The organism is Streptomyces sp. NPDC005263 (assembly GCF_042872365.1).
GTDB lineage: Bacteria > Actinomycetota > Actinomycetes > Streptomycetales > Streptomycetaceae > Streptomyces.
The window spans coordinates 904448-1019008 of the sequence record NZ_JBIAKJ010000001.1; the positions used below are offsets into that span (position 1 = coordinate 904448).

Genomic DNA, 114561 nt, shown 5'->3' on the forward strand with positions numbered 1-114561 from the left:
GCACATCGCGCGCTCGACGAGGCCGTCCTTCTCCAGCCGGGCGATCAACCGTGACAGCGCGCTCTGGCTGAGGTGGACACGCTCGGAGATCTCCTGCACGCGGTACGCGCACACGCCGTCCACCGGGCGCTCCTCGGACAGGACGTCGAGAACCTCGAAGTCACTGCCGCACACGCCGTGTTGATGCAGCGCCCGATCGAGTTCGCACTGGGTGCGCGCATGTAGCGCCAGGATCTCCCGCCACTGCTCCGCGAGCGCACGCTCGGCCTTCTTCGCCGCCATGGGCGCACCGTAGCAGAGAAACAGATTTGTTGCATCGGAATTAAATGCAGTTGCATTCCATGCATGCGCATGTAGTGTCTGCGCCATGACCTCTCCGCTCACCACCTCCGCGGCCCCCTCCGCGACGGTTCGCTGGACGCCCCGGCTGTGGGGCACCCTCCTGGTGCTCTGCGCCGCGATGTTCCTGGACGCGCTGGACGTGTCGATGGTCGGCGTCGCCCTGCCGTCGATCGGCGCCGACCTCGGCCTGTCGACCTCGACCCTGCAGTGGATCGTCAGCGGCTACATCCTTGGCTACGGCGGCCTGTTGCTCCTCGGCGGGCGGACCGCCGACCTGCTGGGCCGGCGTCAGGTCTTCCTGATCGCCCTGGGTGTCTTCGCGCTGGCCTCACTGCTCGGCGGGCTGGTCGACTCGGGCCCGCTCCTGATCGCCAGCCGCTTCATCAAGGGCCTGAGCGCGGCCTTCACGGCACCGGCCGGCCTCTCGATCATCACCACGACGTTCCCCGAGGGCCCGCTGCGCAACCGCGCCCTGTCCATCTACACCACCTGCGCCGCCACCGGATTCTCGATGGGCCTGGTGCTGTCCGGCCTGCTCACCGAGGCCAGCTGGCGTCTGACCATGCTGCTGCCCGCACCCATCGCCCTGGTCGCCCTGGCCGCCGGACTGAAGCTGCTGCCGCGCAGCCCCCGCGAGAAGGACCACAACGGGTACGACATCCCCGGCGCCGTCCTCGGCACCGCGTCGATGCTGCTGCTGGTCTTCACCGTCGTCCAGGCACCGGAGGCCGGTTGGACCTCCGTCCGCACCCTGCTGTCCTTCCTGGCCGTCGCCGTTCTGCTCACCGTGTTCGTCCGGGTCGAACGGCGCTCGGCCGGCCCACTGATCCGGCTCGGCGTGCTGCGCTCCGGCAGCCAGATCCGGGCCCAGCTCGGTGCGATGGCCTTCTTCGGCTCGTACGTCGGTTTCCAGTTCCTGGTCACCCTGTACATGCAGTCGCTGCTCGGCTGGTCGGCGCTGCACACGGCGCTCGCCTTCCTGCCCGCGGGCGCGCTGGTGGCGCTGTCCTCGACGAAGGTCGGTTCCTTCGTCGACCGGTACGGCACCCCGCGGCTGATCGCGGCGGGCTTCGCGCTCATGGTCGTCGGGTACGCGCTGTTCCTCCGCGTCGACCTCGACCCCGGGTACGCGGCCGTCATCCTGCCGTCGATGCTGCTCATCGGCGCCGCCTGCGCCCTGGTCTTCCCGTCGCTCAACATCCAGGCCACCAACGGCGTCGAGGACCACGAGCAGGGCATGGTCTCCGGGTTGCTGAACACGTCGGTGCAGGTGGGCGGCGCGATCTTCCTCGCGATCGTGACGGCCGTGGTGACCGCGGGCGCTCCCGAGAACGCCACCCCGCAGGCGGTCCTCGACAGCTACCGGCCCGGACTGGTCGTGGTGACGGTGGTCGCCGCGGCGGGCCTGCTGATCACACTCACCGGCCTGCGGACCCCGCGAGGGGCACGACCCTCCGTCGTGGTCGCCAAGTCCACCGCGCCGGAGACGGAGACTCAGACGGAGACGGAGCGCGTTTTCGTACGCGACTAGAGGTACCTGAAGGGTCGCCTTCTATGCCATGCGCCCGGCGGGGCCTGCTTGCCCGCCGGGCGCCCCTGTGAGACTTCCGGGATGGAGGCCTACGGGGGACGGCGCGGTCAGAGTGAGCGGGACGCGATCGCCGGACACCGTGGAGCTTGTGCTGGTCCGCTTCCGGCAGGCACCTCAGCCCAGCCAGCCCGGCCGCACCAGCCCCGACTCGTAGGCCAGCACCACGAGTTGGGCCCGATCGCGGGCGCCCAGCTTGACCATCGTGCGGCTGACGTGGGTCTTCGCGGTGAGCGGGCTGACGACCAGGCGGCGGGCGATCTCCTCGTTGGACAGGCCGATGCCGACCAGGGCCATCACCTCCCGTTCCCGCTCGGTGAGTTCGGCGAGGGCGTCGGCGGCGGCCGGTTCCTTGGAACGGGCCGCGAACTCGGCGATCAGCCGCCGGGTGACACCCGGCGAGAGCAGCGCGTCGCCACCGACCACCGCCCGTACGGCGCGCAGGAGTTCCTCCGGTTCGGTGTCCTTGACCAGGAAACCGGAGGCACCGGAGCGGATCGCCTCGAAGACGTACTCGTCGAGTTCGAAGGTGGTGAGCATGACCACCTTGACCTGCCCGAGCGCCGCGTCCTCGGTGATCCGCCGGGTCGCGGCCAGGCCGTCGAGGAGCGGCATGCGGATGTCCATCAGCACGATGTCCGGGCGCAGTTCGCGGACCTCGCGCAGCGCCTCCTCACCGTCGGAGGCCTCACCGGCCACCTCGATGTCCGGCTGGGCGTCGAGCAGGGCCCGGAAGCCGGCCCGCACCAGTGACTGGTCGTCGGCGAGCAGCACACGGATCACCGGTCCTCCTCCTTGACCTTCGACGGCAGCACCGCCAGCACCCGGAACCCTCCGTCGTCGCGCGGGCCCGCGTCGATCGTGCCACCGAGGGCGGCGGCCCGCTCCCGCATTCCGGCCAGACCGTTGCCGCTGCCGCCCGCCTCGGCCCCGGTCGCCGGTCCGTCGTCGTCGATACGCAGCCGAAGCGCGCCGCCGTCGTGCGCGATCCGCACCCGCGCGTGCCGTGAGCCGGAGTGCCGTACGACATTGGTGAGGGCCTCCTGGACGATACGGAAGGCCGCGAGATCCGTCCCGGGCGCGAGTCGGGGCGGATCGCCCGTGACCTCGACCGTGAGACCGGCGCCCGCCGCCTGCTCCACCAGCTCGGGCAGCCGGTCCAGGCCGGGGGCCGGCGCACGCGGCGCGTCTCCGGGCGTGCGCAGCGTGCCGAGGACCTGGCGGACCTCGCCGAGCGCCTCCTTGCTCGCCGCCTTGATGGTGGTGAGCGCCGTGCGGGCCTGTTCCGGGTCGGTGTCGAGGAGCGCGAGGCCGACGCCCGCCTGCACATTGATGACGGAGATGCTGTGCGCGAGGACGTCGTGCAGCTCGCGGGCGATCCGCAGCCGCTCCTCGTCCGCGCGCCGACGGGCCGCCTGAGCGCGCTCGGCCCGCTCGCGGGCCCACTGCTCACGTCGGGTTCGGGCGAGTTCCGAGACGGCGACGATGGCCACCGTCCAGGCGGCGACCACGATCTCCTCGTTCCAGGAGGCGGCCGGGTCCCCGGCGGGCGGCAGCCACCGGTACAGCCAGTGGGCGACCAGGACGTGGCCGACCCAGAGCATCCCCAGCGCCGCCCACGCGGCCCTGCGGTGCCCCGCGACGACGGCGCTGAAGCAGGCCAGGGCGACGGCCAGGAACACCGGCCCGTACGGGTATCCGGCACTCAGGTAGACCATGGCCGCCGCCGCCGTGGTGAACACGACGACCACTGGATACCGAAGCCGCCAGAGCAGCGCCACCGAGGCGACCACCAGGAGCAGCCGCGCGAAGGGGGTGAGGGAGGCCCGGTCGCCCTCCTGCACGTGCGCCGCGAAGGTCGAGCCGGCGAGCACGAACACGGTGAGCAGCAGGGTGGAGAGCCAGGGCCGCCGGCCGCTTCGCTCCCGCTCGTCCCAGCGGTTCCACCACGCCGGCCCGTTGCGCCACCATCGGGGCGCCCCGCCGCCGACTGCGGACCTCTCGTGCTCGTCCATGACGGCCACGCTAGACGCCTGCCGGTGCCGGTGGCGTCCGCCGAACGCGGTGATCACACGTACTCCCCGTGAAGTACGTGTGGCCCCACCCCGCCCGCTCGGCGGCCTCACCCCCGGGGGGTGTCAGACGGGGCCCAGCCCGACGCTGTGGGCGAGCCGGGTCACCGCGTGCCGGAAGAACGGCGCGCGGTCCTCCACCACCCGGTTGAACTGTCCGAAGAGCTCGAACCCGATCAGTCCGTACACCTCGGCCCAGGCCGCGACCAGCGCCGCCGCTGCCTCCGGCGGGAGGTCGGGGGCGAGGTCGGCGGCGATCCGCTCGGCCTCGGGCCGCAGTTCGGCGGGCAGTGGCGGCAGGGCGAGAGCGGAGCCCTGGTACGCGTCGCGGACGATGCCGATCAGGACGAGGCCGGTCCGGCCGGCGGCCGGGAGCGTCGTCTCCGGCGCGGTGTAACCGGGCACCGGCGATCCGTGGATCAGCGCGTACTCGTGCGGGCTCTCGAGGGCCCAGGTGCGCACGGCCTCGCACACCGCCGTCCAGCACCGGACGGGACCGGCGTCGACGGCGGCGGCGTACGCCCGTTCCGCGCGCTCGCCGACGGCGTCGTAGGCGTCGATGATGAGAGCGGTGAGCAGGTCGTCGCGACTGGGGAAGTAGCGGTACAGCGCGGAGGAGACCATGCCGAGTTCGCGGGCCACGGCCCGCAGCGACAGCTTCGCGGCGCCCTCGGCCGCGAGCTGTCTGCGCGCCTCGTCCTTGATGGCCGCGGTGACTTCGATGCGGGCGCGGGCTCGGGCGCCGCCTGGGGTGCTGCTGCTCATACGGCTCAGTGTCCCATGAAATCAGAGCAGTGCACACAAAAGAGAGCACCGCTCTTGCTTTGGAGCACCGCTCTCGTGCAGACTGTTCTCAAGCGAGAGCAGTGCTCTCGGAAAGGGTGAGAGCTCCGCTCTCTCGAACACCAGGGAGTAACCATGTCGACGTCATCGCCGTACTACCTCCAGGGCAGCCCGATGAACATCCGGCTCAACAACGTCATCGGATGGCTGGCCCGGCACGGATTCAGCCTCGCCGGGACGGCCGAGATGTCCGTCCGCGGCCGCAAGAGCGGGCAGCTGCAGCGCATCCCCGTCAACCCGCACACCTACGAGGGCGGGCAGTACCTGGTCTCGGCCCGCGGGCACTCCCAGTGGGTGCGCAACATGCGGGCGGCCGGCGGCGGGGAGCTGCGGGTGGGCCGCAAGGTGCGCGCGTTCACCGCGGTGGAGCTTCCCGACGCGGAGAAACTCCCGATCCTGCGGACCTACCTGGAGAAGTGGGGCTGGGAGGTCAACCAGTACTTCAACGGGGTCACCGCCAAGTCCACCGACGAGGAGCTCCTCGCGGCCGCCGGCGACCACCCGGTCTTCCGGATCACGGTCACGAAGTGACCTCGCCGCCCGAGGGACCCGAGGAGGCGGCGGGAGCCGAGGAGTCCGCGGGCCGCCGGTCCATCGCGGTCAGCGCACGTTGGGCGAGCGGGTGCGCGCGGACGAGCTCGCCCAGTGATGTGGCCCCGCGCGTGATGTCCGTGAACGCCTTCCAGGCCGGGCGGAAGCCGGTGAGGGCCGCGTGGAACAGGCCGGGACGCCGCTCGAAGAGCGTCAGCATGCTCTTGCCGACGGCCATCTCGACGCCGAGCCCCGCCTTGATCGCGAACGCGTAGTTCAGCGCCTGGCGGCGGGTGTCCACCGCGTCGTGCGCCTCCGCGATCCGCACCGCCCACTCCCCCGCGAGCCGGCCCGAACGCAACGCGAACGAGATGCCCTCGCGGGTCCACGGCTCCAGCAGCCCGGCGGCGTCCCCGCACACCAGCACCCGCCCGCGCGACAGCGGCGAGTCGTCGGCACGGCACCGGGTCAGGTGCCCGGAGGAGATGTCCGGTTCGAAGCCGGCCAGCCCCAGCCGTCCGATGAACTCCTCCAAGTACCGCTTGGTGGCCGCCCCTTCACCGCGCGCCGAGATCACCCCGACCGTCAGCGTGTCGCCCTTCGGGAACACCCAGCCGTAACTGCCGGGCATCGGCCCCCAGTCGATGAGCACCCGCCCCTTCCAGTCCTCGGCGACCGTCTCAGGCACCGGGATCTCCGCCTCCAGGCCGAGGTCGACCTGGTCGAGCTTGACGCCGACATGAGCCCCTATGCGGCTCGCGCTGCCGTCCGCGCCGACCACGGACCGTGCCAGCACCGTCTCGCCGCCCTGCAGCACGACCGCGACCGTGCGCCGGTCCGGCACGGACGAGCCGTGCTGCTCGACCCGCTGGACGGTGACGCCGGTACGCAGTTCCGCGCCCGCCTTCTGCGCGTGCTCGACCAACTGCTGGTCGAACTCGGGCCGGTTGATCAGCCCGAACAGCATGTGCCGGGAGCGGCGGGTGCGGCTGAAGCGGCCGTTGTTCGAGAAGGTCACCGCGTGCACGCGGTCCCGGAACGGCAGCTCGAAGCCGGGCGGCAGGGAGTCGCGCGACGGGCCGATGATGCCGCCGCCACACGTCTTGTACCGGGGCAGTTCGGCCTTCTCCAGCAGGAGCACACGCCGCCCCGCGACGGCCGCCGCGTAGGCGGCCGAGGCACCCGCGGGGCCCGCGCCCACCACGACGACGTCCCACACCCGCTGCCCGTCGTCCGCCGAAGAGTCGTCCGCCGAAGAGTTCTCGCTGCTCACGATGGTCTACTGCTCCCGATCAAACCGCTGCCGCACCTGTCCCCCCGCATCCTACGGCGGTCATCGCCGCAGGCCACTGTGGGAGGATCTACGCCACTCACTGGTACAACGTCGCACCCACAAGGAGCGTGCCCATGTCGTCGCATCCGGTCGCCGAGACCGTCGCCTCGCTGATGCCGAGGGCGAAGGCGGAACTCACCGAACTGGTTGCCTTCAAGTCGGTGGCGGACTTCGAGCAGTTCCCCCGGAGCGAGAGCGAAGCCGCCGCCCGGTGGGTCGCGGACGCGCTCACCGCCGAGGGCTTCCAGGACGTGGCCCTGCTCGACACCCCCGACGGCACGCAGTCGGTGTACGGCTACCTGCCCGGCCCCGAGGGCGCGAAAACGGTCCTGCTGTACGCCCACTACGACGTGCAGCCGCCCCTGGACGAGGCCGGGTGGACCACCCCGCCCTTCGAGCTGACCGAGCGGGACGGCCGCTGGTACGGGCGCGGGTCCGCCGACTGCAAGGGCGGCGTGATCATGCACCTGCTGGCGCTGCGCGCACTGAAGGCGAACGGCGGCGTCCCGGTCCATGTGAAGGTCATCGCCGAGGGTTCCGAGGAGATGGGCACCGGCGGCCTGGAGCGCTACGCCGAGGAACACCCCGGCCTGCTGGAGGCCGACACCGTCGTCATCGGCGACGCCGGTAACTTCCGGGTCGGGCTGCCGACGGTCACCTCCACGCTGCGCGGCATGACCATGGTCCGGGTGGCGATCGACACCCTGGAGGGCAATCTGCACTCGGGCCAGTTCGGCGGCGCCGCCCCCGACGCGCTCGGCGCCCTGATCCGTGTCCTGGACTCGCTGCGCGCGCCGGACGGTTCGACCACGGTCGACGGCCTCACCCCCGAGTCCCGGTGGGACGGGCTGCGGTACGACGAGGAGCAGTTCCGCCAGGACGCCGGTGTGCTGGACGGCGTCGAACTGATCGGCTCCGGTACGGTCGCCGACCGGATCTGGGCCCGCCCGGCCGTCACCGTCCTCGGCATCGACTGCCCGCCGGTCGTCGGCGCCACCCCGTCCGTGCAGGCGAGCGCCCGCGCGCTGGTCAGCCTGCGGGTGCCGCCGGGCGTGGACGCGGCCGAGGCGACCAAGCTGCTCCAGGCGCACCTGGAGGCACACACCCCGTGGGGCGCCCGGGTGCGCACCGAGCAGATCGGGCAGGGGCAGCCATTCAGCGCGGACACGACCAGCCCGGCGTACGCGGCGATGGCCGAGGCGATGGCGGTCGCCTACCCGGGCCAGGAGATGCAGTACGCCGGCCAGGGCGGCTCCATCCCGCTGTGCAACACCCTGGCCTCGCTGTACCCGCGGGCGGAGATCCTGCTGATCGGTCTGAGCGAGCCGGAGGCCCGGATCCACGCGGTGAACGAGAGCGTGTCCCCCGAGGAGCTGGAGCGCCTGTCGGTGGCGGAGGCGCTGTTCCTGCGCAACTACGCGGCGAGCTGACCGCTCTGCCCTCAGCCAAGGGCCCTCGCCTGCGGGCGGGGGCCCTTCTACGGTCGTCCCATGGACGTCGTAGACCTTCTCCCCCGTCTCCACCTCCTGCGCTTCCCCGTCGGCCAGGCCTATCTCTGGCGCGACGGCGACGATCTGACGCTGATCGACGCCGGGCCCGCGGGCCGCGCAGCGGCGATCTCCGCCTTCGCGAAGGGCCGCCTGCGCCGGATCGTGCTCACCCACTTCCACGAGGACCACGTGGGCGGCGCGGGCGAGCTGGCCGCGCTCACCGGTGCCGAGGTGCTGGCTCACCACCTGGACGCTCCCGTCGTACGGGGTGAGGCGCCGGGCCCGCCACCGGTGTTCGAGGACTGGGAACGCCCCCTGCACGAAGAGGCCGTACGGCACCTCCCCCGGGGCGACTTCCCTCGCCCGTCGAAGGTCACCGAGCTGGCCGGCGGCGAGGCACTCGACTTCGGGGGCGGGGCCCGGGTCATCCACGTACCCGGGCACACGGACGGCAGCATCGCCCTCCATCTCCCGGAGCACGGCGTGCTGTTCACGGGGGACACGATCGCCGCCTCGCCGGTCGACGGCGGCGTGATACCGGGCGTGTTCAACCTCGACCGCTCCCAGGTCCTCGCCGCCTGTCACCGGCTCGCCGCACTCGACACGGACGTGGCCTGCTTCGGTCACGGCGCCCCGGTGATCGGCCGGGCCGGGGCCGCGCTGCGAGAAATGGCGGACACCTACCGGGCCCGGGGCTGACCATGGGGCATGCCGTCCACCACACGCCTCACCGCCCACACCGACCTCGCCACCTCACTCGCCCTCCACAGCGACCGCGAACTGGCGGACCTGGTGGCCTCGGGCGCGCCGGCCGGTGCCGGGATCGGCGGACGGTCGACGCTCCTGGAGGTCGACGGCACCCGCGTCTTCGTGAAGCGCATTCCCCTCACCGACACCGAGCGCCGCCCCGCCCATGTCCGCTCCACCGCCAACCTCTTCGACCTGCCGGCCTACTGCCACTACGGCGTCGGCGCCGTCGGCAGCCCCGGCTTCGGCGCCTGGCGCGAGCTGGCCGTGCACGAGATGACGACCAACTGGGTGCTGTCCGGCCGCTTCCCGGGCTTCCCCCTGCTGCACCACTGGAGGGTCCTGCCGGACACACCCCAACCCCTTCCCGGCGAACTCGCCGACGTGGAAGGGGCCGTGGCCTACTGGGGCGGATCACCGGGACTGCGGACCGCCATCGAGGACCGGCGCACGGCGTCCGCGAGTCTGACGCTGTTTCTGGAGTACGTGCCGCACACCCTCCACGACTGGTTCGCGGCCCGGCTCCGCACCGACGAGGCGGGCTCGGCATAGGCTCACTCCCTACCCCTACGAGGAACTCGACGGCGTCACCGCCGGGTCGAGGACGATGTCCTCCTCGCGACCCACGATCGTCGGCTCCTCCGGGAAATGACAGGCCGTCAGGTGTCCCTCCGGGTTCCCCTCGACCCGGACCAGCGGCGGCTCCTCGGTCGCGCACCGGTCCTGCGCCTTCCAGCAGCGGGTACGGAACCGGCACCCGGAGGGCGGATCGACCGGTGAGGGGACGTCTCCGGCCAGCCGGATGCGTTCCCGGCGCCGGACGCCGTCCGGGTCGGCCTCCGGGACGGCGGACAGCAGCGCGTGCGTGTACGGGTGCCGGGGCCGGGTGTAGAGCGTCTGCCGGTCGGCGACCTCGACGATCTTGCCGAGGTACATCACCGCGACGCGCTCGCAGAAGTGGCGTACGACCGCGAGGTCGTGGGCGATGAAGACGAACGCGATGCCGAACTCCCGCTGGAGGTCCTGGAGCAGGTTGACGATCTGCGCCTGGATGGACACGTCCAGCGCCGACACCGGTTCGTCGGCCACGATGAGCTTGGGCCTGAGGGCGAGGGCCCGGGCGATGCCGATGCGCTGACGCTGCCCGCCGGAGAACTCGTTGGGGTAGCGGTTGTAGTGCTCGGGGTTGAGACCCACCGTCTCCAGCAGCTCCTGGACCCGCTTGCGGTGGCCCTGGGGCGGGTTGATGCCGTTGAGCCGCATCGGCGTCTCGACGATGGTGCCGACGGTGTGCCGTGGGTTCAGCGAGGAGTACGGGTCCTGGAAGATCATCTGGAGGTTGCGGCGGGCCTCCTTCATCCGGGTCACGGGTGTGTGGGTGATGTCCTCACCGTCGAACACGACGGTGCCGGCGGTCGGTTCCAGCAGCCGGGTGACCAGGCGGCCGGTGGTCGACTTGCCGCAGCCGGACTCCCCGACCAGCCCCAGCGACCGGCCGGCCCCGACCGTGAAGTCGACGCCGTCGACGGCGTGCACGGCACCGATCTGGCGCTGGAACACGATTCCCTGCCGGATCGGGAAGTGCTTGTGCAGACCGCTGACCTCGAGCAGGTTCTCGCCGGCCGGTGGCTCGACGGCGGGAATGCCCTGCTCCGCGGGAAGGGGCTGGGTGGTCTTCACGGCGTGCTCCTGTTCGTCCGCCGCCCTCACTGCGCGGCCCCGGCGGCCCTGCGGCCGCGGATCTCGTCCTTGGTCTCGGGAGTCAGGTGACAGGCGGCGAGATGGCGTTCGGTGCCGGAGACGGCAAGCAGCTCGGGCCGCTCGACCGAGCAACGCCCGTCGCCCACCCAGCCCTTGTAGGTGCACCGGGGGTGGAAGGCGCAGCCGCCCGGGGGGTTGATCAGGCTCGGCGGCGAGCCGGCGATCGGGTTCAGCCGGCGTTCCACGTCACCGGTGATCTGCGGCATCGACTCCAACAGGCCCCAGGTGTAAGGGTGTTCCGGCTGTTTGAGTACGTCCCGGACGGTGCCGTACTCGATGCGTCGACCGCCGTACATCACCAGGATGTCGTCGGCGATGTCGGCCACCACGCCGAGGTCGTGCGTGATGAGGATGACGGCGGAGCCGAACTCCTCCTGGAGGTCGCGGATCAGGTCCAGGATCTGTGCCTGCACGGTGACGTCCAGGGCGGTGGTGGGCTCGTCGGCGATGAGCAGTTCGGGGTCGCAGACCAGCGCCATGGCGATCATGGCGCGTTGCCGCATGCCGCCGGAGAACTGGTGCGGATAGTCCTTCGCCCGCCGCTCGGGCTGCGGGATGCCGACCCGTTTCAGCATCTCGACGGCGCGGTCCCGGGCCTCCTTCCTGGAGACCTTGTGGTGCACCTGGTAGGCCTCGGCGATCTGGGCGCCGACGGTGAAGTACGGGTGCAGGGCGGACAGCGGGTCCTGGAAGATCATGGAGACGGTCCGGCCGCGCAAGGCGCGCATCTCGTGCTCCGGGAGGGCGACCAACTCCCGGCCCTCCAGCCGGATCTCACCGGAGACCTGGGCACGCGTGCCCTTGTGCAGGCCGAGCAGGGCCAGCGAGGTCACCGACTTTCCCGAGCCGGACTCGCCGACGATGCCGAGGGTGCGGCCCTTCTCCAGCGTGAAGGAGACACCGTCGACGGACTTGACGACGCCGTCCTCGGTGGGGAAGTGCACCCTCAGGTCCCGTACGTCGAGGAAGGACTCGGCGGCGGGCGGGAGGTCCGCGGGCTGTGGAGAGGTCTGCAGGGACACTGGGCTTTCCTTACGCGGCTGTCGGGTCTCAGGCGAGGCGTACACGGGGGTCGACGAGGCCGTACACGACGTCGACGACCACGTTGGCGAGCACCACGAAGGTGGCGGCGAAGAGTGTGGTGCCGAGGATGACCGGCAGGTCGGAGTTCTGCACCGAGTCCACCGCCAGCTTGCCGATGCCGTTGATCCCGAACACCGACTCGGTGATCACCGCGGAGCCGCCGATCAGTGAGCCGACGTCCATGCCGAAGATGGTGATGATCGGGGTGATCGCGGCCCGCAGTCCGTGTTTGAGGACGACCTTGCCGACCGGCAGCCCCTTGGCCCGGGCGGTGCGCATGTAGTCCTCGCCGAGGACCTCCAGCATCGAGGAGCGGGTGAGCCGGGTGTACATCGCGAGATAGACGATGACCAGCGTGGCCCAGGGCAGGACGAGCCCCTGGAACCAGGCGGTCGGGTCCTGGGTGAACGGCGTGTAGCCGGCCGCGGGCAGGATCTGCCACTTGTCGACGAACAGGAACAGCAGCAGCAGACCGATGAAGTAGATCTGCACGGAGACGCCGACCAACGCCAGTCCGACGGCCGCCTTGTCGGCGGCCCGGCCCCTGCGGACCGCGGCCACCAGGCCGAGGCCCACGCCCAGCACCAGGAAGACCACCGCGGCGCCGAGACCGAGCGACAGGTCCGCCGGGAAGTCGCTCAGCAGGGTGGTGAGCACCGGGGTGTCGGTCTGGAAGGAGAGCCCGAGACAGGGCGCGCCGCAGTGCACGCGCACGCTCTGGTCACCGTAGTCGCGGCCGACGAAGAGCCCCTTGAAGAACTCCCAGAACTGCGCCATGAAGCTCTGGTCGAGCCCCAGGGAGTGCCTGATCTCCGCGAGCCGGGACGGGGAGCAGGTCTTGCCGCAGGCCAACAGGGCGGGGTTGGACGGCAACGCGAAGAAGATGACGAAGGTGATGACGGTGATCACCAGCAGGATCACGGCCGCTGCCAGCAGACGTCGGATGAGGTAACGAAACATGGGGCGCTGGAACCTGACGTGAGTGGGGTGCCCGCCGGCGGCCGGGGACCGCCGGCGGGTCTCAGGAGGGGTGCGTCAGTTCTTGACGTAGGCGTGGACGAGGCTGGGCTCGGCCATGATCGTGTCGTCGATGACTCCGCCGACCTTGGAGCCGCCCAGGTCGCTGAAGTTCATGTACATCAGCGGGGCCACGGCCGCGTCCTTCAGGATCTGCTCGTCCAGGTCCCCGTAGGCGGCGTTGCGCTGCTTGATGTCGGTCATCTTGCCGATCTTGTCGATCTGCGCGTTGATCTTCGGGTCGTTCAGGTACGACAGGTCGTTGTTGGACTGCGGGAGGTTCTTGATCTGCCGCCCGTCGAACAGGGTGGGCAGCACGGTGGAGGCGTTCGGCCAGTCCGCGATCCAGTCGCCCCAGGTCAGGTCGTACTGGTTCTTCACGTTGTCGACGATGCTGAAGTAGTTGTTCTTGTCGAGCGGTGAGATGTTCACCGTGATGCCGATCTTCGCGAGCGCGGTCTTCACGGCGTCGCCGAAGTGTTCGTGCGTGGGAATGTTCTCCACGGCCAGCGACATGGTGAGCTTCGGGTCGCCGGCCTGCTTCATCAGCGCCTTCGCCTTGGTGATGTCCCCGGCGGGGTTGGAGCTGTACAGGTTGAAGTTCTTGTGGCCGTCGATGCCGGGGGCCAGCATCGAGGTCGCGTAGTCGCCGTAGGCCGAACCGCCGAAGGCACCGCGGACGGTGGTCTTGTCGATGGCGTCCTCGATCGCCTGACGGACCCTGATGTCCTTGACCCGGCCGGTGTTGATCGCCAGGTAGTTGATGCCCGGGGCCGCGATCTTGTAGTAACGCGACTTCAGCGACGGGTCGTTGGCGATCGCCGTCAGGTCGGAGCCGGCGATCGGGGTCTGGGTGATCGAGGTCTGGGCGGTGCCCCCGTCGGACTTGAGCTGCTGGTCGATGGCGGCCTGGTCCTGCCCGAACTTGGCGTCGATCTCGTTGACGTTCTGCTCGCGGATCGGGTCGGTCGGCCGGCTCCAGTACTTGTTCCTGACGAGAACGAGTTCCTTGCCCTTGCTGTACGACTTGATCATGTAGGGCCCGTCGGACCAGACGTGCGTGTCGTACGTCGAGCCGGTGTCGTGGGCCTTGGGCACCGCCGACCACCCGGTCATCGTCGTCGTCTCGTTGAAGTCGGCGACCGGCTGGTTGAGGTGGAAGACGAGCGTGTACTTGTCCGGCGTCCGGATCGAGCTCAGCTGCTGTCCCTTGAAGGGGCCCTTGTAGGAGGCGCCGCCGACCAGCCACTGACTCGCGTACGGCGGGCCGCCGTTGATGTCCGGGGAGAACGCCCGCTCGACGCCGTACTTGACGTCCTGCGCGGTGACCTCCGTGCCGTCCTGCCATTTGACCCCGTGGCGCAGGTGGTAGGTCCACACCGTGGCGCCCTGGCTGGGTGTTCCCGTGTCGGTGGCCAGGTCGCCGACCAGCTTGGGCTGCGCTCCCGTCTCGTCCCATGCGGTGAGGGTGCGGACGATCTCGTAGTCCATGCTCGAACCCTCGGTGGTGTACGTCCGCTGGGGGTCGATGTGGTTGTAGTCCGCGTCGTTGAGGATGGTCAGCGTGCCGCCCTTCGACGGGGAGCCGCTGCCGGTGGTGCTGGAGGAGCCACCGCAGGCGGTGACCCCCAGGGCGATCGCCGCGGCGGATGCCGTCAGGGCGATCCTGCGCTTGCTGCGCGTCATCGGGTAACTCCGTTCTTGTACGGACTCGGCTGCGGCGGTCCGTCGGGGACCGTCCGGGCCGGTGCTCGGGGGGGAAGGGGCGTCAGCCGCGGGCTGCGCGGGGATCCAGGGCGTCCCGGACGCCGTCTCCGAGGAGGTTGAGCGCCAGGACGAGGATCAGGAGCAGAACGCCGGGGATGAACAGGTACATCGGGTCCTGAAGGAAGTACGCGGAGGCGTCGGACAGCAGCGATCCCCAGTCCGGGTTGGGCGGGATGACGCCGACGCCCAGGTACGACAGGGCCGCCTCGGTGGTGATGTTCTGCGGGACGGCGAGCGCGAACGAGATCAGGATCGGCGCCCACAGGTTGGGCAGCAGCTGACGGAAGAGGATGTGCGCCCGGCCGGCGCTCATGATCCGGGCCGCGTCGATGAACTCCCGCTCGCGCAGGGACAGCACCTGGCCGCGTACCAGGCGGGCGGTGTAGGCCCAGGCGAACCCCGCGATGTTGAGGACCAGGACCAGCAGTCGCAGGTTCTCGTCGGTGCCGCCGTGGGCGTTGGTCTGCAGCGCGTTCTGGATGACCGGGGTGAGGGCGATGATGAACAGCAGTTGCGGGAACGCCAGCATCACGTCCATGACCCGCGACAGCACCGAGTCGACCCAGCCGCCGGAGTAACCCGCCGCCAGTCCGGCCACCACACCGACGACGGTGGACAGCACGGCCGAGGCGAAGCCGACGAGGAGCGAGGTGCGCAGGCCGTGCACCACCCGGGCGAACAGGTCGTATCCGGTGCCCGGTTCGACACCGAGCAGATGGTGCGGGCTGATGCCGCCCAGCGATCCGTAGGGGAAGTTGCCGGTGTCCGGGTCGATCGCCTTGCCGTCCGGGGTGATGGGCCCCCAGCCGGTCAGCGCGGTGAGCACCGGGGCCAGCAACGCGATCACGATGAACAGGCCGGTCACCACGAAGGCGGCCAAGGTGACCTTGTCCCGCCTGATCCGGTTCCAGGCCATACGGGCCGGTGAGCGCCCGGCGACGGCGGGCACGGCGGCCGGAAGGGCTCCGGCCGGTTCCCCGGCCTCAGGCGGGGTGCCGGTGGCGTTCTGGACCGGCTGATGCTGCGTGGTCATCGTACGGACGTCCCGGGGGTGAGCTGGGGCTGCCGCGGGGTTGCCGCGATCGCCGGGGGAAGGGACGCGTCAGGGGACGGGCCCCTGGGCGAAAGGCCTGGACGGCGTCCGTTGTCGGCGCCGTGAAGACTGAGCGGACTGTCGCAATGCCGCTTCGGCCCGGTCAAGGCGGAACAGGGCCGGAAAAGTGATTGTTTGCGGAGGTTGCCAAGAGTTGACGAGAGCGAGAGGTTTCGTTAGCTCTGGCATAGAGGTATCGCGACGGACTCTTGGCCGGGGCGCGGTGCACGGCGGCGCCGACCAGCCCGTGCGCGCGGGGCTGGGACGAGCGGGCGTACGGGTGAGATCCCCGCCGGCACCAGGTGGCGGCGGGGATCTCTCGGCGGTCAGCCGACCGGGATCCCCGCTTCGAGGTACAGCGCCGCTCCGCGTTCTCGCGCCCGCAGGGCCCAGCGCAGCCGCTCGTAGCGGACCGGCGGCAGCAGGTCGGCGGCTTCCTCCTCGGAGGCGAAGCACCAGTCGCGCAGCTCGGGCCCGGGCAGCAGGAGGCGCCCCGCCTCGGTGGAGTCCAGGCGTCCGCCGTCGAAGAGGAGCCGCAGACCGCCGTAGCCGGGCGGCGCGGGCGGCTCCCAGTCGACGACCAGGAGGCGGGGCACCTCGTCGAGACGGATACCGGTCTCCTCGGTGACCTCGCGCATGCCGGCGCGGGCCGGAGCCTCACCGGGCTCGACGACCCCGCCGGGGAACTCCCAGCCGGCCTTGTAGGTGGGGTCGACGAGCAGCACGCGGTCCTGCTCGTCGAAGAGGAGGACACCCGCGGCGATCGTCTCGGCGGTCGGTTCGGGCGTCTGCACGATGTCGCAGACGGGCACGGTGCCGTCGCTGACGGCCTCGGCGATCCGCGCGGCGGTCTGGTACGGCGTGAGGGCGCTGGTGTCGATCGGGTGCGCGTCCGCGGTGAGCCAGGAGGCGAGGGCGGATCGGTACGTGTCCATGTGGTCGTACGACCACTGCCGTATGCGTATCTCCCCGTCCGTGATGCCCTGCGGGACCTCTCGTCGGGCCATGCGCTCACGCAGGATCGTTTCCGCCGGGGCGAGGAGGACATGTCGGACGCTGATCCTGCGTGCGGCCAGGCCACCGAAGATCTCGTCCCGGTAGTCCTGGCGCAGGAGGGTCATCGGGACCACCAGGGTCCCGCCCAGCTCCGCGAGCATCGCGGCCGCCGTGTCGATCACGAGGCGTCGCCAGCTCGGCAGGTCCTGGACGTCGCCGACCTCGGCGAGGTGCTTGGGCGGCAGCAGCTGCGTGAGTGCTCCGCCGATGACCTCGGGGTCGAAGAGCGTGCTGTTCGGGATCAGTTCGATCAGTTCCCGTGCGGTGGTGGTCTTCCCCGCACCGAACGCGCCGTTGATCCAGACGATCACGTTTCCCCCTCTTCAGCCGGCCCCCTGAGGCTTGCCCGCTCCACCCTGCCACGGAAACCAGCCGTAGTAGAGGGCGCACAGACGTGGCGCCGGTGCCCCCTCCCGTCGGGGTACCGGCGCCACGTCCTCGGTCGGGCCTCGTCAGTCGTTCTGCCCGGGGCCACGCTCGTCCACGATGTTGCTGTCGGGGGCGATGGCGTCGTCGAGGGTGCTGAGAGTCCTGTCGACGTCGAGGTCCTTCAGTTCCCCGCCGAGGGCGTGGGACGGGGTGATGGCCGCGACGACGAAGCCGGTGGCGAGGGAGGCGATGGCGAGCATGCTGCGCTTCTTCATGCCGGGTTCAACTGGCGAACGCCGTCGGAGTCACGCCCGCGTCGGTGTGATCGGGACGGGCGCGGCGTGATGGAATCCCCCGGCCTGCCCACCTGGGCAGGCCGGGCCGTTGGCGTGGAACGGTCGTGCGGAGGTCCCGTCAGACCCCCGCCGCAGCCGGGTCCGCCTGCCGGGCGATGACCGCCGCCGCCGCGCCGACCAGGCCCGCGTCGGTGCCCATCTGTGCGGGCTCGACCCGCAGGCGCTGCACGAAGGACAGGGTCGCGTAGTCGCTCAGGGCCTTGCGCAGGGGTGCGAACAGCACGTCGCCGGCCTTGCCCACGCCACCGCCGACGACGGCGATGTCGATTTCGACGAGGGTGGCGGTGGCCGCGATACCGGCGGCCAGCGCCTGCGCGGCCCGCTCGAAGGAGGCCACGGCCACCGGGTCGCCGTCCCGGGCGGCGGCGGCCACCGCGGCGGCGGAGGTGTCGCCGTCCGGGCCGGGCCGCCAGCCGTTCTCGAGCGCCCTGCGTGCGATGTTGGGGCCGCTCGCGATGCGCTCCACACAGCCGCGCCCGCCGCACGGGCACGGGTCGCCGTCGAGGTCCACGCTGATGTGGCCGATGTGGCCCGCGTTGCCGGTCGGTCCGGGGTGCAGTCGGCCGTCGAGGACCAGGCCGCCGCCGACTCCCGTCGACACCACCATGCACAGCGCGTTGGCATGCCCACGGGCGGCGCCCTGCCAGTGCTCGGCGGCCGTGATCGCCACGCCGTCCCCGATCAGCTCGACGGGCAGCCCCCCGGCCGCCTCCTTCACCCGCTGGACCAGCGGGTAGTCGCGCCAGCCGGGCACGTTCACCGGACTGACCGTGCCCAGGGAGGCGTCCACCGGGCCCGCGCTGCCGATCCCCAGGGCCGTGGCCCGACCCCACAGCGGCGACGCGGCCAGCTCGGCGAGCACCTCCGCGACGGCCCCCATCACGGTCTCGCCGTCCTCTCGGGCGGGCGTGGCGCGTTGCGCGCGAGCCTGGATCCGGCCGTGGCCGTCCACCAGCGCTCCGGCGATCTTGGTGCCGCCGATGTCGAGTGCGGCCACGAGGTCGGTGTACATCAGTGTCGGATCTCCCCGTCAGACATGGAACGACGTCGGTGACGTCGTGAAGAGTGTGCGAGCAACCGTGCGGGAACGCGGGCCGGTCTCGCGGTGGGGCGCAGGCCGGAGATTGCGGTGGACAGTGTCTCTCGCATCTGACAACGTTGTCCAGGCTCTATGCTCGACGCCACATCCTCATACAAAATCATGGATGCAGCATCTCCATATGACCGTCGCATTACCGTGGACGACAGGACAGGACACCGCACCGTGCCCGAGACCCACCACCGCGCCGAGCGCCTCACCGCGAACCGCTACGGCAACCGTCCGACCATGAAGGACGTGGCCGCGCGGGCCGGTGTGGGGCTGAAGACCGTCTCGCGCGTGGTCAACGGTGAGCCGGGCGTGACCACGGAGACCGAACGGCGGGTCCAGGAGGCGATCGACGCTCTCGGCTTCCGCCGCAACGACAGCGCGCGGGTGCTGCGCAAGGGCAGCACCGCCAGCATCGGCCTGGTCCTGGAGGACCTCGCGGACCCGTTCTACGGCCCGCTCAGCCGCGCGGTCGAGGAGGTGGCCCGGGCCCACGGCGCCCTGCTCATCAACGGTTCCAGCGCGGAGGACCCAGAGCGGGAGCGGGAGCTGGTGCTGGCGCTGTGCGCACGACGGGTGGACGGCCTGGTGGTCATCCCCGCCGGTGACGACCACCGCTATCTGGAGCCCGAGCTGAAGGCGGGCGTGGCCACGGTGTTCGTGGACCGCCCGGCCGGGCACATCGACGCCGACGTGGTCGTCTCGGACAACTACGGCGGCGCCCGGGACGGTGTCGCCCACCTGATCGCGCACGGGCACCGGCGGATCGGGTTCATCGGCGACATGCCCCGCATCCACACCGCCGCCGAGCGGCTGCGTGGCTACCGGGCGGCACTGGAGGACGCCGGGATAACGGTGGAGGACTCCTGGATGTCGCTGGGCGTGACCGATCCCGAGCGGGTGCGCCGGGCGGCCGAGGAGATGCTCGCCGGCCCCTCCCCGGTCACCGCCGTCTTCACCGGCAACAACAGGGTGACGGTCACCGTGATCCGGGTCCTGGCGGAACACCGGCGTAAGGTCGCCCTCGTCGGCTTCGACGACATCGAACTGGCTGATCTGCTGCGGCCCGGGGTCACCGTCGTCGCCCAGGACGCGGCCACCCTCGGCCGTACGGCCGCCGAGCGGCTGTTCCGCCAGCTGGACGGCACCCTGCTCACCCCGGAGCGGATCGAGCTGCCGACCCGGCTGATCACCCGCGGCTCGGGCGAGCTGCCACCGACGGACTGAGCGGCTCATGGAAGATCGCACCCTGGAGGCACTGGGACTGGCCGAGGCGCCGCGCGATCATCCGCTGCTCTATCCGGGCGGGTGGCCGCGGGACTCCGGGCTCCTCGACGGTGACCGGCTGCTGCCCCTCGACGTCTTCGTGCACCCCGACCGCACCGCCGTCCTGGCCGTCGGTTCCAACGCCAACCCCGCCCAACTGCGGTACAAGATGGCCGAGTTCGGGATCACTTCGCCGATTCCGATGGTCCGGGCCCGGGTCACCGGCCTCGGTGTGGGCGTCTCCGCTCACGTCAGCCGCCTGGGGTACGTGTCCGCCTCGCCGTTCGAAGCGCCGGGAGAGGTACGGGAGTTGTTCGTCACCTGGCTCGACGACCAGCAGCTCGCGGTCGTCGACGCGAGTGAAGGGGTGCCGCTGCCGAACGGCAACTTCCGCCGCGCCTGGCTGCCCGCGCCGGAGGTGCGCGTCGAGCCGGCGCCCGGAGTGACGCTGCCCGGCGTGTACGCGTACGTCAACCGCCACGGCGTCCTGCACGACGGCACCAGCGCGCCTCGCACGCATCCGGGCCAGCGGGCCCTGCTCAACGAACTCCTCGTGGGTTCCGCCCGGTTGAGGGAACTCTTCGGCGTCACCCCGGAGGAGTTCTGCGCCCGGGCGCGAGCCGACCGGCGGCTGTGCGAGCGGGGCACCCGGCTGTTCGCGGACGAGAAGCGGGTGACGGTGTCGGGGCTGGAGCGGTACGCGCGGGGCGGGGGCTGACGGCCGCCCGCGGGATGACGGACGTACGGCGTTCGTCAGCAGACCGGTAGTCCCGGTACCGGGGAGTCGTTGTCGCCGCCCTTGATGTAGACGTCGTTGAAGTAGACGTCCGTGTTGCCGCTGTCGTCGTCGGTCTTCGCCCACCAGACGTTGGTCCACCGGCCGGCTGTCTCGCGGCGGCCCAGGTTCCGCTGGCAGTAGAAGTAGTTGATGCCCGCGTTGAGGACGCCGGCCTTGGTGCCGGAGGCGGTGTACGAGTCGGCGGTGCGCCAGACCTCGCAGTTGTACTTGCCGCCGCCGATGGAGTGGCAGGCGGGGGCCTGCGTGGTCTCCGCGCCTGAAGCGACCGGGGTGGCGCCCGGGGTTTTGGCAGGGGCCTTGGCCGGGGACGACTTCGTCGCGGTCGGGCCCTTGCCGTCGCCCTGATCGGTGGGCTCGGTGACTTGTGAACGCCCGGCGTCGGCACGGTCGGCCGCGGTGGAGGTGGCGGACGCCGTGGGCTCCGTACCGGCCGTGGCGCCGCCCGTGTCGTGCAGGACGGCGAAGGTGGCCCCGGCGGCCAGCAGCGCCACGGTCAGGGCCGCGGCGGCGAGCAGGACACGCCCCTTGCGCCGGCTCCGGCCGGATGCGGAGGTGCCGGTGGCGGACATGGGGAAGGTGGCCGCCGGCTCCGATCCGGCGGGGACGGGGGCACCCGCACTCTGCACGTGCGGCCCGGCCGGGGCTCCGGGGCCCGCGTGCCCGGTCTCGCCGGTCTCGCCGACCTCGCCGGTGGGGCCCGCCTGCCCGGCGGCCCCGATCTGCCCAGTGGGCCCAGGCTCAGCGGGGGCCTCCGGTGACTCTGTGCCGTTCCGCCCCGGCTCCGTCCGCGCGGGCGCCGGATCCACCGGCCCCCGCAACGTCGTCGTGGGCATGTCCGAGCCGTCCCGGTCCGCCACCGCCCGCAACAGCTCGCGGGCTTCCTCGGCCTCGGGGCGGTTCGCCGGATGTTTGTCGAGGAGGCGCCGGAGAACAGGACCGAGGTGGCCGGCCCGGCGGGGCTCCGGCATCGGCTCGGTGACGATCGCGGTGAGCGTGGAGAACGTGGACGTACGGCGGAACGGCGAGGAACCCTCGACGGCCGCGAACAGCGTGGCACCGAGGGCCCAGACGTCCGAGGCGGGGCCCGGGTCCGCGCCCTGGGCACGCTCGGGCGCGAGGTAGTCCAGGGAACCGACGAGTTCGCCGCTGCGCGTGAGGTGGGTGGCCGAGCCGTCACCCGGGTCCTCCACCTTCGCGATGCCGAAGTCGGTCAGCACGACGCGGCCCGAACGGTCGAGCAGGATGTTGCCGGGCTTCACGTCCCGGTGCAGTACGCCCGCGCGGTGGGCGGCGGCGAGCGCGTCCAGCACCTCGGCGCCGATACGGGCCGCCTCGCGCGGGTCGAGGGTGCCGCGCTCGCGCAGGACGTCGTCCAGCGAGGGGCCGTCCACCAGTTCCATGATGATCAGCGGACGCCCGTCGACCTCGGCCACATCGTGCACGGCCACCACTCCGGGGTGGCGCACCCGGGCCGCCGCGCGGGCCTCCCGCTGCATCCGCAGCCGCAGACCGGCGAGTTCGGGCCCGTCGGCGTCGCTGTAGGTGCGCAGTTCCTTGACCGCGACCTCACGCCCGAGCACCTCGTCGACGGCCCGCCAGACCACACCCATGCCGCCGCGCCCCAGTTGCGCCACGACGCGATAGCGCCCGGCCAGCAACCTCCCGACCTGGTCCGCCCGTTCGTACTCCCCCGAAGACACCGCCGCCCCGTTCCTCTGACACCGCCGTGAATGACGTACAGACTACGGGGCGGGGTTCCGGCGCCGGCCGACCGTTGCGACGGTGACGGGTCCGCTACTTCGCGGAGACGGTCAGGTCGGCCCGCCTCGGTGCCGCGAAGGCCTCGAGGTCCGCGCGGGTCAGGCCGCTGCGGCGGGCGACCTCGGCGATGTCGAGGGCACCGCAGTCCAGGCCGCGCAGCAGGTAACCGCTCAGCGCCTTGGCGGTGGCGGGCTCGTCCATCACGTCACCGCCGGTGCGGTTGGCGTACCGGGTGAGGCGGGCGGCCGCCTGTTCGAAGCCCTCGCGGTAGAAGGCGAAGACGGCCGCGTACCGGGTGGGGAGGTGGCCGGGGTGCATGTCCCAGCCCTGGTAGTAGGCGCGGGCCAGGGCGCGTCGGGTCAGTCCGTAGTGCAGTCGCCAGGCGTCGTGCACCTTCGCGGTGGGGCCGACCGGCAGGACGTTGGTCGAGCCGTCCGACACGCGTACGCCGGTTCCCGCGGCCGCGACCTGCATGATCGCCTTGGCGTGGTCGGCGGCGGGGTGGTCGCTGGCCTGGTAGGCGGCGGACACCCCCAGGCAGGCGCTGTAGTCGAAGGTGCCGTAGTGCAGGCCGGTGGCACGGCCTTCGGCGGCCTGGATCATGCGGGCGACCGTGGCGGTCCCGTCGGTGGCGAGGATGGACTGGCTGGTCTCGATCTGGATCTCGAAGCCGATCCGGCCCGCCTCCAGCCCGTGCGCCTTCTCGAAGGCCTCCAGGAGCCGCACCATGGCGGTGACCTGCTCGGGGTAGGTCACCTTCGGCAGCGTCAGCACCAGTCCGTCGGGCAGACCACCGGCCTGCGTCAGGCCGGTGAGGAAGATGTCCAGGGTGCGGATGCCGCGGTCGCGGACGGGTGCCTCCATGCACTTCATGCGGATGCCCATGTACGGGGCCGCCGTGCCGTCCCGGTACGCCTGGGCGATCAGTCGCGCCGCGCGGGCCGCCGTCTCGTCCTCCTCGGCGTCCGGGCGGGGTCCGTAGCCGTCCTCGAAGTCGACGCGCAGGTCCTCGATGGGCTGGTGCTCCAGCTTGCCGCGGACGCGGGAGTACACCGGCTCGGCGAGGTCGTCGGAGAGACCGAGGACGGCGGCAAGGGACTCGGCGTCCGGGGCGTGCTGGTCGAGGGCGGCGAGGGCCCGGTCGCCCCAGGAGCGGATGGTGTCGGCGGCGAACACGTCACCGGGGACGTAGACGGTGTGGACGGGCTGGCGGGTGCCGGGGTCTCCGGGGTAGCGGCGCTCCAGCTCGGCGTCGACCGGTACGAGGGAGGCGCTGATCTCCTCGCTGACGGCTCCCGCGAGGCTCGTCGCCACCCGGTCCTGCTGACCCCGACCCATCCCGTACCTCCATTTTCCGCTCTACGGAATCAATAATCCGCGCAGCGAAGTTATCTATGAATCTCCCCGCCGGTCAACACCCAGCCCACGGGCCGACCCACCGCGTTCACTCCCGCGGCCGAGAACCTCTGCGCCCCCTTCCGCCCTTCGGCTCGCACCCTCATCCTGATCCCCGGGGAGGGAATCACATGGGGCACACCACCAGCATGACGCGTCGCATGGGCATGAGATCCGCGGTGGCCACCGCACTGACCATCCCGCTGCTCGGCGCGGTCCCGACGTCGGCCGCCAGACCGAGAAGGCGACGTCTGGAGGTCATGACGTTCAATCTGCGCTTCGCGAGCACCGCCGAGCCCAACAGCTGGGCGGCCCGCCGTCCGGTGATGCGTGAGCTGTTACGCCGCGAGGCACCCGACCTGATCGGCACACAGGAGGGTGTCTACCAGCAGTTGCTCGACATCCGCGCCGACCTCGGAGCGCACTACGACTGGATCGGCACCGGCCGCGAGGGCGGCAGCCACGACGAGGCGGTGGCGGTCTTCTACGACACCCGGCGCCTGGCGCCGGCCGAACACGACACCTTCTGGCTCTCCGACACGCCCAGGGTGATCGGCTCGAACACCTGGGGCGCCCGCCTCCCTCGCATCGTCACCTGGATCCGGTTCAGCGATCTGCACGACGGCGGGCGGGAGTTCTACGTCCTCAACACCCACTTCGACCACGTGAGCCAGTACGCACGCGTGCGTTCCGCATCACTGGTCGGCGACCGGATCGCGGCACTCGACCGGTCCCTGCCGTCCATCGTGACCGGCGACTTCAACGCGGCGGCCCATCGGAACGAGGCCTACGACACCCTCCTGGACGCCGGACTCGTCGACACCTGGGACACGGCGGCCGAGCGCGGCAGGCTCTACGCGACCTTCCACGGCTACCGGCCGCTGGTGCCGGACGGCGACCGCATCGACTGGATCCTCACCACACCGGGCGTCACGACCCACCGGGTGTCGGTCAACACCTTCGAGCGCGACGGCCAGTTCCCGAGCGATCACCTGCCGGTGCAGGCGTCGCTGACCCTGGGATGAGCCGAGGCCCCCGCGACCAGGAACGGTCGCGGGGGCCTCGTACAGCCCGGCGGGGATCAGCCCTTGCGGGTCTTGATCTCCTCGGTCAGCGCGGGGACCACGTCGAAGAGGTCGCCGACGACGCCGTAGTCGACCAGGTCGAAGATCGGGGCCTCGGCGTCCTTGTTGACGGCCACGATCGTCTTCGAGGTCTGCATGCCGGCGCGGTGCTGGATGGCGCCGGAGATGCCGTTGGCGATGTACAGCTGCGGCGAGACGGACTTGCCGGTCTGGCCGACCTGGTTGGTGTGCGGGTACCAGCCGGCGTCCACCGCCGCGCGCGAGGCGCCGACGGCCGCGCCGAGGGAGTCGGCGAGGGCTTCGATGATCGCGAAGTTCTCCGCGCCGTTGACGCCCCGGCCGCCGGAGACGACGATCGCGGCCTCGGTCAGCTCCGGACGGCCGGTCGACTCACGCGGGGTGCGCGCGGTGACCTTGGTGCCGGTGGCCTGCGCCGAGAAGGTGACCTCCAGCGCCTCGACCGCGCCGGCGGCCGGAGCGGCCTCCACGGCGGCGCTGTTGGGCTTGACGGTGATGACAGGGGTGCCCTTGGCGATGCGGGACTTGGTGGTGAAGGACGCGGCGAACACCGACTGGGTGGCCACCGGGCCCGACTCGCCGGCCTCCAGGTCGACGGCGTCGGTGATGATGCCGGAACCGACGCGCAGCGCCAGGCGGGCGGCGATCTCCTTGCCCTCGGCGGAGGAGGGGACCAGCACGGCGGCCGGGGAGACGGCGGCGACCGCGGCCTGCAGCGCGTCGACCTTCGGGACGACCAGGTAGTCGGCGTACTCGGCGGCCTCGTGCGTGAGAACGCGAGTCGCGCCGTGCTCCGCCAGCGTGGCGGCGGTGTCGGCGGCGCCGTTGCCCAGCGCGACGGCGACCGGCTCGCCGACCCGGCGGGCCAGGGTCAGCAGCTCGAGGGTCGGCTTGCGAACGGCACCGTCCACGTGGTCGACGTAGACAAGGACTTCAGCCATGGGATTGCTCTCCTGCTTGGATGAGATGAGGGGCGGTCAGCGACGTCGAGCTCAGATGAACTTCTGGCTCGCGAGGAACTCGGCGAGCTGCTTGCCGCCCTCGCCCTCGTCCTTGACGATCGTGCCGGCCGTACGGGCCGGGCGCTCGGTCGCGGAGTCGACGACCGTGTAGGAGCCCTCCAGGCCGACCTCCTCGGCCTCCAGGTCCAGGTCGGACAGGTCCCAGGACTGAACCGGCTTCTTCTTGGCCGCCATGATGCCCTTGAAGGACGGGTAACGCGCCTCGCCCGACTGGTCGGTGACCGACACGACCGCCGGCAGGGACGCCTCCAGGTTCTCGGAGGCGGCGTCGCCGTCGCGGCGGCCCTTGATCGTGCCGTCCTCGACCGACACCTCGGACAGCAGGGTCACCTGCGGCACACCCAGACGCTCGGCGAGCAGCGCGGGGACGACGCCCATGGTGCCGTCGGTGGACGCCATGCCGGAGACGACCAGGTCGTAGCCGGCCTTCTCGATCGCCTTGGCCAGGACCAGGGAGGTGCCGATGGCGTCGGTGCCGTGAATGTCGTCGTCCTCGACGTGGATGGCCTTGTCGGCACCCATGGACAGCGCCTTGCGCAGGGCGTCCTTGGCGTCCTCGGGCCCGACGGTCAGCACGGTGACCTCGACGTCGTCGTCGGAGTTCTCGGAGATCTGCAGCGCCTGCTCGACCGCGTACTCGTCCAGCTCGGAGAGCAGACCGTCCACGTCGTCCCGGTCGACGGTCAGGTCATCGGCGAAGTGCCGGTCGCCAGTGGCGTCGGGCACGTACTTCACAGTGACAACGATCCTCAAGCTCACGCCGGCTCTCCTACTGCATCGTCATTTTTCGGCTGCCTCTTGCACGCAGCATAGGCGCCACAAGCGGCCGATCCCGGTCGGGGCGACCCACGCGCCGACCGAAATATTACTCGTCAGTACACCCAGTTCGTTCCCGCTGAGCAAGCGCTTTGAACTGTGACCTTCGCAACGCAGCGTAATCGGAACTCGACGCCCTCGCAGCAGCGGGCGGGGCCATTCAGTCGCCCAGCCCGTGGAAGCGCCCCTGGTGATAGAGGAGCGGGCGGCCCGGGCCGGTGGAATCACCGACGGCGACCTCGGCCAGCACGATGCGATGGTCGCCGGCCGGCACCCGTGCGACCACCCGGCACACCAGCCAGGCCTGCACGTCGTCCAGGACCGGCACACCCTCGGGACCCTCGCGCCAGGCGGTCGCCGCACCGAAGCGGTCGGCTCCGCTGCGCGCGAAGGTGGCCGCCAGGTCCTGTTGGTGCTCACCGAGTATGTGCACGCCGACATGCTCGGACTCGGACACCGCCGGCCAACTGGACGCGCCGGTGCCGATACCGAAGGAGAGCATCGGGGGGTCGGCGGAGACCGAGGTGAGGGAGGTGGCGGTGAAGCCGACCGGACCGGCCTCACCGCGCGCTGTGATCACGGCCACTCCCGCGGCGTGCCGCCGGAAGACGGAACGCAGGAGGTCGGGCGAGGCGAGCCGAGGGGTACCGAGGCCGGGCGTGGCCGTCATGGAGGAGTCCTTGCGCGAAGAGGGGCTTGGGCGTCCGTGGCTGCTCAACAGCTCGGACAGCGCGCGCTCGCGGTGCGGGCCAGGGCTTCCTGCCACATGCGTCCCCGCCCGAAGAGAAGGGGTTCCGAAGGCATACGGTCAGACTGACGATAGGTGGTACGCGCAGTCAAGTACGTCCCGGCATCTGGAAGATGCCTCACCGTCCTGGTCGGGGGCCTCACACCGCCTCCCCCAACGCGGCGATCACGTCGGCCTTGCGCGGCTGGCCGGCGGCACGTCGGACGATCCGGCCGTCGACGTCCAGGACCAGCACGGTCGGGGTCTTGAGGATGTCGAGTGCGCGGACGAGGTCGAGGTTGTCCTCGGCGTCGAGTTCGACATGGATGACACCCGGGACCAGGTCGGCCACCTCACCGAGGATCCGGCGGGTCGCCCGGCAGGGGGCGCAGAAGGCGCTCGAGAACTGGACCAGGGTGGCGCGCTCACCGAGCCGCCCGCCCAGTTCTGCCGCGCCGAGCCGTTTTCCGTCGTCGCGCCCGCGCACCCGAATCCTCCCGCTCCGTCGCCGATGCAGCACTCCGTAGGCACTCGCCACCGCGAGCACCGCCACACACACCACGAGTCCGGTCATCGTGTGCACCAGCGTTCACAAGACTGCAAAGATTCCCGCCCCCCTGAACTGTTACCGCTGCGGAATGCTTCATTCCCATGGACATCGATGTGAGAGGGCCCCGCTTCGGCGCGGCCGTGACGACCGTCGTGCTGGCGGTCGTGCTGATCACCGGCAGCGCGTGGCTGCTGGCCTGGCAGACGCTGGCGTTCGCCCTGGGCTCGGCGGGCGGCGTGGCGCGTTCACCGTACGGCTGGCTGTTCCGGGTCGCGGTGCGGCCCCGGCTCGGGCCGCCGACCGAGTTCGAACCGCCTCAACCGCCCAGGTTCGCGCAGGCGGTGGGGCTCCTGTTCGCGAGCCTCGGTCTCATCGGCTACACGCTGGGCCCCGGTTGGCTGGGACTCGCCGCGACCGGCGCGGCGCTGGCGGCCGCGTTCCTCAATGCCGCGTTCGGCTACTGCCTCGGATGCGAGATGTACCTGCTTGTACGACGAGCGGACGTACGCGCCGAGTAAAGGCGGCTTAAAAGCCCGAGGTGGATCACCGCGTGGACGTGACGAGAATCTCGCCGCCGACGGGCACCAGGGCTGGCTCCCGGCCCGTTCTTGGGGCACGATCTGCGACATGCCGTAAACCTACGGCTGCGTAACTTTCGGCCTGGAGTCGCCTGTCCAGGCAGAGAAGGAAGGGCTCACACCGTCCATGGCAGAGCTTGTCTACCGTCCCGTCGTTGGTTTCGCCCAGGCCCTGTTCAAGGCGTGGGACCTCAAGATCGACTTGAAGGGTTCGGAGAACATCCCGCGCTCGGGCGGCGCCGTGCTGGTGAGCAACCACATCAGCTACCTGGACTTCGTCTTCGACGGGCTGGCGGCGCTTCCGCAGAAACGCCTCGTACGGTTCATGGCGAAGGAGTCCGTGTTCCGGCACAAGATCTCCGGCCCGCTGATGCGCGGGATGAAGCACATCCCGGTCGACCGCAAGCAGGGTGAGACGGCGTACGCGCGCGCACTGGAGTCGCTGCGGTCCGGCGAGATCGTGGGCGTCTTCCCGGAGGCCACCATCTCCCCCTCCTTCACCCTCAAGTCCTTCAAGTCGGGCGCCGCGCGCATGGCTCAGGAGGCGGGCGTCCCGCTGATCCCGATGGCCGTGTGGGGCACCCAGCGACTGTGGACCAAGGGCCACCCGCGCAACTTCAGGCGCAGCCACATCCCCGTCACCATCCGGGTGGGCGAGGCGATCGAGGCCTCCCGTGACAAGTACGCGGGTGTGATCACCCGTCAGCTGCGCGAGCGTGTGCAGGAACTCCTGGAGGCCGCGCAGCGCGCCTACCCGGTGCGCCCCAAGGACGCGAACGACACCTGGTGGATGCCGGCCCACCTCGGCGGCACCGCTCCGACCCCGGAAGAGGTGCGCGCGGCCGAGGCGCACTGAGCCCCGCGGCTTCGCCGTTCGGGCCGTGCGCCGGCCGCGCGCCGACGCCGGCTACCGCGCCATCTCCTCTTTCAACGCGGCCACGAACGCGTCCACGTCGTCCTCGGTCGTGTCGAAGGCGCACATCCAGCGCACGACGCCCGCCGCCTCGTCCCAGAAGTAGAAGCGGAACCTCTTCTGCAGGCGCTCGCTCACGTCGTGCGGGAGCCTGGCGAAGACGCCGTTGGCCTGCACCGGATAGAGGATCTCGGCTCCGTGCACGGCGCCGACCCCCTCGGCCAGCCGCTGGGCCATCTCATTGGCGTGGCGGGCGTTGCGCAGCCACAGGTCCTTGGCGAGCAGGGCCTCCAACTGCACCGAGACGAAGCGCATCTTGGAGGCGAGCTGCATGGACAGCTTGCGCAGGTGCTTCATGTGACTCACGGCGTCCCGGTCGATGACGACGACCGCCTCACCGAACAGCGCGCCGTTCTTCGTGCCGCCCAGGGAGAGGATGTCGACGCCGACGGCGTTGGTGAACGTCCGCATCGGCACGTTCAGGGAGGCCGCCGCGTTGGCTATCCGCGAACCGTCCAGGTGGACCTTCATCCCGCGGGCGTGGGCGTGGTCGCAGATCGCGCGGATCTCGTCCGGTGTGTAGAGCGTGCCGAGCTCGGTGCTCTGGGTGATCGAGACCACCTCCGGCATCGCACGGTGCTCGTCCTCCCAGCCCCAGGCCTGCCGGTCGATCAGCTCGGGGGTGAGCTTGCCGTCGGGCGTGGGCACGGTGAGCAGCTTGAGGCCGCCCATGCGTTCGGGGGCGCCACCCTCGTCGACGTTGATGTGCGCGCTCTCGGCACAGATCACCGCGCCCCAGCGGCCGGTGACGGCCTGGAGCGCGACGACGTTGGCGCCGGTGCCGTTGAAGACCGGGAACGCCTCCGCGGTGGGGCCGAAGTGGCTCCGGATGACGCTCTGGAGGTTCTCGGTGTAGTCGTCCTCGCCGTACGCCACCTGGTGGCCGCCGTTGGCCAGGGCCAGGGCGGCCATCACCTCCGGGTGCCCGCCGGCGTAGTTGTCGCTGGCGAACCCGCGGACCTCCGGGTCGTGACGGCGGCGGGCATCGGTCTTGGGCGGGTTCACCGCTTGTCGGATCACGGCTTGTCGGTCAGCCACAGACGCTTTCCGTTCACTTCGGCTGCGGGCTTCTCCCAGACGCCGACGATCGCCTCGGCGAGGTCCTTGACGTCCGTGAAGCCCGCGAACTTCGCGTTGGGGCGCTCGGCGCGCATCGCGTCGTGCACCAACGCCTTCACCACCAGGATGGCAGCGCCGGAGGTGGCCCCGCCCGCCCCCGCGGCGGCGCCCGCCTTGGCGAAGTAGTCGGCGAGCGCGAGCGTCCACGCCTCGGCCGCGGCCTTGGCCGCCGCGTAGGCGGCATTGCCGGCGGTGGGCCTGCTGGCGCCCGCGGCGCTGATCAGGACGTACCGTCCGCGGTCGCTGCTCTGCAGCGCCTCGTGGAAGGCGAGGGAGGTGTGCTGCACGGTGCGGATGAGCAGCATCTCCAGCAGGTCCCAGTCGTGCAGGTTGGTCTTGGCGAAGGTCTCGCTGCCGCGCCAGCCGCCGACGAGGTGGACCACGCCGTCGACCCGGCCGAACTCCTTCTCGGTGTGCACGGCCCACTCCCGGGTCGAGTCCAGGTCGAGCAGGTCGACCGTCTCGCCGGTCACCATGGCGCCGCCGGAGCTGTAGCGGGCCGCGTCGACGGCCTCCGCCAGTCGCTCGGGGTCGTTGTCCGCGCCGACGACGGTCGCGCCCGCCTCGGCGAGCCTGAGCAGCGTCGCGCGCCCGGCGGGTCCGCCCGCGCCGGCCACCGCGATCACCGCACCGCTGAGAGCCCCGTTCCCCATGGTTTTCGCCTCCTGAGCAGTGGTTTTGGTATCGCGGTCGCTCACGCGGCGATCCGCTCGGCGCTCTTCGAGGTGATGCCCCGGGTGGAGGCGATCACCTTCTTCAGTTTCTTGGAGAGTGCCTCATAGAACATGCTCAGCGGAAACTCGTCCGGAAGCACGTCATCGACGAGTTTCCGGGGCGGCTGGCTCAGGTCGAGGGCGTCGGGGCCCTTGGCCCAGCGGGAGCCCGGGTGCGGGGCGAGGTAGGTGGAGACCAGCTCGTATCCCGCGAACCAGTGGACGAGCTTGGGCCGGTCGATGCCGTCCCGGTAGAGCGCCTCGATCTCGGCGCACAGCTCGTTGGTGACCTGGGGCGCGCGCTGCCAGTCGATGAACAGCTTGTTGTCGGTCCAGCGGACCACGTCGTGCTTGTGCAGGTAGGCGAAGAGGAGCTGGCCGCCGAGGCCGTCGTAGTTGCGCACCCGCTCGCCGGTGACCGGGAAGCGGAACATGCGGTCGAACAGCACCGCGTACTGCACGTCACGGGCCTGCGGGACGCCGTCGGCCGCCAGCTTCACGGCCTCCCTGAAGGCGGTGAGGTCGCAGCGCAGCTCTTCGAGACCGTACATCCAGAACGGCTGGCGCTGCTTGATCATGAACGGGTCGAAGGGCAGGTCACCGTGGCTGTGGGTGCGGTCGTGGACCATGTCCCACAGCACGAAGGCCTCCTCGCAGCGCTTCTGGTCGTGGACCATCGCGGCGATGTCCTCGGGCAGTTCCAGGCCCAGGATGTCGACCGCGGCGTCGGTCACCCGACGGAAGCGGGCCGCCTCCCGGTCGCAGAAGATGCCACCCCAGCTGAAGCGCTCGGGGGCTTCGCGCACGGCGATGGTCTCCGGGAAGAGGACGGCCGAGTTGGTGTCGTAGCCGGCCGTGAAGTCCTCGAACCTGATGCCGCAGAACAGCGGGTTGTCGTAACGGGTGCGCTCCAGCTCGGCGAGCCAGTCGGGCCAGACCATGCGCAGCACGACCGCTTCGAGGTTGCGGTCGGGGTTGCCGTTCTGTGTGTACATCGGGAAGACGACCAGGTGCTGGAGGCCGTCCGCGCGGTTCGCGGCGGGCTGGAAGGCCAGCAGCGAGTCGAGGAAGTCCGGTACCTGGAAGCCGCCCTCGGACCAGCGACGCAGGTCCTTCACGAGGGCCTGGTGGTACGCGAGGTCGTGCCCGAGCAGCGGCGACAGCTCCTGGACGGCGTCGACGACCCGCTGTACGGCGAGTTCCGCGTCTGCCGGGTCCGGGGCGCCCTCGGCCTGGAAGTCGATCGACCCGTCCTTGGACTGCCATGGCCGGATCTGCTCCACGGCATCCTTGAGCACCGGCCACGCCGGGTGCTCCACCACCCTGGTCGCGGGAGGAATCCTTTCCTCCGCCGCCGCCTGCACAAGAATTTCCGTCATGTCTCATCCTCCACGGGAGAACCTCGCGTATGGAGACCGTATACACACATGGTTTTGGTCAGCAAGTGAGAGCTCGGGAAATAATCCTGCCTACCCCCCAACATCACAGAACATTTTCCTGCCAGATACCCTGATGACGACTGTTCATGCTTCACGCACCGCTCCCGATGCAGGGGCGGGTTCACCACGGGGCGGGGCGGATAGGCTGCGAATCAGCCCGCGCAGCCGTCCGCCCCGGTCTGCGCGGCGTGCCGAGCCGCAGTCGACGGAAGCGAGTCGAACGTTGAACTTCCTCACCATCGGGCACCGGGGAATCATGGGTGTCGAACCCGAGAACACCCTGCGATCCTTCGTCGCCGCCGAACAGGCCGGCCTCGACGTCATCGAACTCGATCTCCATCTGAGCAAGGACGACGCCCTCGTCGTCATGCACGACGCCGACGTGGACCGTACGACCGACGGGACCGGCCCGATCGCCGAGCAGACCCTGGGCGAGCTGCGCGCGCTGGACGCCGGGCTCGGCGAGCGGATCCCGGTGTTCGAGGAGGTGCTGGACGCCGTACGGCTGCCGTTGCAGGCCGAGATCAAGGACCTGGCGGCGGCCCGTGCGCTCGCCGAGGTCATGGACCGGCGGGATCTGACCGCCCGGGTGGAGGTGTCCTCGTTCCACGACGAGGCGATCGCCGAGATCGCCCGGCTGCTGCCCGGGGTACGCACCGCGCTGATCGGCAGCCGCTACGGCACCGACATCGTGGAGCGCGCGGTCGAGGCCGGTGCGTCGACGGTCTGCCTCAACATCCGCCGTCTCACCCTGGAAATCGTGGAGAACGCGCGCAAGGCGGACCTGCGGATCATCGGCTGGGTGGTGAACACGCAGGAGCAGCTGCGGCTGGTACGGGCCCTGGAGCTGGACGGCGCGACCACCGACTATCCGGAGATCAGGCGCACCGGCCGCTTCACCGCGTGACGGTCAGCAGGCCGCCGTAACCCTTACGCGAGCTCCTTGACCAGCAGCTCGAACTGCAGGTCGTCGCGTTGCGGAACGCCGAAGCGCTCGTCGCCGTACGGGAAGGGGGTCATCCTTCCCGTACGGCGGTAGCCGCGGCGCTCGTACCAGGCGATGAGGTCGTCGCGTACGGAGATCACGGTCATGTGCATCTCGGTGGCGCCCCAGGCCTCGCGGGCCTGCCGCTCCGCCTCCGCGATGATCACCTTGCCGAGGCCGCCGCCCTGCGCGGCGGGACTGACCGCGAACATCCCGAAGTAGGCGTGGTCGCCGCGGTGTTCGAGCTGGCAGCAGGCGACGATGCGGCCCTCGCGCTCGACCGTGAGCAGCCGGCTGTCGGCCGCCTTGATGACGTCCAGCACGCCCTGCGGGTCGGTCCGCTGCCCCTGGAGGATGTCCGCCTCGGTGGTCCACCCGGTGCGGCTGGAGTCCCCGCGGTACGCCGACTCGATCAACGCGACCAGGTCGTCCACGTCGGCGTCGGTGGCCTCACGGAAGCTGAGTTCGGGGGCGGGGGTCTCCATGGCTCGGATCTCCGGTTCGTCGGCACGGCACTGGCCCGGCAGGGGCCCCATGAGGGTAACGCCGTAAGTCACTACCACTAGGCTCCGGGTGCATGGTGCACGTACTGAGCGGCCGCACCTTGCTGCGGCCCACTGATCCGGAACGGTCCCGTGTCTTCTACGGCGAGCAGTTGGGGCTCGCCGTCTACCGCGAGTTCGGGGAGGGGCCGGAGCGCGGCACCGTCTACTTCCTCGGCGGTGGGTTCCTGGAGGTGTCCGGGCGCTCCGAGGTGCCGCCGTCGCCGGCGGTGCGGTTGTGGCTCCAGGTCGCCGACGTGGCCGCGGCTCACGAGGAGCTGCGGGGCCGGGGCGTCGAGATCGTGCGGCCCCCGGTGACGGAGCCGTGGGGGCTGGTCGAGATGTGGATCGCGGATCCGGACGGGACGCGGATCGTGCTGGTGGAGGTGCCGGCGGACCATCCGCTGCGCTACCGGCCCGGTATCTGAGGTCACCGGCGCCCAGGGGATCTTCGGGAGTGGCCGCGCACACGGATGGCCGGGCCGGACACCGAGGCATAGCGTGCTGAGAGGGGATTCCCCCCGCCGTCTCGAAGCTCTCGGAAGGAACGCCATGAAGCTCGACGAACCGGTGATCGGCGGACCCTGCTGGACCGAACTGGGCACCGACGATATGGAGGCGGCGAAGCGCTTCTACACGGAGTTGTTCGGCTGGCGCGTCGAGACGGATCCGCGTCAGGAGGCGGGCGGCTACACCGTCGCGCACCAGGGCGACGCCGCGGTCGCCGCGCTGACCCCGCTGTACCAGGAGTCGCAGCCGGTCGCCTGGAACGTGTCGTTCGCCGTGCGGGACGCCGACGCCACGGCCCGGGAGGTGACCGGGGCGGGCGGCACGGTCCTGGTCGGCCCGATGGACGTGTTCGACGTGGGCCGCTTCGCGGTGGCCCTCGATCCGGCCGGGGCGGCCTTCCAGGTGTGGCAGGCCCGTTCCTTCCCGGGGGCCGGGCTGTTCAACGCGCCCGGTTCACTGGGCTGGGTGGAGCTGCTGACCCGGGCCCCCGAGCGGGCCCAGGCCTTCTACACCACGGTGTTCGGCTGGAGCGTCAACGCCTCGGAGCACTACACGCAGTGGGGCATCGACGGCGAGGACTTCGGCGGCATGGTGACGATGGGCGACACGTTCCCGCCCGAGGTGCCGCCGCACTGGCTGCCGTACTTCGCCGTCGGCGACGTGGACACCACCGCGAGTACCGCGACCTCGGCGGGCGGCACCGTCCTGATGGAACCCCGCTCCCTCGGGGCCGTCCGTCGCATCGCCGTGCTGCGGGACCCGCAGGGCGCGATGTTCGGGGTGTACCACCCGACGGACGGCTGAGAGGGAGGTCAGGGGCAGTCGCCAGATGACCGGGGCCCGCCTGGGCGGTGGGCCCCGGCCCAGAGGTCAGAACAGCCGCGTCACCGTCACCCGGTCGATGACGGGGGCGTGGGCGGAGCGCTGGCCGTGCGGGTTGTGTGTCCGGCCGTCGAAGTCCGGGAGTTCGTCGGCGGTGAGGGTGATCGTGTTGGGGCCCGGCTCCAGGGTGACGGGGACCGAGAGGTTCCAGAAGTTGTTGAAGTGGAAGGTCGTGGGGAACAGGACCCGGTGCGGGGCGGCCCCGTTGACGGAGACGTCCGCGTGGCGGCAGACCGGGTCCGGGTTGTAGTGGGTGGCGGGAGCCTGCTCGCCGTTGGCGTAACGGAGGGTCAGAGCGTGGCGTCCGGCCCGCTGTGCGGACACGGTGAGCGTGAGGGCGTTGCCGGGGCCCGCGCCGATCCCGTCCACCGCCTTGCCGCCGGTGGCGTACGTGTGTCCGGCCACCTTCGCCGTGCCGGTCAGCACGCCTTCCTCGGCCGGGTACGCGGCGCTGGGCAGCAGACCGCGCGACGGGCCGACCCGCAGTCGGTCCACCACCATGCGCTCCGAACTCCCGGTGATCGTGAGCTTGTTGACGCCCCCGGTGAGGAAGAGCGGTACTGCTCCCCGCTCGACGCGTCCGACGTCCTCTCCGTTGACGTTCAGCAGGCCCTCTCCGGGGCCGAGCACGTCGACGGTGACGCTCGCCTCGCCGTCGTCGTCCGCGTGCACCCAGAAGGTGACGGTGCCGCCTCGGGGGAGCACGGCGGCGCCCGGCCCGGAGGCTCCGCGGTGCGCGTAGCTGACGGCCGCCCCGTCGCCGAGTGCGGCGTACTCGGCCTCGTACAGCGCGGTGGGGTCGTCGTCGCACCGGACGAGGTCCAGCTTGTCGATGACGGCGTCCCCCTGGGTGGCGCCGAGTTCGGGGTCCCGTGCCGCGAGGGTGACGCGGTGGCTGCCCGCGGTCAGCTCGACCCGGGTGTCGGTGTGCCCCCACACCGCCCACTTGTAGCCGAGCGGCAGCAGCAGCTCGCGCGGGTTCTCGCCGTCCACCCGCAGGAAGACGTTGGTGGGCCCCTGCTCGCGCACCAGCTCGGCCTGGTTGTAGGAGTTGGCGAACACCCTGAGCTCGTAGGTGCCGTCGCTCGGGACCTCGACGTCGAAGGCGAGCACTCCGTCGGATCCGGTGCGCAGGCCGCCCACGTGATAGCCGCCGGAGGTGGCGAACCGGTCGACGTCGGCGGGGGATCCCTCGGGTCCGTTGCGGGAGTAGCCGCCGCCCGTGTACGTGGCGTCCTCGGCCTCGTACGTCCGCCGCCGGACGGCGGGAGGAGGCGCGATCGGGGCGCCGTTGCCGCCGGGAGCCAGGATGACCTGGTAGGCGGACATCGCGTCGAGATCGGACACGGTCACGGTCACCCGGCCGTCCACGACGGGCAGTTCCTCGTCCCGCAGTCGTGACGGCTGGGCGCAGGCACCCACCTGGCCGGTCCACGGTATCTCCTGGAGCCGCACCCGCACGGCCGTCCCGAAGAGGCCGGGGTCGACGCCCTCGAAGACGATGTCGGCCGCGCCGCCCGCGCCCCCGAACAGCACCCGGGCCTGCCGCTTGGCCCGGTCCAGGGCGGCCAGGCCCTGCAGCGTGTACTGCACGTTGGGATGCGGGGCGGTGACCCGGACCGTGTTGCCGGTCAGCTGCCCGTAGGCGTTGAACAGCCACCACTGGCCGTTGCCCTTGCCCGCCTCGACGGCCGAGTCGTTGAGGTTGCCCGCGATGTTCCAGTACGCCAGGTCGGCGTCGACCTTCGACTCCTCGATCGCGGAGATCCACTGCACCATCTGGCCGGGCACGGACACGTGGTAGTTGTGCGCGTACTCGTTGAGGTTGACCGGCAGCGGGCCGATGCCCAACTCCCTTTCCAGCTCCCGGTACTTGGCGACGTTCGTGCGGACCTCGGCCGGCGAGGACAGCTCGTGCCAGGTGATCACGTCGGGCAGTACGTCCTGCGCCTTGGCGAACTCGAGGAAGCCCCTGACCTCGGGGTACAGGATGCTGGTGTTGGGACCGGCGATCCGCGCCCCGGGGTCGAGGCCCTTGATGAGGTGGTACGCCTGCTGCCAGGCCACGAAGTAGTGCCGCGGGTCGGTGCGCCAGGAGGTCCGGTCGTAGCTCCACTCCCCCTCGCCGAACATGTTGCCCTCGGGCTCGTTGAACGGCACGTACACGACGTGGGACCGGTACCCGCCGAGGGTCAGGACGTGTTCGACCTGGCGGCGGACGACCTCCAGGAAACCGGCCAGGCGCTCCTCGCCGGTGGCACCGGGCCATTCGTAGGGGAAGCCGCGGTAGTGGTCGGGCAGGTAGACGTACACATCCCGGCCGCCCGCCGCGACGAAGGACGGGAGGATCTCCAGCGCGTCGGCGCCCGGATGCTGGATGCCGTCCTGGGCCTTGGTGGTGACCGTGCGGACGTACATGCCCTCGACGACCTCGCGACTGGGTACTCCGTCGCCGTACAGGCCGTACAGCGTGCCGCTCGCGCCGCCGTGGAAGGGGCCCGTCTCGGCTGCGAGGTCGACGGTGAGCCGGTCGGGAACGCCGGCGTTCCGGTCAGGGATGACGGTGAGTCGGTCAGAAACAGGGGCTGCGGGGTCTTCGGTTGTCACGGCATCATCCTTCGTCCGGCATGTCGTACGCCAGTCGATGATCCGAACCGGCCTGGTCGAACGTAAGAAGGACCCGTCTACCGCGTCAATGGCAGGCCGGCTTCAAAACGTGCGGAGCGGGACGGCACCGCGGGGCCTCAGGTGCGCGGCACTCCGAGGCGGCCCTCCAGTCGGCTCAGCAATCCGGCGAGCAGCGCGGACAGTTCGTCCCGGTGTTCCGGGTCGATTCCGGACAGTACGGATGTCTCGTAGGCGAGCTGTTCGGGGAGGATGCCGTCGACCAGGTCGCGTCCGGCATCCGTGAGGCGGACGTGGGCGACGCGGCGGTCGCGGGTGTCGCCGCGCCGCTCGACCAGGCCGCGCTCGGTCAGGGCCTTGAGGCGCTTGGTGACGGCGGCGCCCGAGGAGAAGGTCTCGCGGGCCAGTTCACCGGGGGTGAGCTCGTGGCCGGTGCGGCGCAGCGCGCCCAGCAGGTCGAACTCGGGGCGGCTGAGGCCGGCCCGGCGCAGCGGGGCGTCCTCGGCCTGTTGGAGGAGTGCGGCGCAGCGGTTGACGCGGCCGATGATCTCCATGGGACCGGTGTCGAGGTCGGGATGGACGGCCTGCCACTGCCGCACGACCGCGGCGACCGTGTCGCTCCCGGTCGCGTCCTGTGCCGTCATCGGCCCTCCACCGGTCGCCGTCATGGCCGTACGCCCTCCGTCGTGTCCGTGTGCCGGTCCAGGTGCAGCCCCTGGCGCCGAACCGTCGCCGCGAGCGTACGGTGTCCCGATCGTTCGGCGTGCACGACCCTCTCGTGTGGCAGGGCACGCTGCCACCACTCGCCGGACGCGGCCTCGACCGTGCCACGCAACTCCAGCAGAGCGGCGGTGAGGCGGCGCCGGGCGGCTTCGAGGGCGCCCGGGGCGGGGTGCGGCTCGGCCAGCAGCCGAGCGGCGTGTTCGCGGGCCCGCTCGACGCCGGTCAGCGCGTGCCCGACGCGGTCGCCCGCGCGACGGTTGGTGACGGCGACGGCCGCGGCGAGGCCGACCAGGGCTCCGACGAGGGTGTCCACGGCCCGCTCGACGATCAGCCGGCCGGGCTGCTGGTAGCCGGCGAACTCGGTGATGAGCAGCGCCATCGGCGTCACGCAGACGCTGCCGAGCCAGTAGTTGCGGCTCATCAGCGCCTCCGCTCCGAAGTTGAAGGCGAGGCAGCACAGGACCAGCGCCGCCGGGCCGAGGTGGGCCAGCGGAGCCACCGCGGCGAACAGGAGGACACCGACGAGGTTGCCGACCACCCGCTGCACTCCCCGGCTCCAGGTGAGGACGAGGTTCGCCTGGTACAGCGAGGCGGCCGTGACCAGGGCCCAGTAGGGGCGGCCGACACCGAGGGCGAGGGAGGCGTAACCGGCGAGGGCGCATCCGAGGGCGGTGCGCAGGGCGAGCGGGGCCAGCGGGCCGAGGCGGGTCCACCAGGGACGGGTGGGGGCGGCGAGTTCGGCGTCGACGCCCAGGAGTTCGGCGGTCTCGGCGGGGCTTTCGTCCACCAGTGGGACCGGTCCGGTGCCGCGCAGGTGGCGGGCCCAGGCGCGCAGCCGCCGCGGGTCCGCGTCGGCGGGGGCGGCGAGGGCGACCTCGGCGCGGACGAGGAGCCGTTCGAGGGCGCGCCGGGTCGCGGTGCGTCCGCCGGCGGACAGCAGGCTCTGCCAGGCGGCCTGCACGGCGGCGGCCGCGGCGGCGCGGGTCGTCGCGTCGCCGTCGCCGACGCCGCGGGTGGCGGCGTGGGCGGCCGCCGCGTCCAGGGCGTGTGCGGTGGCGCGGCGCTCGGGGCCGTGCGGGCGCAGCAGCCCGGGCGCCATGCCGACGAGCCAGGCCCACGCGCCCGTCCCCGCGGCCAGCGTCAGGTGGCCCGGAACCTGACCGAGGGTCTGCGGAGCGAACAGCGCGGCGGAACTGATGAAGGTGAGCACCACATTGCCGGGCGGCCCTACCCGGGTGGCGTCGCAGAGCGTCTTCTGTACGGCGGCCAGGACGGCGCCGACGGTCACCAGGACGACGGCGCTGCCGGTGAGCGAGGCCGCGACCAGGGCGGTGGCAAGACCGCCGAGCATGCCGAGCACGACCCAGGCCAGGGCGCGGGCCCGGGCGGCGTAGGGGCGGTTGTGGGCGTACAGCGCGCACAGGGACCCGGCCATGGCGTACATCGCCAGGTCGAGCCGGCCGAGCGCGAGCAGGATCAGATTGGGCGGGGCGACCGCGACGACCACGCTCAGGGCGGGCTTGAACCAGATGTCGGAGGGCCGACCGAGGCGCAGCACGCCGGACAGCGGGAGACGTCGGGCGCGCGGGGCGTCGGGGGCGGGGGTCGGACGGCTCATGAGACAGAAGCTTAGCAGGTGTTTTACCTGTAAAAAATATCCGCTGACCTGCTGTGCTCCGTCGAATGCTCCCCGTGTACACCCTTGCGCTCGCTTGCGCGCCGCGGGGCCGGGGCATTCCTTGACCGACCGTCGGGCACCGTCGAGCGGGGTGGTGGGCGTGCACGGACCGACTTCGCCCGGTTGGCTGCTGGTGGTGCTGTGCGCGGCGACCGGGGCGTACTGCCTCAGGCGGATGCGCAGTGGCGTCGAGGAGCAGCGCCGGGCCGCGGGTGGCGAGGCGCTGATGGGTTTCGGCATGGCCGCGATGGCCGTACCGGGGGCGGTGTTCACCCCGCCGTCATGGGCCTGGCCCGCCTATGCCGTCGTCTTCGGCGCGGCCGCGCTGCACGCCCTGTGGTCGGCGCGTACCGGCGCCCATCACCTGCACCACCTCGTGGGGGCGCTGGCCATGGTCTACATGGCCGCGGTCATGGCCGCCTCCCCCGGGCAGCACGGCGGCCACGGCGGCGCCGGGGTGCCGCTGGTGACGGGCGTGCTGCTGCTCTACTTCGCGGGGTACGTCCTGCTGTCCGGGGTACGGCTGGTTCCGGTCGGCGGCGGGGGCGAGGCCGTGGGGTGGGGGGACCGGCCGGAACTGGCGCGGGCGTGCCGGCTGTCGATGGGGATCGCGATGGTGGCGATGCTGCTGACGCTCTGAGGTGCGGACAGGCCCCCTGTGCGTACCGTTGCCTGCGTCACTTCGGTCCTGGAGACCGTACCTGTGAGCGGTGTCGCGCTCATAGGCTGCTGCCATGATGCTCCCCGCGGCACTGTTGCTGCTCGGTGCCCTGACCGCCGTCGTCGCTCCCCGGCTACTGGCCCGGGCCGACTGGGCGGACCACGAACCCGTCCTCGCCCTGTGGGTGTGGCAGTGCGTGGTGGCGGCCGTCCTGGTGTGCTGCGCGCTGTCGATGACGCTCAGCGCGGCGGTGGCCTGGCAGGCGGTCCGTGGCCAGGTGTTCGCGTCCGCGCCGAACACCGTCGTCGAGGCCTACACGCTGAAAACGGCCGGTCCGTGGGCCGCGGCCACCGCGGTGGCACTGGCCTGTGGCGGCATGTGGAGTGCGGCGATGCTGGTGCGTGAGGTGGTCCGCGCGCGGGCCCGACACCGACTGCGGCGGGAGGAGCTCCTCGTCAGGGCCCCGCTGTTGCCCGGTGAGGAACCCGGCAATCGGCTCGTGGTGCTGGAGGGTGAGCGGCCCGACGCGTGGTGGCTGTCGGGTGCGAGACCGCGGCTCGTCGTCACCACGGCCGCGTTGCGCCGCCTGAAGGGGCGGCAACTGGACGCTCTCGCCGCACACGAGGAGGGGCACGCCCAGGCCCGGCACGACTGGCTGCTGCACTGCTCGGCCGCCCTGGCCGGCGGGTTTCCGCAGGTTCTGGTGTTCGCCGCGTTCCGCGACGAGATGCACCGGCTGGTCGAACTCGCCGCCGACGACATGGCGTCCCGCCGCTTCGGCCGGCTGACCACCGCGCTCGCCCTGGTCGAACTCAACGAGGACCGGGGCGTGTTCGGCCCCGCTCCGGCGCCGCACGCCCATCTGCCCCAGCGGGTGCGACGCCTGCTGGCTCCCCCGAACCGCTTCACCGCGGCCCGCCGAGTGCGGCTGACCGCGGCCGCCGCGCTGGTTCCGGTCGTCCCGGTGCTGGTGGCGTTCGTGCCGGGGCTACGCGCGCTGGGATGACCGCCGGGACGCGTCACCCGGACCGTCGGAGCCCCGAAGGCACGGTGATTTCGCCCGAGGGCGTCTCGACGTCGGCCCGCTCGCACCCGGGATTGGCCTCACGCCCCACAGGTCGGCGAGGATCGCACCATGCACACACCGCCCGTCGAGTCCCCACCCCGCCCGCCGGCGCACCGCACCGCGGCCCGCGCTGCCGGTGTCCTCGCGCTGTGCTCCACGCTGCTCCTCGTGCTGGTCGCGGTGGCGTGGCCGCCCCTGATCACCTTCGATGAGGACATCGCCCGGACCACGCACCGCTGGGCGGTGGACGAACGCGGTGTCACCCACGCGTTCCGCATCCTGACGGACTGGATCTGGGACCCGTGGACGATGCGTCTGCTGTGCGCGGTCGTCGTGGTGTGGCTGGTGTGGCGGCACGCGGACTGGTGGACGGCCGGGTGGCTGGCCGCCACCTGCGCTCTGGGCACCCTGGTGCAGCAGACGCTCAAGACCGCGGTCGGCCGGGCGCGGCCCAGCTGGCCCGACCCCGTCGACACCGCGCATTACGCGGCCTTCCCCTCGGGCCACGCCATGACCGCCACCGTCGTCTGCGGTCTGCTCCTGTGGCTGCTCCACCGCCACGGCGCGGGCCGCGCCCTGTGGAGCACGGCGCTGACCCTCTCCGTGGTCTCCGTCGTCGGTGTCGGCGTGACCCGGATCTGGCTCGGCGTCCACTGGTCCACGGACGTGATCGGCGGCTGGCTTCTGGGCGCGCTGGTGGTGGCCCTGGCGGTCCTGGCCCACCTGCGATGGCGGCCGGGCACAGCGGCGGCGGGACATCCGGCCTCGTAGGACCACCTCGTAGGATCACTCCATGGCTGCCGTGTTGTTCGACTTCTCAGGGACCCTCTTCCGTATCGAGTCCGGCGAATCGTGGCTGCGAGCGATCCTGACGCAGACCGAAATCGACCTCCCTGAGCCCGAGTTGCTGCGGGCGGCACAGGAGCTGGAGAGCGTCGGCGCGCTGCCGGGCGGGGCTTCCGCGATACGTCCGGTCCCCGACGAGCTCGCCCCCCTCTGGGCGATCCGCGACCAGAGCGCCGAGCTGCACCGGGCCGCGTACACCGGCCTGTCCCGCCAAGTTCCGCTGCCCGACCCCGCGTTGCACGACGCGCTGTACGAGCGGCACATGACCCCGGCCGCCTGGGCCCCGTACCCCGACGCCGCCGAGGTGCTGCGCACCCTGCGCGAGCGCGGGACCAGGGTGGGTGTGGTCAGCAACATCGGCTGGGATCTGCGGCCGGTGTTCCGCGAGCACGGGCTCGACCCGTACATCGACAGCTACGTGCTGTCGTACGAGCACGGCATCCAGAAACCCGACCCGCGACTGTTCGCGACCGCCTGCGCGGCGCTCGACGCCGATCCCCGCGACGTCCTGATGGTCGGCGACGACCGGCGGGCGGACGGCGGCGCGACGACGCTGGGCTGCGGGGTGCACTTCGTGGACCATCTGCCGGTGACGCAACGACCGGACGGACTGCGGCCGGTACTCGACCTGGTCGCCTGACCTCCGCCCGCTGCCCCGGCCGGCTCCGCCGAACGGGCAGGAAACCGAGCCCCCGGGCCGACCCGGAGTGCCGACGGAAAGTAGCCCAAGGCCACCACTGGGGCGAGATGCTCGCCCACCCTGGACGATCCCCCGCGTCGCCCAGGGCAGACGGCAGCCCCGACCGCGCCCTCACAGGGTTGGTCCGGACGTACTGAGTATAGTTGGCTGGCAGCCAGTCAACGCAGGAGTTTCAGCATGTCCCCGCGCAGCGCCTCGGTCAATGAAGAGTTGCGGCGGCGTTCCCGGGAGCGGCTGCTCCAGGCGGCGGTCGAGCTGGTCAGCGAGCGCGGGTACGAGGCGACGACGCTCGGCGACATCGCGGACCGGGCCGGCTCCGCCCGCGGGCTGGTGTCGTACTACTTCCCCGGCAAGCGCACGCTGGTGCAGTCCGCCGTGCACCGGCTGATGCACCGCACGCTGGAGGAGGCGCTGGAGCGCGAGCCGCGCACCGCGGACGGCCGGGAGCGGATGGCCCGGGCCATCGACGCGATCCTGGGACTGGCCCGCGACCGGCCCGTGCTGATGCGCCAGCACATGGCCGGGCTGCTGCAGGCCGAGGGCTTCGTGCCGTGCCCGGAGCAGCGACGGCTGGCCGAGCTGCTGCGCGACACCGTGGCCCGCGACGGCTCGCGGGACGTCGACGCCGACTACCCGATGCTGCGCGCGCTGCTGATGGGCGCGGTCTACGCGGCGTTGGTGCCCGGCGCGCCGATGCCCGTGCCGGTGCTGCGGGCCGAGTTGTTCGAGCGCTACCGGATCGACTGGGAGCAGGGGGTCCCGCCGGACACCAGCACGGCGTCCGACGGGACCAGCGACACGGATCTGTCGAGATTCTTCGCGACCGGGGCCGCGCCGGAACGCGACCGGGACGGTCAGTCGAAGTAGTCCGGCTGCGTCTGGACGTTGAGCTCGCCCAGCCGGACCCGCTTGGCCGGGTCGGTGCGCCGGTCGTCGAGCTTCAGCACGTCGAAGCCCTTGGCGATGTCGTTGGAGTAGATGTAGCCGTTGTAGTAGTACGCCGACCAGGCACCGCCCACCGTGAGTGCGTCGGTGGTCAGCGGGCCGCGCTCGAAGTACGCGATCTCCTTGGGCTTCGAGGAGTTGGTGAAGTCCCAGACGGAGACGCCGCCCTGGTACCACGCCTGAACCATGAGGTCCTTGCCCTTGACCGGGATCAGCGAGCCGTTGTGGGCCACGCAGTTCTCGGTGTCGGCCTGGTGGCGCGGGATCTTGAAGTAGCTGCGGAAGACCAGCTTGCGGTGGTCACCCCTGCCCACGATGTCGTAGATGCCGTCGGCGCCGCGGTTCGGGCCGATCGCCGCGTTGCAGGTGGCCGCGCCGCCGCCGCCCAGCTCGTCGGTGAAGACGACCTTGTCGGCCTTCTGGTTGAAGGTCGCCGAGTGCCAGAACGCGAAGTTCACGTTGTCCTGCACCCGGTCGATGACCTTCGGACGCTCGGGGTCCTTGATGGAGAACAGGATGCCGTCGCCCATGCAGGCGCCCGCCGCCAGGTCCTTCGAGGGCAGCACGGTGATGTCGTGGCAGCCGGTGGTCTTGGAGACACCCGGGTTGGTGGGTGCCCCGGGGTTGCCGCCGCCGTCCGGGCCCTCACCGGGGAAGAGCACCGGGAAGTTCACGACCGCCGCCTTCTCGGGGGCCTTGCGCGGCACCTTGATGACCGAGATGCCGTCGTGCGGCGGCTGGCAGTCGGGGTAGGTGGCGCTCGGCGAGTACGAGGAGACGTAGATGTAGACGTTCTTGCGTTCCGGCACCAGCGTGTGGGTGTGCGAGCCGCAGGCGGTCTCGACGGCGGCGACATACCTCGGGTTGGTCTTGTCGCTGATGTCGAAGACCTTCATGCCCTCCCACGACGACTTCTCGGTGGCGGGCTGCGTGGTGCTGTTGCAACTGCTGTCGCTGCGCGAGGAGTCCGTGGACAGGAACAGCAGGTTGCCGGAGACGGTGATGTCGTTCTGCGAGCCGGGGCACAGGACCTGGGCGACGGTTCTCGGCGTCTTCGGGTTGCTGATGTCGAAGATGCGGAAGCCGTCATAGTTGCCGGCGAAGGCGTACTTGCCCCGGAAGGCGAGGTCCGAATTGGTGCCGGGCAGAACGTCCTTGGGGACGTTGGCGAGGTGCTTGATGTTGGCGGAGTGGACGATCTGGTCCGGGGCCGGTATCTCGTCCTGAGCGATCGCCGCCCGGACCTCGGCCTCGACGCTCTTGGACACCTCCTTGCTCTTGGCGGGCGCGTCCCCGGGGTCGGGGGTCGCGGCCGCCGGGACCGCCGTCAGCAGCGCGGCCAGCAGGCCGACGGCCGCCGTCGCAACTCCCAGGCGTCTGTGCCGTGTTCGGGCATTGCTTAACAGGATCACTGTTCCCTCCTTGATCCGTTCGGTGTGAACGGTTCACGCACCCCGCAGTATCGTCTTAGCCATGCCCATATCAACAGTGGGCAACGAGCCTGTAATGAAGGTTTTCGATCAGTGATGCGCCCGAGCGTGCTAGGACGGTCATCAGCACTCACGAGGTGCCCCTCATCCCGCCTGCCACCGGAGGTCGTTGTGCCCTTCCGCCGTCTGTCGCGCGCACCCCTCGCCACGACCGCACTGGTCGCCCTGTCCGTTCTCGGACTCGGGGCCTGCGACTCCGGTGCGGACCCGAAGCCGGCCACGAAGAGCGGCCCCTCGGTGCTGGTGCCCGGCAAGCCCGGCGAGGCGAACCGCACGATGTCCGCCGAGGACGCGCAGGCCCAGCGCGTCGACGACGACACCCCGAACACGGCGGACGTCGGCTACGCCCGCATGATGATCGAGCATCACACCCAGGCACTGGAGATGACCGAACTGGCCCCGAAGCGCGCCCGGTCGACGAAGGTCAAGGCGCTCGCCGAGCGGATCGCCGCCGCACAGGGGCCGGAGATCACCAGCATGCGGGGCTGGCTGACCGAGCACGGTGAGGACGAGAAGGGGGGCGGGCACCAGCACACCGTGATGCCCGGCATGGCGACCGAGGCACAGCTGAAGAAGTTGCGGGCCGCCCGGGGTGCGGCCTTCGACCAGCTCTTCCTCACCTTGATGATCACCCATCACGAGGGTGCGATCACCATGGCCACGGACGTCAAGGCGCGGGGCAACAACGTGCGGATCGAGGAGATGGCCGACGACGTGATCGCCCAGCAGACCAGCGAGATCACCCGGATGCGGGCCATGCCGTGACCCACGGCCCGGCGACGGCGCCGCTCACGGCCGCGCGTGGCGTGGTGTCAGCAGTCCGGCGTCACGGGCCTGCGCGATCAGCCTGAGGGACCTGCGGCGGCTGTGTCCGGTCGCGTACATCACCGCGAGGACGGGGTCGCCCCCCTCCGCCTGGGCCGCGCGGTACTCCTGCGCGACCAGCCGTCGCCCCTCGATGCCACGCGGCCACGCGGGACGGGCACGGCGCGGCCCGGCCGCCTCGGCGACGGGCTCGGGCCCTGCGCCGCAGACCTCGAAAAGGGGCCCCTCGATCCAGTCGGCGAGCTCGGCCAGGTCCTCGAGCGACAGCGCGGGCCGGGCTCGGACGTCCTCGACCGAGACGCCCCGTTCGGACACCACGGCGAGCGCGGCGACCCGGGCACCGTCGGTGAACTCCAGCCGGACGTCGAACCACGACGTCACGCCCCCGTCCTCCCGCACTTCCCACGCGGGCCCCACGGACACCGTTCCGTCGGCCGGACAACGATCAGAAAGATTAAGAAAGGATGCTTCTAGCACACACGCAACGTAACCGCATGATCACATTCCATCCGCACGGACACGCACGCCCGTACCACGCACGGCCCCTGTCAGTGCGGCGGTGCCGGTGCGATCCTGGAAGAGTGACTCCTGGGGATCCCTCGGGTTAGGAGTTCCGTCGTGTTCCGTGTCGCCGTCGTCGGGTCCGGGCCGAGCGGGTGCTACACCGCCCAGAGCCTGGTCCAGCAGGACGCCGAGGTGCTGGTCGACGTCCTGGACCGGCTGCCGTGTCCGTACGGCCTGGTGCGGTACGGCGTGGCGCCGGACCACGAGAAGATCAAGTCGCTGCAGAACACCCTGCGGATGGTGCTGGAGCACGAACGGGTGCGCTTCCTCGGAGGCGTCCAGGTCGGCCCCGGCGGGGTACCGGCCGACCGGCTGCGGGAGCTGTACCACGCCGTGGTGTACTGCGTGGGCGCCGCCACCGACCGGCACCTGGGGATCCCCGGAGAGGACCTGCCGGGCAGCTGGTCAGCGACCGAGTTCGTGTCCTGGTACAGCGCGCATCCGGATTCCGCCGCCGACGGTTTCGTCGTCGGAGCCCGCTCCGCGGTGGTCATCGGCGTGGGCAACGTCGCCGTGGACGTCACCCGGATGCTGGCCCGGGGCCTGGCGGAGCTGAACCCGACCGACATGCCGCAGGCGCCGCTGGCCGCACTGGCCGCGAGCCAGGTGACCGACATCCACATGGTGGGGCGGCGCGGCCCCTCCCAGGCCCGCTTCACCACCAAGGAGCTGCGTGAGCTGGGCACCCTGCCGGGCACCGAAGTGGCCGTGGAGCAGGAGGAGTTGGCACTCGATCCGGCCTACCAGGACCCCACCGCGCTGCCCGCCGCACAGCGCCGCAACGTCGAGGTACTGCGGGGCTGGGCGAACGCCCCGGCCGCACCGGCCGCGGCGCGCCGGATCGGTCTGCGGTTCTTCCTGCGGCCCGTGGAACTCCTCGCCGACGACGGGCATGTGGGGGCGGTGCGTTTCGAGCGGACGGTGCCGGACGGACGGGGCGGGGTGACGGGGACGGGCCGGTTCGAGGTGATCGAGGCCCAGCTGGTGCTGCGCTCGGTGGGCTACCGCGGAGTGCCCCTGGAGGGGCTGCCGTTCGACCCGGCGACCGGCACGGTGCCCCATCTGGCCGGGCGGATCCTGCGCGAGGGCGTGGTCGCGCCCGGCGAGTACGTGGCCGGCTGGATCAAGCGGGGCCCCGCGGGCGTCATCGGCACCAACCGGCCGTGCGCCAAGGAGACGGTGGCCTCGATGCTGGAGGACCGCCCCGTCCTCGTGTCCGCCGACCTCCCCGACGATCCGCTCACGGCGCTGCGGGCCGAGGGAATCGCGCCGGTGGAGTGGACGGGGTGGCAGGCGATCGAGCGGGCCGAGGCGGAGCTGGGGGCCTCGCTGGGGCGGAGCGTGACCAAGCTGCCCGACTGGGATTCGCTGCTGACCGCGGCGCGCGGTCGATGACCGGTTGACTTGCACCTCAGGCTGAAGCCCGAGGATTCTGGCCTTCTCGATCGTTGCTGTGCCGCTACGCGGCACGGGGCTCGGTCGGGAATCCGTGGCTTCCTGTTTCTTCACGCTGTGCCGGGATGGCTCCCGGTCTTACCGGCGCTCCGCAGGCCGATACCGCCAGTCCGGCGGCCGTCTTCACGTTGATCGCGGCGTTGGTGTCCCGGTCGTGGACGGTGCCGCATGCGGTACACGTCCACTTCCGGACGTGCAGGGGTTTGGGTCCGTGCTTGATCCCGCAGGTGGAGCAGGTCTGGGAGGTCGGCTCGAACCGGCCGATCTTCACCAGGGTGCGGCCGTACCGTTCCGCCTTGTACTGGAGCATGTTGATGAACGAGGACCATCCGGCGTCGTGCACGGACTTGGCCAGCCTGGTGCGAGCCAGTCCCGCCACCGACAGGTCCTCCACGGCGATCCCTTGGTTATCGGTAATCAGCTTCGTGGAGAGCTGGTGGTGGAACTCACGGCGTGCGTCGGCGACCTCGGCATGGGCGCGGGCGACCTTGAGACGGGCCTTGGCCCGGTTCTTCGAACCTTTCTGTTTGCGGGACAGCTCCCGCTGGGCTTTCTTCAGCTTCTTCTCCGCACGCCGAAGAAAGCGCGGGGAGTCGATCTTCGTGCCGTCCGAGAGGACCGCGAAGTGAGTGAGGCCGAGATCGATGCCGACCGTCTGGCCGGTGTCGGGCATGCGGGCGGCATCGGCGTTGGCGTCAGTGTCGATGACGAAGGAGGCGAAGTACCGCCCGGCCGCGTCCTTGATGACGGTGACCGAGGTGGGAGTGGCGGGCAGCGGGCGTGACCACTTCACCTTCACCGTGCCGATCTTCGGCAGGTTCAGACGGCGGCTGCCGGTGATGTTCCAGCGGGCGTTGGCGGTGAACCGGATCGACTGGCGGTTGTCCTTGCGGGACTTGAAGCGGGGCGGGCCGATCCTGGGCCCCTTGCGGGTGCCCTTGAGGGAGGCGAAGAAGTTGCGGTACGCGCTCTCGGCGTCCCGCAGGGACTGCTGGAGCACCACCGCGGACACCTCGCCCAGCCAGGACCGCTCCACGGTCCGCTTGGCCTCAGTGATCAAGCGCGTGGACAGCTCCCCGGCCTTCGGGAACGGCCGCCCGGCCTTACGGGCGTCCTCACGGGCACGCACGGCGTCGTTGAACACGACGCGGGCACACCCGAACGCCCTGGCCAGCGAGGCCTGCTGAGCGGCGTCGGGGTACAGGCGGAAGGCGTACCGGAGCTGCATGACGATCACACTAGGTAAGTCGAACCCAGGTCGTCACCGGGAACATATGGACGATCCGTCACCGTCACGAAGCGCGCGCGTCCGGCTCCGCCGGAACGAGACCGCGACACTCCGCGTCGCAGCCACAAGATTCGCTTCACCCCCGGCCTGAAGGCCGGAGCACTGCGAATGATGTCCGATAGCGGGCGTGGTTGGCGCCTGGGTGGCCCGAAGCCACGCTGGTACGGGTGACGTGCCATCGGCGCCCAGATCGGCGGCCCGCCGCCGAATTCAGCGAACTGTCCGCGTCCGAAGGCGCGTTGAGAACCGGCGGCCGACCCGGCGCAGTCAGCCCTCGAAACGGACGGCCTGCCGGGCGGCGGCGTCAAGCAGGGCGTCGTCAAGGCCCGGAAGAGGGTCGTCCCGGCGCAGGCTGTTCATCTTGGCCGTGCGCCGGTAGATCTGGGAGAGGCGACCCGACAAGGGGTGCCCTCGGGTTGTGGACCCGGGGCCACCCCTTGTTGCTCCGCGCTCAGTTCACGTGCATGCCTTCCCGTTCAGCGTGAACCCCGTCGGGGCCGCGCTGTTGCCCGCATGGTTCGCCTGATAGCCGATGGTCACGCTCGCGTTCGGGGCGATCGTCCCGTTGTACGCCACGTTGGTCGCGGTGACCGCCCCGGACGCCGGGGCGTAGGTGGCGCCCCAGCCGTTGGTGATGGTCTGGCCCGAGGGCAGGGTGAAGCCGAGTTTCCAGCCGTCGACCGACGACGTACCGGTGTTGGTCAGGGTCACCGAACCGGTGAGGCCGGTGCTCCAGGCGCTGGTCGTCGCCGTCACCTTGCAGGCGCCCGGCTGGGGCTGGGGCCCGGGACCCGAGCTGTCGAGACCGAAGAAGGTGAGCGCGCGGGCGGCCATGCCGGAGCCGTAGACGTTGTGGCCGACGCCCTGGACGCTGATCGCCTCGACGGGGGCACGGTCACCGGTGGAGCCGTAGCGGGTACGGGTCCAGCCGGCGACGGGCGAGTCGGTGGCGGCCGGGGTCTGGCTGACGCCGAGGACGTTCGTCCATTCCTTGATCTGCTCGCCGAAGTTGGGATAGCGCAGCACGTCGTCCTCGGTGCCGTGCCAGGTCTGCATCCTCGGCCGGGGGCCGGTGTAGCCGGGGTAGGCGGCGCGGACCAGGTTGCCCCACTCCTGCGGGGTGTGGGAGATCGTGCCGTTCGCGCACTCGCTGTTCCACTCGGAACCGTTGGTGGTGGCGAAGCATCCGAACGGCACGCCGGCGAAGGCGGCGCCCGCGGCGAACACGTCGGGATAGTCGCCCAGCAGGACGTTCGTCATCATCGCGCCGGAGGAGATCCCGGTGGCGAAGATCTTCGACGTGTCGGCGCCGTAGGTGCGGGTGACCCAGTCGACCATGGACTTGATGCCGACGGGGTCGCTGCCGCCGCCCCGCTTCAACGCCTGGGGCGATGACACGTCGAAGCACTTGCTGGCGCGGGTGACCGAGGGATAGACGACCACGAACCCGTAGCGGTCGGCCAGTGAGGCCCACTCGGTGCCGGAGTACATGGCCGGTCCGGAGCCGGTGCAGTAGTGCACGGCGACCACGACAGCCGGGTGCGCGGTGACGTTGCCCGGCACGTACAGGTACATCTGGAGGTTGCTGGGGTTGGTGCCGAAGTTGGTGACCTCGGTCAGGGCCGCGGCGGCCTTGGCGGGGCGGGCCGTGGCCGCGGGAGCGGTGAGCACGGTGGCCGCGAGCAGCGGCACGAGCGCTCCGAGGAGCGCCACGAATACCGAACGCAGCGGCCTGCGCGCGGTGGTGCGGGGGGTGGTGGGCACGTCCTTGTCCCTTCCTGGTCGGCTCTGGGGACGTGGTACGACGGTGCTTCGACGGTGGTCGGTGGCAGTGGACGGAGGTGGGGCCGGTCAGCAGGAACGGCCCCTTCAGCTGACGGAGTCAGGCGGGCGGTTCGCTCCGCCGGTCGCATCGTGACATGGACATGAGCCTCATGGAAGCGCTCCCACGGCTCGAAAGAATTCGCTCTCGGCGCCCATCAGGGGTGGCCGAATACCGTCTGCGTGAAGCGTTGACTAGAAAGCGCTTGCCCTCTACGTTCCGTTCAGCAGTGTGACCAACCCGGGCCGCGTTGGCCGCACACAGTCACGCCGACCCGTGCGGCGTTCAATATGGCGTACGAGATTCATACACATGACCCATATGGCTCTCGAACAGACATCTCCGAAGGGACGCACCCCCATGCACACTCGTCCCCCACGCACACATGCGCCGAGACCCGCCCTGACGGTCGGCGCGGACACCCCCGCGGGGGTGTCCGTGGTTCACGCGCCACAGTCGACCGAAGCCGCCACCGAGGCCTCCCCCATGGGTTTCGGCGCCGGAACGACCGGCGGCGGCACCATGTCGGCGGTCACCTCGGTGACCGGCACCAGGTCAGCGCTCCCCTCGGTGACGAGCGGCACAGGCACCGGGAAGCTCTGACCATCCCCACACACAGCCACCCCCACACAAAGAAGGAATCGGGACATGACTTCTTCCGCACGTCCGCGCACCCGGGTGCGCGCAGTGACCGGCGCACTGGCCGCACTCGGCTTATCGTTTGGCATGATCATGACAGACGGTGCTCTGTCCACCCCGGCGAACGCCGCCACCTGGCCCACCCCCAACGGCAGCCAGGCGGTCTCGTCGACCATCCCCGTATCCGGCACCAAGGACTACGGGATGAAGCGCCTGTACGGCACCGGCGACCTGGGCAGCGGCGGCCAGGACGAGGACCAGGGGCCGATCCTGGAGCTGGCGGCCGGCGCCGTCCTGAAGAACGTCATCATCGGCGCCCCGGCGGCCGACGGCATCCACTGCAAGGGCAGCTGCACGCTGCAGAACGTCTGGTGGGAGGACGTCGGCGAGGACGCGGCCACGTTCCTCGGCTCCTCGTCCTCCAACGTGTACACCGTCTCCGGCGGTGGCGCGAAGGAAGCCAGCGACAAGGTGTTCCAGTTCAACGGCGCCGGCACGCTCAACATCTCGAACTTCGCCGCGAAGAACTTCGGCACCTTCGTGCGCTCGTGCGGCAACTGCTCGACGCAGTACAAGCGGACGATCAACCTCAACACCATCGAGGCGACCTGGAAGGGAGGCAAGCTCGCCGGCATCAACACCAACTACGGCGACAGCGCCACCCTGCGGAATATCACCATCGTCGGGGACAGCAGCAAGAAGATCGTCCCGTGCCAGAAGTACATCGGGAACAACACCGGCAAGGAACCGACCACCAACGGCAGCGGCCCTGACGGCTCCTACTGCAAGTACGCGGCCTCGGACGTCACCTACAGGTGATCCCCGCACCATGAGGACGGCCGTACGAGGCGCCCCTGCACGGCGCTTCGTACGGCTTCGTCACGCGAGCGGGGCCCGTCCGGTCACGCGCATGGAAGGTGCTCCTCACGCGCCCAGGGTGTGCTGGGGGACCGTGTCCGCGAGCTCTGTCTGGTAGTCCGCGTACGCGGTGCGCAGTTCGGCGCCCGGCCAGTCGCTCGGCAGGAGTTCGGGCGGCAGCACGGGATCGGCGAGCAGATGACGTACGACGGCCGCGAAGGCGGTGAGACGCTCGGCCGGCCGGTCCGCGCGGGCCACGTGGGTGACGTGGTCGAGCAGCGCCCGGGCCGTGGCCGCCCACGCGTCCAGGGGCCACAGGTTCGCCGCCAGCTCCGCGGCGGGCCGGGCGGGACGGGCCTCGTAGCACTGGCCCACGTCGTCGAGATCGTCCGGGAGCGGGCGGCGCAGGTTGGCGGGGCGCAGCCAGACACCCTCGCGCAGTTCGGCGAGCCTGAGAGTGGCCAGCCGGGCACGCAGGTCGGCACGTTCGGCCGGGCCGCGACCCGTCGCGGTGATCACCACCATCTCCCACTCGCCGCCCCATGCGCGCGTACGAGGACGCACGGCCTCGTCCTGACGGACCTGCCGGGCGAGCAGCCGGTCACTGAGGCGGTGCACGGAGTCCGTACGCCGCAGATCACCGGCGGCCACCATCCGACTGAGCGCGGCCCGCACGGTGGATTCCCCGACGCCGAAGGGCGCCACCGCACGGACCAGGTCCTTGACCGGGAGCTCCGGCGGATGCGCGCCCAGGAGCAGGCTCAGCACGACCGAGCGGGCGGACAGCTGCCGCAGATCGACCTCACCGGGCTGCTCCGACACGTTCCTCCGCATGGTCACGTACTGTACGGGCGCCTTTCATATTGCATCATTGCGACAGTCGCAGCGGGAATGCAATATAGATCCATGGTCCCGATACCCGCTCCAGAGCTGCCCGCCACCCACGACGTCACCAACCAGCCCCCTCCCCTGGCCCCGTACGACGCCTCCGAGGACAGCGCCCTGCTGGAGGGGCTGCGCCGGGAGGGTGCCGGCTGGGCGGAGGAGGGCGTCCGGCGGCTCGGACTGAGCGCCGGCAGCGTCCAGGCCCAGGAGTGGGCCGAACTGGCCAACGCCCACGAGCCCGAACTGCGCACGCACGACCGGTACGGCCACCGTGTCGACGAGGTCGACTTCCACCCGAGCTGGCATCACCTGATGCGGGTCGCCGTCACCGAGGGGCTGGCGGGCGCACCCTGGGCGGACGGCCGGCCCGGCGCCCACGTGGCGCGTACGGCGGGCGGGCTGGCATGGGGGCACACCGAAGCCGGACACGGCTGTCCGACGTCGATGACGTACGCGGCGATCCCCGCGCTGCGCAAGGAGCCGGACCTGGCGAAGGTCTACGAGCCCCTGCTCACCGGCCGTGTGTACGAGCCGGAGCTGAGGGTGCCGACCGAGAAGCGCGGTCTGCTGGCGGGCATGGGGATGACCGAGAAGCAGGGCGGCTCGGACGTCCGGACGAACACCACGGCGGCGACGCCCACCGCGGAACCCGGCGTGTACAGGCTGCGCGGACACAAGTGGTTCACGTCGGCGCCGATGTGCGACGTGTTCCTGGTGCTGGCGCAGGCTCCGGGCGGTCTGTCGTGCTTCCTGGTGCCACGGGTGCTGCCCGACGGCAGCCGCAACACCTTCCGCATCCAGCGGCTGAAGGACAAGCTCGGCAACCGGTCCAACGCCTCCTCCGAGCCCGAGTTCGACCGGACGGTGGCCTGGCTGGTCGGGCCCGAGGGGCATGGCGTCAAGACGATCATCGAGATGGTCAACTGCACACGCCTCGACTGCGTGATGATGTCGGCGACGCTGATGCGCAAGACCCTCGTCGAGGTGGGCCACCATGTGCGCCACCGCAGCGCGTTCGGGGCGCGGTTGTCGGACCAGCCGCTGATGCGCAATGTGCTGGCCGATCTGGCGCTGGAGTCGGAGGCCGCGACGACGCTCACCCTGCGGCTGGCCGGGTCGGCCGACCGCGCGGTGCGCGGCGACGCCGGCGAGGCGGCGTTCCGCCGGATCACGACCGCGGTCGGCAAGTACTGGGTCACCAAGCGGGGCCCGGCCTTCACCGCGGAGGCCCTGGAGTGCCTCGGCGGCAACGGCTACGTCGAGGAGTCGGGCATGCCCCGGCACTACCGCGAGGCTCCCCTGCTGTCGATCTGGGAGGGCTCGGGGAACGTCAACGCGCTCGATGTGCTGCGGGCGTTGCGGCGGGAGTCCGGGGCGGCCGAGGCGTTCTTCGGCGAACTCGCCCTGGCGCGGGGTGCGGACGCCCGGCTGGACACGGCGGTGGCCGGGCTGAAGGGGCAGTTGGCGGAGGTCTCCGAGCTGGGGGCGCGGCGGCTGGTGGAGCGGATGGCCCTGGTCCTTCAGGCCTCCCTCCTGGTCCGGCACGCCCCTCCCGCCGTCGCCGACGCGTTCTGCGCGACCCGGCTGGGCGGCGACTGGGGGCACGCCTTCGGCACCCTTCCCGAGTCCGCCGACCTGGACGCGATCCTGGCGCGGGCGCTGCCCCTGACGCACTGATTCCCCACCCGGCGGGACCACTTCCGTCGGTTCGCACATTGTCACCTCCCGATTCCGCTTGGTTGTCAGTCCGGTGGTGCAGACTCACGATCAGTTGGTACTTCGCCGGAGGAGGACAACGTGTTCACGGGGATCGACGAGGTCGACTGGGCCGCGTTGCGGCATGCGTACGGCAGCGCGGAGGACGTGCCCGGACTGCTGCGGGGGCTGGCCTCGCCGGACCGTACCGAGCGGGAGGGCGCCCTGGACCGGATGTACGGGGCGCTGCACCACCAGGGCACCGTGTACGACGCGACGCTCGCCTGCGTTCCGTTTCTGCTCACGCTCGCCGGGAGCGAGGCCGTGCCGGAGCGGGAGGGGATCGTCGAACTTCTGGTGAGCATCGGAGGGGACGGACCGGACCAGAAGGACACCGGGCAGGAGGGTCCGGGACGGCAGGGCACGGGTGGCGGTGACCGGGACGGCGGAGGGGCCGCGGGCGGCGCGGACGGTCCTGGCGGCGCACGTCACTCGGCCCGTGCCGCGATCCGTGCGGGCGCGGAGGCGTTCGTCCGGCTGGCCGGGGACGCGGACGCTTCGGTGCGCGGGGCGGCGGCGAGCGCACTCGTACGCTTCCTCGACGAACCGGCCCGGGTTCTGGGGCTGTTGCGGGAGCGGATCAGCGTGGAACGGGACGAGCGGGTCCAGATCGCCCTCGCCGAGAGCCTCGGACTGTTCGTACGACGGCACCCCGCGCACGCCGACGGGGCGCTGGACCTGCTGGTGGCGCGGAGCGCGCCGCCGAACGGGCCGGGGCTGCGGCTCGCGGCGCTGGGCCAGCTGATGGGCTGCGCGCCCGTCCGGGCCCCGGCGGACCCGGTGCCTCTCGCGGTGCGGCTGCTCAGGGAGCGGTCGGCGCGGCGGAGCGCCCGCTGGGCGGAGGACCAAGCTCCCGGCAAGGACACGCTCGTCGGCCGCCTGTGGCGGCTGTGGCCGTCGGACGAGGAGGGCTCGCGGCTGCTGCGCTCGGTGCACGCCGCACTGGACGACCGGGTGGCCGACCGGACCGCCCTCCTCGAAGGGCAGTTGACCAGCCCGGACCCTACTGACCGGTGCAACGCCCTGTGGATGGCCGCCGGAGTGCTGCGCGAATGGCGGGGCGACCACGCGGGGCTCGTGACACTGATCGGAGACCAACTGGGCGCGGTGGAGGGCGGGGTGCGCGACGCGGCGGTGTCGGTCCTCACCGATCTGTTCGGCCTGGCCGCACCCGCCGCCGACCCTCTCGCCGCGCTGGTGGCCTCCCGCTCCGACCTGTGGGTGCGCCGGTGGCCTCGTGGGAGGCCCGTGCTCGGCGGTCCGCTCAGGGCCCTTGCCAGGAGCGGGGATCCACGGGCGGTGCCGGTGCTGGCCGAGGTGCTGGCGGGGCCGGTCGTGCCCGGTGATCTGGGGCAGGCGATCGGCCATCTCGGCGGGGCGGCCGCCGCACTCGCTCCGGTGGTGCGGCGCAGGCTCGGTGAGATACACCTCGACTCGCCCGCGGGTCCGGCCCAGGCCGCTCCCCTGCTGTCTGCGGTGCTCGCCCTGGGGGATCTGGAGGCCCTGCCGGAGGTGATGCGTCTGGTGCGCGGTACGGCGTCCGCCGGATTGTGTCCGGACGCCGCGCATGTGCCTGAGGTGGTCGGCGTTCTGGGCGCGTTCGGGCCCGCGGCGCGGGAGGCGACACCCGTGCTGCGGCGGCTGCTCGACACCGAGCACGCGATCGCGGCGGCGGGTGCGTGGTGGGAGGTGACGGCGGACGCGTCCGTCGTACGGCCTCTCCTGCTGCGGGAGTTGGAGGGAGCGGATCACCGTCGTCGGCGGGCTGCCGCGGAGGTGCTGGCGCGGATGGGTCCGGCGGCCCGTCCGGCACCGGCCGCGTTGCGCCGCGGAACGGAGTCCGGTCACCCGTGGGACCGGGTGACGGCCGCGCGCGCCCTGTGGCGGATCGACGCGGACGCCGAACCCGTCCTTCCGGTGCTGCAGTCGGCCTGGACGCACCATCCGCACACGCGCGGCACGGTCGCCGAGTGCCTGGTCGAGATGGGGCCGGCCGCCAGGCCCCTCGGGGGCCTTCCGGCGGCCGAACTGTCCTCACGACGACGCCATCTGGCGCTTCCGGGGGGCTACGGCAGCCACGACATCCTCAAGGACGAGCGGCTGCTGGCGCTGTGCCGGGAGGTGCCGGTGGGCCAGGGGTGTCCCATGTGACCGTGTCGTGCCGTACCGAGCAGGGGCGTGTCGTGTGCTGATGGTGCCCTGTGGATCGGACGTCGGGCGGGAGCACGGGCGCGCGAACGCCGGGCGGGGGCACGGACGTGGACGCCGGGCGGGTCGCCCACGCCGTGTGACCGTCCCCGCCGTCAGCCCGTCGTGCGTCCCCACAGCGGGCCGAAGCGTGCCCACTCGGTGTCCCACTCGTCCATGCGGCGCCGTTCCATGCGGCCGCGCAGCACCCGTCCGCCGACGAAGGGCACCACGCCGGCGCCGGCGCCCAGCAGGCCGCCGATCATGACGGCCCGCAGTCGGGCCTCGGCGACGGAGGCGGGCTTCGTCACCAGCCGCCCCTGCGGATCCGTCCAGACCGTGACCGGTGTCCCATAGGCGCTGCCGGGGTCGACCCGGGCCTGCCCGGTGTGCGCGGAACCGTCCCGCACCGTCCAGCGCACCTTGGCCCACACCTGCTCGCCACTTGACGTCCTGGATCGCGAGGCCGCCGTCCCCGGTGCCTGTTCGGTGAGGTGCGCCACGACGGGACGCCACTCCACACGTTCCCGGGCCAAGCCCTGCTCGACGGTCCGGGCGACACCCAGACCGGCGAGTACGCCGGCCAGGACGGTGAGCGCCCAGGCACCCAGAACGACCCACGCCTCCACCGCGTCGGCACGGCGCTTGAGCGGATTGCGCCGCCAGCGCCACAGCCACACCTTCGGACCACGGAACGCCATCGCAGGCATCCTCCTCAAGAACGCTCGAACACGCCGGACCGCCCTCCCATACGGGAGCCGCGTCCTGGATGCTCACGGCGGGTTTCCCGATTCGGCGGGCGCACGCCTCCCTGTTCGTGTGCGACATCGTCCGCGCGGCTGCCCCACAGGCCGCGCCACCCGGTTGCCATCGCCGCGCTGACCTGCGGCGACGCGTGTGCGGGGGTGACTGTCAGTGGTGGGGTGCAGACTGGCGGGTGTCTGGGACAAAGACGTCGCGGAGGTGATCGGCATGACCGAAGTACTGCTCGCCGTGGGCACACGCAAAGGCCTGTTCATCGGGCGCAGGCGGAAGAACGCCTGGGAGTTCGACGAAAGCCCCTATTTCAACGCGCAGGCGGTGTACTCGGTCGCCATCGACACGCGAGGGGACCGTCCCCGGCTGCTGGCCGGCGGAGACAGCGCGCACTGGGGTCCCTCCGTGTTCCACTCCGACGACCTGGGCCGGACCTGGACCGAACCGGCACAGCCCGCCGTGAAGTTCCCGCAGGACACCAAGGCCTCGTTGGAGCGTGTCTGGCAGCTTCACCCGGCGGTCGCGGAGCCGGACGTGGTGTACGCGGGCACGGAACCGGCCGCGCTGTACCGCTCCGAGGACCGTGGCGAGAGCTTCGACCTGGTGCGCCCCCTGTGGGAGCATCCCACGCGGTCCAAGTGGGTGCCGGGCGGCGGCGGAGAGGGCCTGCACACCGTGCTCACCGACAGACGGGATCCGCGCGCGGTGACGGTGGCCGTGTCGACGGCCGGGGTGTTCCGCACGAAGGACGGCGGCGCGAGCTGGGAGCCGTCCAACTCCGGTGTCTCCGCGGTGTTCCTGCCGGACCCGAACCCCGAGTTCGGCCAGTGCGTGCACAAGGTCGCCCGGGACGCGGCGGACCCGGACCGGCTGTACCTGCAGAACCACTGGGGCGTGTATCGCAGTGACGACGCGGGCGCGCACTGGACGGACATCGGCGAGGGCCTGCCGTCCACGTTCGGTTTCGCGGCGGCGGCCCACCCCCGGCGCGGCGACACGGCGTACGTGTTCCCGATCAACGCCGACGCGGACCGGGTGCCGGCCGACCGTCGCTGCCGGGTCTTCCGGACCGCGGACGCGGGCCGCAGCTGGGAGCCGCTGACGGCGGGCCTGCCCCAGGAGGACCACTACGGCACGGTGCTGCGGGATGCCCTGTGCACGGACGACGCCGACCCGGCCGGCGTGTACTTCGGCAACCGCAACGGCGAGGTGTTCGCGTCCGCCGACGACGGCGACAGCTGGCGGCAGCTGGCGTCGCATCTGCCGGACGTGCTGTGCGTACGGGCCGCGGTGGTCGAATGAGCCCGAGGCGGTCACCGGTCGGCCTGTCCTCCTGCCTCGGCCACCTGTTGGTCCGCGTCACCCGCACGGGAGCAGGTGACGCGGATGGTCAAAGGGCAGAACGAGAGGGGGACTCGGCTGCGGCGGCCACGTGCTACGGCAGCCGCCAGTCGATGGGCTGGGCACCCTGCCGCAGCAGCAGGTCGTTCGCCCTGCTGAACGGACGCGAACCGAAGAACCCGCGGTCCGCCGACATGGGGGACGGGTGGGCGGACTCGATCGCCGGGAGGTCCCCGAGCAGCGGGCGCAGATTGCGCGCGTCCCGGCCCCAGAGGATCGACACCAGCGGCGTTCCGCGGGCCGCCAGGGCCCGGATGGCCTGCTCGGTGACCTCCTCCCACCCCTTGCCGCGGTGCGCCCCGGGGCTGCGCGGCGCGGTGGTGAGCGCCCTGTTCAGCAACAGCACGCCCTGCTCCGTCCACGGCGTCAGATCCCCGTTGGACGGCCTGGGCTGCCCCAGGTCCGAGTGCATCTCCCGGAAGATGTTCTCCAGGCTGCCGGGCAGCGAACGCACCTCGGGCGCCACCGCGAAGCTCAGGCCGATGGCCATACCCGGCGTGGGGTAGGGATCCTGGCCGACGATCAGGACGCGGACGTCATCGAAGGGCTGCTGAAAGGCCCGCAGGACATTCGCCCCGGACGGAAGGTAGGTCCGGCCCGCCGCTATCTCGGCCCGCAGGAAGTCCCCCATCGCGGCGATACGTTCGGCCGCAGGCTCCAGAGCCTTCGCCCAGCCCGCTTCAACAAGTTCATGCAAAGGTCGTGGTGCCACAGCGCGTCACCCTACTGGCACACACCGGGGTCCCGCACAAACGCCGAAGCCCCCACGACATCGCGCCTCGGCGGCACTACTCTTCCTCCTCATCGAGGTCAGCGGGGTCAGCCATGTCATCGAGGCTGTCCAGCAGATCACGCAGCCGGTCACGGGGAAGGACGGGAGCTTGTCGCATCCTGCGCGGGACGGTTTCCTCGCCGTCGACTCCGGCGGCTCCGGGCTTCGCGTGGCCGTCGGCACCGCGGGAGACGCTCCACGGGCGGAACGGGAGTGCCGGGAGCCGGTGCGCACCGGTGCCCGCGGCATCGACCCGACGCACTTCATGGACCAACTGGTGCCCCTGGTCCGCGCCTTGATCGCCGAGACGGGTACGGGCGGGCTGGACACGGCGGTGATCGGTGCCGCCGGCCTCGCGACCCTGGGCGAGGCGCTGCGGGCCGAACTCCCGGGCGCCCTGGCCAGGGAGTTCGGTGTGCGTACGGTCGCGCTCGTGGCCGACGCCGTCACCGCCTACGTCGGTGCCCTGGGCGCACGGCCGGGTGCGGTCGTCGCCGCGGGGACGGGCCTGATCGCGATCGGTACGGATCTGACGTGCTGGCGACGGGCGGACGGCTGGGGGCATCTCCTCGGCGATTGCGGCGGCGGTTCCTGGATCGGGCGGGCGGGGCTGGAGGCCGCCCTGCGTGCCCATGACGGACGGGAGGACGGTTCCGCGCGGCTGCTGGCCTGCGCGGAGGAGGTGTTCGGCCCGGCTCGGGAACTCCCCGGCAAGCTGTATCCGCGCGCCGACCGGGCGGCCGTGCTCGCCTCCTTCGCGCCCCGGGTCGCCGACTGCGCCGACGGCGACCCCGTCGCCGCCGGGATCCTGCGGGCCGCCGCCCGGCACATGGCCGACTCAGCGGCTGCCGTGTGTCCGTCCGACGGCGAACCTCGCGTCGCCCTCACCGGCGGCCTCGCCAGGATGGGAGACCCGCTGCTCGTACCGCTGGCGGAGGAGCTGACGAGGCGGCTGCCGCACGCGCGGCAGGTGGTGGCGGAGGGCGATCCGCTGCGGGGCTCGGTCCGTATCGCGACCGCTCTGGCCGCCGGTTCGTTCCCTCTGCCGGGTGACGAGGCGATGCTGTCCGTCGTTACCACGAACGGCGTAAACGCGGTCGGCGTATCCGCTGATCACTTCTGAACCGTACAGAACTCATCAGACAAAACCGGACGTATACCGCTCACCTGGACCCTCCCCGAACAGGGGAGCCCAGGAAACCAGTAACATGCGACGCCATGAGCTCCCCCACTGGACCCGCGTCCGGCCTGCCAGTACGAATGCCGCGACCTCGCCAGCCCGGGCGGCACCGCCGACCCGAGCCCCTGGCGGCTCCCGAGGGCGCCCCCGCGCTTGTTCTCGCGGTTCCGGGCACCCCGGGTGTCGCCACGCGCAGTCTCGCCGACGAGGTCGTGAGCATCGCGCGCTCCGAGCTCCCCGGCCTGGATGCCCGGATCGGGTACCTCGACGGCGACGACGCGGAGTTCCCCACGCTGCAGGCGGTGCTGACGCACGCCGCGGAGGAGCGCACCGCCCGATACGCACAGGCCAAGGCCGCGGGGCTGGACGTGAGGGAGCCCGACGGCCCGGTGGCGGTCGCCGTGCCCCTGCTGGCCGGCCCGGACGGCGCGCTGCTGCGCCGGGTCCGGCAGGCCGTGATGGAGAGCCGGATCGCGGCCGAATTGACCGATGTCCTGGGCCCGCACCCGCTGCTCGCCGAGGCGCTGCACGTGCGGCTGTCGGAGGCCGGTCTGGCCCGCGCCGACCGTGCCCGGCTGTTCACCGTGGCGACCGCGGCGGACGGCATCATCCTGGCCTCCGTGGGCGGCGACGAGGCGGTGCAGGCGGCCGGCATCACCGGCATGCTGCTCGCCGCGCGCCTGGCGGTGCCGGTGATGGCGGCGGCGCTCGACCAGGACGGCTCGATCGCGTCCGTCGCCGAGCAGCTCCGTTCCTCGGGTTCGCAGCAGCTGGCGCTCGCGCCGTATCTGATAGGGCCGGAGATCGACCCGGGCCTGATCGAGGAGGCGGCCAGGGAGGTCGGCTGCTCCGCCGCCGAGGCGCTCGGCCCCTACCCGGCGATCGGGAAGCTTGCCCTGGCCAAGTACACGACCGCGCTGGGTATCGCCCCGCCTCAGCCGCAGGGCACGCCGGTCCGCTGACCCGCGGCGCACGACCGTACGGCGAAAGGGCCCGTTTCCCACCGGAACGGGCCCTTCGCCATGATGGCGGAGACAGCCGTCGGGTCAGCCGATGACCACGCAGGAGGCCGCCGTCACCTCGACCGCGCCCTCGAAGTGCGGCAGTCCGGTCGTCGGGTCGACGGCGAACCAGGCGACGTCGCCGGAGCGCTCGTTGGCGACGTAGAGGAACCCGCCCGCCTCGGTGAGCGCCCGGGGCCAGTGGCCACCGCAGGGGACCGTGCCCACCAGCCGCAGGGTCTCGCCCTCGACGGCGAACGTGGACAGGACGTCCTCGCCCCGGATCGCGGTCCACACGAAGCGCCCGTCCGGTGAGGCGACGATCCCTGAGGGATAGGCGTGACCGTCCGGGGGCCCTGGCAGGACCGGCGTCTCGGCCAGCGGCTTCAGCGTGCCGTCCGCGGCGTCCCAGCGGCAGACGGTGACGGTCGGGATGAGTTCGTTGACGACGTAGGCGTGCGAACCGTCCGGGTGGAAGGCCAGATGGCGGGGGCCGGAGCCGGGCCGTAGGGCGGTCTCCCGGTGGAGTACGAGGCCGCCGTCGGTCAGCGTGCACACCCGCACCGAGTCGGTGCCGAGGTCGACGCTGACGGCCCAGCGGCCGCTCGGATCGGACTGGATCTGGTGGGCGTGCGGGCCGTGCTGGCGGGGCGTGTGCGGACCCGAGCCGGTGTGCCGGAACACGCCGGACGGCGCGGCCGCGAGGGTGCCGTCGGGGCGGAGGGGGACCGCGGTGACGCTGCCGGAGCCGTAGTTGGCGGTGAGGACGTGACCGGCGTGGACGCTGAGGTGGGTGGGGCCGTTCCCGTTGATCGGCACCCGTGGGCCGGCCGACTCGGGTTTGTCCCCGTCCACCCGGTACGCGGCCACCGCGCCCTCGGCGGTCTCGCTCACGGCGTAGAGCGTGCCGCCGTCAGGGGCGAGGGCCAGGTAGGACGGATCGGGCAGGCCGTCCAGACTGCTCAGGAGAGTCAACGCGCCGCTGCCCTCGGCCACGGCCGCCGTCACGATGCCCGGGCCTCCGGCCGCCGTGAAGGACCCGATGAAGGCCCGCCGTCCCCGTCTGCCGCCGTGTGCCACCGCAGTCCCCTCTCGGTCCTGTGCCGTGGGGCGACGGTAGCAGCCGATCACATGAGGTCTAGACCAAGGGGCGGTTCACCTCAGGTTCCGACGAGCGGCGAGCCCGAGGACCCCCGCAGGGGCGTGGCGAGTTCCGTGAGGGCCCGCTCCAGGCCGTGCAGGTGGGCCAGGGCGGGTGCCGACGCGAGTACGGGCACGGGCGCGCGCGGCGGCACAGGGGGCGCGGGATTCTCGCGCACGGGGTCCGCGGGAACACCACCTGTCAGCGCGCCCCCGGTCAGCGCTTCCACAGCCGTCTCGACTCGTCGGCAGGCGGTGGTCAGGCGGGCGTCGTGGGAGGCCTCGGGGTCGGTGGCGACGGTGACCAGCCCGCGGATCTCGCGCGCGCAGTCGTCGAGCAGGGCAAGGACCCGACGGGCGCGCCGCTTGCGGCCGAGCATCGGGTTGAGCGGGTGCACCAGCGGGGCGACGGAGAGCCGGACCCGGCCGAGCAGTTGCTCCAGTTCGGCCGCGCGGGGTGCCGGGTCGGCGTGCGGGGAGCCGGCCAGGCGGGCCGCGGCCTCGGCGGTGCAGGCCCGCACGCCGTGCAGCGCCCGCAGGATCCAGCCGTCGGTGACGGTGTGCGTGGTGACGGGCAGGACGAGGAGCACCGCGAGCATCGCGCCGACCGCTCCGACGCCGGTCTCCAGGAACCGCAGAGCCAGCAGCCCGGGCTCCAGGACCCCGAGGAGGCCGTAGAGCAGCTCGGCGAGCAGGGTCACGCAGAGCATCATCCAGGTGTACGACACAGCGGCCGTGTAGAAGATGCCGAAGACGCAGACGGCGAGGATCAGGACCGTCGGCAGTACGGCGCCGTCGAGCGGGACGGCGACGAGCAGGCCGAGCCCGATACCGATCACGGTGCCGAGGACCCGGCGGAAGCCGCGCACCAGGGTCTCGCCGCGCGAGGTGGTGTTGACGAAGATCCACCAGGTGGCGCCGACGGCCCAGTACCAGCGCTGTCCGGACACCAGCTGCCCCACGACCAGGGCGAAGCCCGCGCCCGCGGTCGCCTGGATCGCCTGCCGCGTGGTCACCCGGGCGAGACCGCTGCCGCCCGGCGGAGCGGGAACGGGAGCTGGGGGCAACCGGCGCTCGTAGCACCACAGCCCGAAGCGCACGCTCGCGGCGGTGAGCACGGACAGCAGGACGGCGGCGTACAGCTCGGGCAGTCGGTCGGTGGTGGCGTGCAGGAACTGCGCCACGAAGTAGGTCATGAACCCGAACACGCCGAGGCTGTGCCCGCGCGGCCCCCAGCGCCGCGCGTACACGCCCGCGCCGACCACGGCGAGGAAGGCGAGGTCCCGCGCCACGGGGTGGTCATGCAGTACAGCCGCGGCGGCGAGCACGGGCAGGCCCACGGCGGGCAGCAGCGCGGTGGTGACGGCCTGGCCGCGCACCGTCGCGTCCGTGACGGTGAACAGGGTGAGGAGCGCGGCGAGTCCGCCGGTGACCGCACCGACGAGCGAGTGTCCGGCGAGCCCGCACAGGAGCACCGCCGACCCGATCCCGAACACCGCACGTGCCGCGAACCGCAGGCGTACCCGCCCCGGGTCCGGCGCCACGAACATCCTCTTCAGCACTGCTTCCCGCCCCTTCGGCCCCTCGTGCGAGGGAGCGCTTCTACTCCTGGCATGCAAAAGGCGCCGCGGGATCCGCAGCGCCATCGACATGCTCATGAGAGCACTGCCGACCCTGTCGGCTCAAGTGACCTCCGAAATGCTGGACCATTGGCACAGCCATACCGGTTTTGGCCCGTCCACCGACGAGCCAACGGACCAGGCGAGCCAGACGGACCCGCCACAGCCGCACGGGCCGGGCCGGGCCGGACGACGAACCAAACACGAGGAGGCGGACAGCATGTCCGTGGACGAGCTGGACACCCGCATTCTGCGGCTGCTGCTGGAGCAGCCCCGCACGAGCATGCGCGAGTACGCCCGAATCCTCGGGATCGCCCGCGGCACCCTGCAGGCCCGCCTGGACCGGCTCGAGCGGGACGGGGTGGTCACCGGCACGGGCCCCTCCCTCTCCCCCGCCGCGCTCGGTCGACCCGTGCTGGCGTTCGTACACATCGAGGTCACCCAGGGGCATCTGGACGACGTGGGCGACGAGCTGGCCGCCGTGCCGGAGATCGTCGAGGCCTTCTCGATCACCGGAAGCGGCGATCTCCTGACCCGGGTCGTGGCGCGCGACAACGCGCAGCTGGAGGACGTGATCCAGACGTTGATCAGCCTTCCGGGAGTCGTCCGCACCCGCACCGAGGTGGCCCTGCGCGAGCGCGTCCCGTACCGGCTGCTGCCCCTGGTGGAGTCGATCGGGCGAGCGGCTCGGAAATGACCTTTGACATCCTGGCGTCATGAGCATTCTCGGCGACATCTCGGTCATCTTCGATCTCGACGGAACTCTCGTGGACAGCGAGCCGAACTACTACGAAGCGGGTCGGCAGGTCCTCGCCGCGCACGGCGTCACGGACTACACGTGGTCGGACCACGAGCGGTTCGTCGGGATCAGCACGCTGGAGACGATCGCCGTCTGGAAGGACCAGTACCGTCTGCGAGCCTCCACCGACGAGCTCTTCGCCGCCAAGAACCGGCTCTACCTGGAGCTGGCCCGCACCTCGACGCGCGCCTATCCCGAGATGGCCAAGTTCGTGGAACTGCTGGCGACGGACGGTGTCCCGATGGCCGTCGCCTCGGGTTCGTCGCCCGAGGCCATCGAGGCGGTCCTGGCCGGCACGGGCCTGGACGCCCATCTGCGCACCACGGTGTCGGCCGACGAGGTGGCCCGGGGCAAGCCCGCGCCGGACGTGTTCCTGGAGGCGGCCCGCCGACTCGACGCGGCACCGGCCCGTTGCGTGGTGGTGGAGGACGCGGCCCCGGGCGCCGCGGCGGCGCACGCGGCCGGGATGCGCTGCGTGGCCGTGCCGTACATCGCCGCACAGGCGGACGCCCCGGAGTTCGACACCGCGGATCTGCTCCTGCCGGGCGGTCAGGCCGAGTTCACCGCCCGGACGGCGTACGACTGGCTGGTGCGCACGGCGCAGGCGGCTTGACCGCTTCCCGATCCAGGGACGCGGCTCGAGCGCGGCCGGAACTGAACGCTCCCGCCCCGTTGACGCTCTCCCGTCCCCTCTCTATCGTCTGGTCGATCATCCGCACATCGTTCGTCATGTCGAACAGTGGCGGTATCCGTGAACACCCGTGGAACCATGGACTCGTGGAGGCGCACACATGGCACCGCCCCTCTCCAGACGGAACCTTCTCCAGTCGGCGGTCTCCGGCGCGGCGATCGCCGCGGTGACGCCCGCGTTCTCTTATGCGGCGAGCGGCCGGGCCGTCGCCGCGGCTTCGGAGGCACCATCCGTGTGGACCGTACAGCCGTTCGCCCTCGATGAGGTGGCGCTCGGTCAGGGGCTGTTCGCCGACAAGCGGCAGCTGATGCTCGACCACGCGCGCGGCTACGACGTGAACCGACTGGTGCAGGTCTTCCGCGCCAACGCCGGTCTCCCCACGGGCGGAGCGGTCGCGCCCGGCGGCTGGGAGGGGCTGGACGGCGAGGCCAACGGCAACCTCCGCGGGCACTACACCGGTCACTTCCTCACCATGCTGTCGCAGGCGTACGCCGGCACCGGCGAGCAGGTGTTCATCGACAGGACCCGCACCATCCTCGAGGCGCTCACCGAGGTGCGCGAGGCGCTGCGGCAGGAGCCTCGCGTGCTCAGCGGTCCGGGGCGGTTCGGGACGGCGCCGGAGCAGGTCCGCGGCTCCTACCAGTACGTCGACCTCCCCTCCGGCGTGCTCGGTGGCGCCTCGGCGCTCACCCTGTCGGTCTGGGTGAAGCCCACGCACGACGCCGCCTGGGCCAGGGTCTTCGACTTCGGCGACAACACCACCCGCTATCTGTATCTGGCCGCGCGCACCGCGGGCGGCGTGCCGCGCTTCGCCATCACCACCGGCGGCGGCGGTGGCGAGCAGGGCCTCGAGGGCACGGCCGCGCTGCCGTTGAACCGGTGGAGCCATCTGGCGGTGACGCTCGCGGGCGGCACGGGCACCCTGTACGTGGACGGCACCGCCGTCGCGCGGAACACGTCCATGTCCCTGACCCCGGCGGCCCTCGGCACCCTCGCCCACAACTGGCTCGGCCGCTCCAACTATCCCGCCGACCCCGTCTTCGCGGGCTCCGTCGACGAGTTCAACGTCTGGTCCCGGGCCCTCACCGCCGAGGAGATCGGCGGCCTCCAGGACAGCCGCGCCGCCGACGCCCCCGCCGGCCCGGGCGACCTCGCGTCGTACGCCTTCGACGAGACCGAGGGATCGTCCTTCGCGGACGCCTCCGGCCGGGGCCTCACCGCCACCCTGCGCCGCACCTGGGACGCGCCCAGCCATCCCGGGTTCCTGGCGGCGTACCCGGAGACGCAGTTCATCCAGCTGGAGTCGATGACCGGCTCCGACTACACCAAGGTGTGGGCGCCCTACTACACCGCGCACAAGATCCTGCGGGGTCTGCTCGACGCGTACACGGCCACCGACGACGCCCGGGCGCTCGACCTGGCGTCGGGCATGTGCGACTGGATGTACTCCCGGCTGTCGAAGCTGCCCGCCGCCACGCTGCAACGCATGTGGGGCCTCTTCTCCAGCGGCGAGTTCGGAGGCATCGTCGAGGCGGTCTGCGATCTGCACGCGCTGTCCGGCAAGGCCGAACACCTCGCGCTGGCCCGGCTGTTCGACCTCGACAAGCTCATCGACGCGTGCGCGGCGAACAACGACATCCTCGACGGACTGCACGCCAACCAGCACATCCCGATCTTCACCGGCCTCGTCCGGCTGTACGACGCCACGGGCGAGGAGCGTTACCTCACCGCCGCCCGGAACTTCTGGAGCATGGTCGTACCGGGGCGCATGTACGGCATCGGCGGCACCAGTACCACGGAGTTCTGGAAGGCGTCCGGGGTGATCGCGGGCACCCTCAGCGCCACGACCGCCGAGACGTGCTGCGCGTACAACATGCTGAAGCTCAGCCGGATGCTGTTCTTCCACGAGCAGTCACCGAAGTACATGGACTACTACGAGCGGGCCCTCTACAACCAGGTGCTCGGCTCCAAGCAGGACACGGCGGACGCGGAGAAGCCCCTCGTCACGTACTTCATCGGGCTGACTCCCGGTCATGTCCGGGACTACACGCCCAAGCAGGGCACGACCTGCTGCGAGGGCACCGGCATGGAGAGCGCCACGAAGTACCAGGACTCGGTGTACTTCAGGCAGGCCGACGGCAGCGCCCTGTACGTCAATCTGTACAGCCCGTCCGAGCTGACCTGGGCGGAGAAGGGTGTCACGGTCACCCAGACCACCGACTACCCGAGGGAACAGGGCAGCACCCTCACCATCGGGGGCCGCCGCGCGGCCTTCGCGCTGCGGCTGCGGGTGCCGTCCTGGGCGACCGCCGGATTCCGGGTGACGGTCAACGGGCGTGCGGTGTCCGGCACTCCGACGCCGGGCAGCTACTTCACCGTCTCCCGGATGTGGCGTCCCGGTGACGTCGTGCGCGTCGCCGTGCCCTTCCGGCTGCGGGTGGAGAAGGCCCTCGACGACCCGTCGTTGCAGACCCTCTTCTACGGGCCGGTCAACCTCGTCGCCCGTGATCCGGCTACCGACTACCTGCGGTTCGGCCTGTACCGCAACGCCGGACTGTCCGGAGATCTGCTGCCCTCACTGACCCCGGTGAGCGGCGAACCGCTCCACCACACCCTCGACGGCACGGAGTTCGCGCCGTTCTTCGAGGGCACCGAGGACCCCACCCACGCCTACTTCCGGCGGTCCGAACCGCGGGTCGTGTTCGGCTCGACGGACTCCGGCGTGGCCAATCCCGCGAAGGGCGACGGGACGACTCTGCTGGACGAGGTCTGGGCCGCGGCCCCGTTCCGGAACAAGGAGGCGCTGGTCTCTCGGGTGCGGACCACGGTGGACTCGTGGGTGTCGGCCGGGCTGCTGGGACGGGCGGACGGCGACACGGCGGTGCGGACGGCACGGAAGGCGTCCTACGCGCGCTGATCCACTACGAGCGGCGGCGCGGCTTGCCCCGCCGGGTGCCCTTCGGGGCGCCGGCCGAGCCGGAGCGTCCACCGGCGCGGCCGGTACCGCCTCGGGTGCCGGCGGAGCCCCCGCCCCTGGATCCCTGCCCGGCGGTCTTGCGGGGCGTGGGCGTGCTCTTCTCGGTGCGCCCCCGCTCGGCACCGGACTCGCTCGCGGGCTTGGCGCGGCCCCGGGTGCTGTTCGGGGTGCGGCCCCTGACGATGCCGATGAGGTCCTCGACCTGGTCGGTGGTCGCGTCCTCGGGCCAGGAGAGGGCCACACCGGACTGGGGGGCGTCGACGACCGGGCGGTAGGTCAGGTCGCGGCGGTGATGCAGACGCGCCACCGACTGGGGGACGACGAGGACGCCGATGCCCGCCGCGACCAGCTCGACCGCGTCCGCCGTGGTGGCCGGCCGCTCGAAGGCGGGCTCCCCCGGCGGTCGTTCCCAGTCCAGGACGTCGTCGAGGGGGTGCAGCACGGTCTCCTCGGCGAGTTCGGCGCACGACACCTCGTCCACCGCCGTGATGACATGGTCCTTGGGGACCACGACGACCGTCGTCTCCGTGTAGAGGGGGATCGCGCTGAAGACCGTACGGTCGACGGGGAGCCGTACGAACGCGGCGTCCGCGTCGCCGTCGCGCAACACACGGGAGACCTCGGCAGCCGGGACCGCGACCAGCTCCAGCGGGGTGTCGGGCAGGCGTTCGTTCCAGATCCGCGCCCACTTGCCGGGGGTCACCCCGGGAACGTAGGCGAGCCGGAACGAGGGGGATGCCGCGGAGCCAGTCACCTCGCCAGGCTACCCGTCGTGGTCACAAGCCTCGCGCGCGGTCGATAGTCTGGACACCATGAAGTCGCACCAGAGCACCCAGACGATGAAGCCCGCGACCGCGGCGAAGAAGCTGGGTGTGTACCTCCCGGCCACCCCCACGGAGTTCCAGGAGGGCGTCGTCACCCGCGCCGAGCTGAACGAGCTGCAGACGAACCCGCCCGAGTGGCTGCGGGAGCTGCGGCGCACCGGCCCGCACCCGCGCCCCGTGGTGGCGGCCAGGCTCGGGGTGTCCATCGGCGGGCTGGCCCGCGGCGGAGTCACGGAGGCGCTCACCACCGAGCAGATCGAGGCGCTCAGGCAGGAGCAGCCCGACTGGCTGGAGAAGGAGCGCGCCACGCAGGCCGAGGTGCGCAAGGAGACGGCCCGCATCAAGCAGAAGAACGCCGAGCAGACCGAATCCTCCTGACCTTCGGGCAGGTCCGCTCGGCGGGTCAGCGCGACAACGCCGTTCGCGCTGCCCTGAGGGCCTGTTCGGCGTAGCCGCGGCCGAAGAGCACGGCGTGCACCAGGAGCGGGAAGAGCTGGTGCGGCCCGATTCGGTCCCGCCAGCCGTCGGCGAGCGGCGCCTGCTGCTGATATCCCTCCAGTACCCGCTCCAGGTGGGGGCAGCCGAAGAGGTGGAGCATCGCGAGGTCGGTCTCGCGGTGGCCGCCGTGCGCGGCCGGGTCGATCAGCCACACCCGGCCGTCGCCGCCCCACAGCACGTTGCCGTTCCACAGATCGCCGTGCAGCCGGGCCGGTGGTTCGGCCGGGCCGGCCAGCTCCGGCAGGCGCCCGCAGAGCTCTTCGACGACGGCGGCTTCGGCGGGACGCACGGTGCCGGCGTCGACGGCCAGGCGCAGGTAGGGCAGCACCCGGTGCCGGGCGTACCAGTCGGGCCAGTCACCACCCTGGATGTTGCGCATCGGGGCGCGTCCGATGTACGCGTCCTCAAGGCCGCCGGGCGGTGGGGCGCCGAACGCGGGGGCGCCACTGGCGTGCAGGTCGGCCAGGTCCCGGCCGAACCGGTCGGCGGCAGCCGTGCTCGGCCGCCCCTCGGGAACCAGGTCGATCACCAGCCACCGCGGATCGTCCCCGTGCACGGCCGGGACCTGGACCGCTCGGGCCTCGGCCAGCCAGCGCAGCCCCGCCGCCTCGGCCCGCACCGCGCCGGGGCCCTCGTCCCGCTTGACCACCACCGACCGCCCGTCCGCCAGGGCGACTTCGGTCAGCGTCCCGGACAGCGGGCGAACGGTGCGCACCGGACGCCCGGTGAGTCGCGCCGCCACGGCACCGGGCTCCTCGTCGCCGATGGGTGTCGGGCGGCGGCTCATTTCGTACCGAACCATGCGTCGGCGAGCACGGTCGGCGCGCCGAGGGCGGGGGCGTCACGTTCGCTCAGGTGCCAGGGAATGTTGATGTACATGTACAGCAGTGTGTACCCGAGCAGGTCGCCCAGGGGCGAGATCCAGCCGTACGCCTTCGCCCCTGTTCCTCCCCGCGTCGTGCATCGATCAAGCTCACCCTCATCGAGGTGTGGCACCGGTGAAACATTTCAGCCATGTATTGACATGCGGAAGAGACGGTTCGTAGCTTGGGCGATTATTTAGATTCGTGAAACGAGTTCACGAATATGAACGGAGAGTGCCCATGGGCGATCGCCGACGACGTCGCCGCCTCACTGCCGCCATCACCGTCGCAGGGCTGTCGTTCGCAACAGCCGCCTGTGGCTCCGGTTCCGACAGCGCCGGCAGCGCGGGCCCGAACACGCTGGAGGTGTGGACCCGGAGCGACCCCACCTCCGCCGCCACCTACGATCGCGTGTTCGCCGCCTTCACCAAGAAGACCGGCATCAAGGTCGACTACCAGCCGGTCGTCAACTTCGACCAGCAACTCCAGAGCCGGGCGTCCACCAAGGACCTGCCCGACGTCATGATCAACGACACCGCCCTGATGGGCAGCTACCAGAGTCAGGGCCTGCTCAAGCCCATCGACACCAAGTCGATCGCGGGCAGCGACCAGATCAGCGACAAGAGCTGGTCGTCCACGGTGGGGCTCGACGGCAAGCACTACGGCATCCCCTACTCCCGCCAGGCCATGACCCTGATGATCCGCAAGGACTGGCTGAACAAGCTCGGCCTCCAGGCCCCCACCACCTGGCAGCAGATGCTCACCGTCGCCAAGGCCTTCGCCGCCAAGGACCCCGACGGCGACGGCAAGGCCGACACCTACGGCATGGTCGTCCCCGGCAGCGCCCAGAACGGCTACGCCGCCTGGTGGGGCGCCAGCTACCTCTGGCAGGGCGGCGCGAAGATCATCCAACCGGACGGCGACGGCGGCTACCGCCCGGCCATGGACTCGGCGGCGGCCGTGCGCACCGTCACCTGGATGAAGGACAACCTCTTCTGCGGTGACAACGGTGTCATCCAACCGGGAGCGGTCACGGCCATCACCGCCACCGCCACCAACTTCCAGGACGGCAACGCCGGCATGTACCTCACCGGCCCCTACAACATGACCGCCTTCGACGACGCGCTCGGCAAGGACAAGTACGAGGTCGTGGCCGCCCCCGCCGGTCCGGCCGGGTCCGATGTGCTGGCCGAGGGCGAGAACGTCTACTTCGGCGCCAAGACCGGCAAGACGAAAATGGAGCAGGCCCTGGGTGCCTTCCTCGTCTCCCCCGAGGGCCAGAAGATCGCCATGGCCGGCGACAGCGGCCACCAGCCCGTCGTACGTATCCCCGCCAACTCCACGCTGGACGCCGCCAAGGTGCACCACGACGCCCGCTGGAACGTCGTGCAGAAGGCCTACGAGCACACCTCGGAGCAGTTCCCGAACGCGCTCGACTTCGCCCCGGTCAAGCAGGACACCGCGGACACCCTCAACGCGATCTTCACGTACTGCGGCAGCGACGTCAGTTCGAGCCTCAAGGAACTCAACGACACCCTCGCCGGTGACCTCAAGGACCAGGACCTGTTGAAATGACCGCTACCGTGACACCGCCCGTGGCGCGCAGAGCCCGGGTCCTCAGCAAGAAGGCCGTCCTTCCCTGGGTGTTCCTCGCCCCGGGGCTGCTGCTCGCCCTGGTCTTCAAGTTCCTGCCCATGGGCAAGGGCCTCTGGCTCAGCTTCTTCGACGTGCGGCCCTTCCTCGGAGACAAGTGGGTCGGCCTCGACAACTACACCCGGGTCCTGACCGACCACCGCTTCCAGGACGCGATAGGCCACACCCTCCTGCTCGGTCTCGGCCAGTCCCTCGGCGCGATCGTCGTCGGCTTCCTGCTGGCGCTGCTCCTCGAAGGCCAGGCACGGTCCCTGAAGATCATGCGTACGGCCGTCTTCCTGCCGGTGGTCACCGCGACCGCCGTGGTCGGCGAGATGTGGCGGCTGCTGTACTACCCGACCTCCGACGGTCTGATCAACCACGGCCTCGGCTTCCTCGGCCTCGGGCCCACGCAGTTCCTCGACAACCCGAACACCGCCCTGTGGGCCACGATGGTCATGAGCATCTGGATGCTCGCCCCCTACAACATGGTCATCATCCTCGCCGGTCTGGCCGGCGTGGACCGGACCCTGTACGAGGCCGCCGCGATGGACGGCGTCTCGCTGTGGCAGCGGCTGCGTCACGTGACACTGCCCGCGATCCGCCCCGCGCTGAGCATCGTCCTCACCCTCGCCGCGATCCGCGGACTGCGCGTGTTCACCGAGGTGTTCGTCCTCACCGGCGGCGGCCCGGCCGGGTCCACCGAGGTCTGGATGACCCGCGCCTACACGCTCGGCTTCACCCGCAACGACATCGGCGGCGCCTCCGCGGCCTCCGTGGTGCTGCTCTGCGTGACCCTGCTTCTGACCGTCACGGTCAACTACTTCCGCAAGAGGGGAGACGTCCGATGAGCGCCCCCGCCATCGACCCCGTCCGGGCATCGGCCCCGGCCGCCGCGAAGGGCACGTCCGCCGAGTCCGGGCGCGCCACCCCCGCGCGCTTCGACACCGCGCTCGGCTGGAGCGACCGGCCGGGCGTCGCCTGGGGTCTGCGGATCCTGCTGTGCGCGATCGCGCTCGGCGTCTTCGCGGCGCCGTTCCTGACGATCCTCTCCGGCGCCTTCACCACGCACGCCAGCGGCTCGTCGCTGTCCTTCCTCCCGCACCACAGCACGCTGCAGAACTTCAAGGTCGCGGGTGAGCGCGGGATCTGGGACTACTTCGGCAACTCGCTGGTCATCGCGGGCGGCGCGCTGCTGCTGCAGCTCGCGGTGTCGGTGCTCGCCGCGTACGCGCTGGCCCGGCACAGGTTCCGTGGCCAGGCGCTGGTCCTCACCCTGTTCATGCTGACGATGATGCTTCCCGAGGAGGTCATCGCGATCCCGCTGTCCCTGGTCCTCGGTCACGTTCCGGTGGTCGGCCTGGATCTGAAGGGAACCGTCTGGGGCGTGATCCTGCCGCTCGGCGCCTGGGGCTTCTCCGTGATGCTCCTGACCGAGTTCATGAAGGACATCCCCACCGAGATCGAGGAGGCCGCCCGGCTCGACGGTGTGGGCGAGTTCAGGATGCTGTGGCAGGTCGTCCTGCCGCTGTGCAAGCCCGCCCTCGGAGTGGCCGGAGTGCTCGGCTTCGTGATGATCTGGGACCAGTACCTGCTGCCCCTGATCGCCTCCAAGGACCCCACCGACTACACGGTCACCGTCGCCCTGTCCATCCTGCGCACCGACCCCCAGGTCGGCTCCGGGGTGGTGCTCGCCGGTGCGGTCATCGCCCTCGTGCCCAGTCTGATCGTCTATCTGCTCCTCCAGCGCTCGCTGGTCTCCGGCATCGCGGCCGGGGCCACCAAGGGCTGATCCAGCTGTCCCACCCCCCACACACACTTGTAGTCACGAGGGAGACATGAAGTTCCACGGAGTGCTGTTCTTTCCGGTCACGCCGTTCGCGGCGGACGGGTCGCTGGACGAGGGACTGCTCGCCCAGCACATCGAGGCCGGTGTGGCCGCGGGCGCGGGCGGTGTGTTCGTCGCCTGCGGCACCGGCGAGTTCCACGCGCTGACGTCCGACGAGATCGAGCGGGCCACCCGGGTCGCGGTCGAGACGACCGCGGGCCGGGTGCCGGTCCTGGCCGCCGCGGGCGGCCCGACGCCGGTCGCCCGCGACCAGGCCGCCCGCGTCGAACAGGCGGGCGCCGACGGCATCCTGTTGCTGCCGCCGTATCTGGTGAGCGCCCCGCAGCGGGGGCTGGTGCGCTACGTCGAGGAGGTCACCGCCGCCTCCCGCCTGCCCGTGGTCTTCTACCAGCGCGGCACGGCCCTGCTCACCGAGGCCACGGCCGCCGAACTCGCCGCCCTGCCGAACGTCGTCGGCCTCAAGGACGGCGTCGGCGACATCGAGCGGATGCAGCGCATCGTCCGCGCGGTGCGCGCGGTGCCGGGCGGCGCGGACTTCCAGTTCTTCAACGGCCTGCCCACCGCCGAGATGACCGCGCCGGCCTACCGCGGTGTCGGCGTCGACCTGTACTCCTCCGCGGTGTTCGCCTTCGCCCCGGAGATCGCCCTGGCCTTCCACCGGGCGCTCGCCGAGGGCGACGAGACGCTCGTCAACACGCTGCTCGACGAGTTCTACGGCCCCCTCGTCGCCCTCCGTGACGAGGTCCCCGGCTACTCCGTGTCCCTCGTCAAGGCGGGGGTGACGCTGCGCGGCCTGGACGTGGGCGGGGTACGGGCACCGCTGCTGGACCCGACGCCGGAGCACATCGCCCGGCTCGCGAAGCTCGTCGACCACGGCCTGGAGGTGATCGCCGCATGAGCACCGCCGGTGACACCAGGATCCGTGAACTGATCATCACCCCGATCGCCTTCGGCGACCCGCCGCTGCTCAACTCCAACGGCGTCCATGAGCCCCTCGCCCTGCGCGTGATCCTGCAACTCGTGTTGGAGGACGGCACGGTGGGGCTCGGCGAGTCGACCGGCGGCACCGTGCGGCTGGAGCGACTTCAGGCGGCGGCCCGGGTGGTCGTCGGGATGGACGTCTTCGACACGACGGCCGTCGCGGCCGCGATCGACGCCGCCCTGCTGCCGACCGTGCCCAGCTCCCACGAACGCGGCTGGACCACGTCCGCGGTGGAGGTGGCCTGCCTCGACGCGCAGGGCAAGCTGCTCGGGCGTCCGGTCAGCGACCTGCTCGGGGGCGCGGTCCGCGACTCGGTGCCGTTCGCCGCGTACCTCTTCTACAAGTGGGCCGAGCACCCCGCCCTCGACGGCCGCGCGGCGATCGGCGACGACTGGGGCGAGGCCCTGGACCCGGCCGGCATCGTCGAGCAGGCGCGGCTGATGCAGGAGCGGTACGGTTTCCGGTCGTTCAAGCTCAAGGGCGGGGTCTTTCCGCCCGACGAGGAGATCGCCGCGATGAGGGCGCTGGCCGAGGCCTTCCCCGGGCAGCCCTTGCGTCTGGACCCCAACACGGCCTGGACGGTGGAGACGTCGAAGTACGTCGCCCGCGAACTCGCCGACGTACTGGAGTACTTGGAGGATCCGACCAAGGGCATCCCCGGCATGGCGGAGGTCGCGAGGGACTCACCGCTGCCGCTGGCGACCAACATGTGCGTGGTCGCCTGGGAGCATCTGAGGCCCGGCATCGAGCAGAACGCGATCCAGGTCCTGCTGACCGACCACCACTACTGGGGCGGGCTGCGCCGCACCCGTGAACTGGCCGCCGTCTGCGAGGCGTTCGGGCTGGCGCTGTCCATGCACTCCAACTCGCACCTCGGCATCAGCCTCGCCGCCATGACCCATGTGGCCGCGGCCATCCCGAATCTGGACCACTCCTGCGACACCCACTACCCGTGGAACTCGGCGGACGACGTGATCGTCCCCGGCACCCTGGAGTTGCGCGACGGCGCGGTCAAGGTCCCCACCGGCCCGGGTCTCGGGGTGGAACTGGACCACGACGCCCTGGAGCGGCAGCACCGGGTGTACGTGGACTCCGGGATGCGCGGCCGTGACGACACCGGATACATGCGGCGGATCCAGCCGGAGTACGAGCTGAGGCTCCCGCGCTGGTGAGGGGGCGCAGGTGCGGTCGGCCCGGGGCGGAGGCCTCGGGCCGACGCCGCTGCGTCCGCGGATGGCACGTCAGCGAAGGGTGAGCGGGGTCTCGTGTTCGAGATGGGACAGCTTCTGCGGGTTGCGGACGTAGTAGAGACCGGTGATGCGGGCGTCCTCGACCCGGAAGGCCATGACGCCGTCGATCTCGCCGTCCAGGCGTACCAGGAGTGCCGGGCTGCCGTTGGCCACGGTGGGGGCGACGGTGATGGGGAGTTCGTTCTTGCCGAGACCGCCGATCATGAAGCGGGCCACCTTGTCGGCGCCGATGATCGGCCGCAGCGCTGCCTGCTTGATGCCGCCGCCGTCGCCCATGAGGACGACCTCTGGGGCGAGCACGTCGAGCAGGCCCTGCGGGTCCCCGGTCTCCAGTGCGCGCCGGAACGCCTCCAGAGCCACCCGGGTCTCGCTCGCGGAGACCACCTCGCGAGGACGACGGGCCTCGACATGCCGACGGGCACGGTGGGCGATCTGGCGGACGGCCGCGGGGCTCTTGTCGACGGCGGCCGCGATCTCCTCGTAGCTGACGTCGAAGGCCTCGCGCAGCACGAAGACGGCGCGCTCGGTCGGCGACAGCGTTTCCAGGACGAGCATGAGCGCCATCGACACGCTCTCGGCGAGCTCGACGTCCTCCGCCACGTCCGGCGCGGTGAGCAGCGGCTCGGGCAGCCATTGGCCGACGTACGACTCCTTGCGGCGACTCAGGGAGCGCAGCCGGTTGAGCGCCTGCCGGGTCGTGATCCGGACCAGGTAGGCACGCTGGTCGCGCACCTCCCCCAAGTCGACCTTGACCCACCGCAGCCAGGTTTCCTGGAGGACGTCCTCCGCGTCGGCTGCCGATCCGAGCATTTCGTAGGCGACGGTGAAGAGAAGGTTGCGGTGGGCGACGAAGGTCTCGGTCGCCGGATCGGTGGCGTGGTCGCTCATGTCTCGACCCCTTTCCATGGGTAACCCTTCCCTGGTAGCCAACGTGGACTGGCCGAGGCGGCCATGGGTGATCATCGCGCCTGCCATGAGGAAAACCCAGCGATGCTCAGAGCCGGGCCGTGTGTTCAGCGGTGGCCGGCGCCTCTTCGCGCTCGGCCTGCAGCGCCTGCCGGCGCTTGGCACCTCCCGAGACGCGGTGCAAGCTGTACGAACCCGGCTTGCGTGCCTCGCCCGCCAGATGCTTGACGATGCCCGTGCACACGACCTCCTTGAGCTTCGCGCCGGGGCGGCCGTCGATGTGGAACCACAGCGCGATGTCGTTCCGGTGGGCGAACTGGAAGATGCCGGCACGTCGCCCCAGGCTGATGCACTGGCCGGCGAACACCTGGTTGAGGGTCGAGGGCTGCTCACCGTCGATCCGGCTGAGCACCGTGTCGGCGGCCCGCGCGCCCAGCGGCATCGCGGCCTGGCAGCTCATCCGCAGGGGCAGGTTCGACGGTGCCGCAGAGTCGCCGGCCGCGACGATGCGTACGTCGTCCACGCTTGTCAGGGTCTCGTCCGTGAGCAGGCGGCCCAGGGCGTCGGTGCTGAGCCCGCTGCGGTCGGCCAGGTCCGGCACGCCGAATCCGGTGGTCCAGACGGTCACCGCGCTCGGCAGCTCGCGGCCGCCACTGAGCCGCACGGCCTCGCGGGTCACAGCCGTCACGGTCGCGTCGGGGCCTTCGAGCACAGTCACACCGAGTGCGGCGAAACGCTTGGCAACGGAACGTCGGCCCCGAGGATGCAGGTACGGACCGAGTACCTCTCCGCAGACCAGGGTCACGTCACGGCCCTGCTCCGCCAGCTCGGCCGCGGTCTCGATGCCGGCCGGACCGGCTCCGACGACCGTCACCGCGGCCGTCGCGGGCGTGGCGTCGAGGACCGGCCGCAGCCGCCCGGCCTCCTCGAAGGTGGCGATCGGGTAGGCGAACTCGGCCGCCCCGGGCACCGTCGGGTCGGCGCTGCCGCTGCCCACCGCGTAGACCAGGTAGTCGTAGCCGACCGTGCCGCCCGTCGCCAGCCGCACGGCGCGCTCGGCCGCATCGATGCGTGTCACGGTGTCGACCACCAGCCGGACGCCGTCGGCCAGGACCTCCCGGTAGTCGACGACCGCGTCGTGGGAACCGGCCACCAGTTGGTGCAGGCGGATCCGCTCGACGAAGGTCGGGCGCGGGTTGATCAGAGTCACCGTCACGCCGTCGCGCCGCGTCAGGCGGTCGGCCGCCATGACGCCGGCGTATCCGCCGCCGATCACGACCACATCGATGTTCCCGGTCGTGTCGATGTTCTCAGTCATGGTGTCTCCTTCGGCTCCAGGGGTTCGACCTCAAGACACCGCCTGACCGATCGCTGTGACAGCTTGTGAGGCAGATCACTCCACCCACGACCGAGGGGGTGTCGCTAGCGTGCGGTTCATGGATCTGCGACGACCCGAACCGTCCGTGCGGCACTTCGACCACTGTCCGTGGCTGTTCGCCGGGGAGGCGAGCGAGGACCAGCGCTCGGCCCAGCGGGAACGGCAACAGTCGATAGGCGGGGACAGTGAGATCGGCGAGCGGTGCTACGTCGCCGAGTCGGCGGCGGTGTTCCCCGACCGGCTGCGGCTCGGGGACGGCTCGTACATCGCCGCCCACGCCTATGTGACCGGGGAGCTGACCGCCGGTGCGGACTGCACGCTCAACCCGTTCACGACCGTGCGTGGTGATGTGGTGCTGGGCAGCGGGGTCCGGATCGGGGCGCACACCTCGCTCCTCGGCTTCAACCACTCCATGGCTCCCGACCGCCCGGTCTTCCAACAGCCCCTCACCAGCCGGGGGATCAGGATCGGGGACGACGTGTGGATCGGCTCGCACGTGGTCGTGGTGGACGGGGTGACCATCGGCGACCACTGTGTGATCGGTGCCGGAGCGGTGGTGACCAGGGACCTGCCGGCCTGGACGGTGGCCGCCGGGAACCCCGCGCGGCACATCCGCGACCGACGGGACGCCGGCGCGGGCGACGATCGACGGGACGACGGATCGCGCGGTGCCGTCGGCGCGGAGTCCAGCGGCGCCGGCGGTCACGCGTCCGGTACCGGGTCGGACCACTCCTCCCACCACACCACCGTCGAAGCCCCACGTCGCTCCCCCGGCCGCCCGGCCGGCACCGAGTTGAGCCGTTTCGCCGACACCGTCCGCGCTCAGGCCCCCGAACTCCTCGCCCGCTGCTGGGACGGTGACCGCTACGTCGACCGTCCCGGCGCGGCGCCCACCGTTCGGGCCCACTGCGACGCCGTGGAGATCGCCGACCTGCTCCTGGGGGCGGCGCCCGAGCAGCTGACGCCCGATGAGCACACGGGCCGCCTGGCCGCGCTGCAGGATCCGCGCACCGGGCTGGTGCCGGAGTTCGGCGAGAGCCTGGAGGAGGACGGCTTCCCCCGTGCGGGGGCGGCGCTGTACCACGTCCTCTGCGTCGGCTACGCCCTCGACCTGCTGGGCTCCCGCCTGCCGCATCCGGTGCGCGGGGCAGGCGAGATGACGGCCGGTCATCTCGTCGCGCGACTCGACGAGTTGCCCTGGCGTGACGAGGCGTGGAGCGCCGGTGCCTGGGTCGACGCCTGGGCCACGGCCGCCCACTGGAACCTGCGGCGTTCCGAGGACGGGGGTATGGAGCCGGGCGCGGTGGAGTCGTTGTTCGGTTGGCTGCTCTCCCGTGCGGATCCGTGGACCGGAATGTGGGGCGCCCCCTCGCCCGAGGCGGGCCGGTTGCAGGTGGTCAACGGCTACTACCGGCTGACGCGCGGCTCGTTCGCCCAGTTCGGTCTGCCGGTGCCGCACCCGGAGCGGGTCGTGGACGCGGTGGTGGACCATGCCCGCGACGGGCGGTACTTCGGCGCGGGCCAGGAGAACGCCTGCAACGTCCTGGACGTGGCCCACCCGCTGTGGCTGTGCACCCGCCGACTGGGGGCGAACGGCGGCCACGGCTACCGTGCGGCCGAGATCCGCGCCTGGGCCGAGCGGCAGCTGGCGGCGGCTCTCCCCCGTTGGCGGGACGGCCGGGGCTTCGGCTTCGGCCCCGGCGCCTCGGGTCCCGGTCCCGAACCCGGCCTCCAGGGCACCGAGATGTGGCTGGCGATCATCTGGCTCCTGGCCGACCTGCTGGGCCGCTCCGACGAGCTGGGCTACCGCCCACGTGGCATCCACCGCCCCGAGCCGGCCCGCGCGACCCAGGGCTACGCGGAGGCGTAGCGCAGACCCGATCCTCCGCTCGGACCGCGCAGTCCGCTCTCGCCCTGCCATTCCCTTTCGGCAGGGACATGCCCGACCCTGTCCCGGGGGCGCGGATCGTCGCGCCCTCGGACGGAGCGGTGACCGGGACTGAGGAGCGCACGCGTGGGCGAGGTCGGGGAGATGGCCGTGCTGGTGACCGGCGGCAGTGGGTTCGTCGGCAGCCACCTGGTGCGACGGCTGCTGGAGCGGGGCCACCGCGTCCACGCCACCGTACGCAGCGTCAGACATCCGGCGAAGGTGCGCCCGCTGCGGGAGATGCAGCGGGCGTTTCCCGGCCGGCTGACCCTGTTCGAGGCGGACCTGCTGCGGGAGGGCTCCTTCGACGAGGCGATGACCGGCTGCCGGGTGGTCTTCCACGTGGCGTCGCCGTTCTTGATGCCGGAGAAGATCAAGGACGGGCGCCGGGACATGGTCGATCCCGCGCTGCTCGGCACCCGCAACGTGCTGGCGAGCGTGGAGCGGACCTTGACGGTCGAACGGCTGGTCTTCACCTCCACCGTCGGCGCGATCTTCGGCGACTACGCCGACGTCCTGGAGATGGACGACCAGGTGTTGTCGGAGAAGTACGTCAACACCACCAGCACGGTGGAGAACAACCCGTACCACTACGCGAAGACGGTCGCGGAACAGGCCGCCTGGGAGGCGGAGGCGGCCCAGGACCGCTGGCGGATGGTGTCCGTCAACCCGGGCCTGATCCTGGGCCCTTCGCTCGCCCCCGCCTCGGAGTCCGGCAGCCTGTTCCTGCTGGAGGAGTTGTTCAAGGGCTACTTCTTCTACGGCGCCCCGGACTTCAGCTTCACCACGGCGGACGTACGGGACGTGGCCGACGCGCACATCGCGGCCGCGGAGCACGCCGACGCGAAGGGCCGCTACATCGTCGCGGCGCCGACGATGACGTCCTTCCACGAGATGGCGCGCGTCATCCGCACCCGGTACCCCCGTGATCCGCGCCTGCCTCGCACCGCCCTCCCGCACTGGCCGGTGCGGATTCTGGGCCCGGCCTTCGGGCTCACCCAGGACTACATCCGTAAGCACCTCGGCATCCGGTTCCGGGTGGACAACAGCAGAAGCGTGCACGAACTGGGCCTCAGCTACCGCCCGATCGAGGAGACTGTGCTCGATCACTACGAGGCGTGGCGACACCGCGCCGGCAAGAGATGACGCATTCATGCCCCCTGAAAGCAGAGAGGGATGAAGGTCACAGCAACCTATCGGACATTTGGCATCTCAATCTTCACACTAGTCACACAAGTTGGCTAAGTTAGTTCGTGGCTCACACGACTCCCTCCGGCGAACCCGCCGAGTCGCGTGCCCCAGCACGGAAGGAGTACGGCCCCCATGGCGCCGGAACGAACCTCGCGCCCCGGTGGAAACGGTCTCCCGGGTATGCGCAACTCCGCGCTGGCGACGGCTGCTCTCACCTCGGTGGCCCTGCTCTCGCAGACCGCGGGCGCGGTGGCAGCCCCGGGAGACGACGCGCCGAGCCGCGACGAGGTGCAGCAACGGGTCAACAGCCTGTACGACCGCGCCGAGACCGACACGGGGAACTACAACGCGACCCGCGCGGCGGCGATCCCGCGCCAGCGGGGCGGCGCGCCCGCGAGCGCGGGGCGGCGCGGCGCCGGTCCGGCCACCGACAACGACCGTGAGCCCGCCGCTCCCGCGCTCGGTGACGTCGCCCGGCAGTGGTTCGACGTGGCCCGCGCCAAGCTGGGCCCGACCGTCCCGGCCGCTCTGCCGGCCGACCGGATGCCGCCCCGTCCGACCCGGGCGCCCCAGGCCCGGCCGTCGCGCCCGGCTGAGGCGCCGACGAACGCCCTCGCCCTCGAAGGGCCGAAGACGGCCGACCGTGCCGTCCCGGAGCTGACCGCCGGGTCCGCGTCCGAGCTGACCTCCAGATCCGTTCCGGCGCTGCCGAGCGCGCCCACGCCCGCGCAGGATGCCCCCGGAGCGCTGTCCGCGGCGTCCGCCGCATCCGCCACCGACTCCGAGTCGTCGCCGTTGCGGGCCACCAAGCAGCGCAACCAGCAAAAGCTCACCCAGGCCCGCGAGTTGCTGGCCACCCACCGCTCCGCACAGCTCGGCACGCAGCTCACGGCGATCGAGTCCCGCCCCGCCGAGGGCACCTGGCCCGCCCCCGCGGAAGCGGCCCCGGACCAGACCGGCACCCACTGGCAGCTCGTCCCGCAGGCCGCCGACCTCATCCCGGACACGTCCGCCAACCCGAGCTATCCGCAATCCGCGGAGCTGCCGGTCACGGCCGCCCCGACGTTCACCAGCCCCCTTCCCGCCGGCACGGCCGCCACGCCCGCCCCGGGCCTCCCGGCCGACCAGACCTTCACGCCGTCACACGGTGTGCCGGTGCTCCCGGTTGCCGGCCTGCCCACCACCCCGGCCTCCACGCCGCCACACGGCGTGCCGATGACCCCGGCCCCTGCGTACGCCACGAACCTCGCGACCACCCCGGCCTCCACGCTCACTCCGGGCCTCCCGGCCGACCCGGCCTCCACGCCGTCACACGGCGTGCCGGTGACCCCGGCCCCCGGCCTGCCCACCGCCCCGGCCGCCATGCTCACCCCGGGACCGGTCGGCCTGACCTTCGCACCCATGCCCGGTCCAGCCACCGCCCCGGGTCCCGCATACGACACGAACCCGCCGACCGCCCAGGCCACCGCACTCACCCCGGGCCTCCCGGTCGAGCAGACCTTCACGCCGTCACACGGCGTGCCGGTGCTCCCGGTTGCCGGCCTGCCCACCGCCGCGGCGCCCGCGTACGCCACGAACCCGGCCGCCACGGCCACCTTCACCCCCACTCCGGGCACGGTCAGCGCACCGGCCCCCGCATACGCCGCCGGCCCGCCGGCCGTCCAGACCTTCACGGCCGGCCTTCCCGTGCCCCCGGTCGCCGCGTACGCCACCGCGGCATCCGCCGCCCCGGTCCCCGCCCCTGCACCTGTCGCGTCCGTTCCGGCCGCCCAGGCGGCGGACGCCGGGTACGACCTCAAGGCCGCCAAGGTGGTCGCCTTCGCCCGCGCCCAGATCGGCCGGCCGTGCGTGTGGGGCGCGGCCGGGCCGGGTTCGTACGACGCGGCCGGACTGACCCAGGCGTCCTGGAAGGCCGCCGAGGTAGGACTTCCGCGCACCGCGCAGGGGCAGGCGACCGCCGGCATGGCGGTCCCCCTCGATGAGGTCCGGGCCGGGGACCTGATCTTCTTCTTCGACGACCTCAGTCACGTGGGCCTCTTCATCGGCAACGGCACGATGATCCACGCGCCGGGCCCGGGGGCGTACATCCGCGAGGAGTCCGTCTTCCACGCCGGCGAGGCGGCGATCCGCGGCGCGGTGCGCCCCGCCTGAGACCGGGCGCCGCAAGGCGCCGCACACGTCACCTCGGCCGGGCCGCGCACCGTTCACTTCGACCGTGCGCGGCCCGGCCCACCGCTCCTCGATCACTGCCGATCTCCGCCGCGCCGCCACCCGCGCACACCTCTGGACGCCCCCTCGCTGCCTGACCTAGGGTGCATAGCAAGCGCTTTCTGGCCTGACCATGCCAACGCGCGCCCTCGTCCTCCCCGCACCCCGGCCACTCTCGACCGTCCATGCGCACGGCTCCGCGCCGGCCCGCACCCTCAGCCGTCGCGGGCCGGCGCGGAAAGGCAGCGTCTCGTGCCGCACCACGAACCGCAGGTCCCGCCGCAGCCGCCCACCCGCAAGTCGTTCCTGCGCGGCATGGCCGCCGTCGGAGTCGCTCCCCTGCTCCCGGCCGCCCTGCCCGCCGTCGCCGAGGCCGCGTCGTCGGGGCGCCCGGCGTTCCCGCTTGCCCGGGACGGCGTCGCCGTCGACGTGTTCGTGGACGCGGCGGACGACCCCGCCGTGATCCGCGCCGCCGGCGACCTCCAGGCGGACGTGGAGCGGGTCACCGGCGTCCGCCCCCTGCTCCGGCACACCCTGCCCGACCGCGCGGGGCTCCTGGTCGTGGTGGGCACCCTGGGCGCGAGCCCGGTGGTCGACCGGCTGGTCTCCGAGCGGCGCCTGGACGTCTTGGGGGTGAAGGGGCGCTGGGAGGCGTCCGTGACCCAGGTGGTGGACCGTCCGCTGCCCGGAGTGGGCCGCGCCCTGGTGATCGCCGGAAGTGACCGGCGCGGCACGGTCTACGGCGTCTACGACACCTCGGAGCGCATCGGGGTCTCGCCCTGGTACTGGTGGGCGGACGTGCCCGTCCAGCACCACGACACGGTGACCGTGCCCGCGGGACCCCTCAAGCGGTACGAGCCGTCCGTCCGTTACCGGGGCGTCTTCATCAACGACGAGCAGAACCTGACCACATGGTCCCAGCGGACCCAGGAGCCGGACAAGAACATCGGCCCCGAGACGTACAAACGGGTCTTCGAACTGCTGCTGCGTCTCAAGGCCAACTACCTCTGGCCCGCCATGCATCCGTACTCGGACTTCTTCAACAAGTACCGGGACAACCCCGAACTCGCGGACCGGTACGGCATCGTCGTCGGCTCCAGCCACCCCGAGGCCCTGCTGCGCAACGGCGTCCATGAATGGGACCCGTGGGCCGCGGAGCACCGGGGCCCGGACGGCGGCCTGCCGGTCTACGACTACACGGTGAACCCCGCCGTCATCTCGGACTACTGGAGAGCCCGGGCGAGACAGAACGCGGCCTACGAGAGCAGTTGGACGCTCGGCATGCGCGGCCTGCACGACAGCGCGCTGGAGACCAAGCACGCGACCACCGTCCCGGAGAAGGTGGCGGTGATGAACGACATCATCGCCGACCAGCGCCGGATCCTCACCGAGGAGGTCGGTGCGGGGACCGAGCCGCAGATCTTCATCCCGTACAAGGAAGTGCTGGAGCTGTACAACGCGGGCGTCCGGGTCCCCGAGGACGTCACACTGATCTGGCCGGACGACAACCACGGCAACATGCGCCAGCTGCCGAACGAGACCGAGCGCGATCGGCCGGGCGGCAACGGCATCTACTACCACCTCTCCTACTGGGGTCGTCCGCGCAGCTACCTGTGGCTGGACACCACCCAGATCGCCAAGGTCTGGCAGGAGCTGCGCCGGGTGTACGAGCACGGCGTCGACCGGATGTGGATCTTCAACGTGGGTGACCTCAAGTCGATCGAGACCGGCCTGTCCTTCGCCATGGACGTGGCCTGGGACGTGGACCGGTGGAGCGCCGACACCGTCGAGGACTTCCTGGCGGAGTGGTACGGGCGGCAGTTCGGGCGGCGCCACGCGCGGGAGATCACCGCCATCCGGACCGAGTACTACCGCCTCGCGGGCGAGCGGCGACCGGAGTTCATCGACCGCCAGATGTTCTCCGTCGTGCACCACGGCGACGAGGCGGGACGCCGCCTGGCGGCCCACGAACGGCTGCTGGCACGGGCTCGGGCGCTGGGCGCCGAGCTGCCCGAGGCCTACCGGGACGCCTTCTACGAGCTCGTCGAATACCCGGTGCACGGCGCGTACTTGATGAACCTGAAGTACTACTGGGCGGACCGCAACGCCCTGGCGGTCCGGCAGGGGCGCGGGGCGGGGACCAACCGTTTCGCGGACCTGGCCGAGGCCGCCCACGCCGAGGAGGCGGCGATCACCAGGCGGTACAACACCGAGGTGGCGGGCGGGAAGTGGGACGGGATCGTCAACCCGTACCCCTCGCAGATCCCGAAGGCTCCCGGGCGACCGGCCGTCACCCGGATCAGCCGACAGGAGAGCTCCGGCCTGGGCGTGGCCGCCGAGGGCAACGAGACGGGGACGGACCGGCCGCTGTCCTTCTCCTCGTTCACCCGCGACCGGCGTTTCCTGGACGTCTTCAACACCGGTTTCCTGACCCTGGACTGGAGCGCCGAGGCCAGTCACCCCTGGGTGCGGCTGAGTGCGGCGGGCGGCTCGCTGACCGAGCAGACCCGGGTGTGGGTGGAGATGGACTGGGCGCGCATGCCGGAGGGTACGCACGGCGCCACGGTGACCGTCGGCGGCGCCGGGCGGCGGGTCGAGGTGCCGCTGCGGGTGGTCAACGACGGGGAACGGGCGCGCCGTCGGGCCCGGGGGTTCGTCGAGGCCCACGGGTACGTGTCGATCGACGCCGTGCACACCGAGCGGCGGGTGGCCCGCGGCGGGGCCCGCTGGCGGACCGTGCGCGGGCTGGGGCGTCGTACGGGCGCCGTCGAGGCGGTTCCGTCGACCGCGGCGCCGGTCACCGGGAACTTCGCGAGCCGGGCTCCCGAACTGCGGTACCGGGTGCGGTTCGCGAGTGCGGGGAGCTTCGCGGTGACCGTGTTCCGGCTGCCCTCCCTGGACGAGCGCGGGCTGCGCCGGGTGGCGGTCGCCCTCGACGACCAGCCGGCCACCGTGCTGTCCGGTCAGGCGATCGCCACCGGCAACCGGGGGGACGCCTGGGCCCGCAACGTCGAGGAGGGCGTGGAGAAGCTGACCACCACCGTGACCGTCGGCGCACCCGGCGAGCACGTCCTGCGGCTGTTCATGGTGGACGCGGCGATCGCCGTGGACCAGATCGTCGTGGACACCGTTGGGCTTCCGGTCACCTACCTCGCGCCACCGGAGAGCTACCACCCGGTGTTCAACCCGGACCCCGGGTACGCGCCGGGCGTGGACGCTCCCACCCAGTAAGGCCCGGGTGGGCCGCCGGTCCCCCGCGCCGGCGGCCCACCCGGAATCCGCGGGGCCGCGCACCGGGTGACGACCACGGCCTGTTCCCCCGCTTCGTGCGCACAGGCGCCGTGTGCTGGAGTCACATCCGAGAACGTCGCTGTCGCGCAAACTGGATTGTGGAACAGCGAGCGGCGCGCCGGTATGGGTACAACTACGTATCCGGACGGGCCGGACACACGGAGGGGACATGGCACAGGGGCTGGGCGGCGCCTACGAGCGCATGCTGTCGGTGGCTGTCGCGGCACTTCACGAGCGTGAACCCCGGCAGTTGTGGCCCCTGTTGGCGAACGCCCTGCCGGATCTGCTGGGCGCCGAGACCGTGATCTACAAACTGGACGACTGGAACGAGAGCGCGGGCACGGTCGGTGTGTCGCCGGCCGCCGCCGCGCAGTTCGGGCGTTTCGGGGACGAGGCCATGGGTCTGCTGCGCACGGGTTACCCCTTCGCGGGGCACTACGCGACCGGACCGGACCGGACGCCCGTCACGGCACGTCAGGCGGCCGGGGCGGCCTGGTCCGCCAGTGAGACCGCCCGGCTGATCGGTGACCTGATGGACGCCGACCAGGTGCTGGGGATTCCGCTGCCCCGGTCGGCCGCCCCGATCACCGGGTGCCTCGTCTACCGTCGCGGCCGGGACTTCACCGACGACCACGTCCGGGTCGCCGAGCAGGTGCAGCCGCTGCTGGCGGCCGTCGAGCAGCAGCGGCAGCTTCTGGAGCGCTGGCGGTTCCTGACCGCGGGGAACCTCGTCCGGGACGCCCCCGGGGAGTCGGCCGCGGACCTCGGTCTGACGCCCCGGGAGACGGCCGTGCTGGTCCTGCTCAGCGACGCCCTGACGGCGACCTCCATCGGCCGCCGCCTGGGCATCTCGGACCGTACGGTCCACAAGCACATCGCCAACGTCTACCGCAAACTCGGCACGCACGACCGCATCAGCACGGTGCTGCGCGCTCAACGGCTCGGCCTCGTCCCCGCGCCGTCCGGGGGCGCGTCGCGCTGACCGGCGGCGCCGAACCGTTCGGCTCGGCACGGTGGATCGGCGTCCCTGAGCCGGTCAGCGGTGCGCCGGTCCCGCCCCGCCGGGTCGCGACGATCTCCGCCGCGATGGACAGCGCGGTCTCCTCCGGCGTACGGGCGTTCAGGTCGAGGCCGATCGGTGACCGCAGCCGGGACAACTCCCGTTCGGTCAGGCCGACTTCGCGCAGCCGTCGGTTCCGGTCGAGGTGGGTGCGGCGTGAGCCCATCGCGCCCACGTAGGCGACCGGCAACCGCAGGGCCTCGGTGAGCAGGGGTACGTCGAACTTGGCGTCGTGGGTGAGCACGCACAGCACCGTGCGCGCGTCGGTCGCGGTGCCCCGCAGATACCGGTGCGGCCAGTCGATCACGATGTCGTCCGCCTCGGGGAAGCGGGCCGGGGTCGCGAAGACGGGCCGGGCGTCGCACACGGTCACGTGGTAGCCAAGGAACTTCCCGGCACGCACGAGCGCCGCGGCGAAGTCGATCGCACCAAAGACGATCATGCGGGGCGGCGGCACGCTCGACTCGACGAGCAGGGTCAGTCCGCCTGGGCAGTGCGGGCCGTCCGGCAGGTCGAGGGTGCCGGTCCGGCCGACCTCCAACAGGGCCCCGGCCTCGGCGGCGACCGTGCCGTCCAGTGCCGCGGGGCCGCCGAGTCCGCCCTGGAGCGAGCCGTCGGCCCGAACCAGCAGGGCCGTGCCGAGGAGTTCGGCGGGGCCGCGCACCACCCGGGCGACGGCCGTCGGCTCACCTTCGGCGGCGGCCGCCAGCGCGGCCCGGTACACCGGCCGGGCGGGGGCGTCCGCGCGGACCGGTGTGACCAGGATGTCGATGACTCCGCCGCAGGTCAGCCCGACCGCGAAGGCGTCCTCGTCGCTGTAGCCGAACTGCTCGAGGACCGTCTCGCCGGTGTGCAGGGCGCGTTCGCACAGGTCGTAGACCGCGCCCTCCACACAGCCGCCGGAGACCGAGCCGATCACCGTGCCCGCACCGTCGACAGCGAGGGCCGCGCCGGGGCCGCGCGGGGCGCTGCCGCCGACGGCCACCACCGTGGCGACGGCGAACTCCCGCCCCTCCTCGGCCCAGCGGTGCAGCTCTGCGGCGATGTCAAGCATGGCCGCCCGCCAGCAGGACACGGTCGGGCCGGATCGGCAGGTCGCGGTGGCGTACGCCGGTCGCGTGCCAGACCGCGTTGGCGACGGCCGCCGCCGCGCCCACGATGCCGATCTCGCCGATGCCCTTGATGCCGACCGGGTCGTCCGGGTCGGGGTCGTCGACCCAGTCCGCCTCGATGGCCGGGACGTCCGCGTGGGCGGCGACGTGGTAGCCCGCGAGGTCGGCGCCGTAGTGGCCGCCGGAGGCCAGGTCCCGGACCCCCTCCTCGTGCAGGGCCATCGAGATGCCCCAGGTCATGCCGCCGACGAACTGGTTGCGGGCGGTGAGCGGGTTGACGATCCGGCCGGCCGCGAAGATGCCGAGCATCCGGCGCACCCGTACCTCGCCGGTGGCGGTGTCCACGGCGACCTCGGCGAACTGGGCGCCGAAGGAGTGCCGTTCCCTCTGCGCGAGGGCGCCGATGGCCTCCGTGGTGTCGGACCGTACGGTGATCCCCTCGGGCGGGATGTCGGCACCGAGGGCGAGCCGCTCCCGCAGTTCCTTGGCGGCGGCCATGACCGCCCAGGCCCAGGAGCGGGTGCCCATGGAACCGCCGGCGATGAACGCCGGGCCGAGGTCGCTGTCACCGATGCGCACCCGGACGTCTGCCGTTGTGGTCAGCAGGGCGTCGGCGGCGACCAGGGTGAGCGCGGTCCGGGCGCCCGTCCCGATGTCCGCGGCGTTGACCCGCACCGTGAAGGTGCCGTCCGCCTCCGCCGTCACGGCCGCCGTGGACGGTCCGGCGCCCGCGGGGAAGGACGCGGCCGCCGTGCCGGTGCCGAGCAGCCAGCGCCCCTCGCGGCGCAGGCCGGGGCGCGGGTCCCGCTCCGCCCAGCCGAACCGGCGGGCGCCCTCCCGGAAGCAGGCCATCAGGTTGCGGCCGCTGAAGGGCAGTCCGGACACCGGGCCCCGGTCGGGATCGTTGCGGGCGCGCAGTTCGATCGGGTCGAGGCCGCACTTCTCGGCGAGTTCGTCGATCGCCGACTCCAGCGCGAACGATCCGGGTGCCTCGCCCGGCGCACGCATCCAGGTCGGGGTCGGCACGTCGAGCCGTACGACCCGGTTGCCGGTGTGGTGGGCGTCGGCGTCGTACATCGTGCGGGACGGGGCTGCGGCCGACTCGATGAACTCGTGCACGGTGGAGGTGGCGCTCAGGGAGCGGTGCTCCAGCGCGCGCAGCCGGCCGTCGGCGTCCGCGCCGAGCCGCAGGCGCTGCCGGGTGGGGCTGCGGTAGCCGGCCAGCGAGAACATCTGACGACGCGTCATGACCACCCGCACCGGGCGGTGCAGCTCGGTCGCGGCCATCACGGCGGCCACCTGGTGGGCGCGGACGCCCTTGCTGCCGAAGCCGCCGCCGACGTGTTCGGACCGCACCCGTACCGTGGCCGGGTCGAGCGAGAACAGGTTCGCCAGTTCGCTCGCCACCCAGGTGGTGCCCTGGTTGGAGTCGACGACCTCCAGCCGGCCGCCGTCCCACCGGGCCGTCGCGGCGTGCGGCTCCATCGGGTTGTGGTGCTCTTCCGGGGTCGTGTACTCCTCGTCCACGACCACGGCGGACGCGGCGAGTTCGGCGTCGAGATCGCCCTTCTCCGTCACCGCGGGCCCATGCGCGTCGAGCGCGTACGCGTCGGGGTGCTCGCCGGAGAACGTGACGTCGTGCGGCTCGGTCTCGTAGTGCACGACCAGCGCCTCGGCGGCTTCCCGGGCCTGCTCGGAGGTGTCGGCGACGACCAGCGCCACCGGCCAGCCCATGTGCGGTACCCGGTCGTGCTGGAAGACGGCCACGGTCTGGTCCGGGACGCCCAGCACACCGACGTAGCCGCTGTCGACGCGTGGGGCGTTGCCGTGGTGCAGGACGGCGACCACACCCGGCATGGCGAGGACGGGACCGTCCTCCACCGAGCGGATCCGGCCGCGGGCCACAGTCGACAACACCAGCCAGCCGTGGGCGAGTTCGGCGAACGGGATCTCTCCGGCGTAGCGGGCGGCTCCGGTGACCTTGTCCCGGCCCTCGACACGGGTGTGCGCGGTGCCGACGGCGTTCTTGCGGGCCGTGGGAGCTGTGGTCATCGGGCGGCCTCCTCGGCGAGTTCGGTCAGGACGGCCACCACGAGGTTGCGCATGAGGGGCACCTTGTATCCGTTGTGCGGCAGCGGTTTCGCGGCGGCCAGTTCGGCGTCCGCCGCGGCGGCGAAGGTCTCGGCGTCGGCGGGAGCGCCGGTCAGCGCGCGTTCGGCCGCGCGAGCCCGCCACGGCCGGGAGGCGACCGCGCCGAACGCCAGCCGCACGTCCTGGACGACGCCGTCCCGGACGTCGAGCGCGGCGGCGATGGAGCCGATCGCGAAGGCGTACGAGGCGCGCTCGCGCACCTTGCGGTAGCGGGAGTGGGCAGCCACCGGAGCGGGCGGCAGGCTCACTCCGGTGATCAACGCGCGCGGCGGCAGCGCCGTCTCCCGGTGCGGGGTGTCACCCACCGGGAGGTAGAAGTCGGCGAGCGGCAACTCGCCGGGCCCGTCGGCTGTTTCGTACGACACGACGGCGTCGAAGGCGGTCAGCGCCACGCCCATGTCGGAGGGGTGGGTGGCCACGCAGTGGTCGGAGGCGCCCAGGATCGCGTGGTTGTGGTGCTCGCCGGCGATGGCGGGGCAACCGCTGCCGGGGGTGCGCTTGTTGCAGGGCTTGGCCAGGTCGGTGAAGTAGCCGCAGCGGGTGCGCTGGAGCAGGTTGCCGCCGACGGTGGCCATGTTGCGCAGCTGACCGGAGGCGCCGGCCAGGACCGCCTGGGCCAGCGCCGGGTAACGGCGGCGGACGTCGGGGTGGGCGGCGAGGTCGCTGTTGGTGACGGTCGCGCCGATGCGCAGCCCGCCGTCCGCCGTCACCTCGATGTCGTCCAGGGGGAGTTCGCGGACGTCGACGAGCCGGGCGGGACGTTCCACGCCGGTCTTCATCAGGTCGACGAGGTTGGTTCCGCCGCCGAGGAAGCGGGCCCCCGGGTCGGCGTCGAGCAGGGCCAGGGCGCCGGAGACGTCGTGCGCGCGCCGGTAGTCGAACTCCCTCATGCCGAAGCCTCCGTGGTCATGTTCCCAGCCGCGCGGGCGACCGCTTCGACGATCGACACGTACGCGCCGCAGCGGCACAGGTTGCCGCTCATCCGCTCCCGGATCTCCTCGGCGGTCAGGGGTGGCGGCCCGGCCTCGGGACTGACGTCGTCGGTGGCGGCGCTCGGCCAGCCGGCCGCGTGTTCCTCGATCACCGCGACGGCCGAACAGATCTGACCCGGCGTGCAGTAGCCGCACTGATAGCCGTCGAGGTCGAGGAACGCCTGCTGCACGGGGTGCAGTCGGTCGCCTTCGGCCATGCCCTCGATGGTGGTGATCTCGCGTCCCTCGGCGGCGACGGCGAGCTGGAGGCAGGACACCGCCCGGCGGCCGTCGAGCAGGACGGTGCAGGCGCCGCACTGCCCCTGGTCGCAGCCCTTCTTGGTGCCGGTCATATCGAGGCGCTCGCGCAGGGCGTCCAGCAGGGTCGTGCGGTGATCCACGGACAGGGTGTGCTTCTCGCCGTTGATCTTCAAAGTGACGGCACTGTGTGTCGTCGCGGGGGGTGGGGCCATGATCAGTCTTCTTTCGCGTGTCCGGGGTGGCGTCGGGGCGAGGGTCCGACACCTGGAGTGCACTCAAACGGACAACTGTCCGCAAGTACCGAACGTAGTCGGCGGTCGCCCGGTCAGCAAGGACGACTTTCGGACGCGAGAGTGCGAGGCGGCCCGGTGCCGCCGGAAGTGGGGCACGCCCGTGCGCTCGGACGTGCGACGCGATCGCGAACGCGACCTGGATGCGGCCTCGTCCGAGCTGATCACGCGGGCACTTCGCCGCGATCGTTCTTGAGTGCCGGTGCGCGAAGCAAGGCCTCACATCTGGGCGGTGGGCCGGACGACGATCTCACCGGAGATCCACCCGACGCTTGATCTCGCAACTCGACCGAGATTAAGCACAGTTGGGACACATGACTGCCACAGTCGACCTCAGCGCGGCTCGTCTCGTGTCGGTGACCCACGTCACACCCGGCTCCTGTCAGCAATCGGGGCGCGGTCTCGTTCAAGGGGCACGCGAACGAGACAGGAGCATCGCCATGAAGCACCGCATTGTCGTACTCGGCGCCGGATACGCCGGGGCCTTCGCCGCCGGTAACCTGGCCCGTCGGCTGTCTCCCGCCGACACCGAGATCACCGTCGTCAACGCCGTGCCCGACTTCGTTGAGCGGATGCGGCTCCACCAGCTCGCGACCGGCCAGGACCTGGCGTTCCGCAAGCTCGCCGACATATTCGCGGGTACCGGGGTACGGCTGCGCCTGGCGCGCGTCACCGCCGTCGACCCCGAGCGCAGGACCGTGGCTGTGACCGGCGAGGACTGCGACGGAGAACTCGCGTACGACACGCTTCTCTACGCGCTCGGCAGCTCCGTGGCCCCCCATGGCGTCCCCGGCGTGGCCGAGTACGCCTTCGATGTGACCAGCCTGTCCTCGGCGCTGCGTCTGCGCGAGCGCCTGGCCGGACTGGGCGAGGGCGGCACCGTGCTGGTGGTCGGTGAGGGGCTGACCGGCATCGAGACCGCCACCGAGCTCGCCGAGTCCCGGCCCGACCTCTCGGTCGCACTCGCCGCCCGCGGCGAGCTGGGCGCCTGGCTCTCCCCGAAGGCGAACCGTCACCTGCGCCAGGCCTTCGACCGGCTCGGCATCACCGTGCACGAGCACACCAGCATCGAAGCTGTCGAGCCGACACGGGCGATCGCCGCCGACGGTACGTCCATCCGGGCAGACGTGACCCTGTGGTCGGCCGGGTTCGCCGTACACCCCATCGCGGCTGCCAGCGGCTTGCAGGTCGCCGAGACCGGCCAGGTCGTCGTCGACCGCACCATGCGCTCGGTCTCGCACCCGGACGCCTACGCCGTCGGCGACTGCGCCTACGCGATCGGCGAGAACGGCCGGCCGCTGCCGATGTCCTGCGCCTCGGCCGGCTCCACCACTATGCAGGCGACGGCCGCGATCATCGCGCGCCTGACGGGCAGCAAGGTCCCTACCGTCGGGCTGAAGTATTACGGCAACCACATCAGCCTCGGGCGGCGGGACGCGATCTTCCAGATGGTGGACGGGGACGTCCGGTCGAAGTCCTGGTACCTGGGCGGCCGGATGGCCGCGCGGCTCAAGTCGGGCGTGCTCAAGGGGGCCGGGTGGGGCATCGTCCACCCGACCTTCGGCATGCCGAAGCGCAAGCGCCACCTGGCCACCGCGCGGGACCGGGCCGGTGCGAAGGTCGCCGCATAGGCTCCTGCACATGGACAGCGCAGCCATCGGTCGATTCGAGGCCAGCCGGGGTCGGCTGGCCTCGCTCGCGTACCGTCTGCTCGGCTCGGCCGCCGACGCCGAGGACGCCGTGCAGGACACGTTCCTGCGCTGGCAGGCCACGGACCGGGAACGCATCATGGTGCCGGAAGCGTGGCTGACCAAGGTCGTCACCAATCTCTGCCTCGACCGGCTCCGCTCGGCGCAGGCGCGGCACGAGCGCGCTGTCGGAGTCTGGCTGCCCGAGCCCCTCCTCGAAGGCGACCCGATGCTCGGCCCTGCCGATACCTTCGAGCAGCGCGAATCGGTGTCCTTGGCCGTACTGACCCTCATGGAGCGCCTCTCGCCGGTCGAGCGGGCCGCCTACGTCCTGCGCGAGGCCTTCTCGTACCCTCACGCCGAGATCGCCGGGATCCTCGACATCACCGAGTCCGCGAGCCAGCAGCATGTCCACCGGGCCCGGCGCCGGATCACCGCCGAGCGCCGCGACGTCGACGAGGTGGACCCCGCGTCCGCGCGCCGGATCGTCGAGGAGTTCCTCGCCGCGGCCACGTCGGGGCGCACCGAACGGCTGGTGGCGATGCTCACCGCCGACGTGACCGCGGTCTCGGACGGCGCCGGACTGGCCCGGCGGCTGCTGCGGTACACGACGCGCGAGCGCATCGCCTCCTACGTACGGGCCGGCTTCAAGTCCACTCCGGCGAAGCGGCGGCTGGCCGGCGGCACCCCTGCGATGCACATCGTGCTGGTCAACGGCTCCCCGGCCGTCCTGGCCGTGGTCGACGACCGGGTCGTGGGCATCGTGGCGTTCGAAGTCAGCGACGGCAAGGTCGCGTCCCTGCACGGCATCGCCGCCGCGGACCGGCTCGCGCGCCTCAATGAGGCCTGGCAGCAACACGAACCCGACGCGCCGGTCATCAACGCATGGTGACCGGAGCCCCCGGACAGCAACTGCCAGGCATGGCCGAACAGGGAAAGCGCACCCGGGCTGCCCGGAACACCAACCACCCAGCTCGGACGCTCGCTTGCGCCCGCCCGCGGAGGCGGACGGCCCCCGCGGGAAGGCGGCGACCCGTCAGGCGATGGAGCAGGCGCTGCCGTTGAGCGTGAAGGCCGTCGGGGCGGTGTTGGTGGCTGACTTGGTGCCGATGAAACCGATGGTGACCGAGCCGCCCGGGGAGATGGTGGACGTGTAGGAGGCGGGGGTCACGCTCACCGAGGCGCCGCTCTGGGTGGGGGTCCCGCCCCACATGGTGGTGACGGTCTGGCCGTCGGCGAAGCCGAAGGCGAGTTTCCAGCCACTGATGGCTGCGGTGCCGGTGTTGCGGAGGGCGATCTCGCCCTGGAAGCCGCCCTGCCATGCGCCGACGACGCGGTAGCCGACGGAACAGGTCCCGGCGGGGGCGCTGCCGGTGGTCACGTTCACCGTGGCGGAGCGGGCCGAGCGGTTGCCGGCCGCGTCCCGGGCGTAGACGGCGAAGGTGTACCCGGTGCCGGCGGTGAGGCCGGTCACGGTCACGGAGTTGGTGGTCGAGGAGGCCACCTTGGTCTCCGTGGCGCCGCTGACCCGGACGACGTCGTAGCCGGTGACGCCGACGTTGTCGGTGGCGGCCGCCCAGGTGAGGGCGGCGGACGTGGCCGTCACCGCGGAGGCGGCCGGGGTGCCGGGAGCCGTCGGGGCCTGGGTGTCGCCCGGGTTGCCGCCGCCGAAGACGGTGGCTTCCCTGGAGGTCTGGGCGATGCCGTTGACGCCGTTGAAGATGCGCTGGCCCCACGCGCTCAGCCGCTTGGCGTCGAAGTCGATCGCCAGGTCGAGGATCGGGTCGGTGTTGCCGCTCCAGGACCAGGCGAGGTAGCCGAGCTTCAACTGCTGGGCGGTGGCCATCATGGTGTCCTCGTCGGGGTCGCCCCACTGGTCGGCGGGACCGCCGAACTCGCCTATGAGGAGCGGCAGTTTCGCCTTGACGAAGGCGTTCAGATAGTCGGTGATCTCCGCCGCGGTGTCGAAGACGCTGTACATGTGGATCGAGAAGATCAGGTTGCCGGTGGTGTCCGCGTCGTAGACGCTCTGGGCGTTGGCGCGCATGACGCCCTGCCAGTCCTGGCCCCAGTTGGGCGCGTCCACCATGATGGTGTGCTGGAATCCGGCGGCGCGCAGCTTCTTGACCGCGGCGGTCGTGGGGGCGGTCCAGCCCTCGGGGCCGGTGTTGCCCCAGGGCTCGTTGCCGATGTTGATGATGATGTAGTTCTCCTGGCCGGCCAGCACGTCCTTCAGGCCGATCCAGTAGTCGGCGGCCTGATCCAGCGTGCCGGCGGCGGCGTCCTCGCCGTAGCCGGTGGTGTCGTGCACCTCCAGGACGCAGATGAGCCGGTTGGCCTTGCACTGGGCGATGACGTCGGCCACGTCGGCGGCGCTGTTCGCGGTCCAGCGGTGGCCGTCGGCCAGGACGACGCGGACGGTGTTGGCGCCGAGCGCCTTGACGTCGGCCAGCGACTGCGTCTCGTTCGGGTACCAGGTGTGGGCGTGGTTGACGCCGCGCATGACGAAGTCGTTGCCGTTGCCTTCGACCAGCCGGCCGTCGCTGATGTGGAGGCCGGTGGCCTTGGTCGAGGGCGACTGCGCCACGGGCGACTGCGCCTCGGCGACGGCCGGGCACAGGACACCGAGGACGGCGAGTCCGACGAGGGTGGCGAGGCCGGCCAACAGCCTGGTCAAGGGGTTCTCTCGTGTCGTGCTGCGTGGTGTTCTCACTGCGGCTCCAGGGGGTGAGCGCCAGGAACTCAGGCATCGACAGAAGTATGGGAGCGCTCCCATAAAGCCATCCGGTCGAGTACACGTCAAGACTTGGCGCAGCCTGGAGCCACCACCGTGGAGCCCCTTACGGCAGCGGACGGCACCCTTGCGACGCGGGTGCCGCCCGGTGGATGTCAGGCGATCTCGACCAGCAGGTCGCCGCCCTCCACCTGCTGGATCTTGTTGATCGCCAGCCGGGAGACCCGCCCGGCCTTGGGGGCGGTGATCGCCGCCTCCATCTTCATCGCCTCGATGGTGGCGACGGTGACCCCGGCGTCGACCTCGTCGCCCTCGGCGACGGTGAGGGTCACCACCCCGGCGAACGGCGCGGGGACATGGCCGGGGTTGGCGCGGTCGGCCTTCTCGGTGCTGGGGATGTCGGAGGAGGCCGCGGTGTCCCGCACCTGGATCGGCCGCAGTTGACCGTTCAGGGTGGACATCACGGTCCGCATGCCGCGTTCGTCGGCCTCACCGACGGCTTCCAGAGCGATGAGGAGCCGGACGCCGGGTTCGAGGTCGACGGCGTACTCCTTGCCGGGCCTGAGGCCGTAGAAGAAGTCCTTGCTGTCCAGCAGGCTGGTGTCGCCGTAGGTGTCCCGGTGGGTCTCGTACTCGCGGGTCGGCCCCGGGAACAGCATCCGGTTGAGGGTGGCGCGCCGGTCCTTCTCCAGCCCGGTGCGGTCCTCGGCGGTCAGTTCCGGTACGGGCTTGGCGTCGGCGCGGCCCTGGAGCGCCTTGCTGCGGAACGGCTCCGGCCAGCCGCCGGGCGGCGTGCCCAGCTCGCCGCGCAGGAATCCGATGACGGAGTCCGGGATGTCGAACTTGTCGGGCGTCGTCTCGAACTCGTCGGGTGTCACTCCGGCGCCGACGAGGTGCAGGGCGAGGTCGCCGACCACCTTGGAGGAGGGGGTGACCTTCACGAGGTGGCCGAGGATGCGGTCGGCGGCGGTGTACATCGCCTCGATGTCCTCGAAGCGGTCGCCGAGGCCCAGCGCGACCGCCTGGGTGCGCAGGTTGGACAGCTGACCGCCGGGGATCTCGTGGTCGTAGACGCGTCCGGTGGGCGAGGCGAGGCCCGCCTCGAAGGGGGCGTAGATCCTGCGGACGCTCTCCCAGTACGGCTCCAGGTCTCCGACGGCCCTCAGGTCCAGCCCGGTGGGCCGCTCGGAGTGGTCGGTCGCGGCCACGATCGCCGACAGGGAGGGCTGCGAGGTCGTACCGGCCATGGAGGCCACCGCCCCGTCCACCGCGTCCGCGCCCGCCTGGATCGCCGCCAGGTAGGTGGCGAGCTGGCCGCCCGCCGTGTCGTGGGTGTGGATGTGGACCGGCAGGTCGAACTCGCGGCGCAGGGCGGAGACCAGCTTCGCGGCGGCCGGGGCACGCAGCAGACCCGCCATGTCCTTGACGGCCAGGACGTGGGCACCGGCGTCCACGATCTGCTCGGCGAGACGCAGGTAGTAGTCGAGGGTGTAGAGCCGCTCGTTCGGGTCGGACAGGTCGGAGGTGTAGCAGAGGGCGACCTCGGCGATCGACGTGCCGGTGGCGCGTACGGCGTCGATGGCGGGCCGCATCTGGCCGACGTCGTTGAGCGCGTCGAAGATCCGGAAGATGTCGATGCCGGTGTGGGCGGCCTCCTGCACGAAGGCGTCGGTCACCTCGGTGGGGTAGGGCGTGTAGCCCACGGTGTTGCGGCCGCGCAGCAGCATCTGCAGGCACAGGTTCGGGACGGCCTCGCGCAGGGCGGCCAGCCGCTCCCACGGGTCCTCGGCGAGGAAGCGCAGGGCCACGTCGTAGGTGGCGCCGCCCCAGCACTCCAGGGAGAGCAGTTCGGGCAGGGTGCGTGCGACGACGGGGGCGACGGCGAGCATGTCCTTCGTGCGGACCCGGGTGGCCAGCAGCGACTGGTGGGCGTCCCGGAAGGTGGTGTCGGTGACGCCGATGGTCGGGGAGGCGCGCAGCCAGTGGGCGAAGCCCTCCGGGCCGAGTTCGGTGAGCTTCTGCTTCGAACCGGCGGCGGGCTCGGTGTCTGCGGTCCGCGGGAGTTTGCTGCTCGGATCGATCAGGTCGGGCCGCTCACCGTGCGGCTTGTTCACCGTCACGTCGGCCAGATAGGTGAGCAGTTTGGTGCCGCGGTCGGCGGAGTGGCGGGACGTCAGCAGGTGCGGGCGCTGCTCGATGAACGACGTGGTGACGCGGCCCGCCTGGAAGTCCGGGTCGTCGAGGACGGCCTGGAGGAACGGGATGTTGGTGGACACGCCGCGGATGCGGAACTCGGCCACGGCACGCCGGGCGCGGTTGACCGCGGTGGTGAAGTCCCGGCCCCGGCAGGTGAGTTTCACCAGCATCGAGTCGAAGTGCGCGCTGATCTCCGTACCGGCGTGGGTGGTGCCGCCGTCGAGGCGGATGCCCGAACCGCCGGGCGAGCGGTAGGCGCTGATCCGGCCGGTGTCCGGGCGGAAGCCGTTGGCGGGGTCCTCGGTGGTGATCCGGCACTGGAGGGCGGCGCCGTGCAGGGTGACCTTGTCCTGCGAGAGTCCGAGGTCGGCCAGGGTCTCGCCGGCCGCGATGCGCAGTTGCGCCTGGACCAGGTCGACGTCGGTGACCTCCTCGGTGACCGTGTGCTCGACCTGGATGCGGGGGTTCATCTCGATGAAGACGTGGTTGCCCTCGCGGTCGAGCAGGAACTCCACGGTGCCCGCGTTGCGGTAGCCGATCTCGCGGGCGAACCGCACGGCGTCGGCGCAGATCCGGTCGCGCAGATCCGGGTCGAGGTTGGGCGCGGGGGCGAGCTCGATCACCTTCTGGTGGCGGCGCTGCACCGAACAGTCCCGCTCGAAGAGGTGGATGACGTTGCCCTGGCCGTCGGCGAGGATCTGCACCTCGATGTGCCGGGGCTCGACGACGGCCTTCTCCAGGAAGACGGTGGGGTCGCCGAACGCGGACGCCGCCTCGCGGGCCGCCGCCTCGATGGACTCCCGCAGCTGCGCGGGTTCCTCGACCCGGCGCATACCGCGCCCGCCACCGCCGGCGACCGCCTTCACGAACACCGGGAAGCCGATGTCGTCGGCGGCGGCGACCAGCTCGTCCACGTCGCTGGAGGGGGCCGAGGAGCCCAGCACCGGGACGCCGGCCGCACGGGCCGCGGCCACCGCGCGCGCCTTGTTGCCCGTCAGCTCCAGGATCTGCGCGCTCGGCCCGACGAAGGTGATGCCCGCCTCCTCGCAGGCCCGCGCGAGTTCGGGGTTCTCGGACAGGAAGCCGTAGCCCGGGTAGACGGCGTCGGCGCCCGCCTGGCGGGCCGCGCGGACGATCTCGTCGACGGACAGATAGGCCCGTACAGGATGCCCCGGTTCACCGATCTCGTAGGCCTCGTCGGCCTTGAGCCGGTGCAGCGAGTTGCGGTCCTCGTACGGGAAGACGGCGACGGTCCGCGCGCCCACCTCGTATCCGGCGCGGAAAGCGCGAATCGCGATCTCACCACGGTTGGCGACCAGTACCTTGCGGAGCATTCCCGTTCCCTTCGGCCTGCCGGTGAAGAACACCATGGTCCCGGCTATACCCCGACCCTGCCATGAGACCCGGGTCACGTCGAAGGAATGTCACGGGCGGGAAGTGTCACGGGCTCAGACCGGTCCGGGCCCCGCCCCGCCCTTCAGACGCTCCAGATCGGAGGGGCGGACCTGGATGACCAGGAGGGCGATCAGCGCGGCGATCGCGGCGAAGATCGCGGCCACGACGAAGGCGGCCGAGACCCCGGAGGTGAGGACCTCGTCGGACCAGGGACTCGGAAGCTGACCGGTCTCCCGGAAGCGCAGGCGTTCGGCGGGGGTCGCCTGGGACAGGAAACTCGGCACCTGTTTCGCGGCCTCGTTGGTGCTGGCCGTGCCGAACACCGTGACCAGGATGGACAGCCCGAGCGAGCCTCCGACCTGCTGGGTGGCGTTGAGGAGCCCGGAGGCCGCGCCGGTCTCCCGGGACGAGACATTGGACAGGGCCATCAGGGTGAGCGAGACGAACTCCATGCCCATGCCCAGGGCGAAGACGAGGAACGGGCCGAGGATGCTGCCCGCGTAGGTGGAGTGGACATCGGTCAGGGTCAGCCAGGCCAGGCCCCCCGTGGCGAGAATCCCGCCCCCCACCATGAAGGGCTTGGGGCCGAACGTCGGCAGGAACCGGGAGGCCAGCCCCGCGCCGACCGCGATGACCGCGCTGACCGGCAGGAAGGCGATCCCGGTGGCCAGGGGGCTGAAGTTCAGCACGTCCTGCACGAAGAGGGTGAGGAAGAAGAACATGCCGAAGATCGCGGCGGCGAGGCAGAGCATGATGCCGTAGGTGCCGGCACGGTTGCGGTCGGCGAACATGTGCATCGGCGTGATCGGCTGCTGGGACCTGCGCTCGATCAGGATGAACACCGCGAGGACGATCACCGCCCCGGCGAACGAGGCCAGGGTGAGCGGGTCCCGCCAGCCCTCCTGGGCAGCCCTGATGAACCCGTACACCAGCAGGACCATCCCGACGGTGGAGGTCAGCGCGCCGGCGATGTCGAAGTGGCCCGGGTGGCGTGCGGACTCCCTGATGTAGCGGGGCGTGGCGAGGGCGATGAGCAGGCCGATCGGGACGTTGACGAACAGGACCCACCGCCAGTTCAGCCACTCCACGAGCATCCCGCCCGCGAGCAGCCCGATCGCGCCGCCGGCCGCCGAGACACCGGCGAACACACCGAAGGCGCGGTTGCGTTCGGGGCCTTCGCGGAAGGTCGTACTGACCAGGGAGAGGGCGGTCGGGGACGCGATGGCGCCGCCGACGCCCTGGACGGCGCGTGCGGCGAGGAGTTGGGCCTCGTTCTGCGCGAATCCGCCGAGCAGGGAGGCGAGCGCGAACAGCAGCACGCCGAAGATGAACACCCGCCGTCTGCCGAGGATGTCGCCGGTGCGGCCGCCGAGCAGCAGCAGGCCGCCGAAGGTGAGGGTGTACGCGTTGACCACCCAGGCCAGGCTGGTGGTGGAGAAGTCCAGGGAGCGCTGGATGTCCGGCAGCGCGATGTTCACGATGGTGATGTCCAGGACCACCATCAGCTGACACGAGGCGATGACCAGCAGGGCCATCGCCTTCTTGCCGCCGCCCGGTTCCCCGGTGGCGGCCTGCGGCGCGGAGGTCGGCTGTGGTCTGCTGCTCATGGTGTGCCGTCTCTCGAGGGCTCACGCCCCCGTGACGCATGGGGGAACGGTGGCATCCACCGTTCGACCGTACGCCGGTGCCCTGACCGTCACCACTCGACGGCAAGGTCCGGGACGGTCACTCCCAGACCACGACGTTGCGCCGCACCGGCACCGTCGAGGCGCCGGCGGCGAACAGTTCCGGTGAGTGGGCGCGGATGCGTTCGATGTCGTTGAAGACGGCCCTCAGGTGGGTGCGCATCGCGGTGCGGGCGAGCGGGACGTTCCCCCCGACGACCGCGTCGAGGATCTCGTGGTGCTGTCCCGCGAACACGGCCGGGGACACGTTCTCGTGCAGTCCCAGGCGCCTGGCCCGGTCCAGATGGCCCTTGGCGGCGGCGACGGTGGTCCAGACGTCGCCGTGGCCGCTCAGCCGCATCAGGCCGTGGTGGAAGGCCTCGTCCAGGGCGAAGAAGTCCTCCAGGTCGAGGTCGGCCTGCCGCTGGCGCTTCAGGTTGTCCCGCAGTTCGTCGACGAGCGTGGCGTCGAGTGCGCCGGGCAGGTCGTCCAGGGAGGCGAGTTCCACCGCCTCCCGCAGGAACTGCGCGTCGGCGACCTGCGCCGGGTCCACCCGGGACACGAACGACCCGATCTTCGGGAAGACCTGCACCAGGCCTTCCTGGGCCAGCAGGATCAGGCTCTCCCGCACCGGTGTGCGGCTGACGCCCAGGGACGCGGCGAGTTCGTTCTCCGACAGGGCGGCGCCCGGGGCGAGTTCGAGGGTCAGGACCATCTGACGCAACTTCAGGTAGATCTCGCGCCGACTCGTCCGCCGCCCGTTGGTGTGAGCCATGGGCCCATCGTACGTAGATCGGCGACACAAGTATTGCCGTACTGCGCGACAGATGCTTGTATACAAGTACTTCCCGACCGAGGAGCCGCTATGGGCAAGGAGCCGCTGTGAGCACCATCGAACGTGTCGAGGTCTTCGTCGCCTCTCCCGGCCGTACCTTCGTCACGCTCCGTGTCACCACCACGGACGGCGTGACCGGACTCGGCGACGCCACCCTGAACGGCCGTGAGCTGGCCGTGGCGAGCTACTTGCGTGACCACGTGGCGCCCCTGCTGGTCGGCAGGGACCCCGCCCGTATCGAGGACATGTGGCAGTACCTGTACAAGGGCGCCTACTGGCGGCGCGGGCCGGTCACCATGACCGCGATCGCCGCGGTCGACACGGCGCTGTGGGACATCAAGGGCAAGACGGCCGGCCTGCCCGTCCATCAGCTCCTCGGCGGCCGTTCCCGGGACGGCGTGCTCGTCTACTCGCACGCCAGCGGCACCGACGTGCCCTCGCTGCTCGACGACGTCGAGCGCTATCTGGAGCTCGGCTACAAGGCCGTCCGGGCGCAGGCCGCCGTGCCCGACGTCGGGGGGACGTACGGGGTGCGCAAGGGCACCGTGTACGAGCCCGCCGCGACCGAACTGCCCGACGAGCAGCCGTGGGACACCGACGCCTACCTGAACTTCGCCCCCACCTATCTGGAGGCCGTGCGGGAACGCTTCGGCTTCGGCTTCCACCTGCTGCACGACGTGCACCACCGGCTGACCCCGATCGAGGCGGCCCGGTTCGGCAAGAGCGTCGAGAGCTGCCGGCTGTTCTGGATGGAGGACCCGACCCCGGCCGAGAACCAGGAGGCGTTCCGGCTCATCCGGCAGCACACCACGACGCCGATCGCGGTCGGCGAGGTGATGAACTCGATCTGGGACGTCCAGCACCTGATCACCGAACAGCTCATCGACTACGTACGCACCACCGTGGTGCACGCCGGCGGCATCACCCACCTGCGGCGGATCTTCGACCTCGCCGCGCTGTACCAGGTGCGCACCGGCTCCCACGGGGCGACCGACCTCTCCCCCGTCAGCATGGCCGCCGCCGTGCACCTCGACATCGCCGTGCCGAACTTCGGCATACAGGAGTACATGGGCCACCCCGAGGAGACCGCGGAGGTCTTCCGTACCGGCGTCACCTTCGCCGACGGCATGCTGCACCCCTCCGAGGAACCGGGCCTCGGGGTCGAGTACGACGAGAAGGCGGCCGAGCGTTTCCCGTACCAGCGGCGCTATCTCCCCGTCGCCCGCCGCCTCGACGGGTCGGTGCACGACTGGTGAGCGCCGACGCCCTGAACCGTGCGGCGCTCCCCCGGCTCGCCGCGGAGCTGCGGCCCGCCGTCGACCCGGCCGGACTGCGCCCCCGTGTCGTCCACTTCGGGATCGGCGCCTTCCACCGGGCCCACCAGGCGGTGTACACCGAGCACGCCGCCGCCCGCTCCGGGGAGCCCTGGGGCATCACCGCGGTCGCGCCCCGGTCGACGGAGACCGTACAGGTGTTGCGGGACCAGGACTGTCTGTACTCGGTCACCGAGCGCCGTCCGGACGGACATCGCACGCGGGTCGCGGGCGCGGTCGTCGGCGCGCTGGCCATGGGGCCCGACGCCAAGGCCGTCGACGCCCTGCTCGTCGACCCGGAGGTGACGGTGGTGACGCTCACCGTGACCGAGAAGGGCTACCACCGCTCCGCGTCGACCGGTGGCCTCGACACGGCGTCCGCGCCGGTCGCCGCCGACCTCGCGGCGGACCCCGACGGGCCCCTCGGCACCGTGGTCGGGCGCCTCGCCGCCGGACTGGCGGCGCGGATGCGCGCGGGCGCGCCCCCGATCGCCCTCGTGTCCTGCGACAACATGGCGGACAACGGCGTGGCGCTGGCCCGCGTGGTGCACGACTTCGTCCGTGCCTCCCCCTGGCCGGACCGTACGGAGATCCTGGACCGGATGTCCGGGGCCGTCGCCTTCCCCGCGACGGTGGTGGACCGGATCGTGCCCGCGACGAGTGACGCCGACCGGACGGCGGCCGTCGCCGCGCTCGGGGTGCGCGACGCCCTCCCGGTGACCGGTGAGCCGTACCGGCAGTGGGTGCTGGAGGACACCTTCACCGCGCCCCGGCCGCCCTGGGAGCTCGACGGAGCCCTGTTCGTCCCGGACGTCGCGCCCTACCAGCTCACCAAACTGCGGCTGCTGAACGGCTCCCACTCCGCCCTGGCCTACCTCGGCACGGCCGCGGGTCTCGCCACCATCGCCGACACCATGGCGGCCCCGTGGGGCGAGCGGCTCGTCCGGGCGCTGTGCGCGGAGGTCTCCCCCACCCTCCCCGGCGGCGGCCCGGACCCGGTCGGGTACGCCGACGACCTCGTCGTACGGTTCCGCAATCCCGCGATGCGGCACCTGTTGCGGCAGATCGGCTCCGACGGGTCGGTGAAGATCACGGAGCGCTGGCTGCCCGCCCTGCGCGAACTGCGCGCCCGTGGCCTGGGCACCCCCGTCCTCGAACTCGCCCTCGCCGCCTGGGCCCACGGCACCAGCCGGGCCGAGGCGCCCGCCGATCCGGCCGCCGCGAAGCTCGCCGCCTGCTGGGGCGCCGATACCCGACCCGCGGACACGGTACGCGCGCTGCTGCGCGTCCTCGGCGCCGCGGACCTGGCGGACGACGACGCCCTCACCGGCGCCGTCGCGGACCGGCTACCCGCTCTGCGGGCCGGACGCGTCGAGATCTGAGTGCCCGTCCCCCTCCCCTCTTCACACCCCGTCCCCCTCCCCTCTTCACACAGCGTCGTCACCGTCCCCGAACAACGGAGTTCACGATGAAGGACAGCGTCATGGCCGCTCAGCAGACGCCTTCCGCCCAGCGCAGCACCAGAGATCTGACCCGGGCCGCCGTCTCCGGCTGGCTCGGCACGGCCATGGAGTTCATGGACTTCCAGCTGTACTCGCTGGCCGCCGCGATCGTCTTCAACAAGATCTTCTTCCCGGACGTCAGCCCGGCCATCGGGCTGATCGCCGCGATGGCCACCTACGGCGTCGGCTACGTCGCCCGGCTCGCGGGGGCCGTCTACTTCGGGCGGATGGGTGACCGGATCGGCCGCAAGAAGGTCCTGTTCCTCACCATCCTGCTGATGGGCGCCTCCACCACCCTCATCGGGGCCCTGCCCACGTACGCCTCGATCGGCATCCTCGCGCCGATCCTGCTCGTGGCGCTGCGTCTGGTGCAGGGCTTCGGCGCGGGTGCCGAGATCGCCGGGGCGACGGTGATGCTGGCCGAGTACGCGCCCGTCCGGCGGCGCGGACTGATCTCCTCGCTGGTGTCGCTCGGCACGAACTCCGGGACACTCGCCGCCTCCGGACTGTGGGCCGTGCTGCTCGCGGTGCTCAGCGAGGAGCAACTGCTCTCCTGGGGCTGGCGGTTGCCCTTCCTGCTGAGCTTCGCCCTGATGATCTTCGCGGTCTGGCTGCGCCGGAGCCTCAAGGAGAGCCCGGTCTTCGAGGAACGCCCGGACGTGGTGGACGGGGTGGCGCTGGCCCGTGACGAGGTCGAGTCCGCGATCGCCACGGCCGACGAGCAGGAGGGCAGCGTCCTGGCTGCCGGTATCCGCCAGCGGAAGGGCAAGGCGTTCTTCCTCGCTCTGGGACTGCGCTTCGGCCAGGCGGGCAACTCCGGGCTGGTGCAGACGTTCCTGGTCGGCTACATCGCCACCAACCTGACGGTCGGCCGGTCCGTCCCGACGGACGCGATCGTGTACGGCTCACTGGTCGGCTTCGCCACCGTGCCGGTGATCGGCCTGCTGGGCGACCGGTTCGGACGCCGCGCGGTCTACCTCGTGCTCTCGCTGCTGACCATGGTCCTCGCCTTCCCGGTGATGCTCCTCATCACCTCCGGCTCGACGCCGGGCGTGATGCTCGGCATGGTGCTCGGCCTGAACGTCGGAGTCCTCGGTCTGTTCTCGCTGGAGAGCGTCACGATGGCCGAACTCTTCGGTTCCCGGACCCGGTTCACCCAGCTCGCGCTCGCCAAGGAGATCGGCGGCATCCTCGCCACCGCGATCGGGCCGGTCCTCGCGGCCACCCTCACGGCGGTCACCGGCAGTTGGTGGCCCATCGCGGGGATGCTCATCGTCTACTCGCTCATCACCTGCGTCAGCGCGTACCTCGCGCCCGAGACCCGCGGACGTGACCTGGTCCGCCTGGAGGACGCCGTATGAACACGATCGCCGAAGGAGCCTCGGTGCGGGCGGCTACCTCGGAGCACCGGATGAGAGCGGTGGTGGTGCACGGTCCCGGCGATGTGCGCGTCGACGAACGGGCCCGGCCGGTACCGGGCGCGGGCGAGGTGCTGCTGTCCATGGAGTGGGGCGGGATCTGCGGATCCGACATCGCGTACTGGAAGAAGGGCGCGTCCGGAACCGCCGCGCTCACCCACCCGCTGGTGCTCGGGCACGAGGTCGCCGGCCGGATCGCCGCGCTCGGCGCCGGGGTCACCGGCCTCCACGAAGGGCAGCCGGTCACCGTCCACCCGGCCCAGCTCGTCGGCGACGGTGTGCTTCCCGACCGCATCGCCGGACGGACCAACCTCTACCCGCGCGTCCGCTACTTCGGCTCGGCGGCCTTCGACCCGCACACCGACGGCGGGTTCAGCGAGTACCGGACGGTCGCGGCGCCGCAGATCCGGCCCCTGCCGGACGGCGTCGGCACCGAACAGGGCGCCCTCGCCGAGCCGTTGGCGGTCGCCCTGCACGCCGTGGGCCGGGTCCCCGACCTACGCGGACGTACCGTGCTGGTCAACGGCTGCGGCCCGATCGGCTCCCTGGTCGTCGCCGCCGCCCGGCACCGCGGCGCGGGCACGGTCGTCGCCGCCGACCTGTCGTCCTCCTCGCTCGCCGTCGCCCGCGCCATGGGCGCCGACGAGACCCGCGACCTGTCCGGCGGCGCCGCGCTGCCCCAGGACGTGGACGTGGTCTTCGAGGCGTCCGGAGCCCCGGCCGCGCTCGGGCCGGTGCTCCGGGCCACCGCCCCGGGCGGCACCCTCGTCCAGGTCGGCAACCTGCCCGGTACGGCCGCGCCGGCCGTCCTCGGTGACCTGGTGACCCGGGAGATCACCTGGATCGGCTCGTACCGTTTCGTCGAGGAGATCGACGACGCGCTGCGCGCCCTGCGGGACGGCCTGGACGTGACCCCGCTGATCACCCACCGCTTCCCGCTGGAACGGGCCGAGGAGGCACTCACCGTCGCCGCCGACCCGCACAGCGGAAGCAGCAAGGTCATGCTGCGCCTGACCGACAGGTGACGCCCGGCGGGCCGCTCCGCGGGCGCCGATGCGTCGAGGCGGTCCAGAGGCCAACCCGTCGTGACCGGCCCGTGGGGGCCACACCCCCCGTGGCCGGTCGCGGGTCCGCCCCGGACCCCTCCGTGCCCGGTACGTTCCGCACCCGTCCGCGCTACGCCACTCGCCGCCCGTACACACTCACGTACCGTTCGCCGTCCGCCAGGAGACACACCCGTGCCACCCCCTCATCTCACCGTCGACCACCAGGAGCAGACGCCGGACGTCGTGTGCGTGGGCGAGACGATGGCCGTGCTCAGTCCGCCGGACGCCCGCCCGCTCGCCGAGCAGCCCGCGCTCAGCCTCGGCATCGGGGGCGCGGAGTCCAACGTCGCGTGCGGGCTGGCCGGGCTCGGACACCGCGCCGCCTGGATGAGCCGCCTGGGCGACGACCCGTTCGCCCGCCGTATCCTCGCCGAACTCACCGCGCGCGGCGTGGACGTGAGCGGCGTCGAGACCGATCCGGGACGCCCCACCGGGGTCTACTTCAAGGACCCCGGCCCGGACCACACCCGTACCCACTACTACCGGCGCGGATCGGCCGCCAGCGGGATGGGGCCCGACCTGGCCCGGCATCCCGCCCTCCGGCGGGCCCGGATCGTGCACCTGTCGGGCGTCGCCGCGGCCCTCTCCGACACCTGCGCACAACTGCTGGAGGCACTGCTCCTCGGCCGCGACGACGCCACGCGTGGACCGGCCGTCTCCTTCGACGTCAACCACCGCCCGGCACTGTGGCGCGACAGCACCGCGGGCGCCGGACGGACCCTGCTGACGCTCGCCCGCGCCGCCGACATCGTGTTCGTCGGGCGGGACGAGGCCGAGGAGCTGTGGGGCACCGCCCGCCCGGACGACATCGCGGACCTGCTCGACTCCGCGCCCGTCGTGGTGGTCAAGGACGCCGAGCACGGCGCCACCTCGTACGCGGGCGGCGTCCGCACGTTCGTGCCCGCGCTGCCCACCAGGGTGGTCGAACCGGTCGGCGCGGGCGACGCGTTCGCGGCCGGCTACCTGGCCGGAGTGCTGGAGTCCCGCGACGAACGCTCCCGGCTGCGCCTCGGCCACCTCGCTGCCGCCGCCGCCCTGCGGACCAGGGACGACGTTCCCGTCATGCCCCCGCGCGATCAGACCGTCCGGCTGCTCGCCGTGGACGACGACACCTGGGCGGCCACCCCGCCTGGTCGCTGAGGCCTCCGTGGCTTCCTCACTCGGCACTCCGTCAAAAAGGGGCTGACAGAGCCGATCGAGGGCGATAGGCTCCGCCGCGATGACGACTCAAACTGTTGACAGATCGGGGGTCCCGTCCGCGCAAGGTGAGTGCTGATGCTCACTCAGATCGCGAACGGGGATCCCCGCCTTTCCCTCTGGCTGCGCGTGCGCGAGTTCGCCGTGCCGCCCTCCATGATCGAGACCGCGACCGCCCGCCGCCGCGCCGGCGACTGGGCGGGGGCGTGTGCCGCCGCCGGTGTCGATGTCGATCTCGGTCTGCGTTCCGTGGCGCGCGCCTACGGCCAGGACCTCGCGGGCCGGGTCCGGGCGGACCTCCGCCGCCTGGCCCCTGACTTGCTGCGCTGGCACATGCCGAGGATCGCCCCCGACGGGATGCTGCGCCCCGGCCTGACTCTCTCCCTGGCTCGTTACGACGCCGTGGGGCGGTCCGGCTCGGGCTCGGTGCACCTCGTGGCCCGGACCCCTCCGGCCTGGGCGGACGCCGGTCAGCGCATCAGCCTCGCCCTGTGGGACGGCTCCCGCACCGAGAGCGGTGCCTGCCCCCATCCGCATCCCCGCCCCAACCGCCGGTTCCGACTCGACCTGCACCGCCACCTGTGGGACGCGAGCCGAAGTGACGAACTGCGGCTCCGGTCCGGGGCCGACCAACTGCCCGCCGACGGCGGTCCGGCGCGGGATCCGGATCTCCTGGGGGTGGTACCCGAGCCGTACGTGCGGCGCTGTGCCGTCGACCGGTGGGCGGCCGAGGCGGAGATCCTGCTCCGTGCCGAAGGGCGCCGTACCGGTACCGTCCTCGTCCGGCTCACAGGCCGCCACCGGCTGGCGGTGGACCTGGTCACGGACGGCGCCGGTGGCGGTGGGCCGACCGCGCTGCGGATCGCCACGGCCTCCAGGGCCGACGGCGCCTCGGGACGGCCGATGCTGCCCGACGCGGCGACCTGGGTGCCACCCGACCTGGAGCTCGTCCGCGCCGGTGCGATCACGGCCGACCGGTTGCACCCGCTGGTCGCCTCGGCGTTGATCCCGGGGCACGCGCCGCTCGAAACGACCAGGACCGGCACCGGTCCCGGGCCTGGGCCTGGGCCTGGGCCTGGGGCCTCCGGCCGGGCAGGAGGGCCGCACCTCGTGGAGTGCCGGGGGGCTCGTCATCGGATCGGGCTGATCGACGGAGTGCTGGCCCCACTGGACCACGACCCGGCGGAGATCCGGCGCGAGGAACTGCTGGCCGCGCTGACCGGCACCCCGCTCGACTGCCTGCGGGTCATCGACGAGGCGCACCGCCACCCGGAGTGTCTCGCCGACGTCCGCGAACGCCTCGGCCACGGCGACATCTCCGGTGCGCTGGCCGTCGTCGAGGGTCTGCTGGGACCCGACGCGCTGCTGCGCGGCGGCGCGCTACGGGACGAACTGGAAGAGGCCGCGCGGCGGCGGATCACCTACGGACTCTTCCGGGCGGGCCTGATCGGCCCCGGGCCCGGCCGCGTCCGCGCCCACTCGGACGGCCGCCGAGCCGGCGACCGCCGCTACCACCCCCGCCACGCGACCTTCCGCTGACCCGGGCACGTCAGCCCGTACCCGTAGGGCTCGACGTGTCCACTCGGCGCGTCGAGACGTATCCACTCGACGCGTCAACTCGCCGTATCCCCTTGCCGTATGGGCCCGGCTCCGGCCCCGTCGGCTTCTCCCGTCACCGCGCCACCCGGCGCACCACCACCCGCGTCCACTCGGCGCCTCGAACCCCGAAGGTGATCGCCATGCCCACCCATGCCCCGTTCCCTGCCTCTTCTGCTCCCTCCCAACTCGACCTGGCCGACGACCTGT

General features: G+C 71.6%; 97 protein-coding genes and 2 pseudogenes (2 of these 99 only partly in view). 50 read left to right on the plus strand and 49 right to left on the minus strand.

Features of this window, described 5'->3' with window-relative positions; all coding sequences use genetic code 11:
- A protein-coding gene (locus ACFYRY_RS04155) for a MarR family winged helix-turn-helix transcriptional regulator (RefSeq protein ID WP_389139728.1) crosses the window boundary here: on the minus strand, positions 1-282 show its 5' portion. 114 nt of this gene lie to the left of the window's left edge; 282 of the gene's 396 nt are visible here — the first part of the coding sequence; the start codon lies at positions 280-282; the stop codon falls past the left edge of the window.
- 85 nt (positions 283-367) lie between these two features.
- Between ACFYRY_RS04155 and ACFYRY_RS04160 the strand changes: the two genes are divergently transcribed.
- The gene (locus tag ACFYRY_RS04160) at positions 368-1873 is read left to right on the plus strand and encodes an MFS transporter (protein WP_389139730.1); all 1506 of its coding nucleotides are present in this window, start codon (positions 368-370) and stop codon (positions 1871-1873) included.
- Between the two features lie 174 nt (positions 1874-2047).
- On the opposite strand, the gene ACFYRY_RS04165 is transcribed toward ACFYRY_RS04160, so the two are convergent.
- The 3 genes from ACFYRY_RS04165 to ACFYRY_RS04175 form a co-directional block, all read right to left on the minus strand.
- The gene (locus ACFYRY_RS04165; RefSeq protein WP_389139732.1) at positions 2048-2713 is read right to left on the minus strand and encodes a response regulator; all 666 of its coding nucleotides are present in this window, start codon (positions 2711-2713) and stop codon (positions 2048-2050) included.
- On the minus strand, positions 2710-3954 hold the full coding sequence (locus tag ACFYRY_RS04170) for a sensor histidine kinase (RefSeq protein WP_389141068.1): 1245 nt from the start codon (positions 3952-3954) through the stop codon (positions 2710-2712). The genes ACFYRY_RS04165 and ACFYRY_RS04170 overlap by 4 nt, the downstream gene beginning before the upstream one ends.
- A 114-nt stretch (positions 3955-4068) precedes the next feature.
- On the minus strand, positions 4069-4767 hold the full coding sequence (locus ACFYRY_RS04175; RefSeq protein ID WP_389139734.1) for a TetR/AcrR family transcriptional regulator: 699 nt from the start codon (positions 4765-4767) through the stop codon (positions 4069-4071).
- A 153-nt stretch (positions 4768-4920) separates the two neighbouring features.
- Here ACFYRY_RS04175 and ACFYRY_RS04180 point away from each other — a divergent pair, with 153 nt between their 5' ends.
- On the plus strand, positions 4921-5376 hold the full coding sequence (locus ACFYRY_RS04180) for a nitroreductase family deazaflavin-dependent oxidoreductase (protein WP_389139736.1): 456 nt from the start codon (positions 4921-4923) through the stop codon (positions 5374-5376).
- Here ACFYRY_RS04180 and ACFYRY_RS04185 read toward each other — a convergent pair.
- The gene (locus ACFYRY_RS04185) at positions 5366-6649 is read right to left on the minus strand and encodes a geranylgeranyl reductase family protein (protein ID WP_389139738.1); all 1284 of its coding nucleotides are present in this window, start codon (positions 6647-6649) and stop codon (positions 5366-5368) included. The genes ACFYRY_RS04180 and ACFYRY_RS04185 overlap by 11 nt on opposite strands.
- Before the next feature lie 134 nt (positions 6650-6783).
- On the opposite strand from ACFYRY_RS04185, the gene ACFYRY_RS04190 reads away from it, so the two are divergent.
- The 3 genes and pseudogenes from ACFYRY_RS04190 to ACFYRY_RS04200 all read left to right on the plus strand — a co-directional run.
- Positions 6784-8139 carry a dipeptidase gene (locus ACFYRY_RS04190; protein ID WP_389139740.1) on the plus strand — a complete coding sequence of 452 codons (1356 nt, stop codon included), beginning with the start codon at positions 6784-6786 and terminating at the stop codon, positions 8137-8139.
- A 60-nt stretch (positions 8140-8199) separates the two neighbouring features.
- Positions 8200-8898: an MBL fold metallo-hydrolase gene (locus ACFYRY_RS04195; RefSeq protein ID WP_389139742.1), complete on the plus strand. Its 699-nt coding sequence runs from the start codon at positions 8200-8202 to the stop codon at positions 8896-8898.
- Positions 8899-8907: 9 nt separating this feature from the next.
- Positions 8908-9492: pseudogene (locus ACFYRY_RS04200) on the plus strand (protein kinase family protein); the annotation flags it as partial.
- Positions 9493-9513: 21 nt separating this feature from the next.
- On the opposite strand, the gene ACFYRY_RS04205 reads toward ACFYRY_RS04200, so the two are convergent.
- The 8 genes from ACFYRY_RS04205 to ACFYRY_RS04240 all read right to left on the minus strand — a co-directional run bounded on the left by ACFYRY_RS04205 (position 9514) and on the right by ACFYRY_RS04240 (position 18460).
- The gene (locus tag ACFYRY_RS04205; protein WP_389139744.1) at positions 9514-10626 is read right to left on the minus strand and encodes an ABC transporter ATP-binding protein; all 1113 of its coding nucleotides are present in this window, start codon (positions 10624-10626) and stop codon (positions 9514-9516) included.
- Between the two features lie 26 nt (positions 10627-10652).
- Complete coding sequence (locus ACFYRY_RS04210; RefSeq protein ID WP_389139746.1) at positions 10653-11729, minus strand: ABC transporter ATP-binding protein; 1077 nt, start codon at positions 11727-11729, stop codon at positions 10653-10655.
- A gap of 28 nt (positions 11730-11757) precedes the next feature.
- Positions 11758-12750 (minus strand): ABC transporter permease, encoded by a 993-nt coding sequence (locus tag ACFYRY_RS04215; protein ID WP_389139748.1) that lies wholly within the window; start codon positions 12748-12750, stop codon positions 11758-11760.
- A gap of 75 nt (positions 12751-12825) precedes the next feature.
- Positions 12826-14493 carry an ABC transporter substrate-binding protein gene (locus tag ACFYRY_RS04220; RefSeq protein ID WP_389139750.1) on the minus strand — a complete coding sequence of 556 codons (1668 nt, stop codon included), beginning with the start codon at positions 14491-14493 and terminating at the stop codon, positions 12826-12828.
- 82 nt (positions 14494-14575) lie between these two features.
- Positions 14576-15607: an ABC transporter permease gene (locus ACFYRY_RS04225; protein WP_389139752.1), complete on the minus strand. Its 1032-nt coding sequence runs from the start codon at positions 15605-15607 to the stop codon at positions 14576-14578.
- 386 nt (positions 15608-15993) lie between these two features.
- On the minus strand, positions 15994-17034 hold the full coding sequence (locus ACFYRY_RS04230) for an NUDIX domain-containing protein (RefSeq protein ID WP_389139754.1): 1041 nt from the start codon (positions 17032-17034) through the stop codon (positions 15994-15996).
- A 141-nt stretch (positions 17035-17175) separates the two neighbouring features.
- Positions 17176-17367, minus strand: a complete 192-nt coding sequence (locus ACFYRY_RS04235) for a hypothetical protein (protein WP_389139756.1) — start codon at positions 17365-17367, stop codon at positions 17176-17178.
- A 139-nt stretch (positions 17368-17506) separates the two neighbouring features.
- Positions 17507-18460, minus strand: a complete 954-nt coding sequence (locus ACFYRY_RS04240) for an ROK family protein (protein WP_389139758.1) — start codon at positions 18458-18460, stop codon at positions 17507-17509.
- Positions 18461-18685: 225 nt separating this feature from the next.
- On the opposite strand from ACFYRY_RS04240, the gene ACFYRY_RS04245 reads away from it, so the two are divergent.
- Entirely contained in the window at positions 18686-19762 is a 1077-nt protein-coding gene (locus ACFYRY_RS04245) for a LacI family DNA-binding transcriptional regulator (protein WP_389139760.1), read from the plus strand.
- Positions 19763-19769: 7 nt separating this feature from the next.
- Positions 19770-20519 carry a hypothetical protein gene (locus ACFYRY_RS04250; protein ID WP_389139762.1) on the plus strand — a complete coding sequence of 250 codons (750 nt, stop codon included), beginning with the start codon at positions 19770-19772 and terminating at the stop codon, positions 20517-20519.
- A 35-nt stretch (positions 20520-20554) separates the two neighbouring features.
- On the opposite strand, the gene ACFYRY_RS04255 is transcribed toward ACFYRY_RS04250, so the two are convergent.
- Together ACFYRY_RS04255 and ACFYRY_RS04260 are read right to left on the minus strand one after the other, a co-directional pair.
- The gene (locus ACFYRY_RS04255) at positions 20555-22300 is read right to left on the minus strand and encodes a protein kinase (protein WP_389139764.1); all 1746 of its coding nucleotides are present in this window, start codon (positions 22298-22300) and stop codon (positions 20555-20557) included.
- 94 nt (positions 22301-22394) lie between these two features.
- Positions 22395-23699, minus strand: a complete 1305-nt coding sequence (locus tag ACFYRY_RS04260; RefSeq protein ID WP_389139765.1) for a DUF6986 family protein — start codon at positions 23697-23699, stop codon at positions 22395-22397.
- A 218-nt stretch (positions 23700-23917) separates the two neighbouring features.
- Here ACFYRY_RS04260 and ACFYRY_RS04265 point away from each other — a divergent pair, with 218 nt between their 5' ends.
- Positions 23918-24781, plus strand: coding sequence for an endonuclease/exonuclease/phosphatase family protein (locus tag ACFYRY_RS04265; RefSeq protein WP_389139767.1), 864 nt, complete (start codon positions 23918-23920; stop codon positions 24779-24781).
- 56 nt (positions 24782-24837) lie between these two features.
- Here the strand turns inward: ACFYRY_RS04265 and ACFYRY_RS04270 are convergent, their stop codons facing one another.
- The 4 genes from ACFYRY_RS04270 to ACFYRY_RS04285 form a co-directional block, all read right to left on the minus strand.
- On the minus strand, positions 24838-25800 hold the full coding sequence (locus ACFYRY_RS04270; protein WP_389139769.1) for an electron transfer flavoprotein subunit alpha/FixB family protein: 963 nt from the start codon (positions 25798-25800) through the stop codon (positions 24838-24840).
- A gap of 51 nt (positions 25801-25851) precedes the next feature.
- Positions 25852-26640: an electron transfer flavoprotein subunit beta/FixA family protein gene (locus ACFYRY_RS04275; protein ID WP_389139771.1), complete on the minus strand. Its 789-nt coding sequence runs from the start codon at positions 26638-26640 to the stop codon at positions 25852-25854.
- A gap of 217 nt (positions 26641-26857) precedes the next feature.
- Entirely contained in the window at positions 26858-27367 is a 510-nt protein-coding gene (locus tag ACFYRY_RS04280; RefSeq protein WP_389139773.1) for a flavin reductase family protein, read from the minus strand.
- A gap of 217 nt (positions 27368-27584) precedes the next feature.
- The gene (locus ACFYRY_RS04285; RefSeq protein WP_389139775.1) at positions 27585-27998 is read right to left on the minus strand and encodes a TlpA family protein disulfide reductase; all 414 of its coding nucleotides are present in this window, start codon (positions 27996-27998) and stop codon (positions 27585-27587) included.
- A 77-nt stretch (positions 27999-28075) separates the two neighbouring features.
- On the opposite strand from ACFYRY_RS04285, the gene ACFYRY_RS04290 reads away from it, so the two are divergent.
- Together ACFYRY_RS04290 and ACFYRY_RS04295 are read left to right on the plus strand one after the other, a co-directional pair.
- Entirely contained in the window at positions 28076-28492 is a 417-nt protein-coding gene (locus ACFYRY_RS04290) for a DUF4395 domain-containing protein (protein ID WP_389139777.1), read from the plus strand.
- A gap of 187 nt (positions 28493-28679) precedes the next feature.
- A complete protein-coding gene (locus tag ACFYRY_RS04295; protein ID WP_389139779.1) occupies positions 28680-29408 on the plus strand; it encodes a lysophospholipid acyltransferase family protein in 729 nt (242 codons plus the stop codon).
- A 51-nt stretch (positions 29409-29459) separates the two neighbouring features.
- Here the strand turns inward: ACFYRY_RS04295 and ACFYRY_RS04300 are convergent, their stop codons facing one another.
- Genes ACFYRY_RS04300 through ACFYRY_RS04310 form a run of 3 tightly spaced genes read right to left on the minus strand, consistent with a single transcriptional unit; the run spans position 29460 to position 32736 of the window.
- Positions 29460-30530: a threonine aldolase family protein gene (locus ACFYRY_RS04300; protein ID WP_389141070.1), complete on the minus strand. Its 1071-nt coding sequence runs from the start codon at positions 30528-30530 to the stop codon at positions 29460-29462.
- Positions 30531-30541: 11 nt separating this feature from the next.
- The gene (locus tag ACFYRY_RS04305) at positions 30542-31297 is read right to left on the minus strand and encodes an SDR family NAD(P)-dependent oxidoreductase (protein ID WP_389139781.1); all 756 of its coding nucleotides are present in this window, start codon (positions 31295-31297) and stop codon (positions 30542-30544) included.
- 41 nt (positions 31298-31338) lie between these two features.
- Positions 31339-32736 carry a DUF6421 family protein gene (locus ACFYRY_RS04310; RefSeq protein WP_389139783.1) on the minus strand — a complete coding sequence of 466 codons (1398 nt, stop codon included), beginning with the start codon at positions 32734-32736 and terminating at the stop codon, positions 31339-31341.
- A gap of 283 nt (positions 32737-33019) precedes the next feature.
- Here ACFYRY_RS04310 and ACFYRY_RS04315 point away from each other — a divergent pair, with 283 nt between their 5' ends.
- A complete protein-coding gene (locus tag ACFYRY_RS04315; RefSeq protein WP_389139785.1) occupies positions 33020-33703 on the plus strand; it encodes a glycerophosphodiester phosphodiesterase in 684 nt (227 codons plus the stop codon).
- A gap of 23 nt (positions 33704-33726) precedes the next feature.
- Here ACFYRY_RS04315 and ACFYRY_RS04320 read toward each other — a convergent pair whose 3' ends face one another.
- Entirely contained in the window at positions 33727-34266 is a 540-nt protein-coding gene (locus tag ACFYRY_RS04320) for a GNAT family N-acetyltransferase (RefSeq protein ID WP_389141072.1), read from the minus strand.
- A 92-nt stretch (positions 34267-34358) separates the two neighbouring features.
- Here ACFYRY_RS04320 and ACFYRY_RS04325 point away from each other — a divergent pair, with 92 nt between their 5' ends.
- The gene (locus ACFYRY_RS04325; protein ID WP_389139787.1) at positions 34359-34751 is read left to right on the plus strand and encodes a VOC family protein; all 393 of its coding nucleotides are present in this window, start codon (positions 34359-34361) and stop codon (positions 34749-34751) included.
- Between the two features lie 124 nt (positions 34752-34875).
- A complete protein-coding gene (locus ACFYRY_RS04330; RefSeq protein ID WP_389139789.1) occupies positions 34876-35637 on the plus strand; it encodes a VOC family protein in 762 nt (253 codons plus the stop codon).
- 66 nt (positions 35638-35703) lie between these two features.
- Here the strand turns inward: ACFYRY_RS04330 and ACFYRY_RS04335 are convergent, their stop codons facing one another.
- The 3 genes from ACFYRY_RS04335 to ACFYRY_RS04345 form a co-directional block, all read right to left on the minus strand.
- Positions 35704-38274 carry a cellulosome protein gene (locus tag ACFYRY_RS04335; protein WP_389141074.1) on the minus strand — a complete coding sequence of 857 codons (2571 nt, stop codon included), beginning with the start codon at positions 38272-38274 and terminating at the stop codon, positions 35704-35706.
- A gap of 185 nt (positions 38275-38459) precedes the next feature.
- On the minus strand, positions 38460-39008 hold the full coding sequence (locus ACFYRY_RS04340) for a MarR family winged helix-turn-helix transcriptional regulator (RefSeq protein ID WP_389139792.1): 549 nt from the start codon (positions 39006-39008) through the stop codon (positions 38460-38462).
- On the minus strand, positions 39005-40681 hold the full coding sequence (locus ACFYRY_RS04345; RefSeq protein WP_389139795.1) for an FUSC family protein: 1677 nt from the start codon (positions 40679-40681) through the stop codon (positions 39005-39007). The genes ACFYRY_RS04340 and ACFYRY_RS04345 overlap by 4 nt, the downstream gene beginning before the upstream one ends.
- Before the next feature lie 160 nt (positions 40682-40841).
- Here ACFYRY_RS04345 and ACFYRY_RS04350 point away from each other — a divergent pair, with 160 nt between their 5' ends.
- The 5 genes from ACFYRY_RS04350 to ACFYRY_RS04370 all read left to right on the plus strand — a co-directional run bounded on the left by ACFYRY_RS04350 (position 40842) and on the right by ACFYRY_RS04370 (position 44881).
- Positions 40842-41381 carry a DUF5134 domain-containing protein gene (locus tag ACFYRY_RS04350; protein WP_389139798.1) on the plus strand — a complete coding sequence of 180 codons (540 nt, stop codon included), beginning with the start codon at positions 40842-40844 and terminating at the stop codon, positions 41379-41381.
- Positions 41382-41475: 94 nt separating this feature from the next.
- The gene (locus ACFYRY_RS04355; RefSeq protein ID WP_389139801.1) at positions 41476-42408 is read left to right on the plus strand and encodes a M56 family metallopeptidase; all 933 of its coding nucleotides are present in this window, start codon (positions 41476-41478) and stop codon (positions 42406-42408) included.
- A gap of 129 nt (positions 42409-42537) precedes the next feature.
- Entirely contained in the window at positions 42538-43239 is a 702-nt protein-coding gene (locus ACFYRY_RS04360) for a phosphatase PAP2 family protein (RefSeq protein WP_389139804.1), read from the plus strand.
- Positions 43240-43261: 22 nt separating this feature from the next.
- Complete coding sequence (locus ACFYRY_RS04365; protein WP_389139807.1) at positions 43262-43954, plus strand: HAD family hydrolase; 693 nt, start codon at positions 43262-43264, stop codon at positions 43952-43954.
- A gap of 237 nt (positions 43955-44191) precedes the next feature.
- Positions 44192-44881: a TetR/AcrR family transcriptional regulator gene (locus ACFYRY_RS04370; RefSeq protein ID WP_389139810.1), complete on the plus strand. Its 690-nt coding sequence runs from the start codon at positions 44192-44194 to the stop codon at positions 44879-44881.
- Here ACFYRY_RS04370 and ACFYRY_RS04375 read toward each other — a convergent pair.
- Positions 44869-46371 carry an LVIVD repeat-containing protein gene (locus ACFYRY_RS04375; RefSeq protein ID WP_389139812.1) on the minus strand — a complete coding sequence of 501 codons (1503 nt, stop codon included), beginning with the start codon at positions 46369-46371 and terminating at the stop codon, positions 44869-44871. The two genes, ACFYRY_RS04370 and ACFYRY_RS04375, sit on opposite strands and share 13 nt — an antisense overlap.
- 189 nt (positions 46372-46560) lie before the next feature.
- Here ACFYRY_RS04375 and ACFYRY_RS04380 point away from each other — a divergent pair, with 189 nt between their 5' ends.
- Positions 46561-47214 (plus strand): DUF305 domain-containing protein, encoded by a 654-nt coding sequence (locus ACFYRY_RS04380; RefSeq protein ID WP_389139815.1) that lies wholly within the window; start codon positions 46561-46563, stop codon positions 47212-47214.
- A 24-nt stretch (positions 47215-47238) separates the two neighbouring features.
- Here ACFYRY_RS04380 and ACFYRY_RS04385 read toward each other — a convergent pair whose 3' ends face one another.
- A complete protein-coding gene (locus ACFYRY_RS04385) occupies positions 47239-47697 on the minus strand; it encodes a DUF6214 family protein (RefSeq protein ID WP_389139818.1) in 459 nt (152 codons plus the stop codon).
- A gap of 195 nt (positions 47698-47892) precedes the next feature.
- Here ACFYRY_RS04385 and ACFYRY_RS04390 point away from each other — a divergent pair, with 195 nt between their 5' ends.
- Positions 47893-49233, plus strand: coding sequence for an FAD-dependent oxidoreductase (locus ACFYRY_RS04390; RefSeq protein ID WP_389139821.1), 1341 nt, complete (start codon positions 47893-47895; stop codon positions 49231-49233).
- A 64-nt stretch (positions 49234-49297) separates the two neighbouring features.
- Here the strand turns inward: ACFYRY_RS04390 and ACFYRY_RS04395 are convergent, their stop codons facing one another.
- The 3 genes and pseudogenes from ACFYRY_RS04395 to ACFYRY_RS04405 form a co-directional block, all read right to left on the minus strand.
- A complete protein-coding gene (locus tag ACFYRY_RS04395) occupies positions 49298-50521 on the minus strand; it encodes an RNA-guided endonuclease InsQ/TnpB family protein (protein ID WP_389139823.1) in 1224 nt (407 codons plus the stop codon).
- A 327-nt stretch (positions 50522-50848) separates the two neighbouring features.
- Positions 50849-50980 (minus strand): annotated as a pseudogene (locus ACFYRY_RS04400) (transcriptional regulator); the annotation flags it as partial.
- Positions 50981-51037: 57 nt separating this feature from the next.
- Positions 51038-52345 (minus strand): PHB depolymerase family esterase, encoded by a 1308-nt coding sequence (locus ACFYRY_RS04405; RefSeq protein WP_389139826.1) that lies wholly within the window; start codon positions 52343-52345, stop codon positions 51038-51040.
- A gap of 496 nt (positions 52346-52841) precedes the next feature.
- Here ACFYRY_RS04405 and ACFYRY_RS04410 point away from each other — a divergent pair, with 496 nt between their 5' ends.
- Positions 52842-53006: a hypothetical protein gene (locus ACFYRY_RS04410; protein WP_389139828.1), complete on the plus strand. Its 165-nt coding sequence runs from the start codon at positions 52842-52844 to the stop codon at positions 53004-53006.
- A gap of 45 nt (positions 53007-53051) precedes the next feature.
- Entirely contained in the window at positions 53052-53861 is an 810-nt protein-coding gene (locus ACFYRY_RS04415) for a pectate lyase (protein ID WP_389139831.1), read from the plus strand.
- A gap of 105 nt (positions 53862-53966) precedes the next feature.
- Here ACFYRY_RS04415 and ACFYRY_RS04420 read toward each other — a convergent pair whose 3' ends face one another.
- On the minus strand, positions 53967-54734 hold the full coding sequence (locus ACFYRY_RS04420) for a PaaX family transcriptional regulator C-terminal domain-containing protein (RefSeq protein ID WP_389139834.1): 768 nt from the start codon (positions 54732-54734) through the stop codon (positions 53967-53969).
- 72 nt (positions 54735-54806) lie between these two features.
- Here ACFYRY_RS04420 and ACFYRY_RS04425 point away from each other — a divergent pair, with 72 nt between their 5' ends.
- Positions 54807-56462: an acyl-CoA dehydrogenase family protein gene (locus ACFYRY_RS04425; protein WP_389139837.1), complete on the plus strand. Its 1656-nt coding sequence runs from the start codon at positions 54807-54809 to the stop codon at positions 56460-56462.
- 120 nt (positions 56463-56582) lie between these two features.
- On the plus strand, positions 56583-58691 hold the full coding sequence (locus tag ACFYRY_RS04430) for a HEAT repeat domain-containing protein (RefSeq protein WP_389139840.1): 2109 nt from the start codon (positions 56583-56585) through the stop codon (positions 58689-58691).
- Between the two features lie 152 nt (positions 58692-58843).
- Here the strand turns inward: ACFYRY_RS04430 and ACFYRY_RS04435 are convergent, their stop codons facing one another.
- Positions 58844-59428 (minus strand): hypothetical protein, encoded by a 585-nt coding sequence (locus tag ACFYRY_RS04435; protein WP_389139842.1) that lies wholly within the window; start codon positions 59426-59428, stop codon positions 58844-58846.
- 271 nt (positions 59429-59699) lie between these two features.
- Between ACFYRY_RS04435 and ACFYRY_RS04440 the strand changes: the two genes are divergently transcribed.
- A complete protein-coding gene (locus ACFYRY_RS04440) occupies positions 59700-60785 on the plus strand; it encodes a WD40/YVTN/BNR-like repeat-containing protein (protein ID WP_389139845.1) in 1086 nt (361 codons plus the stop codon).
- 133 nt (positions 60786-60918) lie between these two features.
- Here ACFYRY_RS04440 and ACFYRY_RS04445 read toward each other — a convergent pair whose 3' ends face one another.
- Positions 60919-61596 carry a uracil-DNA glycosylase gene (locus tag ACFYRY_RS04445; RefSeq protein ID WP_389139848.1) on the minus strand — a complete coding sequence of 226 codons (678 nt, stop codon included), beginning with the start codon at positions 61594-61596 and terminating at the stop codon, positions 60919-60921.
- Positions 61597-61765: 169 nt separating this feature from the next.
- Here ACFYRY_RS04445 and ACFYRY_RS04450 point away from each other — a divergent pair, with 169 nt between their 5' ends.
- Positions 61766-62779, plus strand: coding sequence for an N-acetylglucosamine kinase (locus ACFYRY_RS04450; protein WP_389139851.1), 1014 nt, complete (start codon positions 61766-61768; stop codon positions 62777-62779).
- A 95-nt stretch (positions 62780-62874) separates the two neighbouring features.
- A complete protein-coding gene (locus ACFYRY_RS04455) occupies positions 62875-63798 on the plus strand; it encodes a sirohydrochlorin chelatase (RefSeq protein WP_389139853.1) in 924 nt (307 codons plus the stop codon).
- Positions 63799-63882: 84 nt separating this feature from the next.
- Here the strand turns inward: ACFYRY_RS04455 and ACFYRY_RS04460 are convergent, their stop codons facing one another.
- Both ACFYRY_RS04460 and ACFYRY_RS04465 read right to left on the minus strand, forming a co-directional pair.
- Positions 63883-64917 carry a lactonase family protein gene (locus ACFYRY_RS04460; RefSeq protein WP_389139856.1) on the minus strand — a complete coding sequence of 345 codons (1035 nt, stop codon included), beginning with the start codon at positions 64915-64917 and terminating at the stop codon, positions 63883-63885.
- 80 nt (positions 64918-64997) lie between these two features.
- Entirely contained in the window at positions 64998-66539 is a 1542-nt protein-coding gene (locus ACFYRY_RS04465; protein WP_389139858.1) for an FUSC family protein, read from the minus strand.
- Positions 66540-66816: 277 nt separating this feature from the next.
- Between ACFYRY_RS04465 and ACFYRY_RS04470 the strand changes: the two genes are divergently transcribed.
- The 3 genes from ACFYRY_RS04470 to ACFYRY_RS04480 all read left to right on the plus strand — a co-directional run bounded on the left by ACFYRY_RS04470 (position 66817) and on the right by ACFYRY_RS04480 (position 71003).
- Complete coding sequence (locus tag ACFYRY_RS04470; protein WP_389139861.1) at positions 66817-67293, plus strand: Lrp/AsnC family transcriptional regulator; 477 nt, start codon at positions 66817-66819, stop codon at positions 67291-67293.
- A gap of 19 nt (positions 67294-67312) precedes the next feature.
- Positions 67313-68008 (plus strand): HAD family hydrolase, encoded by a 696-nt coding sequence (locus tag ACFYRY_RS04475; RefSeq protein WP_389139863.1) that lies wholly within the window; start codon positions 67313-67315, stop codon positions 68006-68008.
- Between the two features lie 178 nt (positions 68009-68186).
- Entirely contained in the window at positions 68187-71003 is a 2817-nt protein-coding gene (locus ACFYRY_RS04480; protein WP_389139866.1) for a beta-L-arabinofuranosidase domain-containing protein, read from the plus strand.
- A gap of 4 nt (positions 71004-71007) precedes the next feature.
- Here ACFYRY_RS04480 and ACFYRY_RS04485 read toward each other — a convergent pair whose 3' ends face one another.
- The gene (locus ACFYRY_RS04485) at positions 71008-71817 is read right to left on the minus strand and encodes a LysR family substrate-binding domain-containing protein (RefSeq protein ID WP_389139869.1); all 810 of its coding nucleotides are present in this window, start codon (positions 71815-71817) and stop codon (positions 71008-71010) included.
- Positions 71818-71875: 58 nt separating this feature from the next.
- Here ACFYRY_RS04485 and ACFYRY_RS04490 point away from each other — a divergent pair, with 58 nt between their 5' ends.
- Positions 71876-72265: a DUF5997 family protein gene (locus tag ACFYRY_RS04490; RefSeq protein ID WP_389139872.1), complete on the plus strand. Its 390-nt coding sequence runs from the start codon at positions 71876-71878 to the stop codon at positions 72263-72265.
- Positions 72266-72290: 25 nt separating this feature from the next.
- Here ACFYRY_RS04490 and ACFYRY_RS04495 read toward each other — a convergent pair whose 3' ends face one another.
- Together ACFYRY_RS04495 and ACFYRY_RS04500 are read right to left on the minus strand one after the other, a co-directional pair.
- Positions 72291-73172, minus strand: coding sequence for a fructosamine kinase family protein (locus ACFYRY_RS04495; RefSeq protein WP_389139875.1), 882 nt, complete (start codon positions 73170-73172; stop codon positions 72291-72293).
- Entirely contained in the window at positions 73169-73381 is a 213-nt protein-coding gene (locus ACFYRY_RS04500; RefSeq protein ID WP_389139877.1) for a hypothetical protein, read from the minus strand. The genes ACFYRY_RS04495 and ACFYRY_RS04500 overlap by 4 nt, the downstream gene beginning before the upstream one ends.
- A gap of 107 nt (positions 73382-73488) precedes the next feature.
- Here ACFYRY_RS04500 and ACFYRY_RS04505 point away from each other — a divergent pair, with 107 nt between their 5' ends.
- From ACFYRY_RS04505 to ACFYRY_RS04525, 5 genes are read left to right on the plus strand one after another with little or no spacing between them, the layout of a single operon-like run.
- Complete coding sequence (locus ACFYRY_RS04505) at positions 73489-74823, plus strand: sugar ABC transporter substrate-binding protein (protein ID WP_389139880.1); 1335 nt, start codon at positions 73489-73491, stop codon at positions 74821-74823.
- The gene (locus tag ACFYRY_RS04510) at positions 74820-75731 is read left to right on the plus strand and encodes a carbohydrate ABC transporter permease (protein ID WP_389139883.1); all 912 of its coding nucleotides are present in this window, start codon (positions 74820-74822) and stop codon (positions 75729-75731) included. Before ACFYRY_RS04505 ends, ACFYRY_RS04510 begins: the two co-directional genes overlap by 4 nt.
- Complete coding sequence (locus ACFYRY_RS04515; RefSeq protein WP_389139886.1) at positions 75728-76672, plus strand: carbohydrate ABC transporter permease; 945 nt, start codon at positions 75728-75730, stop codon at positions 76670-76672. The genes ACFYRY_RS04510 and ACFYRY_RS04515 overlap by 4 nt, the downstream gene beginning before the upstream one ends.
- 46 nt (positions 76673-76718) lie before the next feature.
- Positions 76719-77627: a 5-dehydro-4-deoxyglucarate dehydratase gene (locus tag ACFYRY_RS04520; protein WP_389139889.1), complete on the plus strand. Its 909-nt coding sequence runs from the start codon at positions 76719-76721 to the stop codon at positions 77625-77627.
- On the plus strand, positions 77624-78883 hold the full coding sequence (locus tag ACFYRY_RS04525; protein ID WP_389139891.1) for a glucarate dehydratase family protein: 1260 nt from the start codon (positions 77624-77626) through the stop codon (positions 78881-78883). The genes ACFYRY_RS04520 and ACFYRY_RS04525 overlap by 4 nt, the downstream gene beginning before the upstream one ends.
- Before the next feature lie 69 nt (positions 78884-78952).
- On the opposite strand, the gene ACFYRY_RS04530 is transcribed toward ACFYRY_RS04525, so the two are convergent.
- Both ACFYRY_RS04530 and ACFYRY_RS04535 read right to left on the minus strand, forming a co-directional pair.
- Positions 78953-79849, minus strand: coding sequence for an RNA polymerase sigma-70 factor (locus tag ACFYRY_RS04530; RefSeq protein WP_389139894.1), 897 nt, complete (start codon positions 79847-79849; stop codon positions 78953-78955).
- Positions 79850-79955: 106 nt separating this feature from the next.
- Positions 79956-81185, minus strand: coding sequence for an NAD(P)/FAD-dependent oxidoreductase (locus tag ACFYRY_RS04535; protein WP_389139897.1), 1230 nt, complete (start codon positions 81183-81185; stop codon positions 79956-79958).
- Between the two features lie 118 nt (positions 81186-81303).
- On the opposite strand from ACFYRY_RS04535, the gene ACFYRY_RS04540 reads away from it, so the two are divergent.
- The 5 genes from ACFYRY_RS04540 to ACFYRY_RS04560 all read left to right on the plus strand — a co-directional run bounded on the left by ACFYRY_RS04540 (position 81304) and on the right by ACFYRY_RS04560 (position 90844).
- The gene (locus ACFYRY_RS04540) at positions 81304-83115 is read left to right on the plus strand and encodes an acyltransferase (protein ID WP_389139899.1); all 1812 of its coding nucleotides are present in this window, start codon (positions 81304-81306) and stop codon (positions 83113-83115) included.
- Between the two features lie 162 nt (positions 83116-83277).
- Positions 83278-84318 (plus strand): NAD-dependent epimerase/dehydratase family protein, encoded by a 1041-nt coding sequence (locus tag ACFYRY_RS04545; RefSeq protein WP_389141076.1) that lies wholly within the window; start codon positions 83278-83280, stop codon positions 84316-84318.
- Between the two features lie 177 nt (positions 84319-84495).
- Positions 84496-86514 (plus strand): NlpC/P60 family protein, encoded by a 2019-nt coding sequence (locus tag ACFYRY_RS04550; protein ID WP_389139901.1) that lies wholly within the window; start codon positions 84496-84498, stop codon positions 86512-86514.
- 372 nt (positions 86515-86886) lie between these two features.
- A complete protein-coding gene (locus ACFYRY_RS04555; RefSeq protein ID WP_389141078.1) occupies positions 86887-89802 on the plus strand; it encodes a glycosyl hydrolase 115 family protein in 2916 nt (971 codons plus the stop codon).
- A 229-nt stretch (positions 89803-90031) separates the two neighbouring features.
- Positions 90032-90844, plus strand: a complete 813-nt coding sequence (locus ACFYRY_RS04560; protein ID WP_389139904.1) for a LuxR C-terminal-related transcriptional regulator — start codon at positions 90032-90034, stop codon at positions 90842-90844.
- On the opposite strand, the gene ACFYRY_RS04565 is transcribed toward ACFYRY_RS04560, so the two are convergent.
- The 4 genes from ACFYRY_RS04565 to ACFYRY_RS04580 are packed head-to-tail and all read right to left on the minus strand — an operon-like array spanning position 90777 to position 95629.
- On the minus strand, positions 90777-91976 hold the full coding sequence (locus ACFYRY_RS04565; protein WP_389139907.1) for an XdhC family protein: 1200 nt from the start codon (positions 91974-91976) through the stop codon (positions 90777-90779). The genes ACFYRY_RS04560 and ACFYRY_RS04565 overlap by 68 nt on opposite strands.
- Complete coding sequence (locus tag ACFYRY_RS04570) at positions 91969-94086, minus strand: xanthine dehydrogenase family protein molybdopterin-binding subunit (RefSeq protein WP_389139909.1); 2118 nt, start codon at positions 94084-94086, stop codon at positions 91969-91971. The genes ACFYRY_RS04565 and ACFYRY_RS04570 overlap by 8 nt, the downstream gene beginning before the upstream one ends.
- Entirely contained in the window at positions 94083-95075 is a 993-nt protein-coding gene (locus ACFYRY_RS04575; protein ID WP_389139911.1) for an FAD binding domain-containing protein, read from the minus strand. Before ACFYRY_RS04575 ends, ACFYRY_RS04570 begins: the two co-directional genes overlap by 4 nt.
- Positions 95072-95629 (minus strand): (2Fe-2S)-binding protein, encoded by a 558-nt coding sequence (locus ACFYRY_RS04580; RefSeq protein ID WP_389139914.1) that lies wholly within the window; start codon positions 95627-95629, stop codon positions 95072-95074. Before ACFYRY_RS04580 ends, ACFYRY_RS04575 begins: the two co-directional genes overlap by 4 nt.
- 518 nt (positions 95630-96147) lie before the next feature.
- Here ACFYRY_RS04580 and ACFYRY_RS04585 point away from each other — a divergent pair.
- Entirely contained in the window at positions 96148-97338 is a 1191-nt protein-coding gene (locus ACFYRY_RS04585) for an NAD(P)/FAD-dependent oxidoreductase (RefSeq protein WP_389139917.1), read from the plus strand.
- A 10-nt stretch (positions 97339-97348) separates the two neighbouring features.
- Positions 97349-98287, plus strand: coding sequence for a sigma-70 family RNA polymerase sigma factor (locus tag ACFYRY_RS04590; RefSeq protein ID WP_389139920.1), 939 nt, complete (start codon positions 97349-97351; stop codon positions 98285-98287).
- Positions 98288-98431: 144 nt separating this feature from the next.
- Here ACFYRY_RS04590 and ACFYRY_RS04595 read toward each other — a convergent pair whose 3' ends face one another.
- From ACFYRY_RS04595 to ACFYRY_RS04610, 4 genes are all read right to left on the minus strand, one after another.
- Positions 98432-100108 (minus strand): cellulase family glycosylhydrolase, encoded by a 1677-nt coding sequence (locus ACFYRY_RS04595; protein WP_389139922.1) that lies wholly within the window; start codon positions 100106-100108, stop codon positions 98432-98434.
- 176 nt (positions 100109-100284) lie between these two features.
- The gene (locus ACFYRY_RS04600) at positions 100285-103659 is read right to left on the minus strand and encodes a pyruvate carboxylase (protein ID WP_389139925.1); all 3375 of its coding nucleotides are present in this window, start codon (positions 103657-103659) and stop codon (positions 100285-100287) included.
- Between the two features lie 114 nt (positions 103660-103773).
- A complete protein-coding gene (locus tag ACFYRY_RS04605) occupies positions 103774-105255 on the minus strand; it encodes an MFS transporter (protein ID WP_389141080.1) in 1482 nt (493 codons plus the stop codon).
- A gap of 190 nt (positions 105256-105445) precedes the next feature.
- The gene (locus ACFYRY_RS04610) at positions 105446-106159 is read right to left on the minus strand and encodes a GntR family transcriptional regulator (RefSeq protein WP_389139928.1); all 714 of its coding nucleotides are present in this window, start codon (positions 106157-106159) and stop codon (positions 105446-105448) included.
- A gap of 107 nt (positions 106160-106266) precedes the next feature.
- On the opposite strand from ACFYRY_RS04610, the gene manD reads away from it, so the two are divergent.
- The 7 genes from manD to ACFYRY_RS04645 all read left to right on the plus strand — a co-directional run.
- A complete protein-coding gene (gene manD, locus ACFYRY_RS04615) occupies positions 106267-107475 on the plus strand; it encodes a D-mannonate dehydratase ManD (protein WP_389139930.1) in 1209 nt (402 codons plus the stop codon).
- Positions 107472-108914, plus strand: a complete 1443-nt coding sequence (locus ACFYRY_RS04620; protein ID WP_389139932.1) for a mannitol dehydrogenase family protein — start codon at positions 107472-107474, stop codon at positions 108912-108914. Before manD ends, ACFYRY_RS04620 begins: the two co-directional genes overlap by 4 nt.
- 86 nt (positions 108915-109000) lie before the next feature.
- The gene (locus ACFYRY_RS04625; RefSeq protein ID WP_389139934.1) at positions 109001-110395 is read left to right on the plus strand and encodes an MFS transporter; all 1395 of its coding nucleotides are present in this window, start codon (positions 109001-109003) and stop codon (positions 110393-110395) included.
- Complete coding sequence (locus tag ACFYRY_RS04630; RefSeq protein ID WP_389139936.1) at positions 110392-111477, plus strand: L-idonate 5-dehydrogenase; 1086 nt, start codon at positions 110392-110394, stop codon at positions 111475-111477. The genes ACFYRY_RS04625 and ACFYRY_RS04630 overlap by 4 nt, the downstream gene beginning before the upstream one ends.
- A 213-nt stretch (positions 111478-111690) precedes the next feature.
- Positions 111691-112698 carry a sugar kinase gene (locus ACFYRY_RS04635; RefSeq protein WP_389139938.1) on the plus strand — a complete coding sequence of 336 codons (1008 nt, stop codon included), beginning with the start codon at positions 111691-111693 and terminating at the stop codon, positions 112696-112698.
- Between the two features lie 135 nt (positions 112699-112833).
- Positions 112834-114294 (plus strand): hypothetical protein, encoded by a 1461-nt coding sequence (locus ACFYRY_RS04640; protein ID WP_389139941.1) that lies wholly within the window; start codon positions 112834-112836, stop codon positions 114292-114294.
- Positions 114295-114494: 200 nt separating this feature from the next.
- Positions 114495-114561: the start of an AAA family ATPase gene (locus ACFYRY_RS04645; RefSeq protein WP_389139943.1), read on the plus strand. It continues 1178 nt past the right edge of the window; the window shows 67 of its 1245 coding nt (coding positions 1-67); the start codon lies at positions 114495-114497; its stop codon lies off the right edge, out of view.

Excerpts from the sequence above, each read along its gene's own strand:
- ACFYRY_RS04630 (WP_389139936.1), top strand. The coding sequence starts at position 110,392 with ATGAACACGATCGCCGAAGGAGCCTCGGTGCGGGCGGCTACCTCGGAG.
- ACFYRY_RS04415 (WP_389139831.1), top strand. The coding sequence starts at position 53,052 with ATGACTTCTTCCGCACGTCCGCGCACCCGGGTGCGCGCAGTGACCGGC.
- ACFYRY_RS04480 (WP_389139866.1), top strand. The coding sequence starts at position 68,187 with ATGGCACCGCCCCTCTCCAGACGGAACCTTCTCCAGTCGGCGGTCTCC.
- ACFYRY_RS04365 (WP_389139807.1), top strand. The coding sequence starts at position 43,262 with ATGGCTGCCGTGTTGTTCGACTTCTCAGGGACCCTCTTCCGTATCGAG.
- ACFYRY_RS04160 (WP_389139730.1), top strand. The coding sequence starts at position 368 with ATGACCTCTCCGCTCACCACCTCCGCGGCCCCCTCCGCGACGGTTCGC.
- ACFYRY_RS04340 (WP_389139792.1), bottom strand. The coding sequence starts at position 39,008 with ATGACGGCGACCGGTGGAGGGCCGATGACGGCACAGGACGCGACCGGG.
- ACFYRY_RS04625 (WP_389139934.1), top strand. The coding sequence starts at position 109,001 with ATGAAGGACAGCGTCATGGCCGCTCAGCAGACGCCTTCCGCCCAGCGC.
- ACFYRY_RS04505 (WP_389139880.1), top strand. The coding sequence starts at position 73,489 with ATGGGCGATCGCCGACGACGTCGCCGCCTCACTGCCGCCATCACCGTC.
- ACFYRY_RS04435 (WP_389139842.1), bottom strand. The coding sequence starts at position 59,428 with ATGGCGTTCCGTGGTCCGAAGGTGTGGCTGTGGCGCTGGCGGCGCAAT.
- ACFYRY_RS04515 (WP_389139886.1), top strand. The coding sequence starts at position 75,728 with ATGAGCGCCCCCGCCATCGACCCCGTCCGGGCATCGGCCCCGGCCGCC.
- ACFYRY_RS04425 (WP_389139837.1), top strand. The coding sequence starts at position 54,807 with ATGGTCCCGATACCCGCTCCAGAGCTGCCCGCCACCCACGACGTCACC.
- ACFYRY_RS04580 (WP_389139914.1), bottom strand. The coding sequence starts at position 95,629 with ATGGCCCCACCCCCCGCGACGACACACAGTGCCGTCACTTTGAAGATC.
- ACFYRY_RS04550 (WP_389139901.1), top strand. The coding sequence starts at position 84,496 with ATGGCGCCGGAACGAACCTCGCGCCCCGGTGGAAACGGTCTCCCGGGT.
- ACFYRY_RS04320 (WP_389141072.1), bottom strand. The coding sequence starts at position 34,266 with ATGGAGACCCCCGCCCCCGAACTCAGCTTCCGTGAGGCCACCGACGCC.
- ACFYRY_RS04420 (WP_389139834.1), bottom strand. The coding sequence starts at position 54,734 with ATGCGGAGGAACGTGTCGGAGCAGCCCGGTGAGGTCGATCTGCGGCAG.
- ACFYRY_RS04570 (WP_389139909.1), bottom strand. The coding sequence starts at position 94,086 with ATGACCACAGCTCCCACGGCCCGCAAGAACGCCGTCGGCACCGCGCAC.
- ACFYRY_RS04240 (WP_389139758.1), bottom strand. The coding sequence starts at position 18,460 with ATGTACACCGACCTCGTGGCCGCACTCGACATCGGCGGCACCAAGATC.
- ACFYRY_RS04530 (WP_389139894.1), bottom strand. The coding sequence starts at position 79,849 with ATGAGCGACCACGCCACCGATCCGGCGACCGAGACCTTCGTCGCCCAC.
- ACFYRY_RS04355 (WP_389139801.1), top strand. The coding sequence starts at position 41,476 with ATGATGCTCCCCGCGGCACTGTTGCTGCTCGGTGCCCTGACCGCCGTC.
- ACFYRY_RS04345 (WP_389139795.1), bottom strand. The coding sequence starts at position 40,681 with ATGAGCCGTCCGACCCCCGCCCCCGACGCCCCGCGCGCCCGACGTCTC.
- ACFYRY_RS04575 (WP_389139911.1), bottom strand. The coding sequence starts at position 95,075 with ATGAGGGAGTTCGACTACCGGCGCGCGCACGACGTCTCCGGCGCCCTG.
- ACFYRY_RS04545 (WP_389141076.1), top strand. The coding sequence starts at position 83,278 with ATGGCCGTGCTGGTGACCGGCGGCAGTGGGTTCGTCGGCAGCCACCTG.
- ACFYRY_RS04175 (WP_389139734.1), bottom strand. The coding sequence starts at position 4,767 with ATGAGCAGCAGCACCCCAGGCGGCGCCCGAGCCCGCGCCCGCATCGAA.
- ACFYRY_RS04305 (WP_389139781.1), bottom strand. The coding sequence starts at position 31,297 with ATGGGGAACGGGGCTCTCAGCGGTGCGGTGATCGCGGTGGCCGGCGCG.
- ACFYRY_RS04180 (WP_389139736.1), top strand. The coding sequence starts at position 4,921 with ATGTCGACGTCATCGCCGTACTACCTCCAGGGCAGCCCGATGAACATC.
- ACFYRY_RS04295 (WP_389139779.1), top strand. The coding sequence starts at position 28,680 with ATGGCAGAGCTTGTCTACCGTCCCGTCGTTGGTTTCGCCCAGGCCCTG.
- ACFYRY_RS04265 (WP_389139767.1), top strand. The coding sequence starts at position 23,918 with ATGGGCATGAGATCCGCGGTGGCCACCGCACTGACCATCCCGCTGCTC.
- ACFYRY_RS04495 (WP_389139875.1), bottom strand. The coding sequence starts at position 73,172 with ATGAGCCGCCGCCCGACACCCATCGGCGACGAGGAGCCCGGTGCCGTG.
- ACFYRY_RS04370 (WP_389139810.1), top strand. The coding sequence starts at position 44,192 with ATGTCCCCGCGCAGCGCCTCGGTCAATGAAGAGTTGCGGCGGCGTTCC.
- ACFYRY_RS04290 (WP_389139777.1), top strand. The coding sequence starts at position 28,076 with ATGGACATCGATGTGAGAGGGCCCCGCTTCGGCGCGGCCGTGACGACC.
- ACFYRY_RS04560 (WP_389139904.1), top strand. The coding sequence starts at position 90,032 with ATGGCACAGGGGCTGGGCGGCGCCTACGAGCGCATGCTGTCGGTGGCT.
- ACFYRY_RS04585 (WP_389139917.1), top strand. The coding sequence starts at position 96,148 with ATGAAGCACCGCATTGTCGTACTCGGCGCCGGATACGCCGGGGCCTTC.
- ACFYRY_RS04270 (WP_389139769.1), bottom strand. The coding sequence starts at position 25,800 with ATGGCTGAAGTCCTTGTCTACGTCGACCACGTGGACGGTGCCGTTCGC.
- ACFYRY_RS04525 (WP_389139891.1), top strand. The coding sequence starts at position 77,624 with ATGAGCACCGCCGGTGACACCAGGATCCGTGAACTGATCATCACCCCG.
- ACFYRY_RS04215 (WP_389139748.1), bottom strand. The coding sequence starts at position 12,750 with ATGTTTCGTTACCTCATCCGACGTCTGCTGGCAGCGGCCGTGATCCTG.
- ACFYRY_RS04330 (WP_389139789.1), top strand. The coding sequence starts at position 34,876 with ATGAAGCTCGACGAACCGGTGATCGGCGGACCCTGCTGGACCGAACTG.
- ACFYRY_RS04325 (WP_389139787.1), top strand. The coding sequence starts at position 34,359 with ATGGTGCACGTACTGAGCGGCCGCACCTTGCTGCGGCCCACTGATCCG.
- ACFYRY_RS04195 (WP_389139742.1), top strand. The coding sequence starts at position 8,200 with ATGGACGTCGTAGACCTTCTCCCCCGTCTCCACCTCCTGCGCTTCCCC.
- ACFYRY_RS04310 (WP_389139783.1), bottom strand. The coding sequence starts at position 32,736 with ATGACGGAAATTCTTGTGCAGGCGGCGGCGGAGGAAAGGATTCCTCCC.
- ACFYRY_RS04440 (WP_389139845.1), top strand. The coding sequence starts at position 59,700 with ATGACCGAAGTACTGCTCGCCGTGGGCACACGCAAAGGCCTGTTCATC.
- ACFYRY_RS04220 (WP_389139750.1), bottom strand. The coding sequence starts at position 14,493 with ATGACGCGCAGCAAGCGCAGGATCGCCCTGACGGCATCCGCCGCGGCG.
- ACFYRY_RS04190 (WP_389139740.1), top strand. The coding sequence starts at position 6,784 with ATGTCGTCGCATCCGGTCGCCGAGACCGTCGCCTCGCTGATGCCGAGG.
- ACFYRY_RS04535 (WP_389139897.1), bottom strand. The coding sequence starts at position 81,185 with ATGACTGAGAACATCGACACGACCGGGAACATCGATGTGGTCGTGATC.
- ACFYRY_RS04455 (WP_389139853.1), top strand. The coding sequence starts at position 62,875 with ATGAGCTCCCCCACTGGACCCGCGTCCGGCCTGCCAGTACGAATGCCG.
- ACFYRY_RS04250 (WP_389139762.1), top strand. The coding sequence starts at position 19,770 with ATGGAAGATCGCACCCTGGAGGCACTGGGACTGGCCGAGGCGCCGCGC.
- ACFYRY_RS04235 (WP_389139756.1), bottom strand. The coding sequence starts at position 17,367 with ATGAAGAAGCGCAGCATGCTCGCCATCGCCTCCCTCGCCACCGGCTTC.
- ACFYRY_RS04285 (WP_389139775.1), bottom strand. The coding sequence starts at position 27,998 with ATGACCGGACTCGTGGTGTGTGTGGCGGTGCTCGCGGTGGCGAGTGCC.
- ACFYRY_RS04555 (WP_389141078.1), top strand. The coding sequence starts at position 86,887 with ATGGCCGCCGTCGGAGTCGCTCCCCTGCTCCCGGCCGCCCTGCCCGCC.
- ACFYRY_RS04510 (WP_389139883.1), top strand. The coding sequence starts at position 74,820 with ATGACCGCTACCGTGACACCGCCCGTGGCGCGCAGAGCCCGGGTCCTC.
- ACFYRY_RS04260 (WP_389139765.1), bottom strand. The coding sequence starts at position 23,699 with ATGGGTCGGGGTCAGCAGGACCGGGTGGCGACGAGCCTCGCGGGAGCC.
- ACFYRY_RS04225 (WP_389139752.1), bottom strand. The coding sequence starts at position 15,607 with ATGACCACGCAGCATCAGCCGGTCCAGAACGCCACCGGCACCCCGCCT.
- ACFYRY_RS04520 (WP_389139889.1), top strand. The coding sequence starts at position 76,719 with ATGAAGTTCCACGGAGTGCTGTTCTTTCCGGTCACGCCGTTCGCGGCG.
- ACFYRY_RS04590 (WP_389139920.1), top strand. The coding sequence starts at position 97,349 with ATGGACAGCGCAGCCATCGGTCGATTCGAGGCCAGCCGGGGTCGGCTG.
- ACFYRY_RS04605 (WP_389141080.1), bottom strand. The coding sequence starts at position 105,255 with ATGGCCCTGCTGGTCATCGCCTCGTGTCAGCTGATGGTGGTCCTGGAC.
- ACFYRY_RS04280 (WP_389139773.1), bottom strand. The coding sequence starts at position 27,367 with ATGACGGCCACGCCCGGCCTCGGTACCCCTCGGCTCGCCTCGCCCGAC.
- ACFYRY_RS04565 (WP_389139907.1), bottom strand. The coding sequence starts at position 91,976 with ATGCTTGACATCGCCGCAGAGCTGCACCGCTGGGCCGAGGAGGGGCGG.
- ACFYRY_RS04490 (WP_389139872.1), top strand. The coding sequence starts at position 71,876 with ATGAAGTCGCACCAGAGCACCCAGACGATGAAGCCCGCGACCGCGGCG.
- ACFYRY_RS04360 (WP_389139804.1), top strand. The coding sequence starts at position 42,538 with ATGCACACACCGCCCGTCGAGTCCCCACCCCGCCCGCCGGCGCACCGC.
- ACFYRY_RS04600 (WP_389139925.1), bottom strand. The coding sequence starts at position 103,659 with ATGCTCCGCAAGGTACTGGTCGCCAACCGTGGTGAGATCGCGATTCGC.
- ACFYRY_RS04640 (WP_389139941.1), top strand. The coding sequence starts at position 112,834 with ATGCTCACTCAGATCGCGAACGGGGATCCCCGCCTTTCCCTCTGGCTG.
- ACFYRY_RS04475 (WP_389139863.1), top strand. The coding sequence starts at position 67,313 with ATGAGCATTCTCGGCGACATCTCGGTCATCTTCGATCTCGACGGAACT.
- ACFYRY_RS04540 (WP_389139899.1), top strand. The coding sequence starts at position 81,304 with ATGGATCTGCGACGACCCGAACCGTCCGTGCGGCACTTCGACCACTGT.
- ACFYRY_RS04470 (WP_389139861.1), top strand. The coding sequence starts at position 66,817 with ATGTCCGTGGACGAGCTGGACACCCGCATTCTGCGGCTGCTGCTGGAG.
- ACFYRY_RS04610 (WP_389139928.1), bottom strand. The coding sequence starts at position 106,159 with ATGGCTCACACCAACGGGCGGCGGACGAGTCGGCGCGAGATCTACCTG.
- ACFYRY_RS04395 (WP_389139823.1), bottom strand. The coding sequence starts at position 50,521 with ATGCAGCTCCGGTACGCCTTCCGCCTGTACCCCGACGCCGCTCAGCAG.